Consider the following 115,343-nt stretch of genomic DNA (forward strand, 5'->3'; position numbering starts at 1 on the left):
TAACCCCAACCGCTAACCCCAGAACCGACCACCCCGGCATCAACCCCGACCACTAACCCCAAAACCGACCACCCCAGCACTGACCCGGACCCACTAACCCCAAAACCCAAAACCCGTCCACCGGTGCGAACGAAAACCACTTCCCTATAACCCCTCAAACCCGATCACCACTGGTTTCATCGAAGAGCGAGATACGTTTGCTGTCGATCGAAAACCCCGTCATCTCGTCGACCGCTGCGCTCGCAGTATCCTGCGCGATCGACGCGATTTGGGCCCCATGATAATCGAGCCAAATTACCCGATGATTACCCATCGGCTCAACAAGCGACACCGTACCTCGATGTCCGAACGCCGGATCAATCGAGACATCCTCGGGGCGCACGCCGAGCACGCACGGCAGCTTCTCCGGCGGTGACTGCAGAAACGGATACGCGGAAACATCAATATCAACGTGCTCATTGCGAAACCGCACGCCACCACCCTCGCGATGCAACACGCCCTTCAGCAAGTTCATGCCCGGCGAGCCAAGGAACGTCGCAACAAACAAATTATTCGGATGCGCATAAACCTCCGCCGGCGTACCGATCTGCTGAATCACCCCACCGCGCATGACCGCCATGCGGGTCGCGAGCGTCATCGCTTCGACCTGATCGTGGGTCACGTAGATCATCGTTGCACCGAGACGCTTATGCAGTTGCTTCAGCTCACGCCTGAGTTCCGTGCGCAGCTTTGCGTCGAGGTTCGACAGCGGCTCATCGAAGAGAAACACGTCCGCTTCACGCACGATCGCCCGGCCGATTGCCACGCGCTGACGCTGCCCGCCCGACAACTGCGCAGGCCTGCGTTTGAGCAACGGCCCAAGCTGCAACATCTCGGCCGCACGCGTGACGCGCCGTTCGATCTCGGCTTTGGGCGTACCCGCTATACGCAAACCGAACGAGAGATTACGCTCGACGTTCATGGTCGGATACAGCGCGTAGGACTGGAACACGAGCGCGATACCGCGATCTTTCGGATCGGCCCACGTCATATCCTGGCCGCCGATCTCGATGCTGCCGCCGCTCACATCGATCAGTCCTGCAATGCTGTGCAGCAAGGTGGATTTACCGCACCCCGAGGGGCCCAGCAATACAAGAAACTCACCCGGTTCGACCTCAAGATCGAGCGATTCGATGATCGTATTGGAGCCAAGCTGAATCTCCAGATCGCGGATTGAAACGTTCGACATGACTGTAGACATGAATGAGCCCTGGACTAACCCTTGACCGCACCGGATGCAATGCCACGCACGAACCAGCGACCCGAAACGAAGTAAATGGCAAGCGGCACCATGGACGTGAGGATGGTCGCCGCCATGTTGACGTTGTAGAGCCGCTCGCCCGTCGTGGTGTTGATGATATTGTTCAGTTGTACTGTCATCGGCAAATTCTTCGTGCCCGCGAAAACGAGACCCAGGATGAAGTCGTTCCAGATACCGGTGACCTGCATGATGATGGCGACCACGATGATCGGCGTGGACATCGGCACCATCAGTTGCAGGAAGATGCGCCAGAAACCGCCCCCGTCCACGCGCGCCGCCTGGAAGAGTTCATGCGGCAGCGCTGCGTAGTAATTGCGGAACAGCAGTGTCATCACGGGCATACCGAAGATGGTGTGGATCAGCACAATGCCGGGCAACGAGCTGAATAAATGCACGGTTGCGAGCACACGCACAAGCGGATAGACCATCACCTGTACCGGGATGAATGCACCCACCAACAGGATGGCGAACAACGTGGTGGCCCCGCGTGGTTTCCAGAATGACAACGCGTAACCGTTCACCGCACCGACCAGAATGGACAGGACCGTACTCGGCACGACAATGCGCACCGAGTTCCAGAAGCCGACCTGAATGCCCTGGCAATCCAGTCCCGTACACGCCGATTGCCACGCAACACGCCATGCATCCAGCGTGAAATGCACCGGCAGCGAAAGGATATTGCCAAGACGAATTTCCGTCATCGGCTTGACCGACGTGACGAGCATCACATAGAGCGGCAGCAGGAAGAACAAGGCCGAAGTCAGCAGAAACGCGTACACGCCCAGGCGCGCGGGCGTGAAGCGCGACCTGCGTTTTAACGGGCGACGTGGCGCGTTCATCGGGAATCCCTGAGCCGCAATGCGCGGCTGCGAATATAAAAGACCGGCGCCAGGATCGCGAGCACGGTCACGAGAAGAACGATCGACGCCGCCGACGCCAGCCCGAGATTCGCGCGTCCGAACAGATAATCCATGATGAACTTCGCGGGCACTTCGCTTGCCGTGCCGGGACCGCCTTGCGTCATGGCGACCACCGCATCGTAGAGTTTGATGACCATCACGAACAGCAGGATGAAGGCCGTCGAAATGGATGCGCCGAGCATGGGGATGACAATGCTGACATAGACACGCCAGCGCGGAATGCCATCTATGCGCGCTGCCTTCCAGATCTCTTCATCAATGCCGCGCAGCCCCGCGAGCAACAATGCCATCACCAGCCCCGACGCTTGCCAGACCGTAGCTATCACGAGCGTATAGATCACACGATCCTGATCGACGATCCAGTCGAAGCGCGCGTGCGTGAAACCGATCCGATGCAGCACTTCCTGAATGCCCAGCTCCGGATTCAGGATCCACTGCCACACGAGACCCGTTGCGACGAACGACATGGCGTACGGATACAGGAAGACCGTGCGCAGCGCGCCCTCCGCCATCACCTTCTGGTCGATAAACACCGCCAGCAGCAACCCGATCGCGAGGCATATGACGATGAACAAAACCCCGTAGATCGCGATGTTTTGCAGCGACAGCATCCACCGGTCGTTATTAAAAAGCCGCACGTATTGCGACACGCCCGCAAAACTATTCGACGCGAACGTACGCGAGTTCGTGAACGATGTGCGCAAGCTCCATAACATCGTGCCGAGATAGGCGAACACAACGGTGAGCGCCATCGGCACCAACGCAATATAAGCGGCCAGCGCAAACCGCTTCCTCAGCGGCTTGCGCTTCACGCGACCGGCCGGCGCGCGCAAGGCCTTGCCGGCAGGCGTATGCGTCCTCAGCGCTCCCTGCGCCATCAGCTTTTCAGCCCGCTGGCGAAGGCCTTTTGTGCGTCCTCCGCCGACTGGTTCTTGTTCCAGAAGTTGGTGATGACGTCCTGCAACGCGCCATTGATATCAGGCGGCGTCAGCATTTCCGGATTCGGCAACTGCCGCGACTTGTCCTTCATGATCGCGATGCCCTCCTTCGCGCACATGTCGAGACTCGAATCGTCGATGTCCGAGCGAATCGGAATCGATCCCTTCTTCGCGCTGAACGCAACCTGTGCAGCCGGAGACGTCATGACCGTCGCCAGCAGCTTTTGCGCCTTGATCGCGTTGGGGTCGTCGGTCTTCGGGAAAACGAACGCGTCCCCTGCGACAAGATACGGCGAATGCGGACCGAAGCCCGGGAAGCAGCCGAAGTCCTTGCCCGCCGTTTGATTGGCGGCGGAGAACTCGCCCTTCGCCCAGTCACCCATGATCTGCACGCCGGCCTTGCCGGAGATCACCAGCGCGGTGGCGTCGTTCCAGTTGCGGCCCGGTGAGCCCGGATCAATATAGTTGTGCAGGCGCTTGAACTGCGTCAGCACCTTCTTGAACGCGTCGGACTTGACCGCGTTCACATCGCGATCGCGGTATACCTTCAAATAGAGGTCCGGGCCGCCGACATCGGCGAACACGGCGTCGAAGGTGATCTTCTCCTGCCATGCCTGACCACCGAGCGCGAGCGGAATCACGCCCGCCGCTTTCAGCTTGTCGAGATCCGCGATGAACTCATCGTACGTGGCCGGTTCCTTTGTGATGCCGGCCTTCTGGAACGCCGGCTTCGAATAGAAGAACCATGCCGGCATGTGGATGTCCACGGGCGCCGCGTAGTAATGCCCGTTCGACTTGATGCTTTCAATGATCGACGGCGGGAAGATCTTGTCCCAGTTCTCCTTGGCCGCGACATCGTCCACGTTGTTCAGCAAGCCCTGGTCGATGATGTCGTGGAATTGCTTCGACGTATTGAACTGCGCGGCGGTGGGCGGGTCTCCGCCCATGATGCGGTTGAGCGCCGTGGAGCGCGCCTGGTCTGCACCGGCCACGGCTTGGTCGACCCATAATCCGCCCGCCTTGTTATAGGCGTCGGCGAACTGCCTGATGGCCGCTGACTCGCCGCCCGATGTCCACCAGTGGATCACGGTCGCTTTCAACGGATCGGCGTGCGCTGCGCTGCTCGCCGCAACGGCGGCGATGACACTGACGACCAGTTTCTTCATGCGGTTCATTGCGTCTCCTCCGGGCTATATTTTCTATTTGGCCCCGTAGTCCATAGGGTCCAATGGCTTCGGCATTGAAATCGAACTGCGGGTCAGGCGCGGGAATTAACGCGGGTATTGCGCTCCGCGAGGAACTTCGCAATCAGCTCGGCGCTATGTTTCATGGTGCGCTTCTGCGTCTTGTAGTCGACATGAAACACGCCGAAGCGACGTTCATACCCAAAGGCCCATTCGAAGTTATCCATCAGCGACCAGATGAAATATCCGCGTATGTCGACGCCGGCCTTGATCGCGCTATCCACGGCGGCCAGGTGGCGTTTGAGGAACGAGATGCGCTGCGGATCATCGACGCGTCCATCGACTACCTTGTCATCCGACGCCATGCCGTTTTCAGTGATGTAGATCGGCGGCAATGACGGATACGTCTTGTTGAATCCGATCAGCAGGTCGCGCAGGCCATCGGGATGAATCTCCCAGCCCATCTGTGTGCGCTCGACGCCTGGCAACGGCACTTCGGTGAAACCATGCACGCCGTCGCTCTTCACGTTCGTGCGGAAGTAATAGTTGATGCCGAGGAAGTCGAGCGGCGTACCGATGATCTCCATATCGCCATCGAGCACCAGCGGCTCGGTGCCCGGCCATAGTTCGAAAAGGTCCTTGGGATAGGCCTTTTTCAACAGCGGGTCCAGTATCCACGCGTTGTGCTGGACTTCAAAAAGATGTGCGGCGCGTGCGTCGGCTGCGCTGTCGCTATTAGCGGTACCTCGGCCCACATTCGCGACAATACCCTTGAGCGACGCGGGATCGTTTGCCCGCAGGACCGGCACGGCGGACCCGTGCGCGAGCAGCAGGTGATGCATGGCCTGGGTCGCGTAACGGTCATTCGCCAGCCCCGGTGCATGATGGCCGTTGCCGTAGCCGAGGTAAGCGGAGCACCAGGGTTCGTTGAGCGTGGCCCAGGCATCGACCTGACCGCTCAGTTCGCGGCTCATCAGGTCGGCGTAATCGGCGAAGCGATACGCTATGTCGCGATTCAGCCAGCCGCCGCGATCTTCCAGATATTGCGGCAGGTCCCAGTGATAAAGCGTGACAAAGGTCTTGAGGCCTTTCTCTTTCAGCCGCGCGACCAGGCGCTTATAGAAGTCGATCCCCTTCCGGTTCGGACGCCCCGCTTCATCCATCACGCGCGGCCATGCAATGGATAGGCGATACCCGTCTACGTTTAGCGCGGACAGCAAGTCGAGGTCCGATTCCCACCGATGATAATGATCGCAAGCGACCTCGCCGGTGTCGCCGGCCAGCACTTTACCGGGCGTGGCCGAGAACGTGTCCCAGATCGACGGGAGCCGGCCGTCTTCGCTGACGGCGCCTTCGATCTGATAGGAAGCGGTTGCTGCGCCGAGCAAAAAGTCTCGTCGCCAGAGGGCTGAATCGGAGGGTGGGGGAAACGGATCGCTGGAGACAACGGATGCGTCGAGTGCCACGAGGACTCCTGTTGAGCGGTGGAGTGGAAGCGCTTCCACATGTGCCAGCGAACGATAGCAGCGCCGAATTGACGGGGACAATCCGGGTTTGTATGGAGAGGGTTCAGGGGTTGAAGAGACGCGATCGTCGCGAGGGAGATGGCGACGAATCGGGAAAGGTAGGCGCTACGACCCCGGACCGGCGTTCACACCGCGTCACTCACGGGAATCCTTGCCACAAAACAGGTCCCCGTCTCCGCCGATGAACTCACCGACAACGTCCCGCCGTGCGCGTTGACGATCTGCGAGCAAATATAGAGTCCCAACCCGAGCCCACCGCCCGGCTGACTGCTCGCAGGCCGCCAATACGGTTCGAAGACTTTTTCCAGGTCTTGCGGCGCGATCGGCGCGCCCAGATTGGAGACGGAGATCGCGAGCTCGCCGGCATCCACCGATACCATCACCCGCACCGGTTGATCCGGCGAGCCATGCGTCAGCGCATTAGCCAGCAGGTTGGACAGCAGTTGCTGAATGCGCCCCCGGTCGCAGTAGACGCAGCCGTCCACCGCGATCTGTTCCAGCACGACACGTTGCGGATTCACGTCGCGCAGTTCCGTGACCACGTGGCGCAGCGCGTCGGGGAGATCGTCAACCGGAGCAAGCGCCACGCCGATACCCGTGCCGAGCCGGCCACGGGCGAAATCGAGCACGTCGTCGATCAGGCGGGACATGCGCCGCGTAGTCGCCCGCAACCGCGTGCCGATGCTCACCAGTTCCGGCTCGCCGCCGCGTCGCGCCAGCCATTCCGCGGTGGCGCCCACGGCGGCAAGCGGATTGCGCAGATCGTGGCCGAGCACCGCGATGAACTGCTCGCGCAACTCGGCGGTCGTGCGCTCATTGATGAGCGCGGCTTCGGTCGCCGAGCGCTCGTTCTCGCTCTCCAGCTGCAGTGCGATCAGTTCTGCGAAGAGCGTGAACATGGTGAGCGTGCGTGCATCCGAGATCATCGCCGGACGCGGATCGATCGCGCACAGATTGCCGAAATAGTCGCCGTTGGGCAGGATGATCGGCACCGAGATATAACTCTCGATGTTGTAGATACGGGGCGTGTGGTGTTCGCGATAAACCGGATCGGTACTCGCATGGTCGATAACAACAGGCCGGCGCATTGCGCGAGCCTCGCTGCACAGCGTGGTGTGGACGTCGAGTTGGCCGCCCGGCAATAGCCCGAACTGAATGTCGTCCTGCACGGCACAGGCGGTCCATGTTCCCTCGGTGACGCGCGCCACCGCCGCGAAGCCGAGGCCGGTGTTTTTGCAGATCACGCGCAGCATGGACGGAACGGCGCCGATCCGGCCGATGGTGGCCACGTCGCGAGCAATGGCTTCGTCACTGTCGTCCATGGCGGCCTGCAAAACTCCATCAACAGGGTTCAAAATTCTACCTCTCAGTGCTCGATATTTTTTGTTCGATGCTGCGCTCAATTGTACGGGTCCGATTACTCGCGCCAAGCGTTTAAAAATGGCCGCCTGTCCCCGCGCGCCGGTCGACGTGATCTTCTGGATTGCATAGTGCGTACCGCGATGCCAAGATGCGCTGTCGCCATCGACCAACTGGCGCGGGTATCGAGGCCGGGCCGGCCAGTACCTTTCTGTTAAACCTTACAAAGAAAAACGATGACCGGAGCAGTGCTTTCAAAATCGCCGACAGGCATTTCTGGCTTTGACGACGTCACCCTCGGCGGTTTGCCTGCCGGCCGTCCGACCCTGATGTGCGGCGCGGCAGGATGCGGCAAGACCCTGTTCGCCATGACATTCCTCGTGGAAGGCGTACTGAAGTACGGCGAGCCCGGCGTGGTGGTGAGCTTCGAGGAATCGGCGGAGGACCTGGCCGCGAACGTGGCGTCGCTGGGCTACGACGTGATGTCGCTGATCGAGCAGAAGAAACTCGCCATCGATCACGTCAAGATCGACCCGGCGGGAATCGAAGACACCGGCGAATACGATCTCGAAGGCCTGTTCGTGCGGCTCGACTACGCCATCAAGAGTGTGAACGCGAAGCGCGTCGTACTCGATACGCTCGAAGCTCTGTTCGCCAGTTTCCCCGACGCCGTCTTGCTGCGCGCCGAGTTGCGGCGCCTGTTCGACTGGCTGAAGGAACGCGGCGTCACGGCCATCGTGACCGCGGAGCGCGGAACCGGCGACCCGAGCCTGTTGACGCGGCACGGCATTGAAGAATACGTGTCCGATTGCGTCATCCTGCTCGACAACCGGGTCGAAAACCAGGTCACCACGCGGCGCCTGAGGATCGTTAAATATCGCGGCTCGGCGCATGGGACGAACGAATACCCGTTTCTTATCGACACCACCGGCATCAGCGTCCTCCCGGTTACATCAGCCGGGCTGGCGCACCTGACGTCAAGCGACGTCATCTCCACGGGTATCGCCGATCTCGACGCCATGTTGGGCGTGGGCGGTTATTTCGTCGGCTCGAGCGTACTTGTGTCGGGACTTGCGGGAACCGGCAAAACCACCTTTGCCGCTAAATTCGTCGAGGCCCGCTGCAAACTCGGCGAACGCACGCTGTGGTTCGCCTTTGAAGAGTCGCCCGAGCAGATCGTGCGCAACATGCGCTCAGTGGGCGTGGATCTTGCGCACTCTCTGGGCGGCACGCTCAGGATCGAATCGGCGCGGCCCAGTTTTTTCGGGCTGGAAATGCATTTGGCGCGGATGGCGCGCGACATCGACCTGTTCAAGCCGAGCGCCGTGGTGATCGACCCGATCTCGTCGCTGCGCGGCGTGGAGTCGGAAGTGCACGCGACGCTGTTGCGACTCGTCGATCTCCTCAAATCCCGCGGCATTACGGCAGTTTTTACAAGTCTGAGCGGTACCGACCAGGCGTCCAGCGTGAATGACCGCAGCATCTCATCGCTGATGGATACCTGGATTTCGCTATCGCATATTGAAACGAACGGCGAGCGCAACCGGCTTGTCTACGTGCTGAAATCGCGCGGCATGGATCACTCGAACCAGGTCCGTGAATATCAGATCAGCAATGGGGGAATCGCCATGGTGCCAGCTTATATAGGCGCGGGCGGCGTGCTGACAGGTTCCGCGCGGCTCGCGCAGGAAGCGCAGGAACGCGACGAATCCGCCGCGCGCGACGAACTTGTGATGCAAAAAAAGCGCGAACTCGCCCGGCGCCGCAGACTGGTCGAGCAGCAGGTCGCGGAACTGCAGTCGGCGCTCGACGCTGAAGCGTCGGAACTCGATGCGCTAATCGAGCAAAGCGACGAACACAAGCGCCTGCAGGAAGCCGACCGTAGCCGGATGGCGCAATTGCGGCGATCGAAAGAATGACCGAACAGGACGCGTCCACGCCAGCGGAACACGAATCGGACAGGACCGAAACGCCCGACGCTTGCTCGTATTTGCTGCGGTTGTATGTAGCGGGGGAAACGCCGAAATCGATGGCCGCCATCCGTAACCTGCGTGCGCTCTGCGCCACGCATCTGGCCGGCGAGTATTCGATCGAGGTCATCGATCTGCGCATCAACCCGCAACTCGCAGCCGCCGACCAGATTCTCGCGATACCGACCGTCGTCCGGCATCTGCCCGCGCCGCTCAGGAAAGTGATCGGCGATTTGTCGGACACCGAGCGCGTGCTGGTCGGCCTCGACATCCGGCCGAGGGCCGGTTCGTGAGCGCCCTGCCCGTCGAAGCCGACGGCGGAGGTGGCGGAGACGGTGCACCGCCTCCACCCCCATCGGACACGCTCGTGCTGCGGTTGTACGTGACGGGCAATACGCTGCGTTCCACGCGTGCCGTGGACAACGCGCGGCGCTTGCTGGAAACCCATGCGGCGGGCCGCTTCGAGCTGGAAGTGATCGACATCTACCTGCATCCGGAAGCCGCGGTCGCGGCCCAGATCATTGCCGCGCCGACGCTGGTCAAGCTGCGTCCGGGGCCGTTGCGAAGGGTGATCGGTGATCTCTCGGATTCGAACAAGGTACTGGCCGCGCTCGGCGTGATGGCGTTGAACGTAGCCGGTAGCACGTCCTTAGGCGCGTCCTCGGCCGCGTCCATCAAACCCTGACGCGTATGTCCGATCAATCCCACACCGCTTCACTGGAAACCGCGACTATCGAGGAGCTGCGCGAGCGGCTGCGCGAGGCGGAAGATACCCTCGACGCCATCCGCAGCGGCGCGGTGGACGCCGTGGTGGTCGGCAGCGACGACGACCGCCGTATCTATACGCTCGAAAGCGCGGACCGGCCGTACCGCGTGCTCGTGGAGCAGATGCAGGAAGGCGCGGTGATGCTCTCCGCCGACGGCACCATTCTCTACGCCAACGAACGCGCCGGGCAGTTGCTCGGCGCCCGGGTCGAGCACGTCGTAGGCTACGCGTTCAGCGCTTTTGTGCTCGATGGCCAGCACGCGCGCCTGCAGGAACTGATCCGCGAAAGCGCTACCGGCACTGCCCGCGACGAACTCACGGTGCTGTCGGCCAGCGGGGAAACGCCCGTGTATTGCAGCTTCAAGGCGCTCGAAGCCGAGCGCGACCAGGACCGGCTGATCTGCGGCGTGATCTCCGATCTCTCGCAGCAACGGCAGATGGAAGCGCGCCTGCACCAGGCGCAGAAAATGGAGGCGGTCGGTCAGTTGACCGGCGGCCTCGCCCACGATTTCAACAACCTGCTGCAGGCCATTCACGGCAACCTGGAACTCGTGAAACGATCGCCTTCGGAGCGCGAGCGCGTACTGCGCTGGACCGACAACGCCATGCGGGCCGTCAGCCGCGGCGCCAAGCTCACCGCGCAATTGCTGGCATTTTCGCGCTCGCAGAAACTCGAATTGAAACCGGTCGGGCTGACCCAACTCGTGCGCGGCATGGCCGATCTGTTCGACCGCACGCTGGGCCCGGGGATCGACCTGCGGCTGGAACTCGGCGACGACGCCACCCTGGTCGTGGCGGACGCGACCCAGCTTGAACTCGCGTTGCTCAACCTCGCAATCAACGCACGGGACGCGATGCCCACGGGCGGCGTGCTGCGCATCAGCACGGTAACGTGGACGATCACGGACGACGCCGATCTCGCCGATGGCGACTACGTGGAATTGAGTGTCGCCGATACAGGCACCGGCATGCCCGCCGATGTCGCGGCCCGGGCGTTCGAACCGTTTTTTACCACCAAGGAACTGGGCGCGGGAACCGGTCTCGGCCTCGCCCAGGTGTACGGAATCTGCCAGCAGGCGGGCGGCCATGCGCGGATCGAGAGCAGTCCGCGCGGCACCCGGGTGTCTTTGTTTCTGCGGCGTTCGCCCGCGGTAGCCAACGCACCGGACCCGTCGGCGGCGGCTATCGTCAATGCGAGTGACCGGAGTGCGCCGCGAATCCTGGTCGTCGATGACGATCCGGATGTTCGTACGTTCATGGTCGAAACGCTGGTCGCGCTGGGGTATCGCGTGGACTCGGCGGCGGGCGGGCGCGCGGCGCTCCACATGATGGCAAGCGATCCACCGGACTTGCTGGTACTGGACTTCGCGATGCCGCATCTTGACGGCGCTACGGTGGCGAAACTGGCGCGGTCCCAGGGTCTGCACATGCCCATTGTTTTCGCGAGCGGCTACGCGGACACCTCTGCCCTCGACGCCGCGATGGGCAACAATATCTCGCTGCTTCGAAAACCATTTTCGATTGATAATTTGTCGGCGGTCGTTGCGGCGGCGCTGGCGTGAGGCGTAGACGTAAATCGGGTTGCTCGCGTGACTTGGTGAACGAGCACGGTGACAATTCGCGCCACTACTGACAGAAACTGGCAGTAGTCACGCTTACGATGGGTTCGACTTCAGCACCGGCAAGTAATCGGCGGCTCGTTGCTGGATTCTCAGCCGCACGCCTCGGCTATTTCCCGGCTACTTCCCATCGACCCAACGCGCGCAAACCATGACCGATCCCAACTTCATCATCCTGTACGTCGACAACCCCTCCATCAGCGCCGATTTTTATGCGGGCTTGCTCGGCAAGACACCCGTCGAATCTTCTCCGGCGTTCGCCATGTTCATCCTGGAGTCGGGTCTCAAGCTGGGGTTGTGGTCCAGGCATACGGTTGAACCCGCAGCAACAGCGCCGGGCGGCGGCGAACTCGCGTTCCCAGTGAACGACAGTGACTCCGTGCACAGCCTTTTCGCCGATTGGGTCAAGCGCGGCCTGGAAATCATCCAGCGTCCGACCGAAATGGATTTTGGCTTTACCTTCGTCGCGCTGGATCCCGACGGTCATCGTCTGCGCGTTTTTACGCCTTCCGGGCAATGAGATGACGGCACGCGACTGCCGCATTTCAAGCGGATGACTAGCGGCTACCACCTTCTCGACGGCGTTATTGCTTTGGCCGCTTTGGCCGTTGTGCGCATGTGCGGATCGGTTTCGTCGAAGGCGCTGCCCCCTCTGCGCCGCGTGTGGTCGAGTTCTTCCGCCAGCCGTTTCTCTTCCCAGTCGCGTTGCCACGCCTCCGCCTTATGGCGGCGCTCGATCGCGCGCCGCGCTTCGTCCTCGCGATCGATCCATGCAGCGAAGATCCAAAACGCGCGGTCTATTGCTTCATATTTTCCTGCCGGACCAGTCACCGAAAATAACAGCCGATCACCCTGGCCCGGGTGCTTCCAGTACACGCCGATTTCGCGTTCGCCAGCCGGCGCAATGGTTTTGCCGATATCGGACGCCGACGTCGCCCGCTCGCCCTTCCATCGTGCTGCCGAAGCGCCAGACACCGCGCCAAAGCTCCCGGCATTCGACTCAGGCTCAGGCTCAACCGCCAGCGCCCGGAACGGCCATTCGAAGCGGCCGGAGCGCAAGCGTTGAAACTCGCCGGGAGCATCGATCGAGACAAATCGCTTTGCCACCTTGTTGACCGTGAGCGTTCGCGACACGAGATGCAAAGTGAGATCGACGCCGCCGCCGGCTACCCTGATCCGGCCCTCGTCCTCGCGAATCTCGGCGTCGCATCGCGCTGATGCATACGACAACCGCCTGCCTTCGCGATACCCATGCAACCAGAGCGCCGCGATGACGGCAAGCGCCAGCGCAACCTGGGCATCCGACTGCGGCGTCGAAGTGAGACCCGCATAAAGCGCGACGGCCGCCGCGCCGCACATACCCATCTTGACGATACGGCCGAGCAAAGTCTCAGCCTGGAACAAAGCGAACAGCCACATGAGTTTTCCCGATGTCACGTTTTTCTTGGTTTAGGGTCGAACACGCGGCGGGCTTGATGTCGGTGACATCTCCCCTTGAGGCGTGTTTCGCCTTGAAGCGTCTTGATGGCGCTTTCTCTCTCAGTCGGCAATCCCGTGCTTTTCAGCGTTCAGGTTGGTCAGGCCCGAACTCGGCGGGACGGCCATCACGGCCCTCACTTGCCTGCGCGTGTCCGCAGTCGGCGGCTATAGGCGGCACGGGCGCCGTCGTAGCCGTAGTGGTCTCAGTCGCAGAGCCGCGGCGGCGCCGCTGGTCGTGAACATCCGAGGGCCAGGGAGCCCTGGTTGGCGTCCAATGCGCAAGGCCCCGAAAGGGACCCGGAACGTGCACCGAGAGCGCATGGTTCATAGCGAAAGTGGCCAGCAATTCGCTACACCTTCCACGACCGGGAAATAACCCGCCTCCTTTTCCCGCCTCGGCGTCTGGTCAACACCGTTCACGATGCCTGCGTACACGTCAGGCAATGATGCCTTCGATGCACGCCGCCGCCCTCTCATTCCGTCCGCTCTTTCCGCCCATTTCGTTCAGCGCGGGGAGGATTGTTCGCCTTCGCTTATGTTCGCTGCTTATGTTCGCTGCTTATGTTCGCTGCTTACGTCCGCTGCTTACGTCCGCTTGGCGCGCTCAGCCGCCGAGGCTGCGGATCGTCGCAGCGGTCCTGACGCCGACGCCGCGCGCATCGCGCGAGCGGCTGCCGTCGTCCACAGGCGAAGCGGCGCCAATCAGCGCCCCGGTTGTACATCGCCTGCGGGCTTCTGTCGGCGTGCAGCCGAAACGCTCCTTGAACGCGCGGTTGAACGTCGATTCGCTCATGAAGCCGACCGCACAGGCAATTGCACCAATGAGGTCGCGCGCATGCAGCGGCGATTCGAGCCGGCGCATGGCTTCATCGAGCCGGCGAGTGCGTACATACTCAGCCACGCCGCCCATCGGTTCGAAGAGTTCATAGAGCGCCGTTCGCGACACCTTCAGGATTTCGCGCAGCCGCGCCGGGCCGAGGCTCATGTCCGCCAGATTGCCTTCGACAAAACTCAGCGCCTGCGCGCGGATCAGCGGCGTCAGGCGCGGATCGCCGGATTGCTCCCAACGCTCGGCACGCCGCAGCACGGAGGCCGCGACGAAGTCCAGCGTGGCTTCGCCCGCCACGCGAGCCTGCTCGTCGTCCATCGAGTCCGCGACGCTCATCAGGCTGCGCATATGCGAAGCGATCAGCAGGCCGATAGGGTCGGCGGCCTCCCAGGACAATCCATGCATGCGCAACGCGCCGCCCGTGCGCCGGTCAATGGCTTGACGTGGAATGGTGAGCGTCAGCATGGGTGCGTCGCGGGTGAAACCGACGTTTTCGACGGCGAGGTCGCGCATGACGACCGACCCGAGCGACACCTGCTGGATGTCGCGGCCAAAGGTCGACATCAATGTGCCGTCAAGCAGGCAATGCACCAGGTAATGGTCGACGCCGGAGGTCGCTATCCTGCGGCGGGTACGCTGAAATTCAACGTCTCCGCGCACGACATGCGACATGAGCAGCATTGAACCTAAAGGCCAACTTTCCATCTTCGCGCGAAACGGTACGGGTGGATCTTTCCGGCGCTGGATCTCAAAGATGGCGTCAAGTCCTTCGCGCCAGATTTCCTCGGCATCATTCTCGGGGAAATCGGCACTGTCGAATCTGATGGGCGTGGACATGGCGTTACTCAGCCTCCATAACAGCAGGGTTCGACATGACTTTCCAGATTGCCGGGTTCGCTTTTGGCATTACCCGGCATCGCAAAGAAATTAACGGCGCTTTAGCGGTAAAACTTTAGCATGTGTTTAAAACGATCTGAAGGGAACGGGGAGTTGTCGCTATATCCTTATTCGTTCTTTTGCTGGCAGAGCCCAAGCGGGCGGCGGCTTTTCAAATGCCACAGTCCGCCGATACCCCCGTGGTCAGGCAGGAGAATTTAGCTAAAAGACGAAGGAATCGATAATGCCGCCCGCACGGGATTGCCTGCATGGGCTATGGGTTTTTGGCGAAGGTGGTGCGCCTCACGATCAGAACTTTCATTCCACTTTCGTTAATAAGGGGCGGGTTTGTTTTGCGCGCGCTTGCAATTCGCCAATTCGCCAATTCGTTTAACTTGCGGAATGTTTAGCAAGAAAACCAGCGTTTTATCGAAAGACTTTATCGCGAACCGCCGCCCGTTCTTTTCAGCGACTCGTCGTCATTACTGGGGAAACTGGCATTCGGTCAAAGCTGCGCCGGACAAGATGCCAGCGCACGTGCTCTTGCGACTCCGTATCGAGTTCCACCAGGAAACGCGTTTTCCCCGCGATCACCGCCCCCACCGGCAAACCATCGTGATAAAGCACGCGATTACCCGGCAGTGCCGGCACTTTCTCCCCGGGCAGCAAGGTGCCGGCGAGATTCAGGGGATCGACCGCGCTTATCGCGATAAAGCTGCCGTCGGCGGCCCGGTTGCGCATCGTGCGTAACAGCGGCACGGCTTCGGGCAGCGCGAACTGCTCACCTGCCAGCCCCGCGACGAATCGGCCGCCGCGAATTTCACCGCGTGCTTCCAGCCGATGAAATACCCGCAGCAGGTCGCGCCACGGCGGCAGCCAGTCGGCTTCGCGTTCGAGCAAGCGCCAAAAGATCACGCCGTATCGGCGCAACAGGGTCATCGCGACATGCTCAAGGGAATCGGCGCCGGGCGCGGCACTGCTTTCAGCGCGACGCAGCAATGCCCAGCGCCCGGCGTCGTCCATCCCGCCGATAAAGCGGCCGCCGCGCCGTGGCCGCCGGCCGAAACTGTTGCGGCGCGCGGCCGGCGCGAGCAACGCACGCAGGCCGGCGAAACTATCGGCGTTCACCAGCCCCAGCGACACCAGTTCGCCCAGCGCATTTTCAAGTTCGGTATCCAGCAGGCGAACGTCCGAACGCAGTTCATCGAAGAACATGGCGCCGTGTTGCGTGAGCGCGTCGAACACGAGCTGGGCACGCGATGACGGCTCGGGGGACTGCACCGGTTGCATCAACGGATTCCACGCTGCCAGATTTCGACGCGGCAGCAACACGATCGGCGTGGTGCGCACCGGGCCGCCCGAACTTCGCGACCGGACACCCGGACGGCTCCAGACGACCTTGCCGGAGCGGCATAGATCGTCGAGCCAGGTCATGGAATAAGCGCTCAGGCGTGCCGGCAGGATCTCATCTTCCCATGCGACCGCGGGCGCTTCGTAGCCTTCGAGTTGTTCGATCGCGAGCATCAGCGCGTCGTGGCCGTCGCCATGCGGATCGGCTTTCGCGTCGGCGCTTACGTGTTGCCAGTCGAACAGGAAACGCATGAAATCCTGCAACTCGACCGGTTCGATTTCGCGCCGTAAACGCCGCACGGTGTATCGATGAATCCGCGCCAGCAGATGCCGTTCGCACCACTCTTCGTCTGTCGTGCCCGTTGAGTCCTTCACGCCCGGAGTGAAGCGGCCTCGCATGACATAACCTTCGGCTTCCAGGCGCGTCAAGGCGAGCGCGACCGACGAAACCGGCACGGCCAAAGCGCGCGCAATAACAGGCGCCGGCAGCGGACCAAAACCGCTCAGACGGGCGCGCACGATCTCGACGAGCGCATCGTCTTCGGTCCAGGCTTCATCGAAACCGGGCAGCGCTTTTAGCGGCGGCTGCATCGGTGCGACCGGATGAACGGCACGCAAGCAGGTCAGGCGTTCGACCGCCACCCATAACCCGTCCGCCAATGTCACCTGCAAACGCGTCGCACGCCCTGAAGCCGCGAGCTGTTGAAGCCACGCCGGCCAGCCATCGTTCGCTTGCGACTCGGCTTCAGTGATACATGAAAGCCCCGACAGCGCCTCGTGCATTTCATCGGCGTCGCGCACCGTTGGCCATGCTTCTTCGCGCACGCCCGCGATGGCTTCGGCGTCGAGCGCGCCCAGGTCATCGCTCGATTGCGGATCGGTCCAGCCTCGTGCGAGCACGGCCTGCGTGCGGCGTTCCTCGATGGGGGCATCGTCGAGAAAGGCGTAAGGACGCGCCGATAAAACCTCCGCCGCCAACGGCGACGGCGCGGGCAAATCGCGCGTGACGAGCCGCACGCCGCCACTCTCGATGCGTCTTAGCAATGCGAGCCACGCATCGCAATCCATGGCGTCGTGCAAGCAGTCATCGATCGTCTGATCGACCAGCGGATGACGCGGCACGTCACGCTCGCCCACCACGTTTTCAATGCACGCCACCTGATCGGGGAACACGGTCGCCAGCAGATCCTCGCTCTTCATGCGCTGCAATTGCGGTGCGACCCGACGGCCGCCCGCGTAGCGCGGCAATGCGAGCGCGTTGGTTGCGTTCCAGCGCCAGCGCACGCCGAACAGCGGCGCGTCGAGCAGCGCCTGGATCAGCATGTGCTCCGCGGTATTGGAATGCAGATAACGCCAGACTTCATCGAGCGGAAAACTATGGCTGCCCGTCAGCGACAGAACGATCGCGTCCTCGGTTGCCGCCGCCTGCAATTCGAAATTGAACGTGCGGCAAAAACGCTTGCGCAGCGCGAGGCCCCACGCGCGGTTGACCCGGTTGCCGAACGGCGCGTGAATCACGAGCTGCGTGCCGCCGGAGGCATCGAAGAAACGCTCCATGACGAGCACATCCTGCGTGGGCAGAACAGAGAGCGCGGCCCGCGAACGCGCCAAGTAGTCGACGATCTGCCGCGCCGCTTCCTCGCCGATACCGGTTGTATCGGCGAGCAGGGAGATCGTTTTATTGACCGGATAATCGCCCAGCCAAGCGTCCACTTGCGCATGCAAACGCGCTATCGCCGCCGACAGTTCATTGCTGCGTCCCGGCGCTTCCCCGAGCCAGAACGGAATGTTCGGCGGCTGGCCGTGCGCGTCTTCCACGCGCACTCGGCCACCCTCCACTCGCAGGATCTTGTACGACGCATTGCCTAGCTGGAACACGTCGCCAGCCAGGCTTTCGACCGCGAAATCCTCGTTGACCGTGCCGATCTGCAAACCTTGCGGTTCGAGCAGCACGGCGAAATCGGCGTTGTCCGGAATGGCCCCACCCGATGTCACCGCAGTCAGCCTGCCGCCGCGCCGGCCGCGCAAACTTCGTGTCACCACATCCCGGTGCACGTAAGCTCCACGCACGCCGCGCCGGCTCGTATAACCCTCGGCGAGCATGCGCAGAACTGCGTCGTACTGCGTACGATCAAGCGACGCATACGGCATCGCATTACGCACGAGTTCGAAGAGCGCGTCCTCGCTCCACTCACGGCTCGCCACTTCAGCGACGATCTGCTGGGCGAGAATATCGAGCGGCGCCTCGGGAATATGCAGCACGTCAAGCTCACCGCGCGCCACGCAATCGAGCAGCGCCGCACATTCGATGAGATCGTCGCGCGATTCAGGAAAGAGCCGCCCTTTCGGCGTGCCGCGCACCTGATGTCCCGAGCGCCCGACACGCTGCAGGAAACCACCGATCGAGCCCGGCGAACCGAGTTGACAGACCAGCTCCACATCGCCGATATCAATACCCAGTTCCAGCGAAGCCGTTGCAATCAGCACCTGCAGTTCGCCGCGCTTGAGCCGCTGCTCGGCATCCAGCCGCTGCTCTTTCGCAAGGCTGCCGTGATGCGCGGCGACGGCGGGCTTGCCGAGCCGCTCGGTGAGATGGCGCGCGACACGTTCGGCCATCCGGCGCGTGTTCACGAACACGAGCGTAGTGCGGTGCTGCGCGATGAGATCGGCGAGGCGGTCGTAGACACGCTCGCGCACATCGTTCGACATGATTGCTTCAAGCGGGATAGGCGGCAGTTCGAGCGCGAGATCGCGCTTGCGCACATGGCCGACATCGACGATTGAACACGGCCGGTTGCCCGTCAGGAATTGCGCGACCCGTTCGATCGGCTTTTGCGTCGCCGATAACCCGATCCGCACCGGCGCTTCATGCTTATGTTCAACGCACAACGCGTCCAGGCGTTCGAGGCTGAGCGCGAGATGCGCGCCGCGTTTGTTGCCGGCGACTGCATGGATTTCATCGACGATCACCGTACGCACCGTCGACAACATCGCGCGGCCGGAATCGGAACTGAGCAGCACGTAGAGCGATTCCGGCGTGGTGACGAGGATATGCGGCGGCCGCTTTTTTACCGCGTTGCGCTCCTGGGGCGTGGTGTCGCCGGTGCGCACCGCCGCGCGAATGTCGATGGGCGGCAAGCCCATCCGCTCGAGTTCGATCGAGATGCCGGCGAGCGGTTCCTCCAGGTTCACGCGGATATCGTTGGAAAGCGCCTTGAGCGGCGACACGTAGACCACGGCCGTCTCGTTGGGCAATGGGTCATTGCTCGCCAATGCTTCCCGAACCAGTTCATCGATTGCCGCAAGGAACGCCGTCAGCGTCTTGCCCGAACCGGTCGGCGCGGCCACGAGCGTCGAACTGCGGGCCTTGATCAGCGGCCAGGCGCACTTCTGCGCCTCCGTTGGCGAGGGGAAATGCCGGCTGAACCATGCCGCGACGGCCGGATGGAAGTCGTCGAGCGGATTGGAAGCCGATGATTTTGCAGCGGTCATATCGCTAGTTTATTAGCCGTCGGGAAAGCGTGTTTGATCGCGCTCGGCGCGCGAGGAACCGTGTGCCGCGGACGCCCGGCGGCGGTGTGTTTTTTGCTGATTGAGCTATCGAGCGGCGACATCAACGCATGACCCACCGCCGGACGACTTTCATAAGAAATGACTGGATCGAGCATTCGAACGATCAGTTTGCGCATTTTTTGAGATGGGACTACACTTCATTTTGACTGTTTCAATCAAACACGTGATCGATTCGAGCATTGAACTCGGATTCGCTCGTCAAACAGGAGACCCGTATGGCCCAGCTTCCCATCAAGCGCTCGATCGAGCGTGTTCCCGGCGGCATGATGATCGTGCCTTTGCTTATAGGCTCGTTAGTCGCAACTTTCCTGCCCGGCATGCCGACGTTCTTCGGCTCGTTCACCAACGCGCTTTTCACGGGGGCGCTGCCAATTCTCGCGGTGTTCTACGTATGTATGGGTGCGAGCATCAACGTCAAGGCGACCCCGTATCTGCTGAAGAAAGGCGGTGTGCTATTCGCGACGAAGATCGGCTCGGCGATTGTCGTGGGTATCGTGATGGGGCATTTTCTGGGTGAGCAACCCATCTCGTCGGGCCTGTTTGCCGGTATCTCGACGCTCGCAGTCGTTGCCGCGATGAACGACACCAACGGCGGCCTCTACATGGCGCTGATGGGGCAATACGGGAAGTCCGAAGACGTGGGCGCGTACACGATCATGTCGCTGGAATCAGGACCGTTCCTGACGATGGTCACGCTCGGCGTGGCGGGACTCGCCGCGTTTCCATGGCCCACGCTGGTCGGCAGCATTCTGCCGCTCGCGGTCGGCATGCTGCTCGGCAATCTGGATCGCGAAATGCGCGACTTCCTCGCCCGCGCCGTGCCGGTCATGATCCCGTTCTTCGCGCTTGCACTGGGCGCCAGTCTCGACCTGCACAAAGTGTGGCAGGCAGGGCTGCTGGGTATCGGACTGGGACTGGCAGTGGTTATCGTCACCGGAATCCCGCTGTATTTCGCCGACCGCGTGACGGGTGGCACCGGCGTGGCCGGCGTGGCGGCGGCCAACACGGCCGGTAATGCGGCGGCGGTCCCCGCGCTGATCGCAGCGGCGAATCCGGTCTACGCGGAAGCCGCAAAAAGCGCGACACTGCTGGTCGCGGCGTGCGTGGTGGTCACTGCTATTGTGTCGCCTATCCTGACAGCGGCGGTCGCCAAACGCGTGAACGCCCGGACCGAAGAGCGCCGTACTGCGCAGAAAGTTCAGAACGAGGCCGCACGATGAACACTCGCAGCATGCTGATCGTCGCTGACGACCTCTCAGGCGCGGCCGACTGCGCCATCGCGTTCGCCGGTGCGGGACGGCGTACGGTCGTGACGCTGGAGACATCGGGCGTGGTTCACGCCGCTGCAGAGGCGGACAACGCGGACGTCATCGCCGCCGATACCGACTCGCGCCGTCTCTCGCCGCAAGACGCGGCGCAACGCACCGCCCATGCGTTCAATGCGCTGAACGCACCCGGCCGGCGCTTGTACAAGAAAATCGATTCGACGTTGCGTGGCAACTGGACGGCCGAAGTAGCCGCGTTGCAACCGCTCGCCGGACTGGCGATCGTCGCGCCCTCGTTTCCCGCGACCGGCCGCACGCTGCACCAGGCGCGCGTGCTGGTGCATGGCGAGCCGCTGGAAAACACGGACACATGGAAGTTGGAAAACGCCGGCAAGCCGGCGAATGTCCTGACGATGCTTGAGGACGCGGGCCTGCGCAGCGAGTCCATCGACGTGGACACTTTGCGCGGTGACATCAACGCGCTGCTGGACAGGATCAAGACAACGGCGGCGCAAGGCGTGCAAGCGCTGATCGTCGATGCCCATACCGGCGACGACCTGAAGCGGCTCGCGCAGGCCACCGCGCGACTCGACCCGCGCGAACACCCGTTGTTCTGGGTCGGATCGGGCGGACTGGCACGCGAACTGGCGTCGCTGCCCGATCTCTTCGATACCCCGCCCCGCGAGACCCTTGCCCACGAGAAGCAGGAGGGCGCGATCCTGATCCTGGTCGGCAGCCTGTCAGCCGTGTCCGAACGCCAATGCGCGATGTTGCGTGAGCGTGCCCGCGTAAGCGAACTGATCGTGCCGCCCGCGGTCTTGCGTGTGGGCAGCGAGCACACGGACTGGCTCGCGTGGCAGTCGAAGATTGGCGATTATCTTGAACGGCATCTCGACTTGCTGGTGCGCATCGGTCGCGACGACGCCTTCGATCCAGCCGAAGGCGCGCATCTGTCTACCGCGCTCGCCGCGCTGGTGACGCCGCATTTCAGGCATGTCGGCGGCTTGATTGCGACCGGCGGCGAAACCGCCCGCGCGATGTTGAGCGCAGCCGGTATCGGCAGTCTCGATTTGCTGGCGGAAGTTGAAGCAGGCGTCGCGGTGGCGCGGCCTTCCGGGCAGCATGCGGCACGCCTCGCCATTGTCACCAAGGCCGGTGCATTCGGCAGCGAGCATGCGCTGTTCGGCGCGTGGGAGCATTTGCAGAGATTGCCTCTGCCCACGCGGTCCACATCGCCGACGCTGCGGACGCCGGACGCGGCTACTAATACACACTAATGCACATTAAAGCCACTGAGAGCGAACACAGTATTTACCTCGCCTCAGAGCGCCCCCACTTACACGGAGTTTAACCAATCATCATGAGCAACACTCTCCCCGTAATCGGCATCACGATGGGCGATGCATCCGGCGTCGGTCCCGAGATCGTCGTCAAGAGTCTCACGCATAAAGTGGTCTACGAGCAGTGCCGTCCGCTCGTGATCGGCGACGCGCGCCGTCTCGAGCAAGCCAACAAGATCGTGCACGGCAGCGCGAAAATTCGCCGCATCAAGGATGCGACGGAGGCGAAGTATGAGCCGGGCACCATCGATTGCATCGACTTGAACCTGATCCCCGATGACCTCCCTTTCGGGCAGCTCTCGGCGGTGGCCGGCGACGCCGCGTATCAGTACATCGCGCGTGCCGTCGAGCTGGCGCAAGCACAACAGATTGACGCGATCTGCACCGCGCCGCTCAACAAGGAAGCGCTGCACGCGGGCGGCCACAAGTTTCCGGGCCACACCGAAATGCTCGCGCATCTGACGGGCGTGAAGGAAGTCTCGATGATGCTGGTCGCGCCGCAACTGCGCGTGATTCACGTGACGACGCATATCGGCATCATCGATGCGATCAGGAAGATCGAGCCCGGCCTCGTGCAGCGCACGATCGAACGCGGTAACGCGACGCTGGTGAAAGCGGGGATTGCAAAGCCGCGTATTGGCGTGTGCGGCATCAATCCGCACGCGGGCGAAAACGGCTTGTTCGGTTATGGCGAAGAAGAGGAAAAGATCATCCCGGCCGTGAAGATCCTGCAGGAACGCGGACTCGATATCACCGGCCCCCTGCCCGCCGACACGCTCTTTTTCCGTGCTGGCCGTGGTGATTTCGATCTGGTGGTCGCGATGTATCACGATCAGGGACATGGTCCGGTCAAGGTGCTCGGGCTCGAAGCGGGCGTGAACGTGACGGTCGGGCTGGAAGTGATCCGCACGTCGGTGGATCATGGGACGGCGTTTGATATCGCGGGTAAAGGTATTGCCGATGAACGCAGCCTGCTCGAAGCGTTGCGCCAGGGTGCGGAACTCGCGACGCGGCGCGGGTGAGCCCGATCGGTGGATCAGCTCATGCGCTCGTGTAACATCGGCGGCCTTGTTATCCGCATGAGCATTCACCGATGAAAGCAGCCGACCGTCACCGCGCCATCCTCGATCTCGTCCTGACCCGCGACGCCAACGTAGAACAGTTGAGCGAAGCGCTGGGGGTATCGGAGGCGACGGTGCGGCGCGATCTCACCATGCTCGCGAAGGAACGCCGTCTCGTGCGCACTTATGGCGGTGCGACTGCGCTGGTGGGCGCGCATGAACCGGAAGCGTCGCTGGAAGAACGCAAGTCGACGCAGCGTGAGCAGAAGGAAGCGATAGCGCAGGCTGCCGCGCTGCATGTGAAAGACGGCGACACCGTGCTGCTCGACGGCGGCACGACGTGCGCCGCGCTCGCGCGTCATTTGAGTGCGCATCGCGAGTTGCATGTGGTGACGAATAATCTGCTGGCGGTGATGACGCTCGCCAATGTGCCGGGCATGCGGATTACGCTGATTGGCGGTGATCTACGGGCATCGAGCATGAGCACGCTCGGGCCGCTGGCCGAGCTCGTGCTGAGCCGGCTGAGCGTGGATCTTGCGTTTCTCGGCGCGGACGGCGTGGCGGCGGATTTTGGTTTGTGCGAGGCCACCGCGGAACAGGCTTACTTGAAGGACTGCATTATTCGCCGCGCGGCGAGTGTTGTGGTGCTGGCCGATGCCGACAAGCTCGGGCGCGCACGGCAACAGCACTGGACGCCATTGGAGCGGGATTGGCGCCTGATCACTACCACTCTCGCCGATGACATCAGGCTGGCGCCGTTCCGGGCGCTGGAACGAGTGGTGGTCGAGGTTGTGGCAGTGGGGGTGGAACAGGTTTTATAGGGTTGTTGGTTCGCAATCTATCTCCTTGAGCAATAACAGTGATCGCCGAAGAACACACGTTTCCCTTACTTTGAGATGCAGCGCGCACCACCGCTGTAGACCAGGTAGAGGCTTCTTGCGCGTGTGCGACCGACGCCAGAACGACGAACAGCAGCGCAAAAATGTGCGAGTACTCCCTGCTAGTGATTGGCCATAGGTGCCTTGTACTCTTCTACGGGTGCGTTCGAGGTATCGTCGATAAACTCGATGCTCTGTAGCAGTTGAATAACCTGCGGGATCGTCGATTCCTTTGGTGATGTCAAAAACATTACCTGCTGTATGGATCCGCAAAGAACTTGCTTCGCTCCCGAAATGCAAAAACCAAAACTCCGCATTCGCTGATCTTCATCGCCCGTTGTCTGGTCGCCACTTAGTCCGGCGCCGCTCCACGAGTTGCCACGAAGAGGATAGATCGCGACGTGTTCTTCGGGGAGCGGGCTATAGCTTTCTTTATCTAACACCCAACGCGAGTCGACGTTTTTCATACCCATCGATTTGAATGCTTTTTCAATTCCCTCTTTCTCACAATAAAACTGAATCCACGTACCAAACGGATGACGCGCTTTGGGATTGATCTCGGCATGATAATTTGCAACAGATGAACTCCCGTCCGTCGAGACTTTGATCTTTCCGTTGTAGGCATCTCTCAAGTTGAAGTGGCAACCGTCAAATGCTACCTCGTGAATTGTGAGCGGACGGACGACTGACGCTCCGGCGTACGCGACAGTTGTTGCCCAACAAAGACACACTGACGCGAGTACTCGTAGAATTCTCATCATGCTTTCCTCTGGACATAACCTTCCGGCGCGTCATTTAGCTGGCCATAGGCGTTGGGAAATTCCATGCGGTCGGCAAGTATCATCAACGCTTGAGTGTACGCTTGATAGCGCGCAACTATCCCGTTCACTTTGGCGATCTTGCTGATGTCATGGACTGGACTACCAAAATTCACCGTGGCTGCAACCTGCCCGAATGACTCGCAACTGTAGTACGGGCGAGTGACGTTGCCGACTAACTTGGTTTCACGCTTCAAAAGCGGCGAAGCGTTGACAAAGGTCGCTGCGCCGCTCCACGCCCAATAGGCGCCGGCGCTATCACTGGGATCGAGTGGATGGTCCGACACATCATCCCGCCATTGAATCATCTGCGCCGTCACATAGGAATGCATAGAATCCTGAAGCGCGTCGCTCTTCTGTTCCGTGCGTGCCTTTCCACTCGCTGCACGCAGTTTGTTTTTGACCACGTCGCTGACGGCGCGGCCACGAAAATGCCAGTATTTGATGTAGTTATCCGGCCCTGTCAGTTGTAGAAAGCCGCGACCGTCCCACGGGTGATACCACGCGGTCCTATTTTCTTCGTAGAGTTTTCCGAACCACTGCGTTTCCACTGTAGCGTTGCCAAAGAACGCCGCCATGCGCCATGGACGGGGCGCGATGCCGTATTTTCGAAGAGTCTTATTGAGTCCGGCACGATGTAACTCCATGCGATTTTTCGTCGGCGATAAAAAAGGCACACTCTCCGACACCCATTGTCCTTTAGCAAACCGCATCGCTGAGGTCGGGAGCATCTGGGTTAATTCGCTTTCACTCAACCACCCACACTTCTTAAAGTGAATGATGAATTCGCGCGGATCGAAGTGCCATGGCGTTGAATCCATACCCAACTTCGCCTGCGTCCAAAACGACACAGCCTGACTATGCTTTTGAAGTCGAGCGAAGCTTGCATCGTTCATACCAAGCCCATCAGGTTCCGGATTCTTAAGCCATCCCAGCCGGCGCTCGAAAGTCGTGTAATCCCAGTCGGTCACAAATTTGGCCGCTGTACGGGCGAGACGTTGTTTGCGCAGCACTTCCGATGAAACGATCTGAGCGTTGGCCTCGACCTTAGCGCCGCCGCTAACCTGGTTAATCTCAACTGTCGGCGCTTCTGGCGCGAGCAACGCCAACGTCTTCTCGTCCTTGCAGCGCAGATCGCCATGACTGGCATCAACCATTCGCCAACCTAACCAGTGCGGAAAATCTGCATCGCTGAGCTTGACCACGCCCGCGCCGTTCAAATTGACCCATAGCTTGCCGCTCGGCAACGCGACCTTGCGCCAGTGCTGCGCATTCGCGGGAATCAGCGTGTCGGCGGTTCCTAACACACGCCCAAATCGCAGCAACTCAAAGCCGGCGGCAGGCTGTTGCGGATAAAGTTTCGTCGCTGTCTCGTACAGTTGATACTCATACGCGGCCCCGGGCAACTCATCGTCCTTAGTCGTTCCCACGAGCGTGCCGTCCTCGCGATACGTGGTCATCGTGCAATGGCCGTTCTCGAAGTGCATCGAAACGAACAGCGCTACACCCGGTCCAACTACATCGCGCGGCGTGGGCCGCACGCCGTGCGGGTTTGTCGGAAAATCGCTGAATGTCGTGCTTGCTGGCAGATAGAAATGCATGTCGCCGTAGCACACATCCTTTCGCCCATCGCCACTGAGCGGCACGTCGCCTTGTATCCGTCCCATGAGCTTGCGGGCGTTGGCATCGTCGGCGATGATTTCGAAATGGAAAAAATTCGGCTTGTTATTGATGTACCCGGCGCTGCCAATGGGATCTTTACGCCACACCTTCTGTCCGATTTTCATCGCGAGAATGGCCGGCGGCATGTGGCGCAGATGGTGGTAGATCGAATAGAACTCGACCTTGCCGTTATCGCCTTCGCCAATTTCGGTGCTGTGCTTGAGCACTATGCAACCGTCGCTGGTCCAGCCGCCGCCGTAATTGAGCGGATGATTCGGGTCGTCAGACTTGGTGCTGATATCGCCGCGATGGACCAATACGCCATCGGCGATGGCGCGAATTTCCAGGTCTACGTTGTGCTCGAACGGTGGCGTTAAGTGAAGGCCACCGTGCCACCGATTTTGGTAGCTCACGGGAAATGCGCCGGCGCCGGGTGCGTCGCCGGTCATTGATCGACGAACGTACGCTTCGTCGGATTCGTTGTCGTTGCGCTTCGGCAAGAAGGGTGGGCTGATCAGCATTGGGGAGTTATCTTTATCAAGAAGAATGACCGTTATCATCGATCTGCGTGTACTTCAGATCGCCAGCTGAAAGGGCTAGGGCGTAGGCGCCTCACTCGCCAGACGCTCCGTGGATGCCCGTCTGCGTCGTTTCGAACGGCATGCACCGATGCAAACACGAAACGTTCGCCCTCATTGCTTCGCTGAACGGCAAAGCTCGTGGATGATCGTTGAACTTGCGCGGGGATGGAAGGGTTCTGCAGAAAGAATCCCTGATTCAGATTTGTCTTATTTCCGATCTATTTTTGGTGCGATAACGCTTTCAATACATATGTTGTACTTATCAAATAACAAAATAAATCAATAGCAACGGTGACCACTAATAGGCAAAAGCAAGCGGTTGAATTTCCAGGAGCGAAAGATGAAGAACGCAGCAGCAAGAGGCAATGCAACTGCGACGGATTACGAAATCCACCGAGGGCGACGAAACTGCGCTCGGCAGTCGTCCCCATTGCGCGACATATGGATCACGCATCATGTGGTCTATGTGGAAAGACCAGACCGATTGCCGGCACCGCGGAAACGTTCGGCTTGGGCAACGCGAAAGTGTGTTAGATCGCGACATAGCCATGTGCGACTGCCCGACGGGTGTGAACCACGTGATTGCTGAGTCAACAATCAGCTACTTCGCGAGAGCTTCGCCAGCTACTCCCTCATCCCGTTCATCTCCGCCGCCCGCTCAAGCAACAACTCCCTCTCCCGCCCATTACGCGCCATCCCTGCGGCCTTCTCGAACTCCACTCGCGCCTCCTCACGACGGCCCAGCTTCGCCAGCAAGTCGCCGCGCACGCTCGGCAGCCAGTGGTAATTCTTTAGCACTGCGTTCGATCCCAACTCATCGACTATCTCCAGCGCCGCCGCCGGGCCGAACGCCATCCCCACCGCCACCGCGCGGTTCAACTCCACGACGGGTGACGGCGCCACCATCGCCAGCGCGTCGTATAGCGCCACGATCTGCGCCCAGTCCGTGTCCTCCGCCCGCCGCGCACGCGCATGGCAAGCCGCCAGCGCACCCTGCAACGCATAAGGCCCGCGCGCACCGTTCAGCGCCTCCGACCGCTCCAATGCCGCAAGGCCGCGACGAATCAGCAACGGGTCCCATCGGCTGCGGTCCTGGTCCATCAACAAGACCGGCCGCCCGTTCGCATCGGTTCGTGCATGAGTACGGGATGCCTGTATCTCCATCAATGCAACCAGCCCGAATACCTCGCTCTCGTCGGGCGTCAAACCCGCCAAAATGCGCCCGAGACGCAACGCGTCGTCGCATAACGAAGGACGCATCCAGTCATCCCCCGCAGTCGCCGAATAACCCTCGTTGAAGATCAGGTAGATGACTTCCAGCACCGACGCCAGCCGCACCGCCCGCGCATCGGCTTTCGGCACTTCGAACGGCACGCGCGCCGCCGACAAAGTCCGCTTCGCCCGGACAATACGCTGCGCGATGGTCGGTTCGGGCTGCAGGAACGCGCGCGCAATCTCGTCCGTGGTCAGGCCGCCGAGCAGGCGCAACGTCAGCGCAACCCGGGCATCGACGGACAGCACCGGATGACACGCGGTGAACACGAGCCGCAGCAAGTCATCGCCAATGTCGTCCTCACGCGCGGCGTCCAGCGCCTCGACGAAATCCGGCGTGACATGCTCCTCGCGCGCATCCATGTCGAGCCCCAACTCCTCGTGCTTGCGGGCGTGCAACGCATCCTGCCTCAAGCGATCAAGCGCACGATGCTTCGCCGTGGTCATCAGCCATGCGCCCGGGTTGTCCGGCACGCCATCCACACGCCAATGCTCAAGCGCCGCGATCAGCGCATCCTGCGCAAACTCCTCGGCGAGCGACACGTCTCGCACCAAACGCGCCACGACCGCGATCACCTTCGCCGATTCCATCCGCCATACCGCCTCTATCGCGCGATGAGTGGCCAGTTCCAGGCTGCCGGACTCACCGGTAGATCCGCTCACGGTGCGGCCGCCGCGTTCGGGTCCATGTACACGAACTCCCATGCGTGACCATCGAGATCGTCGAAACCGTGGCCGTACATTCCCCCATGGTCCTGCGCCGGCCGCGGCGTCGTGCCACCCGCGCGCAGGGCCTTGGCGACGATTTCATCGACCTCGGCGCGGCTCTCGCACGACAGGCACATGAGCGCTTCGACCTGCTGTTTCGGGTCGGCAAGCGCCTTGGTGGTGAAGGTCTGGAAGAATGGCTTGACCAGCAACATCGCGAAGATGTTCTCGCCGAGGATCAGGCACGCGCCCTGATCGTTGCTGAACGTCGGGTGGAAGCTGAAGCCGAGTTCGCTGAAAAACGCGCGCGCTTTCGGCAGGTCCGCCACCGCCAGGTTCACGTAGATTTGCTTGTGCATTTTTATCGTCCATGAAGAAGGGATCACTGGCGTTAGCCGGCTTGCGCGAGTGCCTTCGGGTTATTCAAGCTGCTTTCAAACTCGTCGCGCCGCTTCAAGCTCGCGGAACCGCTCGATCGATTCTCCCGAGCCGAAGTCGTCCAGTTCAAACAACTGCCGCACTTCGATTTCGCCGCTCTCATGCTCGCCCATCGGAGAAGGAAAACGGCGTGCCCACTCGATCGCTTCTTCGCGTGAACGCACCTGGATCAGCGTGTAGCCCGCAACCAGTTCGCGGGTCTCCGCGAACGGCCCTTCGACCACGCTACGCCCGCCACCCTCATAACGCACGCGCCAGCCTTTGGCGCTCGGCTGGAGACCGTTCGCATCGAGCAGGACGCCCGCTTTCGCCAGTTCTTCGTGGTAGGTCGCCATCGCGCCGATCAGCGCGTCCTCGGGGAATACACCCGCTTCGCTTTTTTCGGTCGCCTTGACCAGGATGATGAATCGCATCGTTGTTCTCCTCGTGGTGTGAAAACAAGAACGCCGGCCGCGCTCTCATTCCCACGACGAACCACGCCCGGAGAAATCGACAATTTCTAGTTGTGCGAGGGTTAACACGGACAAAGACGACGCGTACGAAAACGGCTTATAAACCTCACTCCCAGCAGGGACCGATCTTGCGTACCTCGACCTCGCACCATTCGGCGGCCGGACATGCCGATGCAATCTCGATGGCCTCTTCCTTCGTCGCGCAATCGAGCATGTAGAACCCGCCGATCATCTCCTTCGCCTCCGCGAACGGGCCGTCGATCAGGCTAGCCTGGCCGTCGCGTTTCTTGACGCGCACACCGCCCGTTGCCAGAGATTCACTCGCGATGAGCAAACCGCGTTCTTTCAGTCCCGCACCGAACTCGACCATGCTCTCGTAGAGGAGCTTGCCTTCGGCTTGCGAGCGCTCGGCCCGCTGTCCAACAGGTTCGGCGATGAGCAACATATAAGACATGACATCTCCTGGATTGAGGTTTCAACCGGTCTTCAAGGTATCAACTGTGGAGAAAGCTTTCAATCCCCGGATGCACCGCCCCAAGTGGGGCATCGCCGAAAAACAGCTAAGCTGTCGCCCTCTTTCACGGTTGCCCGCATTTCTCTCATGGTCAATTTATCTGTATATGGCGGGCTTTTCGCGGTTGCGCTGGTTGCGGCGACACTTTTCCCCCTTCAGTCCGAGGCTTTGCTGGCGGGTTTGCTGATCGCCGGCAAACAACCGGTCTGGATGCTCGTCGCGGTGGCAAGCGTGGGGAACGTGGTGGGCTCGACCATCAACTGGGCAATGGGACGATCGATCGAAAAGCTGCGCGAGCGTCGCTGGTTCCCGATCAAGCCGCGCGCGCTCGAGCGCGCGGAACACTGGTACAGGCGCTTCGGACGCTGGACATTGTTGTTGAGCTGGACGCCAGTGATTGGCGATCCCTTGACCATGATCGCGGGCGTTTTGCGCGAACCCTTGTGGTCGTTCCTGCTGATCGTCGCGATTGCGAAAACAGCGCGTTATGCCGTGATTGCCGCGTTGCTGACCCTGTGATGTCTTTGGTTGCATGACATATCCAGCCGTCCGCTTTCTGCTCCAAGCTCTTTCCTCAACAATCTTCGCCGCCCGGCTCACGCGGCGATGTCCGGCGTCGCGCAAAGGGCGAGTTGGACGCGTGTCCAAATTGATTAAGTAAGCGTGAGCATTGCCGGTGCGAAAACCGGACGATCATCCTTCTGCGGCGCAAAGGAGCGTTTGAGATCAAAGGGTCAGTTGCATTGATTAAGCAGATAAACGCGTCGCGGTGTCGAATCGGTGGCGTGGCAAATACGGCAAGAAACTGCTCACTGACAATCCCGCGGTGAAGATCCAACTGCTAAAAACCGCGAGGATTATCCCCGTACGTAATCCGCATTATTCGCCACGCGGAAAGCGAACTGGCGCGGCCCATAACTTTCAACTCTTTGACAACAGCTTATGCGATATCAACACGTTGTTCGCCCCGCGCAACTCGACAATACAACCGCCTGAACGCAAGATTAGACTGACAAATGAATTCCGCCGATTAAACGTTTGCGCTAATTGCCCGAGTACTACATAAACTGGACACGGTGGATTTTTTGCCCTCTGTTTGCGGCTTTAACCACAAAACTATTTGCTAATGTGCGGTATGTCGGAAAAAGAAATCGCCTTGAAGTAGACTCGCGGCTTACTGGTAGCCGTATCACTATTACCGTCCGTCGCACGACGGAGCAGTGTAATTACTACTGGTTACGCCGTATCGCTATTTTCGCGTTTATCTAGCTGAAAGCTTTCCTCTCCAACAACATGGCCATGACCCTCGACTACCTGCTGGACCGGCAAATTTCCTCGCAGTGGCGTGGCGTGCTGGTCGCCCTGGCAGAAGAATTCGATACCCAGATCGGCCGCGACGAGCTGCGTCAGTTGATGCAACGGGTAGGTCGCCGTTTTGCCGCCGCCCACCCGCTACCGCCCTGCGCCACCACGCCCGAGCTGGGCGCCGCATTGAACGCGATCTGGAATGACGTCGACTGGGGGTTTGTCGAAGTGAGCGACGAGCCGGATTATCTGCGCATCGTTCATTGCTGTCCGCCGCTGCTCGCATTCGGCGCGAACGCGCTTCCGTGGAGCCCGGCGTTTCTCGAAGGCGCGTATCAGGAATGGCTAAGCGCGCTCGGCGCGCAAGGCTTGTCGGTGGTGCAAGCCGGCGAGTTCGATGAAAGTGCTGCAGTCGAATTCAGATTGGGCCGTTATAGCAACTGAGGGCAACCGAGAGCACGTCCAACCTCGCATGAATGGGCGAGCCTGAAGCTGGACCGCGAGGCTGGACCGGAAACTCCCTTGGCTTTTACGAATGCGGTACGGGTCCGACACCGGATCAGGCAGTCAACCAGGTAGTCAACAGGCATTGCCCGCATCAGCGCTCACAAGCGCGGGAGACGTCACTGGCCAGTGGTCGTCGAGGCAAGGCCCAAAGTACAACGAGAGTACGAGGACGCAGCACATGAACCCTTCGCGCGATATCAAGAAGCTGTTCGACAGATTTGGCGGCGATGCCGGCAACTACCAGGAAATCGGCCGCGAGAACGAAGCCATCCACGCCCGCACGCGCTGGCCGTTGCTCGCGACCCTTGACCTCTCGCAGCCGTCGATCCCGAACATCGCGCCTCGCCGCGATGCGCACCTGCCCCACACGCACGATCGCTCCGGCGAACATCGCAACGTGCCGAACAGCCTGACGCTGCCGGCGGGCGCAGCGCCGCTCAACCGCGGCAAACCGCCGCTCTTTGCACGCGCGCACCGGAAGACGGTTCCACCGGTCGCCAATGTCACCTTGCCGGCGACGCCGGTTGGCGCAGCGCGTTTCTCTGCTCTGGTCGACGCGGTAGAAGAAACGTCGAACGCGGTGGAAACCGAGGCCGTGCCATCAGCCGACGCGCAACCGCAGCAGCAAGCACGACTGCCGCAGCCGCTGTTTCGGCCATTCCACACGCAACAAGAGCAACTTCCGCAGCAGGCTCAACACCCACAGCCACAACCGCGCACGCTGCCGCTCGCCACGCCCGCGCATGCGAGCGCGTCGGCCCAACTGACGGGCTTCGCGGCGGCGCTGCAACGCTCGAACACTGCGGCGAGGTCGCTGTCGTTGCCACGCGTGCAGGCACCCGAAGCGGCATCAACGCCTGCACCTGCATCAGCACTCGCGCTTGAACCAAAAAGCCAGTCGATCCTCGGCAAGCTGTTCCGTCCGCAAGTGCACGCTCAGCCTGCGCCCCAGGCAAGCGCACCGCCGGATTCGCTGGCGTCGATGTTCCAGCGTCTGCGCGGACCTGTCGCAGAAGCGCCGGCCGCCATCAACTCGGGCGCGGGTTCGTGGCTCGCCAAAAACCACTCACAATCATGAAAGTCATCACCGTCGTCTCTGCCAAGGGTGGTGTCGGTAAAACGACGCTCGCGGCGAACCTGGCCTCGGTGCTCGCCGCGCGCGGGCGGCGCGTGATCGCGCTCGACCTCGATCCACAAAACGCGCTGCGCCTGCACTTCGGCATTCCGCTCGACAGCATCGACGGACTGTCGCGCGCCACTCTCGCCGGTGACCCGTGGCAAACCGTGATGTTCGATGGTGTCGACGGGGTCACGGTCCTGCCCTACGGCGCGGTGGTGGAAGATGATCGCCGCCGCTTCGAATCGCACATCGACCGCGACCCGCAGTGGCTCGTGCAATCGCTTGAAAGGCTGGAACTCGATGCCGCGGATATCGTGATAGTCGATACCCCGCCGGGTTCGTCGGTCTATACGCGCACGGCGCTGTGCGCGTCGAATTTTGCGTTGAACGTCGTGCTGGCCGATGCCGCTTCGTACGCCGCCATCCCGCAGATGGAACGCATGATCGAAGCCTACGCCACGCCGCGGGCGAACTTTGTCGGCACGGGTTACGTGGTGAACCAGGTAGACCAGTCGCGGCAATTGACGAAAGACGTCCTCAAGGTGCTGCGCAACCTGCTCGGCGACAAGCTGTTCCCGGGCGTTATCCACCTTGACGAAGGCGTGAGCGAGTCGCTCGCGTGCGACACCACGCTGATCCATTACGACCCGCTGAGCCAGGCCGCCGCCGATCTGCGCACGTGCGGCGAATGGCTCACCCACGCGGTCGACTCCAGGCAGCTCTCGCCGAGGAACGTCGCATGAGCACGCCACGCACACGCGCACGACCACTGACCGAGGCCGACGAGGTTGCATCGCAGCTGGAAGGTTTTGTCGATTCAAGGATCTGGAGCAGCCGGATCTTTACGACAATCCTCACGCTGTTCGCCCTCGCGACGATGTATTTCGTCTGGACGGTGCCGCTCGCGTTCACGCAGCAACTGATTTTTGCGTGCTGCTGTTTTGCTTTCGCGCTTGCGTTCCGGCGCCTGCGCGGCCAGTACGCGACGCTGGTGATGATCATGCTGTCTGTCGCGGTCACGGGGCGCTACATGTATTGGCGGCTGACCGAGACAACGTACTGGGAACGTCCGCTCGATGCCGCCTGGGGTTTGCTGCTGGTCGCAGCCGAGGTCTACTCGGCGATCGTGCTGTTGCTCGGCTATTTCCAGACCGCCTGGCCGCTGCAGAGAAAGCCGATGCCATTGCCGGCAAACCGCGATGAATGGCCGACCGTCGACGTCTTCATCCCGACATATAACGAGCCGCTCGGCGTGGTCAAGCCGACTATCTATGCGGCGCTTGCGATCGACTATCCGGCGGACAAGATCTCCATTCATGTCCTCGATGACGGCCGCCGTCCCGAGTTCAAGGCGTTCTGCGAAGAGGTCGGCGTCACCTGGACCATCCGCACGCACAACCGGCATGCGAAGGCCGGCAATATCAACGAAGCCTTGAAGATCACGAAGGGCGAGTTTCTCGCCATTTTCGATTGCGATCACATTCCCACGCGCTCGTTCCTGCAGATCGGCCTTGGCTGGTTCCTGCGCGACAAGAAGCTGTCGATGCTGCAAACGCCGCACCACTTCTTCTCGCCCGATCCGTTCGAACGCAACCTGGGCACGTTCCGCAAGGTGCCCAACGAAGGCGAGCTGTTCTATGGCCTCGTGCAGGACGGCAACGATCTCTGGAACGCGACCTTCTTCTGCGGCTCGTGCGCGTTGCTGCGTCGAACGATGGTGGAAGAGATTGGCGGCATCGCGGTCGAGACGGTGACGGAAGACGCACATACCGCGCTCAAGCTGCATCGGCTCGGCTATACGACCGCGTATCTCGCGATCCCGCAGGCGGCAGGCCTCGCGACCGAAAGTTTGTCGGGGCACATCGGCCAGCGGATTCGCTGGGCGCGCGGCATGACGCAGATTTTCCGGATCGATAACCCGCTCACGGGCCGAGGCCTGAAGCTCGGTCAGCGGCTCTGTTACCTGAACGGGATGATGCATTTCTTCTACGGCATCCCGCGCCTCGTGTTCCTTACCGCGCCGCTGTCGTACCTGTTTTTTGGGGCGCACGTAATCCACGCGGCGGCCGGTACGATCGCCATCTTCGCGCTGCCGCACATGATGCATGCGAGCATCACGAACTCGCGCATGCAGCGCTCGTTCCGGCATTCGTTCTGGGCTGAAGTGTATGAGTCCGTGCTGGCGTCGTACATCACCGCACCCACCCTGCTTGCACTGATCAACCCGAAGCTCGGCAAGTTCAACGTGACGGCGAAGGGCGGCCAGATCTCGAAGGATTATTTCGACTACGCCATCTCGCGCCCCTATCTGATCCTGCTGGTGCTGAACCTGTTCGGGTTTATCGCGGGACTCGTGAACATCTACCTGCACTGGGAAGTCAGCAGCGAAGTGAACACGGTCTTGCTGAACCTCGCCTGGACCACGTACAACATGCTGATCCTCGGCGCGAGCGTCGCGGCTGCAAGCGAACGCAAGCAAGTGCGCACGACGCATCGGGTAGAAATGAAAATGCCCGTGATGCTCAAGTTTTCGACCGGCCGCACCCTCGCCTGCGAAACCATGGACTACTCGGAAGGCGGCGTGGGCGTGAAGCTGCCGGCCGATCTGGAAGTGCCGCTGCACGAGAAAGTCACCGTCTCGCTCTTTCGTGGCGATGAGGAATATGCGTTTCCCGCGACCGTCGGTTTTACCGCCGTCGGACGCGTCGGGCTGCGCTTTTCCGCCCTCACGCGCGAGCAGGAATTCGAGTTCGTGAAGACCACCTTCGCCCGCGCCGACGCCTGGACCCAATGGTCCGAAGGACGCACCCCGGACGCGCCGCTGCGCGGCTTGCGGCATGTGCTGCTGGTGGGCATGGGCGGTATCGGCGCGTTGTTCGAGCATCTTTTCACCGACGCACGGAACTGGCTGACGACCCGTTCACCCGACGTTAAAAAACTGAAGACCAAAGACTGACATGGGTAAGGGAATTTCGACGCTGCGCCCGGGCAATGAACAAGGCGAACCGGACACAACGGTTTTCACTCCGTTCAGCTCCCGCCCCATTCCCCGCGCCCTGATGCGCAGCCTCGCCTGCTGGCTTGCGTTGCAAACGGCGCTGGCCGTGCCGCTGGCGTCGCTGGCAAGCGCTGCGGCGGCTAACACCCCGACCAGCGCAACCGGAACCGCTACCGGCGTGGGCGCCGTACCGCTCCCCGGCCCCGCCACGCCGTTCAACCGGGAAACCATCGAGCAACCGCAGCTCGCCGTGCCCGTGCCGGCGTTCGCACAGGCGGCCTCGGGCGCGTTGGGAGCGTCAGCCGTGCCGGCCGTGCGCACGCTCGCCTCCAGGACACCGACCACGGCCGAGCCCGGCACGCTGGTACCGGGAGGGCGCCGCCAGACCCTTACGTTCTCCGACCTCGGCGCGCTCGATCCGCTGCAACTGCGTGGCACGGACGGCCAGAACGGCGTGCCGTTCTCGGTCCGTAGCGACGAAGTCGTGACCAGCGCGGTACTGCACCTGATCTACAGCTATTCACCTTCGCTGTTGCCGTCGATCTCGCAACTCAAGGTGCTCGTCAACGGCGAAGTGGCCGCCACGCTGCCCGTGCCACGCGAGCAAGCCGGCATTCTCGTCGCCCGCGACGTATCCGTCGACCCGCGCTTCATCACCGAATTCAATCACCTGAACGTGCAGTTGATCGGTCACTACACGCAGCAATGCGAGGACCCGTCGAACTCCACGCTGTGGGCGAGCGTCAGCAACGCGAGCTCGCTCGAGCTCACGTATGCATCGCTGGAAAGCAAGCCTGACCTGGCTGCATTGCCCGCGCCTTTCTTCGATCGCCGCGACGTTCGCCGCCTCGAACTGCCATTCGTGTTCGCGCAAAAACCAAGCGCGGCCACGCTCGAAGCAGCGGGCGCGGTAGCGTCATGGTTCGGCTCGCTTAGCGGATATCGCGGCGCGGTGTTTCCGGCGCAGATCGACAACGTGCCGCTGTCCGGCAATGCCGTGGTGTTCGCCACCAGCGACCAGCACCCGGCCGGCGTGAAGATCCCCGATGTATCCGGCCCGACCATCGCGGTGGTGGATCGTGATACTCCTTCGCGCGGCCGCTTGCTGCTCGTGATGGGCCGCAACGACGCCGAGCTGAAGACCGCCGCGAAGGCGCTCGGCATTGGCCAGAACACGTTGTCCGGCACGACCGCGACGATCACGCAACTGAACGACTTCGCCCCGCGCAAACCCTACGACGCGCCGAACTGGCTGCCGACCGACCGGCCCGTGCGTTTCGGCGAACTGGCGGAAGCGCGCGACCTGTCGGTGACGGGTTATAACGCCGACGCCGTGCGCGTGAACATGCGCGTGCCACCCGACCTCTTCATGTGGCAAACGAAGGGCGTGCCGATCGATCTGGGTTATCGGTACACGGTGCGTCCCGCGCCCGACCGGTCAACGCTTAACATCAATGTGAACGACGATTTCGTGCAGTCGCTGCGGATTCCGGCGGTCGCCACGTCCACTTTCGATCTCGGCCGCTATTTCAACCAGGTGATGCCTGACAAGACGGCCGCCGCGCGCCATGAGATCTACGTGCCGCCGTTGCTGCTCACGCCTCGCTCGCAGTTGCGCCTGCACTTCTACTACGACTACCCGAAGACGGGCGAATGCCAGGGCCGCGTGCTGGATAACGTGGTGGGTTCCATCGATCCGAATTCGACCATCGACCTGTCGGGTTTCCCGCACTACATGGCGCTGCCCGACCTCGCAGCCTTTGCGAACGGCGGTTTCCCGTTCACGCGCATGGCCGACCTGTCTGAGACGGCGGTCATCATGCCCAACGATCCGAACTCCGCCGACTTCAGCCTGTACCTGCTGGAGATGGGACGCATGGGGGCATCGACGGGTTATCCGGTGACTGGCGTGACCGTCGCCCAGGCCGATCAGGTCGACAATCTCGCCGATAAAGACCTGCTGATCCTGGGCTCGCCCGGCCGCCAGCCGCTGCTGCAAAGCTGGGCGAAGCAGATGCCGTTCTCGGGCGACGGCGAATCGCGCAACTTCGAACTCTCCGACGTGGCGTTCAAGGTGGTCGACTGGTGGCACGGCGCGCACGGTGTGGAGCGCCTGCCTGCACGCGCCGACCTGTCGCTTGTCAGCGCCAGCGGCGACGCGCTCATCACCGGCTTCGAATCGCCGCTCAAAAGCAATCGCAGCGCCGTGGCGCTGATCAGCTCGGCCGGACAGTCCGATGCCGACCTGTCCGCGGCCTTGCTCGACAACGACGTGCTGCCGGAAATCCAGGGCGCCATGGCGGTGATTCATGGACGCGACGTGACGGTGACATCGAATGGCCAGGCGTATTACGTCGGCCGCCTGTCGCCGTTCGAATACATGCGCTGGGCGTTGTCGTCGCATCCGCTTTTGCTGGTGCTTGGCGGCTTGCTCGCGGCCATCATCTTCGCGGCACTGTTCTACCGGTCGCTGCGCGCCATTGCTGCGCGCCGTTTGAGGGATTGATATGCCGGCAGGTTTCAGACGTGGAAGACGTGGATCGAAGACGGCAATCCTGGCGCTCGCGCTGACCGGCATGGGGACCACGTTCAGTGCTTATGCTTCTTCAACGCCCGCGCAATGTACCGGCTGGACCGCTTACCGCACGTTCACCGCGCGCTTCGTGCAGGCTGACGGCCGCGTGATCGACTACTCCACGCCGACACAGCAAACGACCTCCGAAGGCCAGTCATACGCGATGTTCTTCGCGCTGGTCGCGAACGACCGCGCGACCTTCGACCGGCTGCTCGCGTGGACCCGCACGAACCTCGCCGCGAACCAGTTCGATCCGGGCAACGTCCGGTTGCCGTCGTGGCAATGGGGCAAGAAGCCGGATGGTTCGTTCGGCGTGCTCGATCCCAATTCGGCCTCCGATTCCGACCTGTGGATCGCCTACGACCTGCTGCAAGCCGGACGTCTGTGGAACGAGAAGACTTACACGCAACTGGGCATGGCGCTGGCTGCCCAGATCGCGCGCCATGAAGTGACGAATCTCGCGGGCCTCGGACCCATGCTGCTGCCCGGTCCGCAGGGTTTTCAAACCGGTGACGTGACGCGTCTGAATCCGAGCTATTCACCGCTGCCGGTGTTGCGCGGCCTCGCTCGCGAGATGCCGGACGGCCCTTGGAACCAGCTTGCCGAGAACGGCTACAAGCTCGTGGCAACCACCGCGCCGCACGGTTTTGCTCCTGACTGGGCGGCGTACAAGTCGGGGCAGTTCGTCGTCGATCCGCAGACCGCCGACACCGGCAGCTATGACGCTATTCGCGTGTATTTGTGGGCGGGGCTTGCGTCTGGTGCCGATCCGCTTGGCAAACAGTGGCTCGCCGCGCTCGGCGGCATGCGTCAGGCCGTCGCGCAAAACGGCTATCCACCGGAACGCGTGAATGTGGCGACCGGCGCTACCAGCGGCGAAGGCCCGCTTAGCTACTGGGCCGCGCTCGCACCGTACTTCAGGACTATCGGCGACGATCGCGGCCTGGGCCTTGCCCGGACGCATCTCGCGGCGCTCGACGCGCCCGTGGCCGCTTCATCGGCTACGGCGTCGCCAAATCCTGACCGTGAACCGGTTTATTACGACCGGGTGCTGGGCTTGTTCGGCGCCGGATTTATAGAAGGCCGATACCGTTTCGACGAAGCCGGCCGACTCGTGCCGAGCTGGAGAAGTGCATGTTGAAACGGCCCCTGTTCCCAATGAAACCGCGTACCGGCGTGCGTGCGATCGCGCTGAGTCTCGCGGCTGGCTGCGTCGCCAATGTGCCGCTCACCGTGTTCGCGCAAGCCGCCAACAGCGTTGCCACCGCAGGCCCTGTTGCCGGTGCCGGCGCCAATTCGCCGTTGACCGTGCTGATCGATCAGGGTCGTTATTGGCAGGCGCATCGCCGGGGCGATCTGGCCGAGCAGGCGTGGCAGAAGGTGCTGCGCATCGACCCGAAGCAACCCGACGCGCTCTATGGCATGGGCATCATCCTCGCGGACCGCAAGGACGGCAGCGGTGCACAGCAGTATCTGCAGCGCTTGCGGGAAGCAGCGCCGCAGTATCCGAATATCGATGAACTCGGCCAGCGGCTGGGCGAAACCAGCCCGCGCGACCAGACCGTGAACGACGCCCGGCGGCTCGCGCAAAGCGGGCAGAATGCGTCAGCGGTGCAGGAATATCAGCGCGCGATCGAAGGCAAGCCCGCCACACCCGAACTCACGCTCGAGTATTACCAGGCACTTGCCGCCACGCCGCAAGGCTGGGATCAGGCGCGTCAGGGCCTGACACAGCTCGCGCGCCAGAATCCCAACGACCCGCGCTACGCGCTGGCGCTCGCGCAGCACCTGACCTACCGCGACACGACACGGCGTGACGGCATCGCCCGCCTCGCACAGTTGAGCACTGACAGCACGGTCGGCGAGCAGGCCAAAAAAAGCTGGCGCCAGGCGCTGCTGTGGCTTGGCGCACGCCCGTCCGACGCACCGCTTTATCAAGCGTATTTGCAAGCATCGCCGGACGATCCTGCGGTCAAGGCGCGTTTCGATTCGATGGTCCAGCAAGACAAGCAAGCTCGCGATCGCGTGCAAGCGGATGCCGCCGTCGATGCCCGGGGCCGCGCGGTCGCCGATGGTTTCGCAGCGCTGGATCGTGGCGATATCGTCACGGCGCGCGCGCGTTTTTCGGCTGTGCTAACGAATAGCCCGAACGATGGCGATGCGCTCGGCGGCATGGGCATCGCCGCATTGAAGCAAGAAAAATTCGACGAAGCGCGCACGTATCTGGAGCGTGCATCGCGTGCCGGTAATCCGGCTCGGTGGAAAGATGCGCTCACCAGCGCGACTTACTGGAGTTATACGAGCGCCGGTATCGGCGCGCGCAGCAACGGCGAGATCGCGAAAGCGCGGTCGGATTTCGAGCGCGCGATTGCGCTGAATCCGTCGGATACCACCGCGCAGACCATGCTCGGCGAAACGCTGCTCAATAGCGGCGACCCGCGTGGCGCGGAACAGGCTTACAGAATGGCGCTGCGCCGTCAGGCCGACAACCCTGACGCGATTCGCGGACTGGTCGGTGCACTGGCCGCGCAAGGCCGTGGCGACGAGGCGCTCAGCTTCGCGAACCAGCTGAACGCGGAACAGCAGGCGAAGGCCGGCGGCATCAACAAGCTGCGCGGCGAAGCGCAGGCGGCGCAGGCACGTGCCGCGGAAGCGCGAGGTGACCTCGGCACCGCGCGCAGTCTCTTCGAAGACGCGCTGCTGAACAATCCCGACGATGCCTGGATGCGCCTCGACCTCGCCCGCATTTATGTGCGCCAAGGCGCGGTCGGCAATGCGCGCAGCATGATGGACGGCTTGCTCGCCGCGCACCCGGACATGACCGATGCGCTTTACGCAAGCGCGCTGCTCTCGGCCGAAACGCAGGACTGGGCGACGGGTTTATCGCAGCTGGAACGCGTCCCGGTCAACCAGCGCACGACGGCCATGACCGTGCTGCAACACCGCTTATGGGTTCACACCCAGGCGGAACTCGCGAACCGGATGTCGCGTGCCGGGCAGACGCAACAAGCCGAAGCAATTCTGCAAGCCGCTACGCCGACTGCGCAGGGCAGCCCGGAACTGATCGGCGTGCTGGCTTCGTCGTATCTGCAGGCGGGCGACACCATGCGCGCGTTGTCGCTGGTGCGCGGCGCAATGGCCGCCGCCCCCGACGATACCGGCCTGCTGCTGCAATACGCAGGTATCCTTACCGCTGTTCCTGTCGCCGCGGGCCAGACGAATCCGCAGCAGGAAGCGGAACTGAGCTCGGTCATGCGGCGGCTGGCCGCGTCGCAGCTCACGCCGCAGCAACGCATCGACTTCAACAACCTGAACATTGGCATTGTGGTGAAACAAGCCGATACCGTGCGTCAGCGCGGAGACCTGGCAAGTGCCTACGATGTGATCGCGCCCTGGCTTTCCGCCATGCCCGACAACCCCGATCTCCAAGGCGCGCTGGCCCGTTTGTACAGCTCTGCCGGCGATGATCGCAGCGCCCTCGCAAGTTATCGTGCAGCGCTGGCTCGACGCCCTGACGACATCGACCTGCAGGTAGCGACGATTGGCGCGGCGTCGGGCGCGAAGGAATTTTCGTTTGCTGAGGCAACGGCGAATCAGGCGCTGCGTGCCGCGCCCGACGACCCCCGCGTGCTCGCCGCGACCGGCCGCATGTATCACGCCGAGGGCAAGCTTTCGCTGGCATCGCGTTATTTGCAGCAGGCGTTGATCGCGGCGAATACGCCGGTGGGTCAAACGGCGCGTACTACGGGTCAAGGCGCGCAACCCAATGTACCGCGTGGCTGGGAATCCGCCATGCAGCGCATCGGGTCGATGCCGCTACCCGGCACCAATCCATTTGAAGGCAAGACCGCCGTCGATACGTCCTCAAGCGCATCGGGCGCACCGACCGGTCCGCTGGTCGGACTGTTCTCGCGCTCGACCACGCCGATGCCCGGACTGCCCTCTGGGTCGTCCAACTATCCCCAGCCTTCTTCACCGACGCAGAACGTGCCGAATTATTTGCCTCCGCCTCAAGCCGCGCCTTATTCGACACCGTATGTTGCGCCCTATTCGACGCCGGGTAACGTAGCACGCCCGGCAGCGACAGGCGGCGGATATGGTCCCGATACCTCCGGTTCAAGCCAGTCCGGCGGTCCGGCCGCGGCGCCGTTGCAGCCTTATCCGGGGCAAGCGCCGACTCAGGACGCGGGGCAGTATCAGGGGCAATATCAGCCGCAGGTTTATCAGCAACCGAATCAGCCGCAATATCAGGGGCAGAATCGGCAGCAATATCAACAACCGTATCCGGCTCAGTATCAGCAAGGTCAGCAGCCATACGACCCGGCGGCAAGTTCGCCGTGGCCGATGTCGCCCGCTGCCCGCGAAGCGCAGGCAAACGCTCAGCAGCCGCAACCCCGCACGTATTCCAGCGCGCCGCCAGCGAAGTCGAAACATACGTCAACGCGCAAGCAGGCCTCGCCGCGCAATACCCGCCAAGCCGATGAAACGGACTACAGGCAGCAGCCTTACCCGCAGCAACAGCAGTATGCGCAACAGGGGTACGGGTATCCGCAGCAGCAGCAACCTTATGCAAACCAGGGCTACGGGCAGCCCTATATTCCGCAACCACCAGCCGGTTACGGCTACGCACCCGCCCAAACGGCACAGGCGTACTCGGGTATGGCGGGCAACAATCCGACGAGCGTAGCAAACGCACAGACGCTAGGCGTCGCCGATGAACTCGCGCAAATCAATCGCGCCCAGTCGAGCACGGTGTCGGGCGGCATCATCTTTCGCCAACGCACCGGCGAGGACGGGCTGTCGAACCTGACGGATATCGAAGCGCCGGTTCAGGGTCGCATCGCGGCGGGGAACGGGCATATTGTCGTGACGGCGACGCCGGTGACGTTGGACGCGAGCGATGCACAAACGACTGCCGACACGCTCAAGCGCTTCGGCTCGGGACAAGCCGCGTCGACCCTTGTTAACAACTATGGCAACCAAACGGCGAGCGGTGTTGGTTTGTCCGTGGGATACGAAACGAACAGCGTCAAGCTCGATGTCGGCACCACGCCGCTCGGCTTTAGCGAAGAAAACGTGGTCGGCGGCGCACAGTACAACGGCAGCGTAACGGACAAGGTCTCGTACTCGATCGCCGTCGCGCGCCGCGCGGTCACTGACAGCTTGCTCTCCTATGCAGGGACACACGATCAGGGTCAAGGTCTGGAATGGGGTGGCGTCACGTCGAACGGCGGACGCGTGGATCTCGGCTGGGACGATGGAACGAGCGGCGTATATGTAAACGCCGCGTTCCAGTACTACGACGGCACCAATGTCGCGAGCAATACGTCCGAGAAAGGCGGCGGCGGGTTCTATACGCGCCTGTTCCAGGACGCGAACACCACGTTGACGGCAGGCGTAAACACCACGCTGATGCACTACGACAAGAACCTGTCCTACTTCACCTATGGTCAGGGCGGCTACTTCAGTCCCCAGCAGTACATGATCCTGAACATCCCGGTCGAATATATGGGCCGCAATGGACCGTTCACCTACGACCTCAAGGGGTCGATTGGCGTGCAGCATTATCGGCAGGATGCTTCGAATTATTTCCCGACCACCGGCAACATCCAGCCTGGAAGTCCAGGGACTGCCGGCGGCGTTTACCCCGGCAACAGCAAGACAGGCATCTCTTATTCGTTCAGCGCAACGGGCGAATATCAACTCGCACCGCAACTTACGGTCGGGGCGACAGCGTCTCTTGGCAATGCGTATCAGTATCGCGAATATCTGGCCGCCGTGTACGTACGGTACAGCTTCACGAAACAGGCCGGCGCACTGTCCTTCCCGCCAGCGCCGTTGAGCTCGCCGTATCTGTCGCTGACGAATTGATAAGGCAGTGAGTCAGAAATGACAAAGTGGCTTGGGCGGTGGTTCGCCCAAGCCACTTTTTTTAGTCGCGAGTAGTGTCTAAAGGCGCGGGAAGTACGACATCGCGCCATTGGGAATCTGAAGGGGTTCAAGTCCCTCCAGTTTTAGCCTTGCGGCGCTTTACCCAGCGCGCCCTAAACCAGCACCGCCCCGCCATCGACTACATGCGTCTGTCCCGTTGCAAACGCGCTTTCCATCAGGAACAGATACGCAGCCGCGACATCGCGTGCCTCGCCCACTCGTCCGACCGGCAAATGCTTGCCGGCCTGTTCGTACATCGCCTGCCGGTCTTCTTCGGACATGTTCTGCCATAGGTTCGTCGCGATCAATCCTGGCGATACAGCATTCACCCGCACCGGCGCGAGTTCCACGGCAAGCGCCCGCGTGAGCGCTTCCATTGCTCCGCACACGCTCGCGCCAAATGCCCAACCACTGCGCGGACGCAACGCCGCGACGCCCGTTGTCAACACAATCGAACCGCCCGCCACAATATGCGGTGTAGCATATTTGACCGCAGCGAGCGCACCCCAATAGCGGATATCGAAGGCGCGTCTTGCCAGCGATAAATCCGTCGTGGCGATCTCGCCAAGCCGCAGCGAATCCCCGGCGGTAAACACCAGATGATCGAAGCCGCCGGTCGCGTTGAAAAACGCTTCAATAGCGGATTCATCCGTGAGATCGAGCGCATGGCCCTCGGCATTCGCGCCAAGCGCCGTGACCGCAGCCTCGACACGTCCCGCATGGCTCGATCCAATCACGACCCGCGCGCCTTCGGCCAGCGCATACTCCGCCACCGCGTAGCCGATACCCGATGAACCGCCAAGCACGATCACTTTCTTGCCATCGAGGCGGCCTTTGAGGCTCGTATTTTCTTCCGTATGAGTCATTGGTTGTACTCCTTAATAAGGGTGGATTCTCCCAAGCCGAACCCTGAGGATCGATGCCCTTCTACGACGCCTTTTCAATCAGCGATTGCAATACCGTATCGAGCAGTACATGGCCTTTGCGCACTTCGCTTTCGGCGCCTTCGAAGCAGATCCACTCTTCATTGAAGCCATCGATCATCTGCATGCGCGGCGTCGGGTTTGTCATCCCTTGCGAGCGGAACAGGTCTTCCCACGTGTCGCGTGGCACGGCTTGCATGCGGACGTCGCGGCCAAGCAGGCGCGCGAAGCTCTCGGCAATCATGTTGGGTGAGATGTGTTGCGGCCCTTCCAGTTCGACAATGCGGCGCCCCGTCCACGACTCACGCAGCAGTTCCGCTGCAACGCGGCCGATATCGGCGGTGGCGACCATCGGCACGGGTTTATCGAGAGGCTGCAGGAAGCTGGGCACGATGCCTGAATCGCGTGCCGATGCCAGATCCCATGCAGCATTTTCGATGAACCATGCGGCGCGCAGGAAAGCCACGGGCATTGGCAGCGTGCCCAGTTCCTGTTCGAGGATTTGTAACTGGTTCAACAAATTCGGCTGCGTAGCTTGTGCGCCAATAGTGGACAGCACAACGACCTTGGACGGTTTGGCAGCCGCGAGCGCGGCCCGCAACGTGGCGATAGTCTTGCGCGCTTCAGGAAAGCCTGGCGTTGGGTCATACGTTGGCGGAAGCAGGACAAACACGCCTTCAGTGCCCTCAAACGCGTGTTGCAACGCCTGTTGATCGTTGACGTCGGCGAGCGCGACTTCACAGCCCTGCTTCGCCCAAATTTCGCCCTTCGCTGCGTCGCGAACAACCGCGCGAACATCTTGGCCGGCTGCTAACAACAAACGTGCAACCACGCCCCCAACCTGCCCTGTGATTCCGGTCACTGCAAACATGGTCTCTCTCCATAAAATGAGGCAGCAAGCGCTGCGTTGGAGAGGATTGTGTTGGACGGGACCCGGTTTGACGATAGCCCGCATGTCATTTCATTCATGACATAAGAGCATTGATGATGAGTGCGGCGATGATATACAGGTAACGCCGGGTTGCAGCGCCGGGGGAACTACGCAAACCTAGGTGCGAATTCGAGCCGAGCTTACAAACCAAAAGGCCGTTCCCGCATAAGCTGAACGGCCTCTGTGTCCTGAACGACCGGCATGATGATCTCCACGCCGGCATCCATCAGTGGATTTACTGCTTCACGCCTTCGGCTTGAATATGCAGCGTGGTCTTCATCTTGAAGCCATACGCCTTACCGTAGTCCACGCCGAAGTCGCCGCGATCAAACGTTGCCGTCGACTCCGTGCCGCACACTTCCTTCTTCAGCATCGGGTTCGTGAAGCACTTAAACGATTCGATCTTCAAGTTCAGCGGCTTCGTCACGCCATGCAGGGTCAGTTCACCGATCACTTCAACGGGCACGTCGCCCTTGAACTTCATCGACGTACCCTTGTAGGTCGCTGTCGGGAACTTGTCGGCATCGAAAAATTGCGCGCTCTTCAGTTCGCCATTCAGCTTGTCATTGCCGATATCGATCGACGTCATGTCGATGGTCGCGTCCAGCGTGCCCTTCTTGGCCGCGCGATCGAGCGTCACCGTGCCGCTGCTCTTGTCGAACTTGCCGCGCCAGATCGAGATGCCGCCGAAGTGGTCGGTTTCGAAGCTCGGGTAGGTGTGGCTCGGGTCGAGTTGGTACGTGACTTCTTCAGCCATCGCGCTAAATGAAACGGCCGCGAAAAGCGCGCCAGCGGCTGCAATCAGAAGGTTCTTTTTCATGAGTTTTCCAGGATGAATGTGATGATCGATGAGCGCTTATTTCTTGGTTTATTTCTTGGCGGCGACGAGATGAAACTTGATGATCACTTCGTCTGCCACGACCGAGGTGTCTTTCCATTCACCCGAGCCGACATCGAACTGCGTGCGTTTGATAGGCAATGAGCCATCGAAGGTTTGCGTCGCGCCCTGACTCGTCACCGTGACCGGCACCGTGACGTTCTGCGACTTGCCCTTGATGGTCAACTTGCCGCTGACGTTGAACTTGGTTCCACCGGCTGGTGCGATCGCCGTCGACGCAAATGTAGCGGTCGGGAAATGGGCGGTATCGAACCAGTCCTTGTTCGCGGCTTGCTTGTTGTAGCTGTCATCGCCGAGATCGTAGCTGCTCGTATCGATGCTGATATTCGCGCTGCCCGCAGCCGGCTTGGCCGGATCGAAGTCGAGTTGCGCGTTGAACTTCTTGAACTTGCCTTCAACCGGCACGTTCATTTGCTTCGATGTCGCCGTCACCGTGCTTTTGGTCGTATCGACCTGGGCTTGAGCGGCGCTGGTGAATAAAGTGGCGGAAGCGGTAGCAGCCAATAACCATCGGTACAAGGGTGTTTGCATATCAGGCCAGGATCGTAATCGATACGGCATGGTATGCGAGGAGATATGCGGCGGATAGCCACGCGGCGGGAACAGATTGTCCTACCGGTGAAGGTAATGGAGAAATCGGCAACAAAGCCGCAATGAGCGTTCGGCGAAGCGGAACCACCAAACCCGATCACAAAAAAACGCAGCGCAAAAGGATCAACCTGAAATCCCTTCGCACTGCGCATCACCCGCGTAGCCCTTAACCAAGGGCAGTGATCAACAACGCTCAATACAGCACGTTCTTCGCCGCCGGCTGATCAATATTCTCTTTATCGACCATGACGACACCCGTATCGACAAACTTCGGCGGGGCCTTCTTCTCAATCACGCCAATCACCGTCTGAATGCCCTTATAGCCCATCTGATACGAGCCTTGCACCGCGATAGCCTGGATCGTTCCGTCCTTCACGAAGTTCTGCAGATCCGAATTACCGTCGAATCCAACCGCAATCACTTTACCCGCCTTGCCCGACTGGGCCAGCGCACGTCCCATCCCCACGGCCGTCGGCTCGTTCGCCCCGAAAATTCCCTTCAGATCAGGATTGGCGGCCAGCACGTCAGTCGTCTGATTCAACGCGTTCGCCATTTGCGACTGCGAGTAATACGGACCGACCACCTGCAACTTCGAATGCGCCGTCAGATACTTGCGGAACCCGCCCACGCGCCCCACCTCGGACCCCGCACCAGCCACATACGACATCAACGCAATCTTGCCCGTCTGCCCCACCCGCGCGATCAACGCCTGAGCGCACATCTCGCCGGCCTTTTCGTTGTCGGTGGACAGGAAAGCCTGGTAATACGGCTTGCCCGAATCAGACAGGGCCGAATCAATGATCACCACCGGAATATGCGCTTCCCATGCCTTCTTCACGGCCGGCACCAGCGCGTCCGGGTCGGACGCCGCCAGCACGATGCCCGCGACTTTCCGGTTCACCGCGTTCTCGACCATGTTCACTTCGGCGGCTATGTCGGATTCGGCGGCCGGGCCCTGGAAGGTCATCGTGTAACCCTTCTCCGCGGCCATGGCTGCGGTCGCGCCCTTGTTGACGTTTTGCCAGTAGTTCGAATCGGCACTCTTCACGATCACGGCAATCTCGCCACCCGCTGCAAACGCGCTGCTCGCAGCGACGGCAAGCACAGCGGTAAACATCGCCTTCGTAGTCAGTTTCATGTCTCGCTCCTGTTGATTTTGTAAGACCCCGTGGGACCCTTGCTCTCGTCTAAAAACGCGAACGCTCGAGGCGCGTTCGATGAAACTCATCTCCGGTTACGGATCTGGTCAATCCAAACCGTCCCCAGGATAACCAGGCCGATGATGATCTGCTGGATGAAACTCGATACCCCGTTCATGTTCAGCCCGTTGCGCAAAATGCCGATCACGAACGCGCCAATCGCCGTGCCGGAGATCGTGCCAACGCCGCCCATCAGCGACGTGCCGCCAATCACCGCGCTCGCGATGGCATCGAGTTCGTACATCACGCCTTCGTTCGGCTGCGCCGTGACCAGTCGCGACATCAGCACGCAGCCGGTCAGCCCCGCAAGCGCGCCGGACAGCACGTAGGTAAACAGCTTCACGCGATTCACGTTCACGCCGGACAGCCGCGCCGCTTCCGCATTCGATCCGACCGCGTAAATGTGCCGCCCGAGCGAGGTGCGGCTGAGCATGATAGCGACCAGCACCGCCAGCACGACCATGATGATCACGGGATACGGAATACCCGGAAACACGATGTCGGGAAACCCGTCCGAGCCCATGCGGACCACGCGAAAGAGCGAGCCGTTGCCGAGTTCGGCGAACGAATCGCCGAGTCCCGAGACCGGCCGCGCGCCGGTAATCTGCAACGCCACGCCGCGCGCAACGAGCATCATGCCCAGCGTCGCGATGAACGGCGGCAAGCCCATGCGCGTGACGAACAAGCCGTTGAATGCGCCGCAGATCGCGCCCACGACCACACCGCCGAGCATGCCGATAGGCACGGGCACGCCGGCTTTCACGAGCATCGCGGCGGCCACACCCGACAGCGCGAGCACTGACCCGACTGACAAGTCGATACCGCCGGTGATGATCACGCACGTCGCGCCGATCCCGAGATAAGCGATGGACGTCACCTGCAGCGCCACGGTCATGCCGTTGCCAAGCGACATGAACGCATTGCTGGTCGCCGAGAACACGACCACGAGCATCACCAGGCTTCCCAGTGCCGCGAACTTCTGGATCAGGTCCTTGCGGCGTTCACGGGCGCGGGCACGGTCGGCGTGCGCCGGGTCGGTAGTCATCTCAAGCATGGGCGATCCGTCCTGATGCGTAGTGCATGATTTCTTCCTGATTGGTTTTACGGGTCTCGAGCACGCCCGCTATCTGGCCTTCATGAAACACGGCCACGCGATCCGTCATGCCCATGATTTCGGGCAACTCCGAGCTGATCAATACAACGCCGATACCCTGCGCCGCGAGCCGGTCCATGAGTTCATAGATCGCGTATTTCGCACCGACGTCGATGCCGCGCGTGGGTTCATCGAAGAACAGGATCTTCGATTCGCGGAACAGCCATTTGCTGATCACGACTTTTTGCTGATTGCCGCCCGAAAGATTGCGCGTGATCTGGTTCACGCTCGGCGTACGAATGCCCAGTGCATCGATATATTTGCGCGCGACCTTCGCCTCCTCGTCGAAGCGGATAAAACCGCCCGCGCCCGATACGGCTTCCATGTTCGCGAGCGTGATGTTCTTCGCGACCGTCATCTGCAACGCAAGACCGTTGCCCTTGCGATCTTCCGATAGATACGCAATGCCGTTGCGGATCGCGTCGATGGGCGAATGGATCGAAAGCAGCTTGCCCTGCAACTGGACTTCGCCCGCCTCCACCGGATCGGCGCCGAACACCGCGCGCGCCACTTCAGTGCGCCCCGAGCCCATCAATCCCGCAAACCCCAGGATTTCCCCGCGACGCAATTCAAAGCTCACCGGTCCGAACACATCGCGACGCTTGAGGCCATTGACGCTTAGTAGTACTTCATCCGTCGGCTTTGATTTGCGTTCGGGAAAGACATCGTCCAGATCGCGGCCAACCATATGCGAGACCACTTGCTCGATGGTGGTGGCAGCGAAGTCATCGGTGGAAATGGTGCGGCCGTCACGCAGCACAGTGACGCGATCGGCGATCTCGGCCAGCTCGTCCAGCCGATGCGAGATATAGACAATGCCCACACCCGCCGCACGCAACTCCTTGATGATCCGGAACAAATGCACGGTCTCGGATTCGGTCAGCGACGACGTGGGTTCATCCATGATCAAGAGGCGCGCGTTGAGCGACAGCGCCTTGGCGATCTCGATCATCTGCTGCTGGGCGACCGACAACGATCCAACCAGCGTGCGCGGTTTCAGCGGCAGGCCGATGCGATCGAGCGCCGTCTGTGAATCAGCGGCGAGACGCGCCCGGTCGATGAAAAATCCGCGCTTCGGCTCGCGCGCCAGAAAGATATTTTCCGCGATGGACAAATGCGGGATCAGGTTCAGTTCCTGATGAATGATCGCGATGCCCGCAGCCTGCGCTTCGAGCGTGGATGCGAAATGGTGCTCGCGGCCGTCGATGTAGATGTCGCCCTCATCCGGCCGATATTGGCCGCTGACGATCTTCATGAGCGTCGACTTGCCCGCGCCGTTTTCGCCGCAAATGGCGTGCACTTCGCCCGCGCGCACGTCGAAACTGACGTTCTGCAGCGCGATCACGCCAGGAAAACGCTTGCCGACGCTGTTCAGCCGCAGCAAGGGCTCGTCCGGCATGGCGTGCGGGCGCTCAGTATGCGGCGCAATATCCGGCGCGCCCTGTTCGGCTGCCACGTTCATTGCTGGGCCTCGTCGACTCGTATGAGCATTTGCACCGGCGTTGTCTCCTCGGCGGGGTCTCTGATTCTGGGGTGGCGCCAATCACCGTTCTGGCACCAAGTGGTCAAGCCAATTTTTCTGCTTCATCACGTGGCCTTACCTGTTCCGAATGATAATGGCGTTAGGCCCACTCTGGAATCGCGGTATTTACCCTTATATTCATCGGCATGCCGGTCAAGCGATCCTGAAAGCAATTGGTCAAGCCACCTTACACTCCGATCCCTGCCGGACACTCATGACGATATCTGTGAAACCGATTGAAACGCGACGGCTGTATCAGACCATCGCCGACCAGATCAATACGCTGATCCGCCTCGGCAGCTTCCAGGCGGGGACGCGCTTGCCGCCGGAACGCGAGCTTGCACAGCAGTTGGGCGTGTCGCGGCCATCGTTGCGGGAGGCGTTGATTGCGTTGGAAATTCGCGGTCAAGTCGAGATCCGGATGGGCTCGGGCGTGTATGTGTGCGACGGCAACACCGAAGAGCCGCCGCTAACCTCCATGGGCGAGAGTCCTACCGAGTTGATGCAGGCGCGTGCGGCGATCGAGGGATGCGTGATCGTGCTGGCTTGCACGCGGCTGACACCGGACGGAATGGGCAGGCTGCAAAAGAGCGTGGAGTCGATGCGTGACCTGATCGCGGAAGGACGCTCGCCGCTGGAACCGGACCGGCAGTTTCATATGACGCTAGCTGAAATTGCGGGGAATTCGGTGCTGACACGGCTGGTCGGCGAGTTATTCGATGGCCGTAACGACCCGATCGCCGCCAAGGTGAGCGGACTGGCAGAAAACATCACGACATGGGGCGTCGCGCTCTCCGAGCACGAGCGGATCCTGAGGACGCTGGAAGCGCGCGATCCTATCGCCGCGCAGGCCGCCATGCGGTCGCATTTGAAGGCATCGGAAGAACGGTGGGTCGGCGGAGTTTAAGGGGCTGGATCAACCGTATCGTTCGCACAGAAACGCCCAACAGCACCCAACCCCATTACTCGGCCGTCAACGGCCCCTCTTTCCCCGCCTTTCCCAGTAAGCCTCCCCGGTCACACCGCAGTGTTATTGTTATTGAAACTACAAATGATAACGATTCGCATTCGTGTATAATCCGTCAGCCAGTTCTTAGCTCCCTGTAATTTGTCGATCGGCTACAAGACCGAAATGTCGCGCGTGACGGCATCGCTTGCCTGATGGCGCCACGCGCGCGATTTCCGACAGTCCGCTACTTATCTGCAACTCGCCTGCTCGCCCTCACTCCGCAACCGCTTCGCGTGCCAACTATCTAATCGCCATGTCTATTTTTACCGGTTCATCGTCCGTCCGACCGTTATCCAATGCCGTTCGCCTCGCGTTCCTCTACGCGGCGCTCCCCCTGACAATCGGCGTAACCTCCACCGCCCGGGCACAGACCGCTTCGCCCGAGGCGACGGAAAACGTATTGCCCGCAGTGAAGGTTCAGGCGGCCAAGGAACCGCTGCCGGGTGATTTCGCCCCCGCCTACGACGGCGGCCAGATCGCGCGCGGTGCAAAGTTCGGAGTGCTTGGCAATCAAGAAATGATCAACGTGCCTTTCAGCATGACGAGTTACACGTCGAAGGCGATCGAAGATCAACAAGCGCATTCGGTCGGCGAACTCTTGTCGCATGATCCCGGCGTTCGTCCAGCCTTCGGGTTTGGCAACTTTTCAGAAGTTTTCGTCATTCGCGGCTTTCAACTGACCGGGGACGACGTCTCGTTGAATGGCCTGTACGGCATCACGCCGCGCCAGCTGGTAGCAACCGAAGTGCTGGAACGCGTTGACGTATTCAAAGGCGCCAACGCTTTTCTGAACGGCGCGTCGCCGACCGGTTCCGCAGTGGGCGGCGGCATCAATCTGGAACTGAAACGCGCAGACGACAAACCGCTGACGCGCGTGACGGTCGAAGGCAGCGGTTCAGGCCAACTGGGAACGCACGTCGATGTCGGCCGCCGCTTCGGCGACGAAGGACAGTTCGGCATTCGCGTGAATAGCGCGATCCTCGGCGGCGAAACCAGTATCGACGATGAATTCCGCCACAACACGTCAACTGCCGTCTCGCTTGACTATCGCGGCGACAAGGTGCGTTTGTATGGCGATTTTCTCTACCAGCGCAGGAATATCGATCAAGGACGCTCGACGGTTTCCGTGACCGGCGATCAGGTGCCAACGGTCCCGTCCGCTGCGAACAATTTTGCTCAGCCCTGGACGCAAAGCACGCTCGAAGACACAGTCGGTATCGCGCGGGCCGAATACGACTTCGCGCCCGCGTGGACGGCGTATGCAAGCGGCGGCATCCATCGCTCGCACGAGGACGGCACGTACTCGTCGCCGACCTTCGATTCCATTGCCGGCACGACCGCGACGCGCGGCGACATCTTGCGCACCACCGATGCGTTGTCCGCCGAAGCCGGCGTACGCGGGCACTTCTCCACCGGGCCAGTCACCCACTTGGTCAGCGCGGGTTTCGCGATCACGACGCTAGAGGATCGTGAAGCGTTCGCGTTCAGCGGCTCGTTCCCGACAAGCCTCTATGGCGGAGGCATCGTGCCCGAGCCTGCGGCAAATGGTTTTGTCGCAGGAAGTTTCGCCGATCCCGGTCTTGCCGACCAGATCCTGACGCGCAGCGTGGCCATCTCCGACACGCTCGGTTTCCTGAACGATCGCGTCCTGTTCACGATCGGCGCGCGCCATCAGCAGTTGCACCAGAACAACTTCACGGTCGGCACCGACACCATCTCGTCATCGTTCGACCAGTCGATCACGACCCCCATCTTCGGGCTCGTCGTGAAGCCGACGAACAATATCGCGTTGTTTGCGAACCGCAGCGAATCGCTGAGCGCCGGGCAGAGTGCGCCTTTCGGCGCGGCCAACGTGGGCCAGACGCTTTCGCCGAACAGGACGAAGCAATACGAAGTGGGCGCGAAGTACGATTCGAATCACTTCGGCGCGACGCTGTCGGCGTTCCAGATCGAACAGCCGTCCGTCTACACCGACAGCGCGACCAATCTGTTCGGCGCCAACGGCACGCAGCGTCATCGTGGTATTGAGTTGTCGGTGTATGGCCAGCCGCTGCAAGGCGTGCGCGTGCTCGCGGGCGCGACGCTGATCAACGCCAAGCAACTCGACACGGACGGAGGAGCCACCGACGGCTTGCGCCCGGTGGGCGTACCGAGCTATCTGTTCAACGTCGGTGCGGAATACGATCTTCCGATGCTGCCCGGCGTCACGGTCAATGCCGCGTGGATCCACACGAGCAACCAGTATCTCGACGCGCAGAACAAGCTGCCGATCCCGGCCTGGGACCGTTTCGATCTCGGCGCGCGCTACACGACGAGCGTCCTGAAACACGTCACCACGTTCCGTGCGACCGTGGAAAACGTGACGAACAAGGCTTACTGGGCCTCGGCGACCGGCGCATACCTGACGCAGGGGAGACCGCGTACGCTGCTGCTTTCGATGACCACGGACTTCTGAAAACGGAACGCGCAGTGGACCGGTTTTGTCGGCGTGCCGGAGAGGCCGTCGTCCGTCTCTTCTCCCCGAGGAGAGTCAGTCAAAGCGGTCCCGACGCGCCTGTTCGTTGGACGCACGGCCTACCGGTTGTGACGTGAAAGCGCGGTCGGCGGCCATGCAATGAAGAGACGGATGTAAGACAGCGTGACGTAGCGAACAGTGTCTTGCACCCTCCTAAGCATGGTCGAGCATGGGATATTGCCTTGGCACAGCACTCGGTTCTGCTCGGGTCTGAAAGCGGTGTCGATCAAACCGCAGCGATAGAAAATCAGCCTCATGCCTCAAGCGCATCGCCTTGCCGAGCGGCGACAATCTGCATTCGCCCCCTTCCGGTACCAGACAAAGCCCCACGCAAAACCCATCATCGCGCACGAGCGGAATATCCCCATACGCTATCCTGCCGCCCTGTCGCAGCCCGCTTCGCGGTTGCCCGCAGCATCCAGGCAAAACACGCGGCGCCTATCAGCGCACATATATCCACCCCGGCCGCCGCAGGCTCAAACCACAGCCCCGTGGCGGGAAAAAGCCAGCCTGCAACTGAAGCCAGCGGCACCAGCAAAGTGGCGCCCGTTGCCAGCGCCAAAAGCTCGACCGATCCCCGCGCTCCGCCTCGCACGAACGACCACGCAATACTCGCCAGGAACACCGTGTAATAAATCCGGGCGTGCCACGCCGATAAATCCGCCACGCGGCCATGCAACAACTTCCCCGCTGCGAGCGTCGCGGAAATACCGGCCACGCAACCCAGCGTCACGCCAACAGTCAGCGCTGCCATGAAGTAGGTCGCAGGCCGTTGCTTGACTACGCCGGCACCCCGTTCGAGCTTCCGGCGACTCTCGATCCAAAGCAAATTGCCCGAATAGAACAAGAACGCGCCGGCCAGGCCGAGAAAGAAATAACCCCATTGAATCGGCTCGCCACCATAACTGCCGAAGTGCAACGCGAAAAATGCGCTGGTGGCGGCGGACCACGCGTTCCCATCGGCGGCACCGGGCAGGAATTGAGCATTCAGAAAGCGCCCGGTCACCGGATCCAGCAGCGCAAATCCTCCACTGCGCGCCAGATAACGCGGATCATCGCCACTCACCAATACCGTCGCGCCCGGTGCCCCCGCTCCCCGATAACTCAATTCCACCGGCTCGAATTCCGGCGCGTGCTGCTTCACCGCGGCCACTATCTGAAGCGGTGAGACAAGCGTCACGGAACCGCCCGGCACAACTGGCGCCTTCGCGTAATACGGGTTCTGGGCCTGCACGGTGGCGCTGAGCGTGCCGCCATAGATCACGCGATCCTGCACCGCAAAAATGGTGTCGCTCAGCCCGAACGCGACAACCGATAACGCCATCACCACATGAAACGGCAAGCTCAGAATGCCCACGACGTTGTGCGCATCGAGCCACATCCGCTTGAGATTCTTACCCACGCGTAACGCAAACAGATCCTTGATCAGGCTCGGCAGCAGCACGATCACACCGGACACCAGCGCGAGCCCGTAAAGCAGCGACACCACGGCCATCACGCTCATGCCGACATCGAAACCGCCTGGAATGCCGGCGGTCATATGCAGGATATCGATGAAACTTGCTGCGTTTGACGCGCCGCGCGCATGCGTTTCGAGCTTGCCGGTAGCATCATCGAGCGTGGCGGTGAAACGCTGCGGCTTGCCGGGCTCGCGCCACGAAAGACTGGCCGCGCCCGCAGGTTCGATCCGCAAGGTGAACTGGCGCCGTGCCGCCGGATGCTCAGCCAGCGTCTGCTCGATAACGGCCGGCGCCTGAGCCAGCGGGAAAACCTCGGCATGCGCGGCCGGCGGCGTGACCCACTCGTTCAGCGTGTCCTTGAACATGGTCACCGCACCGGCATAGAACGCGATAAAAAGCGCAAGACCGGCAACAATGCCCGTCCACGTGTGAACCGTCTTGTAGACGCGGATGACGTCGCTGCGCATGGAGGGTTATCGAATGAAAAAATGACGGGCGAGCGCGAGCATCGCGAAACCGAGCGCGTTCACGGCGGCCAGGGCGATCCAGGCGCGCCGTCCGCTGCGGAATACAAAGCTGCCGCTCATCACGCCGATCCAGACGGGCGGCACGAGCCACATCGCGACCTGGAATTTGTTCTGCTCATCGAGGGCGCCGGGTGTCAGGCACGCCAGCAGTCCGCTCGCCGCAATCGCAAGCCCGAACCCACCGATCACCCCTGCCAGCGTTTTCGACAGCCAGTCCCGCGATAACGTCTCGCGCCGCCCGGTCTTCAATGTCACCTCGAAGCGCCACGTAGCCGCGTCCGCTCGAGTAGTACGCCGATAAGTACACCAATAAACGGGCACGCGGTCAGGCACGCCATCGCCGCAGTGAACACGATGGCAAGCGAGGTGGCGGGATGTAGCCCGCTCGCGCCGATAACAAACGCCGCGACGCTGAAAACCGCCGCGAGCGTTCTAAAAAGCCGCGGTGGCAACGGCGCGCGCAGCCAGCGCTGACCGGGCGCGGCGAGATAAAACGCGAGTGCGCCGGCGATCGCGAACAATACGGATCCCGGCGTGGAAAAGTCTTGCATGGAGCGCGAGAGAGGGTCTGTCTCAATCCTCGAAATTGGATTGAGATATGTTATTGAGAATCATTATCATACAGAATTTTGTGACGTGCAGGGACATCGGCGTCTTTCATGGAGTTCGCCGCCTCATCGGGACGATCAACTTGCCTTCGTACGAACGGGTCTTCAGTATGAAAACGGCCCGCTTGAAAGCGGGCCGCGAATAACCAAAACATGCTGCGAAAAGCTGGGGATCTGGAAGCGCCGAGGAAAAATCAAACGGGCGGACGTTTGAACGCACCCGTTTGCAGCCCTTGTGGCACTTTCATTACTTCCGTCACTTCCCTTACTTCCATTACTGCCGCTTGGACGCCTCCTTCTTCACTTTCTTCGCTTCTTTCTTTTCTTTCGGCGATTTGACAGCGACCTTCTTCTCGGTTTTCTTCGCGTCCTGGCTCTTGCTCATGATGTGCTCCGTGGTTGACCTTGCATTATTGCCCGAGCCGTTGCGATTTGGGAACGTAGGGGACATAAAAATGCGTCACCGGGACTTGCTGCGCGACTCGGGGTTAAAACGAAAACAAGCGAAAACGCTTAATCGATCTTCGAGCGTAATTCTTGAGCGCTCACCCGCAGCGCCTGATAGCCGGAACGCGCATGCTCCGGCAAATCCGGGTCGCCGATAAGCGTGCCCAGCGTCTCGATCACGCTATAGAGAATGCCCTTGGCCGCGCCTGCAGCCATGACACCCGATGCGTAGGATTGATCGACGTGGCTGATGGCGGCATCGAAGTGGTCCTGTTCGGGGGGCGCGTTCGCCGCCGGCTTGACCGGGTTCTCTGTCGAGTTGGGTTCCATGATGGTCGACCTCTTCTGGTTAATACTTCATGACTGCGACGTCTTGACTAAGACGTTGTTACTGCGGCATTTCGTCGTGTGCGCGACTCAATCGAGATTAGTCGATTATCAGTCACTGATCGGCTGGATCATATGCACACGACGCTCCGTCGCGGGTTCTCGAACCGGCGCGCCGCATTCGGTCAGCAGCGAACGCAGTTCAAGGATAACCGGGAAAACCTCGTGGTTATGATCGGCGCCTTGCCGGTCATGCGCTTCCTGCTCGCGCTCCACGATCCACCGGTCCTCCTTGAAGATACGCTCGGTGAACCACACCAGCAACGGCCACGCGGCATCAAGAATGCCCGGGATTTTCGGCCGGCGGATGGACAGCAGGCCGAACGTGCGGTTGGTGCGCTGCTCGGCGTCGAGCGGCACATACGCGATCCACAGATCCATCACCATCGTCTGGTCCTTGGTGCGGATCCTGAGCGTCTGGTACGGATATTCCGTGCGAATGGTCATCACGTCTTTGTGATTGTCGTTGGGCTTGGTGCCGCGTTTCTGACTGAACACCAGCGCCTCGCCGATCGGCTGCTTGCCCTCTTCGCGCGCGAACGTGTAGTTCACTTCCACCCAGTCGTCGCCGCGGCTGCGGCCGACTGAACGCGCCTTCATCTGGCCCATTTGCTTGCGATGCAGGAACTGATGGTTCATGTCCATCAGGTTCTCGTGCATGAAGGTGTAATGGCACTTCACTTCGCGGCCGAAGCGGCGGGTTTTATAGGCTTTGTCGCCGACAGAACCCAGCGCCGGAAACGGCGTGGTCTCGGCGAGCAGCGGGTCGCCGGGGAAAATGAAGATCAGGCCGGCTTCTTCCCGGCACGGATACGAGCGCACACCGTTCGGCAGGCGTTCGCGCCCGAGATACGGAACGTCGATACAACTTCCGGTGCAGTCGTAGGTCCAGCCGTGATAGCAACAACGAATGGCTTCGCCGTCGACCACGCCCGCGTGCAGCGGCACCTGCCGATGCGCGCAGCGGTCTTCCAGTGCGAACACTTTGTCGCTTTCCGTGCGCACGAGTACGACGGGGTCGCCGGCAAAACGGACGCCATGCGCCTTGCCGCGTTTTACTTCCCGCGACCACGCGACCGGATACCAGTGATCGGGATGAATATCGACACGGCGCAGATCGCGCGCCGGCGGTTGAGACTGTTGGGACGGAAGTTCGCTCGAAGCGACGTCCTGTTGCAGTGCTACATGCATGTACGATGCCTCCGCTTGAGGGAATCGGCTAGAAACGGACGAAAAGGACGAAAAAAGTGCTTTGAGAAGACGTTGCAACCAAAGGCCTAACGCAGTCTACACGCCAGACGGCAATTGAGGCGCGACGAGGGGTGGCGGCAGACATCGGACGCGGGCCGGATGGGCGTGCGCAGGGGGGGCGGCAGCTTTTTTTGCGGCACTTCGCCGCTGCGCCGGACGACGTTCTTGCGACGCCTTTTGCGCCGTGCCTACGGTGGCCCTGCACTCTCCATCCACCCGATACGAAACTATCCGGACAGGTTCCTGATCGAATCGCCCTGCGTTGGATCCGCCTGGCCTCGGTGCCTCGATCCGGCGGGCTCGCTCCCGATACATCAGATTCGTCAGATGCCGGTGCGCCTGAATATCAGGCAGAAGTTGTTCGCGGGCATGGGCACGGCTTCTTCCATCCACAAGTCTGCCGCACGCCCGAGCTGCACAACGTCTTCCAGATTCCGAACACCCCAGGCGGGATTGGTGGCCCGAAGCTGCTCATCGAAGGCTTCGTTGCTCGCGGCGGTATGTGCCCCGTCGCGCTTGTAAGGTCCGTACAAAAAGAGCACGCCGTTGCTTGACAGATGCTCGCCGGCTCCCTGGAAAAGCGCAACGGCCGCCGCCCACGGCGCGATATGAATCATGTTGATACAGACGATGGCCGCAAGGGAATCCGGCACGGGCCACGGCGCCGACCGGACATCCAGGGCTACCGGCGCGTTGAGATTGGCGAGTGAAGTGTGCTTGCGCCAGGCGTCGATGGAGGCGCGCGAAGCCGCGTCGGGATCGCTCGGTTGCCAGGTGACGGTGGGCAACGCCGCGGCGAAATGGACCGCATGCTGCCCCGTTCCGCTCGCTATTTCGAGGACCACGCCGGCCTTGGGCAGGACGCGGTTCAGCACATCGAGAATGGGTCCGCGATTACGTTCAGCAGCGGGCGCCACGCGGCGAAGGGTGTCGGGGTTATCGGCGTTATCAGGGCTCACGATGTGTTTCCAGATGAAGTGCTGGCGAGCGTAAGCGCGCGATAGGCACAGGTCAAGCAAAGAGCCGCCGATAACCTCGCAGGCGAGCACGAGGAAAAATTCCAATGGCCGGCGCGTGGACGACCTGCCGATGAACAGCGGAGAAAACAGGCGCAAAGAGATTGCAACGAGGAACGAGCAGCGCCGCTGTGCAAGCCGATAAACCGCCGGTCAAACGGATCAGTCACATTCAGCGACACTAAAGAATGAATGACCATGGGGACGCACCCTTTAGAATGACGCTCCGAACACGCGGTCAGCGCTGACAGGAGAAGGAGCCCGGTCGACCAGACAAGGCGCGATTCCTGCTATCCCGGTGCGGCCTGCCGCCAAACCTGTGTATCCTGACGCACTGATAGAAACCGCAGAAACCACGAACGCCCGCAGGACCATTGCCGTATGCGACTGAACGATACAGCCTGACATCGGACGCTGATCGAAGGTTCCGGCAGTGCCAATCGAACCGAACATCGCCCGACCCGGCGCGCGCCTGCTACCCCTGCATCGAACCGCGGCCGCGCCGCACCCGTCCATGCAACCTTAATGGAGCCTCCCATGCAACCCGATTCACCCGCAGGCATTCCCGGTCAGAGCCCGGAACCCTTGAGCGACGAACTCATCGATTTCGCGAGCGAGGTCTTCGACGTAGCCCGCCGCGGCGACGCCGCCATGCTCGACGCCTTGCTCCATAAAGGCTTGCCACCGAACCTGCGCAACGACAAGGGCGACACGCTGGTGATGCTCGCGAGTTATCACGGCCATGCCGACGCGGTGCGCGTGCTGCTGGAACACAAGGCGGATCCGAACCTGCGCAACGACAACGGCCAGACGCCCATCGCAGGCGCGGCGTTCAAGGGTTACAAACCAGTCATCGAGGTTTTGCTGGAACACGGCGCGGACGTGGAAGGGGCGTCGCCGGACGGACGCACCGCGTTGATGATCGCGGCCATGTTCAATCGCATGGAGATGGTCGAGTTCCTGATCGAGAAAGGTGCAAACCCCGACGCGAAAGACGCGAACGGTTTTACCGCACGCGACGCCGCCGCCAAGATGGGCGCCCCCGACACCGCCGCGCGGCTCGCGCAGGCGACCGAGGCGAAGTCGCGTCCGCCGGGCGTTTGAGCGAAGCCGGACAAAACGAGACGAGACAAAACAAGACGAGACAAAGCGAGACGAGCGCAGCCGCTTCGCGCGCCGTCCGGCAGGTCCGTATCGAACATTATTAACCCCCGCGCCGCCGATACCCCATGCGACGGCGCACGAATTTCGCGAAGGCAGTCCTGCAACATGGAGCTCTTGTGATGAGTGGCGGTTTCCCGCTTCGAGCGTACGAATGGCACTGGCGAACAGTGGCCCGGACGCTTGCAATCCTCCTCGTCCTGGCGGTCATGTCGGGATGCACCCTGTTCCCGCATCAGGCGCCTGCGCCGATCGTCGACTTGTCGACGCCGCAACCGCCGGCCGAGCCGGAAGTCGTGGAGCCGGAAGAGCCGGCGCCGGCGCCGGTCGCTACGCAACCCCCGGCCGAACCGAAAGCCCCGCATCCTGCGCCGAGACGGCGTGTGGTCGTGCCGAAAAAACCGCCACCGCCCCCGCCGCCGCCCGTCGAAGAAAAAGCGCCGCCTGCGCCGCCGCCCCTGCTCACCACGCGCATCATGCAGCACGAGCAAATCCGCGGTTTGCTCGACAGCGAGATCCAGCGCCCGGACGGCAAGGTGATCGGCCGAGCGGTGGACATGTACGCCGATGCCACCGGCAAACCGAAGATCATGATCGTGAACCTGGCGGGTTTCCTGGGTGTGGGAGACCGCAAGGTGACCTTCCCGTGGACCGCGTTCCGGTTCAATCCGGCCACCAAAAAAGCGCCCATCACGTTCGCGATGCCACCGCCCGGCAGCAATGGCGCGTCGAGCGCGGCGAAAGCGAAGGCTCAGGACGCATCGGCGAAACCCGGTTCGGTCAACGACATTGCGCCGACGCTCGCTCAACTTATCGACTCCAATGTCGCGCAGAAAAACGGCGCGCGGATGGGCCGCGTTGTCGACGTGCTGGTCGATGCGCAGGCGCAACCTCAGGCACTCGTGATCGATCTCTCCGATTCCCTCGCCGCCGACAAACGGCAAGTCGCGGCGAACTGGCCCGACCTGCACGTGGTCTCGCGCAACAAGGTAATGCAATTGCAACTGGACTTCACCGACGCACAGATCAAAGCCGCGCCAACGTACTCGCCCGATCAACCGATCAAGATCGTTTCGCCCGTCGTCCCGCTACCGGAACCTGCCGCATCGCCAGAGCCTGCCCCGGCTGCGGCTTCCGGCCCGGAGCCGGCTGCGAAAACCGGCGCGGCGGCCGTTGCGCGCCCCTCGAAACAATGAGGACGATCTGAAATATGGGAATTGCACGAAGTCTGCGCGCGCTCGATTGGCTGAACTTCTTTGTCGCGAATGTGCAGACCGGCTTTGGGCCGTTCATCGCCTCCTATCTCGCCGCGAACAAATGGACGCAAGGCGAGATCGGGCTGATGCTGAGCGTCGGCACGATCAGCGCGATGGCGAGCCAGTTGCCGGCCGGCGCGCTCGTCGATGCCTTGCGCAACAAGAAAGGCGCTGCTGCTGCCGCCATCATCGCGATCATCGTGAGTGCATTGCTGCTCGGCGCGAGCCCGACGTTTGTCGTCGTGTTCGCGGCCGAAGTGCTGCACGGCTTTGCGAGCTGCATGCTCGTGCCGGCCATGGCCGCGATCTCGCTCGCCCTCGTCTCACGCGCCGATCTCGGCGACCGGCTTGGGCGCAATGCGCGCTGGGCGTCGATCGGCAGCGCACTGACGGCGGCGTTGATGGGCGTGTTCGGCGAGTACCTGTCGCTGCGCTCGGTGTTCTTTTTGACCGCGGCGCTCGCGTTGCCTGCGCTCGTCGCGCTGAACATGATCCATCACGAGATGGCGCCCGTCGTTCCGCGCATGAAAAAGGCGGCGGCGAAAGCGGGGGCGAGCATCGCGCAAGCGGTGAGCGCAGCCGGGGCCGAGCGGCCTGAGAGCCTGCGCGATCTGCTGCGTGATCCGAGGCTCTTGACCTTCGCGGCGTGCGTGGTGCTGTTTCACTTGTCGAATGCAGCCATGCTGAATCTCGCCGCCGGTGAAGTCACCGCGCACATGGGCGACAACGTTCAACTCGTGATCGCGGCGTGCATTATCGTGCCGCAGTTCATCGTGGCGGGGTTGTCGCCGTGGGTCGGGCGGCAGGCGCAAAGCTGGGGACGGCGGCCGGTGCTGATCATCGGTTTCTCGGCGCTGCCGTTACGTGCGCTGCTGTTCGCGGCCGCCAGCAGCGCGGCCAGCCCTTACCTGCTGGTACCGGTGCAGATGCTCGACGGCATCAGCGGCGCCGTGTTCGGCGTGATGCTGCCGCTGATTGCCGCCGACGTGGCCGGCGGCAAGGGCCGTTACAACTTGTGTATAGGATTCTTTGGACTGGCAGCGGGCGTTGGGGCGACGCTGAGTACGGCGATTGCCGGATTCGTGGCGGACAAGTTCGGCGTGAACACCAGCTTCTTCGGACTTGCCGCAGCCGGTGCGCTGGCGGTGGCGCTGGTCTGGCTCGCGATGCCGGAAACCCGCGACGCCGCCGCCAACGAGGAAGCCGCCAGGGAGAAGGAAGCGACCCCGGCGGCGTGAGTGGACTCAAGAGTGGACTTAGTGAGTGGACTCAATAAGCAGACGGACCGCGCTGGGTCTGGGACTTGATTCAGCCCAGCGCGTGCTCATGCTGCAATACGACCTGCGATGTCAGCCACGCATCGATCTGCTCGTCTGAAAAGCCGTACTCGCTCAGCACGTCGATCGTGTGTTCACCCAACATGGGCGGTGGCATGCGAACCGAACCTTCGGTCATCTCGCTCATCCTGATCGCGCTCGCGACCTGCTTCAACTGACCTATCGAGCCGTGCGCCACCTCTTCGACCAGTCCGCAATGCACCACCTGAGGATCGGCGAACACGTCCGCGAGGTTGTTGATAGGACCAGCCGGAATGCCGAGCCGTCTCAAATCAGTGGTCCAATCGGCGCGCGTGCGCGTGCGCAGTTTTGTATCGATGACCTCTTTTAGCGCCTCCCGATGCTGCATGCGCTGCTCGTTGGTGACAAAACGCGGGTCCGACATGATGTGCTCAAGCCCCAGCAGTTCGCAGAGCTTGACCCACATGTCCGGCGTGCCCGGCGCCAGGTTCAGCGCGCCGTCCTGCGCCTCGAAAACCCCATACGGCGCAATCACCGGATGATGATTGCCGGTCGGCTCGGGTATTTCTCCCGCGCTCAAATAACGCTGGCCCTGTACGCCCAGCATGGCAACCAGCCCCGACAGCAATGAGCTTTCGACGCGCTGGCCGCGTCCCGTCTGTTGCCGGGAAAGCAATGCGGCGAGGACGCCCATTGCGGTCCACATGCCGGCGGTCATGTCGCCGATCGCGATGCCCACGCGCGTGGGGCCGGCCTCCGGCATACCCGTGAGACTCATGATGCCCGCGTACCCTTGCGCGACCTGATCGAAACCTGGCCACAACGCGGCAGGACCCGTACGGCCATAGCCCGTGATGTTGCCGTAGACGAGCCTTGGGTTAAGCGCCGATAACGTCTCGTACCCCAGCCCCATGCTTTCCATCGTGCCGGTCTTGAAGTTTTCGAGGACCACGTCGGCGGAACTCGCCATGTTGCGCAGCAGGTCGAGCGCAGCGGGCTTGCGAAAATCCACCGCCATGCCCCGCTTGTTCCGGTTGCACGAGAGGTAGTACGCGCTGATGCCGCCGGCAAAAGGTCCCCACGTCCTGACCATGTCGCCGCTCGGCGCGGGTTCCACCTTGATCACGTCCGCTCCGAGATCGCCGAGGATCATCGAACAAAAAGGACCCGCGAGCGCGCGGGTCAGATCCAGCACCTTGATTCCCTGCAACGGCAATGCCATGTCCCCTCCGGATATCTGCTTGTGACGGTGCTGGCTTCATCGATGTTTTTTTATCGACCAGCAGACGATTGAAGCGCACAAGATAGACGGCCGCCGCACAGATGAAAAATACGGATTGACGATGGGTCAATCACATTACGGTATGGAGCTAGGAAGCCAGCGCAGGATTGCAATCCTGCGTGCTCGAACGGATGCCTCAGGCTTCGTCGAGCGCAGCCAGACTCCGGGCGCCCAGCCATGCGCCGGGTACAAGACGCCGTTGCACGTCCTGCACGATCAGCCCTTGAACGATCTCGCCCGCCGGCGTAAGCGGCAGCGATTCCGCGTGACACAGCCACAGATCCCGTTGCCATTCGTCGCCATCAAGCGGCGTGGCTGTCAGCCGGCCGGACGTGACCTGTTCATGCACGGCGGACCAGGGCAATACGGTTGCCCCCACGCCTCTCTCGACCCATGACACCAGCATGGACGTGGAGTTGACGACCGCGACCAGGTTGTAGTCGAGCTGCGCCGCCGCGAAGGCCCGATCCAGTTTCGTCCTGACGATATTCGGCGGGCTGATCAGCACCAGCGGCAACCGCGCCAGTTCGGCGAGGCTGCACGTCGAACCTATGCCGGCCATGTCCGGATGACGAATGAGGAACAATTGTTCGTTGAGCAGCGGCGTCCGTGTGAGTCCGCGAACCGGCTGGTCGAGGACAACGACAGCCAAATCCACCCGGCCCAGCAAAACCAGTCCGTATAGTTCCGACGATGAACTCTCGGTCAGCTCCAAAATAATGCCCGGGTAATGAGCGCGAAGCTCCTGGACTACATCGATTGCGATCAGGTGCGCGGTGCTGTGAGGCATACCGACCACGACCGTCCCGTTCGGCTGGCGCGCGTGCTGCGACAGCAACAACTTCGTGTTGTCGGCCTGGCGCACAAGGCCCTTCGCATGCCTGTAGAGCAACTCCCCCGAGGGCGTCACCTTCACGCCCTGCACGCTGCGGCTGAAGAGGCGCACGCCCAGTTCTTCTTCCAGATTCTTGATATGCAGGCTCAACGCAGGCTGCGCAATACACAGTGTCTCGGCTGCGCGCGTAATGCTTCCCGACTCCACGATCGACAGGAAATACCTCAACTGCTTCAGGTCCATCGATCACTCCCTCGACTTCATCGTCCATAACAAAAACACTATGGATGGATCGTAATTCAATATTTCCACGATGTCGCGCCTGCCGCTTATATTGCCCCTGGGCCGATGCAAGGGGCGTCTCTGCGCCGCTGTACGGACCCGATAAAAATATCCAAGGAGACAGGAGTGAACTCATCGAGTCGCGCTATCGGCGAAGCGCTGCCACGTAAAACGACGCTCAATCGCGAGCAGATCATTGGTTTCTGGGCGGCATGGTCGGGGTGGACGCTCGATGGCATGGACTCCGTGATTTTTGCGCTCGTGCTCGTGCCGGCGTTGAAAGAGTTGCTGCCGTTGTCGGGCTTCGCCGCCAGCCGGGCGTCATCGGTCTGGCCGGGTCGCTGATGTTCGCGTTATTCCTGGTGGGCTGGGGTTTTTCGTACATATGGGGACCGCTTGCGGATCGCTTCGGCCGTGTGCGGGTGCTCGCGGCCACTACGCTGTTCTATGCGGTTTTTACGGGGCTCGCGGCTATCTCGCATAACGTCTGGGAACTCGCGATCTTTCGTTTTCTCGCGGGTGTCGGCGTGGGTGGCGAATGGGCACTGGCCGGTACGTATGTGGCGGAAGCATGGCCGGAAGACCGGCGGCGAGCAGGCGCGGGATATCTTCAAACCGGTTATTACGCGGGATTTTTCCTCGCCTCGGCTTTGAATTACACCATCGGTACACGATATGGCTGGCGGGTCATGTTCCTGTGCGGCTTGCTCCCTGTCGTGGTCGCGCTGTACACCCTGCTCAAGGTCCGCGAACCGCGCAAATGGAAACGCACGCATGGCGATGCGCACGCTTCGGCGCCCAGCAAGCGCCCCTTACGCGATATTTTCTCCAAGCCTTACAGGCAGCGGACCATCGTGAACTCGGTGCTGGTGACTGTCGCCATTCTGGGGCTCTGGGGCGGCTCGATCTATCTGCCAACAGCCGTCATCCAGTTGGCGGAGCGGCAGGGAATCGACGCCATCACCGCGATCAAGCTGGCCTCCGCGACCACGGCCATTTATTCGATCGGTACGATCATCGGCTGTCTGATACTGCCTTTTCTCGCCGACCGCTACGGTCGCCGCCTGACACTTGCCGCTTATTACGCCACGGCCGCGCTGTTCCTGGTTGCAGGATTTGGCTGGGCGTTCTACCTTCATGCAGGACTGGTTCCGTTCATGGCGCTGTCGTTTTTTATCGGCCTGGGCGGGGGTAACGCGGCCATGTATGCGCTATGGTTACCCGAGCAGTATCCGACGTCGATCCGCGCTACAGCGTTCGCTTTTTCGACATCGATCGGGCGGTTTTTTGCAGCAGGCGTCAGTCTGTGCCTGGGCGTTGCCGTGAGCCATTTTGGAACGCTCGGCATACCGATTGCGCTGACCGCATCCATATTCGTTGTTGGAATCATCACGCTGCGATGGGCGATTGAAACACGCGGCCAACCGTTGCCCGACTGATCTTTGAACCATGACCGTGCGCGTGCAGGCAAGCCGATAACGCTTTCGATAACTGGCAGGAAACATGACGAATACCAGCACTACCCCAGGTTTTTCCTGCTCGCGGCACGAGGGCGTGGTCACGATCCAGCTCACGCGTGTGGAGCAACATAACCGCATCGATCCCGCCGATCTGGCCGGGCTCCGGGAAACGATTGCATCGGCGGGGAAAGATGAAACAGCCATAGCGCTGGTGGTCACAGGAACCGGCGCGATCACGTTCAGTTCGGGCTATACGTTGTCGGCGCTGGCCGAGGGTAATATCGATGATTCGTTCGAAAGCTTCCTGAATGAACTGGAAGCCTGCCCACTGCCTACTGTCTGCGCGCTCAATGGCAGCGTCTATGGCGGGGCAACGGATCTCGCGCTGTGCTGCGATGTGCGCATCGGCGTAGAGGGCACGCGCATGTTCATGCCGGCTGCGCGTATCGGTTTGCATTATTACCCCGACGGCATGCGTCGATACGTTCGTGAGCTGGGACTCGCGCAGGCGAAACGGCTCTTTCTTACGGGCATGACGCTGGACGCTCCCGAGATGCTGCGCATCGGCTTCCTGACCGAGCTGGTCAAACCCGAACAACTGAGCTCGCGCACGGCGGAATACATCGATGCGCTTCGCGCGTGCGTGCCAGATACCGTGCGATCGATGAAACGTCAGCTAACCGCTATCGCCAACGGTGACTCCACGCTTAGCGCCGACAGAACCGCTTATGAGCGGTCGCTTCAAAGCCCGGTTATCGCTCAACGCATCAAGCAACGCCGGGCCTGAATTATTTCAACGGTTCAAGCATGCCGAGCAACGTAGGAATCAACTCGCTGACCGTCGGATGAATATGCATCGCGCGTTGCAGCGTGGTGTACGGCGCATCGGCATTCATGATGTCGATGAACGTATGGATAGCTTCATCGGCCTCGATACCAAGCATGGCCGCGCCAAGGATCTTCTTCGTTTCGGCGTCGACCAGCACCTTCATGAAACCGTCAGTCTCGCCGCGTTCGCGTGCCCGGCCGACGCGCGACATCGGCATGGTGGCGATCAATGCACGCCGGCCGTCCTTGCGCACTTCCGTCTCGCTCATCCCCACACGCGCAAACGGTGGATCGACGAAAACGGCGTAGCACATGATGCGTGAATCGACGCTGCGCGCTTCGCCATCCACCACATTCGACGCGATGATTTCATAATCGTTGTACGACGTATGCGTGAATGCGCCGCGACCGTTGACATCGCCGAGGGCCCATACGCCCTTCGTCCGGGTACGAAGCTGTCCGTCCACATCGATCAACCCGTGCTTGTTCAACGCGATGCCGGCCAACTCCAGCCCGAGATCATCCGTGTTCGGCGTGCGCCCCGTCGCAAACAGCAAATGCGATGCTTCGATGCTTGCCCGATCCCGCATCGGCTCCCTCAATGTAATTCGAATCCCCTTGCCTGACGGTTCGAGCTTCGACGCCTCGGTGTTGAACAAAAAATCGACGCCCTCCCGCGACATGACCTTCTGAATCTGAACAGCGAAGTCCTTGTCCTCACGCGCCAGCACACGCTCGCCTCTGACGAGCACGGTCACGCGGCTGCCGAAACGCCGGAACATCTGCGCGAATTCCAGCGTGATATAACTTCCGCCGACAATCGCCAGATGCTCGGGCAACTCGGTCAATTCGAGGATGGTGGAATTCGTAAGATGTGAAACGCTGGCCAGCCCGTCGACTTCAGGAACCGTTGCGCGCGTGCCCGTATTGATGAAAATCGCGTCCGCGTCGAGCGCCTGTTGCTGGCCGTCGGAGCCTGTCACGCTAATCGAATGCGGACCTGTGAAGCGGCCGTGGCCATTGAATACCACCACGCCCGGCGTGCTGCGCAACCACTTTTCGACGCCTTCGCGTGACTGGGCGATCACGCCGTCCTTACGCACCTTGACCCGCGCGAGGTCGACTCGCACCTCGCCTTCCACGATCACCCCGTAATCGCCTGCATGACGCGCGACGTGCGCTGCACGCGCGCTTGCCACGTAGGTCTTGGTCGGCGTGCAGCCCACGTTCACGCAGGTGCCGCCGAACAGATGCCGTTCGATCACGGCGGTCCGCCGGCCGCTCTCGGCCAGCTTGACGGCAAGCGGGCCGCCGCCTTGTCCGGTGCCGATCACGATGGCGTCGAAGTGCTGTGACATCTGCTGTGACATGCGAGTCTCCCCAGTGAATGGTCACGCCGGATCAGCGCGGAACAGTGAACAAACGTGGCGTTTTGGCATGGTAGCTCGCCATCGGCTATCGCGCTGCGCGAATAGCCCCGCCTTTCAGTGCGTTTTCCGCATGGGCGGGTCGAGTTTTAATCGCTTGTGGCCGAGTGTCACGCCGATAAAACTACCGCCATTCACGTCGCGGACGGCCGCGGCGCTTCACCTTTCCTGGCAATCACGATGCGCACCTACCGTAATTTCATCGATGGCCGTTTTGTCGAGCCGCAATCTGACGCTTTATCTGATGTCGCCGATGTTGACAACCCCGCCACGTCGGAGATCATCGCGCGTGTCACGCTGGCTTCGCACGATGACGCGTTAAGCGCGGTGGAAGCCGCCTCGCGTGCGCAGAAAAAGTGGCGCGCACTGACGGCGATTGAGCGCGGTGAGCATCTGCGCCGTTTCGCCGATGCCATCGTCGAGCGCGCCCCCAAGATAGGCGCGGCGCTCGCGCTGGAGTCCGGCAAGGGCGTGGCCGATTCGGAGAACGAAGCCCGTTACGCCGCCGACATCACGCGGTATCACGCGGAATGGGCGCGCCGGATTGAAGGCGAAGTCATTCCCAGCGATACCCCGAACGAAAACCTCGTACTGCATCGTGAACCGATTGGCGTGGTGGCCTGCCTGATTCCGTTCAACTACCCGGTATACACCCTTCTGCGCAAAGTCGCGCCCGCATTGATCACGGGAAATGCGGTGGTCGTACGGCCGAGCAACAACACGCCGGCGTCCGCATTCGAGATTGCGGAAGCCGCGCTTCAAGCGGGTCTGCCCGCAGGCATCTTCAACGTGCTCGCGATGGACCACGCCACCGCCGGCACAGTCTGCACGCATCCGGCAGTGGGCATGATTACGCTGACCGGCAGCGTGAACGCCGGGCGCATCGTGCTCGATTATTGCAAGGCGAACATAGCGAAACCTTCTCTGGAACTCGGCGGCAAGGCGCCTGCGATCATCGAGCCGGATGCTGATCTTGAAGCGGCAGCAAGCGCAATCGTGGCGTCGAAGACGACGCATTGCGGGCAATTGTGTACCGCGATGGAACGCGTTTATGTCCACGCCAGCGTGCATGATCGTTTCGTCGAACTGCTGCGAGCGAAGATGCATGCAGTGAGTTCCGGCGATCGCTCGCAAGATGCATCGAAGATGGGTCCGCTCGTCAGCCGCTCGGCACAGCGCAACATCCACGCGATGGTCGAGCGCGCCGTTGCCGAGGGCGCAACGATCGCCACCGGTGGGGTGTTGCCAGAAGGCCCTGGCTATTTCTATCCGGCAACGCTGCTGGTCAATTGCCGTCACGACATGGAAATTGTCCGCGAAGAAATCTTCGGACCGGTGCTGCCGGTGATCTCGTACAACACGCTCGACGACGCCCTCGCGATGGCCAACGACCATCAATACGGTTTGTCTTCGGTGCTGTACACCGAGAACTATCGCACCGCGATGCGCGTGGCCAACGAGATTGAAGCCGGCGAACTGTACGTGAACCGCACGCCCGCTGACCCGTACCAAGGCTTTCACGCCGGCTGGAAACGCTCGGGCCTGGGCGGTGACGACGGCAAGCACGGCATGCTCGAATTCACGCAGACGCGTCTCGTCATCATGAAGTACTGACCACCTCATCACCTACTCGAACATTTATAAAAACGGCGTTCATTGCGAGCAGCCGAAGGAGACTTATTGTGGAAAAAACCTTGACCGGCATCACCCCGTCAATCGCCGATAAAACGCGTGCGCAGCGATACATGCAACTCCTGCTGCTGGTGATCGCCGCGGGCGCGATCTATCCGCTGCTGTATTTGCGTCAGGTCTACCAGACGCCGATGCTCGAGTTTTTTCATATCGACAATAGCCAGCTTGGTTATCTGTATTCGATACTCGGCACCGTTTTCCTGATCAGCTATTTGCCGAGCGGCTGGCTTGCCGATCGCATCGCGCCGCGTTTCCTGATCTGCTTTTCGTTGATTGCTACCGGCGGGCTCGGACTGGTCTATTCGACGGCACCCAGCTTCCCCGTTTTGCTCGCCGTGTTCTGCTGCTGGGGATTGACCACGGGCCTGACCTTCTGGGCTTCCATTCTGAAGCGCGTAAAGACAATTGCCGCGCACGACGAACAAGGCCGGTTTTTCGGTTTGCTCGACGGCGGACGCGGTCTGATCGAGGCGTTGCTCGCGACCGTCGCTCTGGTGATCTTTGCGACCGCCACGGAGAAGCATGGCCTGCCGACGAACGTAGGCTTCAAATACGTCGTCTACCTGTATTCAGGCGTCTGTATCGCGCTGGGATTGCTGATGGCGATGGTGAAAGAACCGCCCGCAACGGCGCTGGAAAAACAGCAGGCAGCAGACAATCTCAAGCAAAACCATTCGCTGTGGCGCGATCTCCTCACGCTGATGCGCATTCCGCAACTCTGGCTGATGGCGGCCATTGTGTTCTGCGGTTATCAGATCTTCTGGGCCACCTATAGCTTCTCGGCTTACCTGCAAGTCGGCGACCTGAAGATGACCGTGGTCATGGCCGGTACGCTCACCACGCTCAAGCTCTGGATGCGCCCGATTGGCGGTATTGGCGGCGGCTATCTCGGCGACCGTTTCTCTACGCTCGGCGTGTTGACCACTGCCCTGTTTCTCGCAGCGCTGGGATTGGTCGCACTGGTCGTGCTGCCCACGCTCGGCCATATCGATCCGCGTGCGGGCGTTGCAATGATCGCGGTGGTCGTGCTGGTGATCGGCATCCTGACATACGCCATTCGCGGGCTCTACTGGTCGCTACTCGATCAATGCGGCATTCCGCTGCGCATAACGGGCTTGGCGATCGGCCTCGTTTCGCTGGTCGGTTATTCGCCTGACGTGTTCCTGCCGCTCGTGAACGGATGGACTACTGAGCATTTCCCCGGCCTTCTCGGCTACCAGTTCTACTTCTCTTACATCGCTGCGATCAGCGTGATTGGCGGCATCGCCGCACTCGCGCTCAAGCGCATGCGCACGACCGTTGCAAAGGACGTTCTCCAATGAAAATCGTCTCCCTCGAAACGCATTTCGTCGCCGTGCCGCCGCCGCATTTGGGCGGCATGTACTGGATCTTCGTGAAGCTGAAAACCGCTTGCGGGATTGAAGGCGTGGGCGAAATTTATTCGGCGACGTTCCATCCGAAAGCGATGGCGCACATTATCGACGACGTGTTTGGACGGTATCTGCAAGACCACGATCCGCACCACGTGGAGCGGTTTTTCCGCGAAGCGTATTCAAGCGGCTTCACGCAACGTCCCGACCTCACGATGATGGGCGTCGTCAGCGGGCTTGAGATGGCGTGCTGGGACATCATTGGCAAGGCAGCGGACAAGCCGGTGTATGAACTGCTGGGCGGCTTGGTCAATGAACGGCTGCGTTCGTACACATATCTTTACCCGAAGAACGCCGCGGGCGAATACGACTACGACGATGTCGATCTCGCTGCTGAATGTGCGGTGCAGAACGCGGATCGTGGGTTCACTGCGGTCAAGTTCGACCCCGCCGGTCCGTACACCGCGTACTCGGGTCATCAGCTTTCGCTCGACGTTCTGGAACGCTGCGAGACCTTCTGCAAGCGCATCCGTGAAGCTGTTGGCAACCGATGCGACCTGCTGTTCGGCACGCACGGGCAGATGGTGCCGTCGTCCGCTATCCGGCTCGCGCAACGCCTTGAAAAATATGATCCGCTGTGGTTCGAAGAGCCCGTCCCGCCCGGTCAGGAAGAGGCCATGGCACAAGTCTCCCGGCACACCAGCATTCCCATTGCTGCGGGTGAACGCCTCACGACCAAGTATGAGTTCTTCAAGCTGCTGCAAGCAGGTGCGGCGTCCATTTTGCAGTTGAATGTTGCGCGCTGCGGCGGCTTGCTCGAAGGCAAGAAGATCGCTGCCCTTGCCGAAGTTTATTACGCGCAGATCGCTCCGCATTTGTACAACGGACCCATTGGCGCAGCCGCGAGCATCCAGCTCGCCGCCTGCACGCCTAACTTCCTGATCCAGGAAAGCATCGGCACGTGGGACGGTTTTCACGCGGAGATTCTCAAGACGCCGATTCAATGGGAAGACGGTTATATCGTGCCGTCCAAGGCGCCGGGACTGGGCGTGGAATTGAACATGGACGTCGTGCGTGCCCATTCTCCTTACACCGGCGAACGTCTGCATCTGCAGATGGCGTCCAAGCCTGCCGATGTCCGGGATACGTCTCCGGCCAAAGGCTGAGGCCGAGTACATAACATGACTTACGACTACATCATCGTTGGCGCGGGATCGGCTGGCTGCATTCTCGCCGAGCGGCTGTCCGCGTCGGGACAATACTCCGTGCTTGTACTCGAAGCGGGTGGCAAGGCCGATTCGTTCTGGTTCAAGATTCCAGTCGGGTTTGCCAAGACCTACTACGATCCGGCCTGCAACTGGATGTATTACACCGAGCCGGAAGCACAGTTGGCGGACCGGAAAATCTATGCACCGCGCGGCAAGGTGCAAGGCGGCTCGGGCTCCATCAACGCGATGATCTACGTGCGTGGCGCACCGCGCGATTTCGACGACTGGGCCGCTGCGGGAAACGCTGGCTGGTCGTACAAGGACGTGCTGCCGTATTTCCGCAAGCTGGAAACACACGAGGCCGGGGACACTGCCGTGCATGGCGCGAGCGGCCCGATCCACGTGACATCGATGAAACGTGGTATTCACGCCATCACGCGTCACTTCCTCGATGCCTGCGATGAACTCAAGATTCCGCACAACGACGACTTCAACGGCGCGAAGATCGAAGGTGCCGGCGTCTACGATGTAAACACCCACAAAGGCCAGCGTGCGTCGAGCAACGTGGCGTATCTGGAACCGGCGCTGAAGCGCTCGAACGTGCATATCGAACATCACGCGCTGACTTCGCGCGTACTGTTTGACGGACTGCGTGCCAAGGGCGTCGAGGTATCGCAGAACGGCGTCAAGAAGACTTTCCACGCCGCGCGCGAAGTGCTTTTGTGCGCGGGTGCGGTTGACACGCCAAAGCTGCTGCAACTCTCGGGCATCGGTCCGAAGGCACTGCTTGAGCGCCACGGGATTCCCGTCCTGCATGCGCTTCCCGCCGTCGGCCGGAACCTGCAGGATCATCTCTGCGCGAGCTACTACTATCGCGCGAACATGCCTACGCTGAATGGCGATTTCGGTTCGCTGCTCGGCAAGCTGAAGCTCGGTCTGCAATATCTGTTGACGCGCAAAGGGCCGCTTGCGATGAGCGTGAATCAGGCCGGTGGATTCTTCAGCACCGACCCGGCCAGCCCGCTCGCGAACCTGCAGCTTTACTTCAATCCGTTGTCGTATCGGATTCCGAAATCGAACCGCTCGCAGCTCACGCCCGAGCCGTATCCCGGCTTCCTGCTCGCGTTCAATCCGTGCCGGCCGACGAGCCGCGGATCGATCGAGATCGCGTCGGCGAATGCAAACGACGCCGCGTTGATTCACGCGAATTATCTGACGACGCAAAAGGATATAGATGAAGTGATCCAGGGAAGCCAGCTAATCCGTTCGATCATGCAGGCCCCGGCGTTGCGCGCGGTCACGGTGGAAGAAACGCTGCCGGGCGCGTCAGTCGTGCCCGATGGCGACGACGCTGCCATGCTGCAGTATTTCCGCGAGAACAGCGGCTCGATCTATCACCTGTGCGGATCATGCGCGATGGGCCCGGACCCGCGGACCGCGGTAGTGGATGACCGTCTGCGCGTACATGGCATCGAGGCATTGCGGATCGTCGATGCGTCCATTTTCCCGAACGTCACGTCCGGCAATATCAATGCACCCGTGATGATGGTGGCTGAAAAAGGCGCGCAAATGATTCTCGCCGATGCCGCCACGCCCACCTTCGTTCAACGCGAAGCGCTGGCCGCCGCCTCGGCCTGAAGCCACTGCTGGAAAAGCCGCTGCGTCCCGCTTGCACGCTGCTCGGGACGCAGCACGAACCAGTACGACTGGCGCCCTTCCACCTCCACGTCCAGCACTTGCCGCAATTGCCCGGACGCCAGTTCGGCCGCAATCATGTGACGATCGGCAATGGTGATGCCCATGCCGTCAACAGCGGCTTGTATCGATAAATCGAGCAGGTCGAATTCGTGACCGTTGTCCGTGTCCACGCCTTCAATCCGCGCGGCGTCCAGCCAGTGTTGCCAGGTCAGATACCGCTGATCTTCGCCCGATAGAACATGCAGCAAGGTGAAGCGGTTCAGCTCCACAGGCGTATCCACGCCTTCACGATCCAGCAACGCGGGCGCCGCCACCGCGATATGCCGCTCGTGCATCAGCAAGGTACTTTCAAGGTTATTCCATTCGCCATCGCCGAAACGCACCGCGCAGTCGAGCCGGTTCGAATCCGTGAGGCCATCGTCCACACGCGTGGTAATGCTCAGGTCGAGTTGCGGAAACGCCTCGCGCAGGCGCCCGAGGCGCGGCACCAGCCAGCGCGCGGCAAAGGTCGGCGGGACATTGATGCGCAAGCGGTTGACATCATTTTTCTGGCCGATCGCGCGGACCGTCAGTTCGATCTTGTCGAAGGATTGTTGCAACGCGCGCAGCAGCACGCGACCGCTCGGCGTGAGAACGAGATGCTGATGACGGCGGGAAAACAACGTCTCGCCAAGCTGCTCCTCAAGTTGCCGGACCTGCCGGCTGACCGCGCTTTGCGTGACGTTGAGCAGCGCGGCTGCACGGGTGAAGCTGCCGGTGGTACCGGCCGCCTCGAAGGCTTTGAGCGCATTCAGCGCGGGCATTTTACGTTTCACGGCGGATCGGAAAGTTCGTTGTCTCGTTGGCGCGTTGACACATGAGCCCGGGGCGGCGAGCATCGGTTGATGCGTACGTTCGCGTGATCTTACTCAGCCATCCGCTCGAACTGTAGCGATTTGACATCCTCACGCCGGATCGATGGAAGGATCGATGGAAAGAGCGATGGAATATGCGTACGCCATTATCCGTTCATTGCATGCTCGTGCCACGGGCGGAACCGCTCAATGAAACATACCGGAGAACTGCATGCCCGCTGGATCAACCACCCCGAATACACCAGGACTGGAACGCTATTCGAAGCCCTCGATTTTCTTTCATTGGGCCATTGTCGTCCTGATCGCGCTGGCTTATTTCGCCATCGAGATCCGAGGACCCAAAGGTAGCGACAGCCGCATTTTCTGGAGTAACGTGCATTTCTGGTGCGGCACGCTGGTGTTATCGCTGGCTGTGCTCCGCCTGGCATGGCGCTTGTGGCACGGCGCACCCGCGGAGATCGCCGACGCTCGCGTGCTCACTTTCCTTGCTCGCCTGGTCCACCTCGCGCTGTATGTGTTCATTTTTGCGCAGCCTTTACTCGGAATCCTGATGATCAACCTGGGCGGGCATCCGGTGACGCTCGCCGGGCTGGGCTGGCAGATACAGCTCGTCGGTGCCGATCCGGTCGCACGGCCCGTCATCAAGGAAGCCCATGAGTTTCTAGGGAATTTGTTCTACTGGGTCATCGGCGCGCACGCGTTAGCGGCGATCGGACATCATGTAGTGCTCAAGGACGGCACATTGCGGCGCATGCTGTAACGCAGGGCCGAAGCGTTTCGGCGATGCCATAACGGCAAAGCCTGTGGCATGCCTCTTGCTCCTGTTCGGGTACGCTGCATTTACCTCAGGCTCTCATGACCGAAACGATATGGTTTCTCGTCGTTGGCGGTGTTCTCATTTTCATGGGGCTTGCCAGTTCGACGTTCAAACAACTGCCGATCAGCAGCGCCATGGTGTATCTCGCCATCGGTTTCGGGCTGGGTCCGTTTGGCATCGGCCTGCTGAAGATCGATCTGCTGGGCGAAGCCACCCTGCTGCGCCGGATCACCGAAGTCGCCATGCTCGTGTCGCTGTTCGCGATCGGGTTGCGTCTGCGGGTGCCGCCCACCGACCGCATCTGGCTCTTGCCCCTGCGCCTCGGTTTGGTCGCGATGGTGGCAACGGTCGCCATCATGACGCTGGCAGGCGTCTATCTGCTGCATATGAACTGGGGACCTGCATTACTCATCGCCGCGATGCTTGCCCCCACCGATCCCGTGCTCGCCCATGACGTGCAAGTGCAGGTTCCCGGCGATGTCGACTTGCTGCGCTTCTCGCTCACCGGCGAAGGCGGTTTGAACGACGGCATTGCGCTGCCGTTTGCGTTGCTGGGAATCGCGGTATGCAACTATGAGGTATCGCCACAGCAGGCGCTGAGCTGGCATTTCGCCGGCGATGCCCTCTGGGGTGTCGCCGGTGCGTTGGCCGTGGGCTGGCTGCTGGGAGACCTCGCGGTACGGCTGATTGCGTGGCTGCGCACTCGCCATGGCCTGGCTCTCGGACCCGAAGGTTTTTATGCGCTGGGCTTGATCGCGCTCGCGTATGGCGTCGCCGAATTGATCCACACATATGCGTTCCTGGCCGTGTTCGCGGCGGGCCTCGCGATGCGGCGTGTCGAGCAAAAGGCCAGCGGTGACAAGTCGGCGCATGAAGCGGTGGGTGTGATCGATACCGAGGACGTTGGCGCCACCGCCTCCGATCCTGATCGAGCGCATGCGTTTGTCGCGGAACGGGTCCTCGGCTTCACGATAGAACTCGAGCGAATCGCGGAAGTCGCGGTGATGCTGATGGTAGGCAGCGTGCTCGCCAATGTTTGGGACCGGCTGTTTACGTGGCATGGCGCCGCGGTAATCGGGCTGTTGTTTTTCGTGGCCCGGCCAGTGTCTGTGCAGGCTTCGTTGCTGGGTTCATCGGCGACGCGCTCGCAGCGCTTGCTCACCAGCTGGTTCGGGATTCGCGGCGTTGGGTCGTTTTATTACCTGACGTACGCTTTAGAGCATGCGCCTCGCAGCGTTGCCGAAATGCTTGCACCGCTGGTGCTGGGAGTGATCGCGGCGTCGGTGATCCTGCATGGCATTACGTCGACGCCGCTGATGAATCAATACAGGAGAAGTTGATCTGCCGGTCTACCGGGTTTGGTCAGGCAAAGAGATGGATGACCGCTCGCTTCGCCCCACGCTCAAAACCGGCAGACCGAGCGAAGCCTCAGGCAGCCTCTAGTTGCCGGACAACGCCCAGCGTGCTCGCGCCTTCGTACAACTGTCCGAACCGGTTCGCCAAAAACGCTTCCAGCGGCACCTGCTCCTGCCGGATAAAGCCGCTCTGCGGCAACATGCCTTCACGGAACAGATCGAGTTCCGCGCAGATCGCGCCGGCGGTCGTGATCTGGATCGCGCTCATTGGCACGCCGCATACGTTCTTCGCGAAGATCTTGCGCGTGAATACGTCTTGCACAAGGCGCCCGTCGCGCATGCCTGTTGCCGTGACGAATACCAGCACGACGTCCTGCGCCGTAGCCGGTATGGCACGCCGCAACATCGCCTTCAGGCCGTCGCGATCACTCGACATGCGCAAGTCGTCGAGCAGGAACTTCATCAGCTCGCGATGCCCGGGATACCGCACCGACTTGTAATCCAGCGTCTCCACCTTGCCGGCCAGCGTTTCGCATAGCGTACCCAGGCCGCCCGATGTATTGAACGCCTCGTACTCGGTGCCATCGAGTGAAAAATGCTCCAGCCCTTCCAGCGGCTGCACCCATTGCGTACTGCCGTCACGGATAGCCTCGCACGGCTGGCAATACTCGTTGATCAAACCATCGATGCTCCAGGTCAGGTTGTATTTCAACGCGTTGGTCGGAAACTCAGGCAACGCGCCAACCCGCATCTTGACCTCACGCACCTCGGCGAAGCGCTTCGCCAGATCGTGCGCCACGATGCCGATGAACCCCGGCGCCAGGCCGCATTGCGGCATGAAGGCGTGGCTGGAATTGTCGGCGATCGCGCGGATCGCGTGGGTTGCCCGCACGTCTTCAGTCAGGTCGAAGTAATGCACGCCGGCCGCTTTCGCCGCCGTGGCGACGGTCACGGCGAGGTAATACGGCATCGCGTTGAGGAGTGCGTCGAAGCCTTGCAGCGCGAGACGCAGTGCGTTCGCATCGGCGGAATCGACGCGGCGGGTGAGAATACCCTGCGCTTCAAGCAGTTCGAGCGCGTGGGCATCGCGGTCGAAAACGACCACTTCATAGTCGCCGGTTTCACGCAGCAAATGAGCAATGCTCTGGCCAATCAGGCCGGCGCCGATGAGGGCAATTTTCATGTTTATCTCCTTGATGGGCGGTCAACAGGCAATCTCCGGCCATCAGTTTAGGAGCGCATGAATATTGATAAAAGACACAAAATGATGCGAATCGACTATCAGATTCGACGTTTTGACGACCCCATGCGACAAATTGTATGAAATCGCCTGGTTAACTCTGCCGAACGGATCTTTTAACCCAGGCCGCCGCGATCAACCTTGCGGGCGAGAATGATCGATGTCGTCGTGCGTTCAACGCCTTCCAGGCCGCCGATTTCATCGAGCAGATCGTTCAGCCGGTCGGGGGAATCCGCCCGCAGCCACGCAACATAATCGAACTCGCCGCTCACCGCGCAGAGCAGTTGCATCTCGGGCATCCTGGCGAAGCGCTTCTGCACGTCGCGGCCATACTTCGGCGCCAGTTTGATGCCCACGTAGGCCTGGATACTGGCATCGAGTACATCTTGTCCCAGCCGGACGCCATACCCCGCAATCACGCCGGTTTTCTCAAGCCGCGCAAGCCGGGCGATCACCGTCGTGCGCGCAATGCCGAGTTGACGCGCAAGCTCGGACACGCTTTCGCGGGCATTCACCTGCAAAGACGCGACAAGATTCCGGTCGATGTCGTCGAGCTGATCGAGGCGCGGCGGTCGCATGGAGGGTGATCCTTTTGTTTGATTTTGTTTAAACCAGCGAAACTGAGGCATGAAATCATGAACGACTTCATGCGCGTAACAAAGCATGACAAAGCCATGAAAAAGCAAAGACATTAAAACACGAGCGCATCAAACTGCGCCTGCCCTCGCTTGTTGGTTAAACTCCTACCACTACGGACCCGGATTGCTCCTTCATCGCATTTTTTTCGCGGACGTATCGGTTGTAAGCAGTTGTGGCAACCCGAGCAACACCGTGCGCTAACGTGATATTAATAGCGGCGTCGGCCAAACATCACACGTTATCTTTTCCGTGTATTGCTTGCCCCTTCTCAATGGACCCAAGGTGTCACCCATGAAAAAAACATTCGTTGCATTGGCTGCCTCGCTGGCCCTTTCCACGGCTTTCGCCCAATCGTCCGCTCCGGCAGCGCCCGCGGGCGCATCGGCACCAGATACGGCACGCAGCCAGGCGCGTGAGGCGCGCGTCGAGCAACGCATTTCGGAACTGCATGCCAAGCTGAAGATCACCCCTGCCCAGGACGAGCAATGGAACAAGTTCGCCGACGTCATGCGCGACAACGGCCACACAATGGGTGATCTGTACCGTCAGCGCATTGCGCTGGGCGACAACACAAGCGCGCTCGGCGACATGAAGCAGTACGAGCAGATCACGCAAGCACACGCGGACGGTACGAAGCGTCTGGTCGAGGCTTTCGAGCCGCTGTACGCAAGCCTTTCGCCGGAGCAAAAGAAACTCGCCGACGCAAGCTTCCACCAGTCGAGCAAGCCGGGCGCGCATAAAGGCCGCGCGCCGCATCGCAAGGCGCCGGCAGCCGCAGCGGCTGATGGTGCTTCGACCACCAAGCCGTAAGCTTGCGGTAACTGCTTGATCTGAATGCCGGACTTCACGCGGGTCATGCCCGTGGTGAGCTCGTGAAAAAGCGCCCGCTTCGAGATTTCGATGCGGGCGCTTTCACATGGCGGTATGCATAACGGGGAGCTTGGCGTTACGATCGCGGATTATTATCGTTTCAGCGTTTTCCACGACATCCGCATGACGCCAATCACCCTTACCCACCTCGACCTCACCGCTGACCCCGCCGCGCATCGCGTGGTGAAAGACGAAACCGTCGCGGTCGAGTTTGCTGAAGAACCCGGCTCGCTGATGAGCCTGGAAGGCCCGAACCGCTATGCTCCCGGCGATGCGTTGATCACGGGCGCTACCGGCGAGCGCTGGGTGGTATCGCGGGATCGGTTCGATGCCAAGTACGTCGCGCACGACGGCGTCACGCATGGCCACGCCGGTGCGTACCGGAACGTGCCAGTCGCGGTCCTGGCGAAACAAATGCACGAAGCGTTTTCAATCGCGCGTTCTGAAGCCGGCGATGTGCTTCACGGCGAAGGGGGCGACTGGGTCATGCAATACGCGCCGGGCGACTACGGGGTAGTCAAGGCGGCCCGTTTCGCGAAGGTTTATAAGCGCGCTTGATAAGCGCGTAGGTAGCGCAGGGCTTGGCCCGGCTGCATCCAGGCTCACGCGAAATCTTCACCTATATCGATCTCCACCGTGCGCGGCACAGTTTCTCCGCCCGCGTACATCTCCTCGAGCGAGCCGAGCGTGGCTTCCACATAGGCACGTAGCACCGCATAGCTACGCGCGTGCAGCCGCGGCGGCATCGCCCTGTAACGCGCGAGCGCGGCGGGATCGAAACGGATATCGATGGCAATGCGGCGCGCCGTTGCACCGAAGCGCATTGCCACGTAATGAATCACGAGGGATAGCTGGCCGTCGTCGCCCGGGCGCTCGGAAAATTGCGTCTGCTCCGGGAACAGGTCGCTGACCACGCGCGCCAGCAATTCGATATCGGCGCTCGGACAGTCGTATTGATATTCGTCGTCCATCTCAGTTCCCCGCCTTCGCGCGCGCGGCTCGATTCGCGGCTGCCGCCACGCCCAGGAAATAGCGCCGAAGTGCGCGCATCACGATCAACCCGAACACGAGATACACGGCGTCGGCGGCGAGCAGCGGAATCAAGCGCGCCTGATACAGCGCAACCGGCAATGCGATCAGCGCGTGCGCAACAATCATGAACGGCAGCGTGAAGCGGAAACGCTCGCGCAGCATATGCCACATTCCCACCGACAACCCCACCTGGAACACGAACGCCGCCGCCCGCTCGACCAGGAACAACGCGGCGGATTCCGGCGTAAGACTGCCGAGCACGGCGTGCAGCCGCAGCAGCGACTCGGCCGGGACGCTCGTGAAATATTGATCGAGCATGCCGCGATCGGCGAGCAACGCGTAGAGGATCCACTGCAGTTGCACCAGCACGCCGACGAGCCACGCTTCGGCCCCGCCGTGGCCGATTCCATAGCCGAGCGCCGTACCCGGCCGCTGCAATGAAGCTGGATCGCGTCTGATCAGCCATTTCATACCGATGAAGCGCCCGATTTCTTCGCACAGACCCGTGGCAAGCGCGCCGTAGACCACGAAAATGGCCGGATTCATCAGCAAGCCGACCGTGGTCGCGTGGCTCAGGACGAGCCCGTGCAGGCCACGTTCGATCACCATCGAAAACAGTGCGAAGACCGCGATCCCGACAATCACGTCGCGCCGCTCGAAACCAAACCGGGGTTTTGTCTTGCGATACAACCAGATAGGCAACGCGGCAATCAGCAGCGTCGCGAGGGTGATACAGACCAGCGTCAAGGCACTTACCATTAATTAAATTCCCTCAAGAACTATGTGCCGCCATTATTTGTTGGTGCTGATGTCGATGTCCGCACGATCAGTTCGCCCGGCAGAAGGCATTCTCGCGCCGCCATGACCGCACCTTCAATGCGCTCATGCAGGAACTCGACGGCGCGCTCGCCTATGGTATAGGTCGGCTGGCGCACGGTGGTCATGCCGGCGAGTTCGGCCCACTCGGAGTCATCGATACTCATCAGCGCCACCCGCCGCTGCCAGTCGGCGCCATGAAGCGCCTTCAGATGCAGCGCGACCCGCAATGCTACCGGCGCGTTCGCCGCAAACAGCGCTACGCGGCGATTCCGCCGTTGCGCGGCGTCAATACGCGCGTCAATTTCAGCAAGGGTTTCGTCATTATCCAGATCGAGCACGATCGTGGCGCCTGACACGCCAGAAACGCCGAGCGCGCCGATAGTGTCACGAAATGCCGCTTCGCGCACGCGTCGCGAGCTGACCTGCGCGTACGGCTGGACGACAAACAGCAGTTCATCGAAACCCTGGCTCACGAGATGACGGATCGCCATCCGTACCGCTTCAGTGTTGTCCAGCCCGACCATATCGGTCACGAGCCCGTCGACAGAGCGGTCCACCAGCACGACCGGCACACCGCCGCGAGCAAGCGTTTCCAGCGTCTCCTCCTTCACGCCGAGCGCATTCACAATCACGCCTTCCACACGATACGTGCTCAGTAATTGCAGGTATCGCCGCTCCAGATCGACCTCGTTCGCCGCATGGCAGATCAGCGGCATATAACCGTACGCGTGACAAGCTGCTTCCACGCCCTGCAGTACCTCGACCGAGTACGGATTCGTCAGGTCCGCGACGAGCATCCCGACCAGCCGGTTGCGCCCGCGTTTAAGCCCGCGCGCCATCTGGTTCGGACGGTAATCGAGCTTCGCGATTGCCTCTTCTATGCGCTCGCGCAATTGCGTCGACAACACGCCCGTCTCGCCGTTCAAATATCGCGAAATGCTGGTCTTGCCGGTGCCTGCTTCGCGCGCGACGTCGGTGATGGTCGCACGCCGGTCATTCGAAAAATTGTCTCTTGCCATGTTCTCGTTCGACATCCGATAAGAACAAAGCGCGCCAAGGCGCGCTTTGTTCAATGCAGCGAGCTTGCCTCAAGCCGCTCAGCGCTTCAATGCTTCCGGATTCACCATGTTGTTCGTCAGCGTGCCATTCAACGCGCCGACCAGGTTCTCCGCGGCATTCTTGTTCATCGCGTGGCGGGTTTCATGCGTGGCCGAGCCAATATGCGGCAGCGCCACCACGTTCTTCAGCTTGAGCAATGGCGAGTCGGCAGGCAGCGGTTCTTCCACGAACACATCGAGGCCCGCGCCAAGGATCGTGCCGTCCTGCAATGCCTGAATCAGCGCGTCTTCATCTACTGTCGGTCCGCGCGATGCGTTGATCAGGATCGCGCTGCGCTTCATCTTCTTCAGTTGCTCGGCGCCGATCAGGTTGCGCGTTTCAGCGGTCAGTGGGACTTGCAGCAGCACGAAATCGGAGGTGGCGAGCAACGCGTCCAGATCGACCTTCTTCGCGCCGTAGTCGCGTTCAGCCTGCGCATTCGGACTGCGGTTCGTGTACAGCACGTTCATTCTGAAGCCGAGCGACGCGCGCCGCGCGACCGCGCCGCCAATCCGTCCCAACCCGATGATACCGAGCGTCTTGCCCTGCACATCGACACCAAAACAGTCTTCGCCGATGCTCTTCGTCCACTTGCCCGCCTTCACCCATTCCGCGAGTTCCACCACGCGGCGCGCGCTTGCGAGGATCAGCGCGAAGACCGTATCCGCCGTCGATTCCGTCAGCACGTCCGGCGTATTCGTGAGCAGGATGCCGCGGAGGTTCAGGTCGGCGATATCGAAGGCATCGAAACCCACCGACACCGTCGCCAGCGCCTTCAGCTTCGTCGCCCCTTCGAGCATGGCCGGCGTGATCTGCACGCCCGCGCCGATCGCGCCATCGGCCTCTTTCAACGCCGCCACGAAGACGTCGTGCTGCTTCGGGTCGACGGTCGTGACCTCCGCGTGTTCATGCAGATACGCGAGCACGTCCGCGGGCAACGGCTTATACGCGACGATTTTCTTTTTCATCGAAACAAGTCCTGTGGAATCAAGAAGGTTGGGGATCTCTCAAACGTCTCAAGCGTGTCTCAAGCGTTTCAAGCACGTGTAGCCAGTTTAGCGGCGGGCGCGACCGGCTGCGGTTTCACGATCAGCGTCAGTATGACGGCCGCGACCAGCGCGGCGCTCATGAACACATACGACGCCGCCGGCGACCCCGTCGCGCCGTTCAAATACCCGACCACATACGATCCGACGAAAGATCCAAGCGCGCCCATGCTGTTGATCAGCGCCATTGCGCCGCCCGCCACGTTTTTGGGCAGTAACTCGGGCACGATCGCGAAGAACGGGCCGTAAGGCGCGTACATAGCCGCGCCCGCGATCACGAGCAAAGTATAGGAGCCCCAGAAACTCGTCGATCCAAGCAGGTACGATCCTGCGAAAGCGAACGCGCCAATCAGCAGGAACGGCCATACGAACAACTTACGGCGTTCGAGTTTGTCCGAGGCCCAGGAAGCCGCGATCATCGCAATGGTGGCCGCGAGATACGGCACGGCCGAGAGCCAGCCCGTCTCGACCATGCCGAACGTGGAAGCGTTCTTGAGAATCGACGGCAGCCACAACACGAAACCGTACACGCCGATGCTCCAGCAGAAATATTGCGCGGACAGCTTGATCACCGCAGGCGATTTGAACGCCTCGCCATAGTTCTTGACCGGTTTGATCGCCGCTTGTTCCGCGCGCAGCGTGTTGTCCAGATCGCGTTTTTCCTGGTCGGAAAGCCATTGAACTTGCGCCGGCTTGTCCTGCACGATGAACCACCAGATCACCGCCCAGATGATGGCCGGCGCGCCCTCAACCACGAACATATGACGCCAGCCGAATGAATTGATCAGATAACCCGATACCACCGACATCCACAGCACCGTCACCGGGTTGCCGAGGATCAGGAAGGTGTTGGCACGCGAGCGCTCGGATTTCGTGAACCAGTTGGAGATGAAAATCAGCATCGCGGGCATCACGGCCGCTTCCACGACACCAAGCATGAAACGAAGCACCATCAACGAAGGGATGTTGGTGACCACGCCCGTCAGCGCCGCGCAGCCGCCCCACAGGATCAGGCTCACGAACACGAGCTTCTTCACGCTGCGACGCTCGGCATAGATCGCGCCGGGAATCTGGAAGAAGAAATAGCCGAGGAAGAACAACGCGCCGATCAGCGACGCCAGTCCGTGGCTGATGCCGAGATCGTGATTGATACCGGCCGCCGAAGCGAAGCCGAAGTTCGCACGGTCGAGATATGCGAGGCTGTACGTGATGAACACGATCGGCATGATCGTCCACCAGCGGCGCACCGCGAGCGCGGGCTTATGGGTATTGGCACTGGCTGGCTGCATGATTGTCTCCGTCCCTGGCTCGTTTGTTCTGTGAAGGAGCTATGAAAGGGCTTTGACGGCCCTCTACAACGCGACTTTGACTTGCGTCCCGTTGCCGCCCGCTTGTTCCAGCGCATCGAGTTCGCTGCGGGTCGGCAGACCTTCGCTGTCGCCGATTACCTGGATCGCCAACGCGCCGATACGGTTGCCGCGTGTCAATGCGTGGCGCACGTCATACCCTTCCAGCAGCGCGCTCACCACGCCGACAGCGAAACCATCGCCCGCGCCAACGGTATCGACGACATTTTTGACGGGGATCGCCGGCACCGTGCCTTCATCGTTATCCGCGGTGCGGAAGTACGCGCCATGCGCCCCTAGCTTGACCACCACGCCCTTCGCGCCCTGATCCAGATAGAAACGAGCGATATCCTCCGGCTTCGTGAAGCCCGTCAGGATCTTGCCTTCGCTGACGCCCGGCATCACCCAGTCGGCCAGCGCGGCCAGCGCATTCAGCGACTCAGCCATCGCTTCGCGCGACGGCCAGAGCGTTGGACGCAGGTTCGGATCGAAGGAAATGGTCTTGCCCGCCTTGCGCATTTCTCGGGCCATATGAAACCCAAGTTCGCGCGAGGTCGCCGAAATAGCCGGTGCGACGCCCGTCAGGTGCAAGTGGCGCGCACCCAGCACGTAGTCGGCGACATAGTCGTCGAGCGATAAATGGCTCGCCGCCGAACCTTTGCGAAAGTATTCGATCGCCGGATCGCTGCCGTCGTCATTCTTCGATTTCAGCTGGAAAGCCGTCGGATAACGCTCGTCGATTGTCACGCAACTCGCGTCGATTCCTTCCTGCGCGAGCACATCGAGTACGTATCGGCCGAACGAATCGTGGCCAACACGGCTCATCCAGCCGACCCGGAAGCCGAGCCGCGACAAACCGATCGCAACGTTCAGATCCGCGCCGGCCACGCGCTTGGTGAACTGGCCGACCTTCGCGAGATCGCCGGTCTCGGCGGCGACGAACATCGTCATGGCTTCGCCGTAGGTCACGACATCGAGAGGGGTTGTCATAAGCGGTCCTTCGTCATTCATTGATGGGGATGTTCAAGTCGATGCAAGTTGTTTGACGTAGCGCGCAGCATCGGCGGCGAGATTGTCTTGATCGAATGGAAATTCGATGCCGCGAGGAACGTCGGCCGGCAAGTAAGCCAGCAACGCGGCGAAGTGCGCGTCGTTGGTCGCGGGGGCCGTCGCGAAACGTCGCGCGCCTTCGCCCTGCACCGCCTTGCAGTGCACGTAACCCACGTATTTGGCCAGGCGCCGCGCGGCTTCGAGCGGATCTTGCTGCGCCCATTGCCAGTTGCCGGTGTCGAAGGTCATGGAGAGCGTATGCGAGCGGTTTTCCAGCGTGTCGAACAGCGCAGAAAAAGCATCGATTGTGCCGCCCGCTTTCAGTTGGCCATTCTCGACGACGACCCGCGCCTTGGAATGTCGGATACCGGCGATCAAGCGATCGAGCGTCGCGGAATCCGTCGCCGTGCCGGTGCTCTCCGACCCGCCGAGCTGGAATTTGACGATGCGCGCATCGAGTGCAGCGGCTTCGTCCAGGGTCTGCTCCATCGCGTTTTCATCGAGGGCGCCGGTATCGTCGAAAAGGGTCGCGGGGGTGGAATAGACCGGCCAGATGCCGGCCGCCCGGATTCGCTGACCGAGTTCGTACAGGGAAGCGGACTGGAATTGGGTCTCATCGGAGAACAATTCGCGGCGCACTTCGAAACCCGCCGCGCCTGCTTTTGCCGCCACTTCCGCCCAGATTGCGTGGCCGTCGCGGCGGATCATCTCCGGGCCGAATGCGCTCGCCACGATAACCACCGGGACGGTCGCATGAGCCGGATCATTTTTGATCAGATTCTCAGAATTGCCGTGTTTCACAGCGGAATTTGCCTTTAACCGGCCAATGGAACCGGTTCCAAGAACGAATTTCAAAAAAGACGCGTGCTGCGTCTGAGTGACGTCGAATAATGCGCCCGGGGCTAAAGGGGCGCTATTCTGGAATTCCCTAAGAGTGGCTGATCTGCTTGTGCTGTCCGACGGTTGGCGTGCTGGCAGCTTCGAATCCGGGTTGATGCCGGGCCGCTGCCGTCGGGCAAGATCCAGGTATCCGTGGTTGGTGACAGATCGGATTTCACCGAAATTCACGCGCCCACGCCGAGCTAATCAGCGGCAATCGTCACTTCTCAGACCCATCCTCCACGCACAGCGCGTAAAACCTCGCCGCCGCCCGCGACGCTGCTGCTCCGTGCGGCATCAGGATCGAAAATCGCCGTGTCAGCGGCTCCGGGGCGATTCGCAAACGCAGCAGCGCGCCGTCCTCATGGCGCATGGACATCGCCGATACGAAACCAATCCCCATCCCCGCCCGCACGGCTTCCTTCACGCCCTCCACGCCCGCGATTTCCAGCGCGACCCGCATCTGCGCGCCGGCCCGGGCGCACGCGCGCTCGACCAGTTGGCGCACGCCCGACCCGCCCTCGCGTAAAACCAGTGAATGAGCACATACCGCTTCCAGCGTCACCCTGCCGGAGACGGACGCCAGCGGATGCCCGCGCGGCGCAATCGCCACGATCTCGTCCTCGCGCCACTCTGCGACTTCAGTTCCCGGCGGCAGATCGGCGCCCACGGGCCCTTCGATCATCGCGATGTCCAGCGAACCCAGCGCCGCAACGATCTCAGCCGTATTCCCATCGATCGTGTGAACCGTCACATCCGGATGCTGCCGATGAAACTCCGCGATCAGATAAGGCAACAGGTAACTTGCCGGCGTCGTGCTCGCGCCAATCCTCAACGTGCCGCGCTCAAGGCCGCGCAGCGCGTTCCGGTACGCGTGCGCCTGCCCGACGGTCTCCCGGATCCGCGTGGCATAAACCGCGAGCTGTTCGCCAGCGGCGGTCAGCCGGATTCCACGGCCAGCGCGCTGATACAAAGGCTCGCCGAATTCGTCCTGCAACTGGCGTAACTGCCCCGACACAGCCGGCTGCGACAGATGCAGCGCAACAGCCGCCCGGCTGATGTTGGCATGCTCGGCGACGGTGGCGAAGGTTATAAGTTGGTCTGGGGTCATTGGCGCTCAACTATCGGCCAAATGGATATTTTACATTCTAAATGACGATTTTTCATATCTATATATCAATAATAGGATTGGCGTATCGAATCCAAAACGGAAAAAACCGTGAATTCCCTCGCCACTCCTGCCGCATCTCGTTCCGCTCCAACCGCCCCAAGCGGTCAAACGCGCGGTCAGCTAAACGGGATCTTGTTCGTCGCGCTGTTCGCCGCCGCCGTCACGCAATTGGCCGCGCTGCCGTTCATCTCGAATCTGGGACTCAGTCCGCTGATCGTCGGCATTGTTGCCGGCGCGATCTACGGCAATGCGTTGCGTGACGGCATGCCGGAAAGCTGGGCGTCAGGCGTGAACTTCTCCGCTCGCAAGCTGCTGCGTATCGCCGTCGGTTTCTTCGGGCTGCGCGTAAGCCTCCAGGAAATCGCGCAGGTCGGGCTGCCGGGCTTGACGGTATCGGTACTGGTGGTGGTGAGCACGCTCGCCATCGGCACATGGGCGGGCATGACGCTGATGAAGCTCGACCGCGATACGGCATTGCTGACCGCAGCCGGCAGCGCGATCTGTGGCGCCGCGGCGGTGCTCGCATTCGAATCGACCTTGCAATCCGAGCCGCATAAAAGCGCGATGGCGGTGGGCAGCGTCGTGCTGTTCGGGACGCTCTCCATGTTCCTCTACCCGCTCGCGTTGCACCTCGGCTGGCTGCACCTGGATACGCTGGGCGTGGGCCTGTTTTTCGGCGGCACGATCCACGAAGTGGCGCAGGTGGTGGGCGCGGCCAGCAACGTGAGCCCGGAAGCGACGCATATCGCGACCATCGTGAAAATGACGCGCGTGATGCTGCTCGTGCCGGTGCTGCTCGTGATCGGCATGTGGGTGAACCGCTCGCGTAACAGCGCTCAAACCGACGGCAGCGGCACGAAGCGCAAGCTGGCGATTCCCTGGTTCGCGCTCGGTTTCCTCGCCCTCGTGATCGTGAATTCATTGCATGTTTTGCCTGATACCGCGACCCACACGCTGAACACGCTCGACACCTTCGCGTTGACCATGGCGATGACCGCCTTGGGCATCGAAACGCGGATCGCGCAGATTCGTCGGGCGGGACCACGCGCGCTGGTAACCGGGGCCATTGTGTATGCCTGGCTGATCGGGGGAGGACTCGCGATAACCATAGGCGTCGAGCGCCTGCTCGGGTAACGTTCGTAGAGGTGCCGCCTGCAGGAACACAAAAGCCCCGCCGCCCATGCGGGGTTTTTGCTTTTCAGCGAGATTACAAGTGCGATGCAAGCACAACGGCACGCGTGTTGCTACCCTCTTGTCTTTGGGTTTCCAGCAATCACACCGCGAGGATATTGCCGATGGCCTATGAACTGTATTACTGGGATGGTCTTCAAGGCCGAGGCGAATTCGTCCGGCTCGCGCTGGAAGACGCCGGCGCCGACTACGTTGACGTTGCACGCGGCGCGAAGAAGGACGGACAAGGCACGGGCGCCATGATGAAGATCATCAACAGCAAGACCGAGCCGCACATTCCTTTCGCCCCGCCATTCCTGAAGGATGGCGAACTGATCGTGCCGCACGTGGCGAACATACTGCAATATCTGGGGCCGAAGCTCGGTCTCGCGCCGAAGGACGAAGGCCTGCGCTATGTCGCGCACGGCTTGCAGTTGACGATCGCGGACATGGTGACCGAAGTCCACGATACCCATCATCCGCTGGCAAGCGGCCTTTACTATGAAGACCAGAAGGACGCAGCCAAGAAGCGCTCGAAGGATTTCATCGACAACCGGGTTCCGAAGTTCATCGGCTATTTCGAGCGGGTGCTCGCGCAGAATCCTCACGGCGATACACAGATGATCGGCAACATGACCACGTACGTGGACCTGTCGATATTTCAACTTGTCGACGGCCTGCACTACGCCTTTCCCCGTGCGATGAAAAAATTCGGCAGCCTGTATCCGCGCGTGGCGGCGTTGCATGATGCGGTGCTGGAACGACCGAACATCGCGGCTTATGTGGACTCGGAGCGCCGGATTCCATTCAACGAATCCGGCATCTTTCGTCATTACCCGGAACTGGATCAGGACGCCTAGGATTCCTGAGCCGGCCGGCCTGTATCGGATAAACGTAATCAAAAGGAGCATCAGATGGTCGAAACAATTCCCTCCTTCGGACTCGGCACCTTTCGCGTGGATGCGGAGAAAACCGCCAAGTCTGTCGCAAGCGCACTGCAACTCGGGTATCGCCATATCGATACCGCGCAGCTTTACAAGAACGAAGAGGCCGTCGGTAAAGGCGTGCGCGACTCGCTCGTGCCGCGCGACGATATCTGGGTGACCACCAAGGTCTGGCACGACCGGCTGCGTCGTGACGACGTAGTGAAAAGCCTGGTGGAAAGCCACAAGAAGCTGAACATCGGCACAATCGATCTTGCGTTGATTCACTGGCCGTCGCCGGACAGCGTGGTGCCGGTCGCCGAATCAATCTTGGGCTTTCAGGATGCACAGAAGCAGCAGTTGATCCGGTATTTCGGGGTGTCGAACTTCACCGCGCCGTTGCTCGAAGAAGCGTTGAACGCGCCCGGCGGCAAGGGCATTGTGACGAATCAGTTCGAGATCAGCCCATTCCTCGCGAACCGCAAGCTGGTCGAGGCAACGCAAAAGCTCGGTGTGAAGGTGACCGCGTATATGCCGCTGGGCGAAGGCCGCGCGCATAAAGATCCCACCTTGGTGGCAATCGCGAAGAAGCATGGCGTGACGCCCGCTCAAGTGACGTTTGCATGGCTGCTGTCGCGCGATATCGTGGTGCTGTCGGCATCGACGAATCCGGAACATCAACAACTTAACTGGGACTCGCAAAAGGTGAGACTGGACGCCGACGATATTGCGAAGATCGATGCGCTCGACGAAGGCCAGCGAAATGCAAAGCCACCGTTCGCGCCGAAATGGTGATTGAGTAGTTTGACGTAGAACACAACCCGGCTTTGATACGAAGAGGCCGGGTTGTCAGACCCTGGTCGCCCCGCTCCGCTACTCAGCCCAAATGTGTCCGCTTCTCGCGTGCGGGGGCGACATTGTTCGTTGAAAGCGCCTGGACGATGCCACAGTCCGTCGCTGATTCTTCCGTCGTGCATTGGCTCCTCAACGCAACCAGTTGCAACTTGAGTTGCGTCAATTCGTCGATCCGCCTGTCTACATGAAGAATATGTTCATCGACGAGCGAATTGATCGAACCGCACGGTGCGCCAGGCGCATCGGTCGCGCTGAGCAGATGGCGGATCTCGTCATGCGTCATATCCAGCGCGCGGCAATTACGGATAAACCGCAGACGTTCCGCGTGCGCCTCCGTGTAATTCCGGTAATTCGAATCTGTCCGGCTGGCTTCCGGCATCAAGCCTTCTTTCTCGTAAAAGCGGATGGTTTCAGTCGTGCACTGAGCCATTTTCGCCAATTCACCGATTTTCATTGCTTGGGCTCCCGGTCAACGCTTGACCTTGAAGTGACTTCAGGGCGTCTACTAAACCATAGATCCCCTCAGGAAGCCACGATGTCCCCACTCAGCGAAACGAATCACACGGTTGATGAAGAGCAGGCCAGGTCTCCGTGCGGCCACGGTCATGACCATTCGTCGGACCATGCGCCCTCGCATGCACATTCGCACGCCGAGGCAAAGGTCGCTGCTCCCGCTCCGCAAAAGCCTTTGAATGGCGGCGAACGCACGGTGTTTCTCATCGCGCAGATGGATTGCCCGACGGAAGAAGCGTTGATACGCAAGAAGCTTTCGGCCATGCCTTCCGTGCACAACGTGCAATTCAACCTGATGCAGCGCTTGCTCACCGTGGACCATTCGCCGCTTGAGCGTGAGGCGATTGCGCAGGCCATTCGATCGCTGGGGTTCACCGCTGAATTGCCCGAATCAGCGCCGCAAGGTGGGACTGCCGCCAGCGCGAGGAAATCCGCGCACTGGCCGCTCGCGCTGGCCTGCGCCGCGGCGGTTGCATCGGAGATAGTCAGCTTTGCCGCGTTCCCCGGCTGGATCGCGGCGTCGCTTGCCGTGCTTGCTGTCATCGCCGGTGGCCTCGGAACCTACAAAAAAGGCTGGGTCGCGATTCGCAACGGCAATCTCAACATCAACGCACTCGTGAGCATTGCCGTCACGGGTGCGCTGGTGCTTGGCCAATGGCCCGAGGCAGCCATGGTCATGGTCCTCTTCAGCCTTGCCGAACTGATTGAAGCGAAGTCGCTCGACCGCGCGCGCAACGCAGTCCAGAAGCTGATGCAACTTGCGCCCGAGCGCGCGACCGTCCAGCAACCCGACGGCACGTGGCAAGACGTGGACGCCAAATCGGTATCGATAAACGCCGTCGTGCGCCTCAAACCCGGTGAACGGATCGGACTCGATGGCGTGGTGAGCGCCGGACGCTCCACGGTGAACCAGGCGCCCATCACGGGCGAAAGCCTGCCGGTCGATAAAGCACCCGGCGACGCCGTGTTCGCTGGCACGATCAACGAATCCGGGTCGATCGAGTATCGGGTGACGACACTCGCCAGCGATACAACGCTCGCCCGCATCATTCACGCGGTGTCGGAGGCGCACGGTTCGAAAGCGCCGACGCAACGCTTCGTCGACCAGTTCGCGCGTGTCTATACGCCGGTTATATTCGCGCTTGCGGTGCTCGTCGCGGTCCTGCCACCGCTCTTGGCTAGCGGTGTCTGGCACGACTGGATCTACAAGGCCCTCGTGCTGCTGGTGATTGCCTGCCCGTGCGCGCTGGTGATCTCGACGCCTGTGACTATCGTCAGTGGTCTCACTGCGGCGGCGCGAAAGGGCATTCTGATCAAAGGCGGTTCCACCCTCGAAAGGGGTCGCAAGCTGACCTGGCTCGCGCTCGACAAGACCGGTACGATCACGCATGGAACACCGGCGCAGACCGATTTCGAAGCTCTCGCCGATACAGACATCAACCGATGCCGGCAGCTTGCAGTCAGCCTCGCCGGACGATCGGATCACCCCGTGTCGCAGGCGCTCGCGCGTGCCGCCAACGCGGACTACATCTCTCACTTACCCGTCGATGAATTCGAAGCGTTGCCCGGACGCGGCGTGCAGGGGACGATCGACGGCCGACCTTACGCGCTAGGCAATCATCGTCTGGTCGAAGGGCTCGGGCGTTGTTCCGCCAGCCTGGAAGCCCGGCTCGACAGGCTGGAACGCAATGGAAAAACCGTCGTCCTGCTGATCGGCGAAGAAGGCGTACTCGCTTTGTTCGCCGTCGCGGACACGGTCAAAGAATCCAGCCGTGCCGCCATCGGCGACCTGCATGCACTCGGCGTTCGCACCGTGATGCTGAGCGGTGACAATTCGCATACGGTGGCGGTCATAGCGAAAGCCGTGGGTATCGATGAAGCCCGCGGCGACCAGTTGCCCGCCGACAAACTCACTGCAGTGGCGGAGGCAGTGGCAAAACGTGCGGCAGACGGCGCGGCGGCAGGCATGGTGGGCGATGGCATCAACGACGCCCCCGCCCTCGCCCGCGCTGATATCGGCTTTGCGATGGGCGCATTGGGCGCGGATACGGCCATTGAAACCGCCGACGTCGCGTTGATGGACGACGACTTGCGCAAGATCCCGGCTTTCATCCGGCTCTCGAAGGCGACGCATGCAGTGTTGATACAAAACATCGTGTTGGCGCTGGGGATCAAGGCCGTATTTTTCGTGCTTGCGCTGACGGGTGCGGGAACCCTGTGGATGGCCGTTCTCGCCGACGTAGGGGCAAGCTTGCTGGTCGTTGCCAACGGACTTCGCTTATTACGTCGATAACCAGCCGGTGCCAAGCAACTCAGTATGCACATGGATGCCGGAGCACTGCCCCGAGGCCCCTTGCGGGTGATATCCTTGCCCCGCACCATTGGCCTCGACCCGCTCCGACATTCAAGCTCACGTGCTTTCATTCCTGCTTAAACTTCGCACCCGGGCACAGATCCGGTTCCGGTTCTCCGAATCCCACTCCATGCTCGTGTGGGCCGTGATTGTCGGCGTGGCCGGCGCATTCGCGACTTCGGCGTTCCGCTATGGCATCGACGAAATGCAGCGCCTTTTTGGGGGCGATCACGGTAACTTCGTCGAGATGGCCACGCGCCTGCCCTGGCCCGTGCGGGTCGCGTTGCCCACAGCGGGCGGGCTGATCGCGGGCCTGTGCCTGCTGATAGCCCGGCGTCGTAGCTCGGGCCAGGCGAATGCCGACTACATGGAAGCAGTGACCATTGGCGACGGCGTCGTGCCGGTCTCACAAAGCCTGTGGCGCAGCATCTCGTCGCTGTTCACTATCGCAAGCGGCGGGTCCATCGGACGAGAAGGCTCGATGGTGCAACTCGCGGCGCTGTGCGCGTCGCTGATCGGGCGCTGGGTCCACTTCGATCCGCCGCGTCTACGCCTGCTCGTCGCCTGCGGCGCGGCGGCCGGGATCACCTCGGCGTACAACGCGCCTATCGCCGGCGCGTTCTTCGTGACCGAGCTCGTGCTCGGCTCCATGGCAATGGAAAGTTTCGGGCCGATCGTGGTGTCCTCGGTGGTCGCGAACATCACCATGCGCGAGTTCGCCGGCTACCGGCCGCCTTACGAAATGCCGGTGTTTCCAACTGTCACCGGCGTCGAAGTGCTGCTGTTCGTCATGCTCGGATTGCTCTGCGGCGTGCTCGCGCCGTATTTCCTGCGCCTGCTGGCGGCATCGAAACAACGCTTCGCCAAGCTGCCCCTGCCGTTGCCAATCCGGCTCGGATTCGGCGGCCTGATTGTCGGCGTGATCTCGATCTGGTTCCCGGAGGTCTGGGGCAACGGGTACGAAGTCGTCAACTCGATCCTGCATCATTCGTGGACTTGGGAAGCGCTGGCAGCGGTGCTGTTCTTCAAGATCGTCGCGACCGCGGCAACCGCGGGTTCCGGCGCGGTAGGCGGGATTTTCACGCCGACGCTCTTCGTGGGCGCGGTAGTCGGCTGCCTGTTCGGGCTGGCGGCGCATGCGATCTGGCCGCACTCCACGTCCGCGCCGTTTGCCTACGCGATGGTCGGCATGGGCGCGTTCCTCGCGGCCGCCACGCACGCGCCGTTGATGGCAATCCTGATGATCTTCGAGATGACGCTGAGCTATCAGGTCATGCTGCCGCTGATGCTTTCGTGCGTGGTGGCATTTTTCATTGCGCGGGCATCGGCGCAGACGTCGATGTACGAGGTCACGCTGCGGCGCAACCGTGACGAAAAAGAGCGCTCGCGGCTCGCCGCCACGCAAATGCGCGAGCTGGTGAAACCAGCCGACACGGTCGTCCCGCTCGATGCAGACGTGAAAGCCATGACGCGGGTGTTCCTCGAATATCCGGTGAAGTACCTTTACGTCGTGGATGCGGACGGGCAGTTTCGCGGCGTGGTGGCGTTGAAGGACATCACGTCCGACCTGCTCGATGAGCGCGACACTGCCGTCAAAACCGCCGAAGATTATCTGCAACCTCATTTCGATGTCCTTACACCGGACATGTCGCTGGGTGAAGCGTTGCAGCATTTCCTGGCGTTCCAGGGTGAGCGCTTGCCGGTCATCGACTGCCCGACGCGGCCGGTATTACTCGGCGTTGTCTACAAAACATCGCTTCTCGATGCTTACTTCCGATTAAACCCGGCATCGCGCTGAAATTGCTCGATGTGTGCAAAATTGCGGCAGTACCGGTCTGCCCCGTGAAGCACGCGCTGAAAAGCGGATTCTAGAATTCGCTCGAACAACGGCCACCGGCGCCGCTTGAAACAAGGCTCGGCCGGCACGCACCATCCATCAGGCGACGCGCTGGAAAACCGCACTGATCGATTGGCATAACGTTTGCTCGAATCCTCGCTACTATTCTCCGTACGGCCTCGTGTTTGTGCTGCCTGGATACCGCTTGCGTGAGCTTGTGTACTAAGTGTCTGGAGGGTTGAGCGATGAAAACCTCAACGGCTTTATTGATGGTTCTGGTATCCGTGTCGTGCTATGCCGCGCCGATCCATACGGACGATGCGGCAATCTACTCTGCTCGCCAGGCCGAAGCCATGCGCGCGGCACTTGCCATTCGCGCCAATGCCCCGCCGGTCTCACCGCCGGCGCCGGAAGTGCGCGCACAGGAACTCGATCACGCGCACTGGTTTCATGTGGAATTGCCGAAGTCGCACTCGCCCAGCCACGGCGTGACGAGCCAGGTAATAGAAGTGCAGACGTAGAAGTGCAGACGTGAAGCTCGGCCGCGCGCATGGCGACTCGGATTGACCACCAAAAACAACCAGGACAACCAAGACAACCAATGACCGATACACATCTGAATGCCGGCTTGAACGATGAACCTATCGATGACGAAATCGCGGAGGTCTTGCGTGACCTGAAGTTTCCAGCCAACAAGGATGACATTGTCGATGCGGCGCGCGCTGCAGGCGTGAGCAATGATGTGATTGCCGTGTTCGATGGATTGCCTGAGCAGGACTACGCCAGCGCCGATGCCGTGGAACAATTGCTAGGCAGCAACGGCGGGTCGGGGATCTCTATCTGAGCGAGCGAATGAGAAACTGAGCGGACGTTTATTCGCACGGCCCCTCTCAGACCACGTCGGACCCAAACACCACCCGGCTAAAAAACTTCGCCAGCACGGCTTCGGACATTTCACTGCCGCAAGCCTGCGGATCCGACGTATAAAAAAACTGCATTCCGTCGATCAACGCCGTCAGTCCAAGCGCGAGCTGCTCCGCGGGCATGGGCAACGGCGTCCCCGCCCGTTCCGAAAACGCGACAATGTAAGCGGTCGTCGTCTGCAACAATTCCCGGATGAATGCGTTGAACTGCGCGCGAAATTTCGCATCGCGGCTTGATTGCAATTTCGCCTCGACCCACAACAAAAAACATTTGTTGTCGCGGTAGCACTCACTGTAATACTGCAACAGGCGGGCTTCCATGTCGGCCCGGCTCGCTTCGCCATCGAAGATGGAATGCAGCCGGCCCATGATCCCGTCGTGATCGCGCTTGAGCAGTTCCAGAAACAAAGCGGACTTGCTGCCGAAGTTCGAATAGAACGCACCGCGCGTATAACCCGCCGCCGCCGCAATGTCCTCGACACTGGCGGCAACAAACCCCTTCTTCATGAAAACAGTTTGTGCGGCGTCCAGCAAACGCTCACGCGTTTGATCACGGCTTTGCTCCCGGGTGAGGCGAATTCGTTTCATCGGTCGAGTTTACCATCTCAAAATTGAATTATGATACGGCTTTGATTCCAGATTCATAGTTGTATTAGAATTCATCGCGTATCTGGCGGTGAGGTGCTGGAAAGCTTGGTGGCCATAGCATGCCGCCTGTTCGAGTATCGCGCCCCGAATAACGCCATATCTTGAAAATGCGCAGCGACAGACCGTGTCGACGCTGCGCGCCGGCCGTGCCTGCAAGTCCCTTGCGCGCACGGCAAGCCTTTGCGTCGAGGTCATTCGTGATTCTGCAAGTCTGTCGCCGCACGCGGCCGTTGTCATTGCCATTATTGTCATCGCTCCGATCGCGGTTAGTGTCGTTCACGTTACCCAGGCCGGGATCTTTTCCTGCTCGCCGCACCCTTGCCTGGTCGTTGGGCGTGGTCGCTGTCGTCGCGCTCAGCGCATGCGGCAAGAAGGAAGCGCCCGCCGTGGCGTTGCGTCCCGTGGTCGCCATGGCGGCCGTCGCCGACACGCACACTGTGCAGTCGTCGCTGCCCGCGACTATCGAAGCGCGGTACTCGACCCCGCTGTCGTTTCGTGTGGCCGGGAAGATCATCGAGCGCAGCGTGCGTCTGGGCGACAGCGTGAAAGCCGGCGAGATCGTGGCGAAACTCGATCCCGCCGACAACGCCAAAAGCGCCGCGAGCGCAGCCGCGCAACTGTCCGCCGCCCAGCATCAACTCACGTATGCCGAGCAACAACTCACGCGCGACCGCACCCAGGCGCAGGAAAACCTGATCGCCCGCGCGCAGCTGGAACAAACCGAGAACGCCTATGCCGCCGCGCTCGCGCAGCGCAACCAGGCGCAGGCACAGGCCGCGTTGTCGGCCGATCAGTTGAAATACACCACGCTTGTTGCTGACCGCGCCGGTGTCATCACGGCTGAACAGGCTGACACGGGACAGAACGTATCGGCGGGACAGGCCGTCTATAACCTCGCGTGGAGCGGCGAGATCGACGTGGTGTCGGACGTGCCGGAAACTACGCTCGGGTCGCTCGCGGTCGGCCAGAAAGCCACCGTGAAGCTTGCCGCGCTGGGAGGCAAACAGTTCGCGGCCCGCGTGCGTGAGGTGTCGCCCGCAGCCGATCCTCAAAGCCGTACCTATCGCGTGAGGATGACGCTTGAAGCCCCCACGCCGGAAGTCCGGCTTGGCATGACAGCCGACGTGGCATTCGCGCAGGCGGCTGCATCCGGGGCATCCGCACAAGCGTTCACGCTGCCCTCCACCGCGCTTTTTCACGCGGGCAAACTGCCTGCCGTCTGGATCGTGAAGGCTGACGGGGCGCTTGAATTGCGGCGCGTGGATGTGTCTCGATACGGCGAGCGCACCGTGACGGTTTCCAACGGTATCTCGTCTGGGGATCGTGTGGTATGGCAAGGTGTCCATACCGTTTCCGCGGGCGAAAAAGTTCGCGTGGTCACGCCCTTGCATCCGGAAGACTTCGCGTCATGAGCGACCAAGAGCGGGATTCATCGAAAGATGCTGCCAACGCTGCTGCCGCGGCGTCGGGCGATTATCGTCACGAAGAAGGCAGTTTCAATCTCTCGGCCTGGGCATTGCGTCATCAGGCGCTCGTCGTCTTCCTGATCGCCATGGCGACCATTTTCGGCGTACTTGCGTACACCCGGCTCGCGCAATCGGAGGACCCGCCGTTCACGTTCCGCGTGATGGTCATCCAGACCTTCTGGCCAGGAGCCACCGCACAGCAGATGCAGGAGCAGGTCACCGACAAGATCGCGAAAAAACTGCAGGAAACGCCCGCCACCGACTTCCTGCGCAGCTACTCCCGCCCTGGCGAATCCCTGCTGTTCTTCACGATGAAAGACGGCGCGCCCGCGAAAGACGTGCCTGAAGAGTGGTATCAGGTGCGCAAGAAAGTCGGAGACATTGCCTACACGCTGCCAAGAGGGGTGCAAGGTCCCTACTTCAACGACGAGTTCGGCGATGTCTTCACGAACATCTACACGCTGGAAGGCGACGGTTTTTCGCCGGTGCAACTCCACGATTACGCCGACTCGCTGCGCACCGTCTTGTTGCGCGTGCCCGGTGTGGCGAAGGTCAATTATTTCGGCGATCAGGACGAGCGCGTTTACATCGAAATAGCCAATACGCAACTCACGCGGCTCGGTATCTCGCCGCAGCAGATTGCTCAGGCTATCGACGGTCAAAATGCGGTTGCGCCCTCCGGCACGCTGAATACGCCCGACGACCGCGTGTTCGTGCGGCCGACTGGCCAGATCACCGACATGGCCGCGCTCGCCAATACGCTGATCCGTGTCAACGGCCGGTCGTTCCGTCTTGGCGACATAGCCACCATCAAGCGAGGATATCTCGATCCCCCGGCTACGCAAATGCGCGCGGGCGAGAAACCGGTGCTGGGCATTGGTATCACGATGCAGCCCGGTCAGGACGTCGTGCAGTTGGGCAAGGCGCTGGACGCCAAGGTGGCTGAGCTGCGCGCGCAACTCCCGGCCGGCCTCGTGCTCAACGAAGTGTCGAGCATGCCGCATGCGGTATCGAAGTCGGTCGATGACTTTCTTGAAGCCGTTGCCGAGGCCGTCATCATCGTGCTGATCGTGAGCCTGGTGTCGCTCGGTGTGCGCACCGGCATGGTGGTCGTGATCTCCATACCGGTCGTGCTCGCGGTCACCGCGCTCTTCATGTATCTCTTCGATATCGGCCTGCACAAGGTCTCTCTCGGGACGCTGATCCTCGCGCTGGGCCTGCTGGTCGACGACGCGATTATCGCTGTCGAAATGATGGCGGTGAAACTCGAACAAGGCTGGAACCGTTCGCGTGCCGCGGCCTACGCCTATACCAGCACTGCGTTCCCCATGCTCACGGGCACGCTCGTGACGGTCGCCGGTTTCCTGCCGATCGCGCTGGCCAAATCCAGCACCGGGGAATACACGCGCTCGATCTTCGAGGTGTCGGCCATCGCGTTGATCGCGTCGTGGTTCGCGGCGGTCGTGCTGATTCCGCTGCTCGGCTACAAGCTGTTGCCCGAGCGCAAGCGCGAGGCGCATCACGCCCACGATCATGAACACGATATCTACGACACGAAGTTCTACACGCGTCTGCGCGGCTGGCTGACATGGTGTATTGAGCGGCGCTTCGTCGTGCTCGGCATTACGCTCGTGCTGTTCGTGATAGCGCTGGCAGGCTTTACGCTGGTTCCCCAACAATTCTTCCCGAGTTCGGACCGATCGGAACTGCTCGTCGATGTCCGTCTCCAAGAAGGCGCCTCATTCGAAGCCACGCTGCGCGAGACCAAACGTCTTGAGAAGGTACTGGAGGGGCGGCCCGAGATCGATCATGTGGTGAACTTCGTCGGCTCGGGTGCGCCGCGCTTCTATCTGCCGCTCGACCAGCAGTTGCAAGTGGCGAACTTCGCGCAGTTCGTCATTACGGCAAAGTCAGTCGAAGATCGCGAGAAACTCGCACGCTGGCTTGAACCTGTGTTGCGCGAGAAGTTCTCGGCAGTACGCACGCGTTTGTCGCGACTCGAAAACGGTCCACCGGTCGGCTATCCGGTGCAGTTCCGCGTGAGCGGCGACGACCTGCCGACAGTGCGCGGTATCGCTGAAAAGGTCTTTGCCGAAATGCGTGCCGACAGTGGCACGACCAATGTCCAGTACGACTGGGACGAACCGTCGGAGCGCTCGGTGCGCTTCGATATCGACCAGAAGAAGGCGCGCGAACTTGGTATCACGTCGCAGGACGTATCGAATTTCCTCGCGATGCAACTGACCGGTTATACCGTCACGCAATATCGTGAACGCGACAAGCTGGTCAGCGTCGACTTGCGAGCCCCGAAAAGCGAACGGGTCGATCCGGCGAAGCTCGCCACGCTGGCCATGCCGACGCCGAACGGCCCCGTGCCGCTCGGAACGATCGGGCATGTGGTGAACGATCTGGAATACGGCGTGATCTGGGAACGCGACCGTCAGCCGACCATCACCGTGCAGTCGGACGTGAAGGCCGGCGCGCAGGGTATTGACGTCACGCATGCGATCGAGAAGAAGCTCGCGGGTTTGCGCGCCGGCTTGCCGGTGGGATATCGGATAGAAGTGGGCGGACCGGTTGAGGAAAGCGAGAAAGGCCAGTCGTCCATCAATGCGCAGATGCCGATCATGGTGATTGTCGTGTTGACGCTCTTGATGATCCAGTTGCAGAGCTTCGCACGGGTGATGATGGTGGTTCTGACCGCGCCGCTCGGGTTGATTGGCGTGGTGATCGCGCTGCTGTTGTTCAACAAGCCGTTCGGGTTTGTCGCCATGCTGGGCGTGATCGCCATGTTCGGGATCATCATGCGCAACTCGGTGATTCTCGTCGATCAGATCGAACAGGACATTGCCGCGGGGCATCCTCGCTTTGACGCCATTGTTGGCGCGACCGTGCGGCGTTTCCGGCCGATCACGCTGACCGCCGCCGCTGCGGTGCTCGCGCTGATCCCGCTGTTGCGCAGCAACTTCTTCGGTCCGATGGCAACCGCGCTGATGGGCGGGATCACGAGCGCAACCGTCCTCACGCTGTTTTATCTGCCGGCGTTATATGCGGCTTCGTTCAAGGTGCGGCGTAACGAGCGCGCGGGGTTTGAAGATCCAGACATGCCCTCCACGCCCTCCGTGCCGGATACTCGCCAAGGAGGCCAGTCATGAAACGCGCTTACCTGACTGCTCTAGGCTTCGCAGCCACCCTTTCCGCGTGCTCGTTCGGCCCGGACGGGAAACCGCCCGTCATGCCAACGGTGGCCCATTACGGCGCCGACGCGCAACCGGCACGCACCGTGACGGCCGAAGGGGTATCGCAGAGTTTCGATGCCAACGCAAAACCGGTGCCCGAGTGGTGGAAGCTTTATCGTTCGGAACCGTTGAACGCGCTCGTCGATGAGGGTTTGCGCAACAGCCCGAGCCTCGCCGCGACGGACAAAACCCTCGCCGCGGCGCGCGAGCAGCTGCGGGCGCAAGTCGGATCGTCAATGTTGCCGAGCATCGACCTTGGCGGCCAGACGGACCGGGAGCGCGCAATTGGCGTGCCGAACTTCGGGCCGCCCACGGTGCTCTACAACCTCTTCGTTGGCCAGATCCGGGCGCAATACACGTTCGACCTGTTCGGCGCGGCGCGGCTCGCGGACCGGGCGCTGGCTGCACAAGTGGACAGCCAGTCCTGGCAATTCGATGCCGCCCGCCGTGCACTCGCGGCAAACATCGTCACGGGCGCTATCGGTGCCGCCTCGTTGCGTGCGCAAATCGATACGACCGAACGGCTGATTGTCCTCGCCAATGAAGACGCGCGAGAAACCCAGCGCCGCTACGAACTCGGTTCGGCGTCGCGCGCGGACGCGCTCAACGCGCAATCGAACGCCGCCGCGCTCGCCGCTTCGTTGCCCGGGCTACGGGCCCAGTGGCTTGCAACCCGTCACGCGCTTGCCGTGATGCTTGGCCGGACGCCGGATCAGGCGCCGCCGGATCTCGATCTCGCGTCGCTCACCGTGCCGGGCAATGTGCCCGTGGTCGTACCGTCGGAACTGCTTGCCAGCCGCCCGGACATCCAGGCCGCCGATGCGCTGCTCAAAGCGGCCGCAGCGCAAGTCGGCGTCGCGACAGCGCAAATGTTCCCGAGCCTGACGCTGTCAGCATCAATGGGGCAAGCGGGTTTCAGCTGGCCGACCGCCTTGTCCGGCGCGGGCGCGATCTGGGGGATAGGCGCGTCGCTGTCGCAGCCGTTGTTTCATGGCGGCGCATTGCTCGCCCAAAGGCGCGCGGCGCAAGCGAGCTACGAGGCCGCCGTGGCGCAATACAAGCAGACGGTGCTGACAGCGTTCCGCAACGTGGCGGATTCACTCGTGGCGCTCGAGCAGGATAACCAGGCACTCAGTTTCGCCGATACCGCCAGCCGCACGTCAATGAACGCCTTCATGGATTCGGCGGCGCGAGAGCGGCTCGGAGCGATTCCGCCCTCGGCGACGCGTGCGAGCGAGCGCCAGTATCGAAATGCGCGGCTGGATGCTATTCGCTATGAAAGCGCACGGCTCAGCGATACCGCGTTGCTGTTCCAGGCAATGGGTTCTCCAACCGGCAGCACGGCGAATCTTGCGGCTGCGGCAAAAGCGGCCGAGACAGCGACGGGGACGGGGACGGGGACGGGGACAGCAAAATAACCGTCGCTGCCGGGTCGCATTCCATTCGGGCGAGTTCTCTCTCACCTGACGGGTAAAACTGAAACGAGCGCTGTACGTAAAGAGCCGTTCCGGCGTGAGTCGGAACGGCTCTTTGCACTTCATCAGGATGACCGAAGCCTGAGATTAAAGACATCGAATGTCACAATTCAGGATCGCCGAAACATCGCACTGCCATCCAAATGCGCCCATAACCTTCCTTCAACTCAATTTCTTCACTGAAACCTTTCACTATTCAGATAAATCGCGTTATTTCGGACCGCACTTTCCCATAGGCTTGCGAGCTTTCGTGTATTCAGGGGAAATGCCATGTCTCGCTCACCGCTCCGTGACCTGTTCCGGCTCGTTCATTCAGGACTGGAAAAAGTCGCGCTGGCGTGCGCTGCCTTTGGTTTGATGCACGTAACGGCCCGCGCGGGAGAGTCCGCCCCGGCCAGCGTGCCCGCAGGTGAGCAATGGCGCAGCCACGCCGCGCCCCAACTCGCAGCCGATGACCCATGGAGCAACCCCGCAGCACCCAGTCTCGCAGTTGACGATGCCTGGAGCGCACCGTCCGGCGATCGGCTCACATCGCCGGGACAAATCCGCGCCGATTCACCAGCGCCTGCGTCAGAGCAAGAGCCCCGACCGGTCGCAACGACGCATGCGCCCGGCTCCGTAGCAACAACTGTCCAGGAAACATCTCCCGCCCTCGCAATGGATCGCTCCGGCTGGAATGAAACACCGCGTGGACGTTCGCCCGGTCTGATCGCATCCCACGACGCGTGGCTCAACCGCACCACGCGGGTCGCTGAACCGAGCGAACCGGCGAAAGCGCCGGTACATAGTGCGCCCCCTCCGCCAGCCGATCCGTGGAGCGCGCCCTTGCCCGGCCTCGTTGCATCGGACGATGTTGTGACGCCTGCCCCGGCGGCTCCTTCTACCGCCATCGAGGCCAGCTCGCACGCGGGTTTCGTGGTCACGCCCGATGTCAGGCCGCCGCGCGTCAGCCAGGCTCAGGGCGCTTTATCTGCTGAGGCATCGCCAACGGTTTTGGCAGCCTGTCGGCCGATGCATCGACGGACCCGTCCGATTGTTCACAGTACTTCAAACGCGCCCCGATCCTCGGGGACGAAACGCGCAAGGGCGCGTAGAGCGCCAACGCCCGCATGGTGCCGTTCAGTTTCGGCAAGCGCGCGGCATCGCTGAATGGCGCTGCGGGCACGGAGAACGGAACCGTTTCCGTGCATCGACACCATGCTGGCCGCTCTGCTGCTCCGGCCTGCGCCTATCTGGAGCGACAACCGACGCGATCCCAAACAATCGCGCCAGCGACGCGCATACGAACAACGTCCGGCGCACGTTCACCATGCCGGGCATCTCGCTCTGACGCCGGTGCGGCAACGAGTGAATCGGGCGCAACTGGGCGACCTGCCGGAGGATCGCATTGGACAAGCCCAGCGATGATCAAAAAGGTGCGGCGTTATTTAAGATGGAAAACGAAACGCATTGCGGATGAATACAGGCTTTTGTCCGGCAGCTATTAGTCGAACGGCGTCGCCGGCCAAAGTTGTGCACAGAAATTGGGGACCACCCTGTTGACAACCTTCTGACAAACCCCGGAACGCATTGAACGGAAAGGGTTTTCAGGCGCCGCTTCAAAGCGCGCCTGCCACGCGGATTCGATCGTTTCAGCCAGCAAAGTTGTGCACACAATCTGTTGAAGGACCTGTGGACAAGCGTGAGGGAATCTTCTTAAGTCTTTGATAAATAAACGCAGTTTCGAATCGATCCGATTTTGATCCACGCGTTGCGTGTAATGTTGGCGCGTTCCCAAGCCCGCAACGACCGGCGAGTTATCCCCAGTAATTGTTCATAGGCTTGTTGATAAGCACGGGGCTCAACGCTTAAGTCGCTGATGTAGCACGGTTTAATAGCCGTGACTCGAAAGCATCTTGTTCGCGCTGATAGCTCAGGGAAGACGGAACGCCGGACGCTTCGGCCGCGCGACGGGAATTGCGCCAGTGCGACGGATCACCTCTCGAATCCGCGTGAGCAGATCGTCTGCTTTATACCGATCGTCCTGGCTGAGCCGCTCGGCGACCGTGTCGAATGCCTGGTCGATGCGCAGCAGGATCGCTTCCGCCTCGGCGCGTTTCAGGCCCAGTCGCTCGCCGTATGCAATCAGCTGCCCGGGCACGGGGAAAACCTTCGACTTATTCAGGTTCAGCGCCATCCGGCCGTCGAGCATCGGATAGATGCCCGTGCAGACGACATCGTAGATGGGCGAGAGCCGGCGCGGCCCGGTGGGATCGGCATAGACAATGCCGATGTTCTTCATATGCGCATCACCATCGCGAAGAAAACACGACAGCGCGACACGCTCGAACAGCCGCAGCGATTGCGCGCGGAAATCAGCGCCGGTATAGACCTCCACGGCCCGTCCGATCATCTCGTAACTGCCGCGGTATTTGTCGTTGCCGGTCAGCACGCTCATGTCCTCGAAGCCGAGCGGCGTGCCGTCCGGCGCACGATCGAAACGCGCCATGACGAACAGCAGGCCGTCGTTGGAGAGCCAGAAATCGGGCACGTCGAAACCCGCCTCGCGCGCCACCGACATGCACAGGAATTCGTTGCGGGCGATCCCCGCATAGTCGTCGCCTTCAGCCTTCACGATCACCGTGGTCAACGGCAAGGTCGCGTGGGCGTCGAGGGTGGACATGCTAGCGGGAATCTCGGGAGCAAGCGGCACCACGGTCTTCGGCTGCACGCCTGAAATGCCCGAGCCGAGCGCATATTTGCTCACCAGACGTTCGAACAATTGTCCCGATGGCGACGACAGCAGCTCGTCAAGCCGCTCACCCTCGCCCTCGGGCACTGTCTGGCCGTGCAGCGCGTAGGTGAGCCTGCCAATCTGGTTTCGCCCGGCGAGGAACAGCAGGAACATGTCGCTGGGGGTACCGAAGCGCGCCAGCCGTTCTTCGATGATGTATCGCAAATAACCTTCCGGGCGATTCATTGCGAACACGTTCATCAGCGCGCCACTGCTGTAGCTCTTGCGGCGCACGGGCATGGTCAGCGACACGGCCGCGTCCGGCTCGACTTCTCCGTAGTTGAAGACGAAGGTGCTCTCCTTCGCCAGCAGACCGGCCAAGCCCTGGGGCGTGTGAACGTCGAGCCGGCGGATTTTGTCGAAGAGCTGTTCCAAGTCGAACGGCGGCGCAGGCTTAAGGGACAACGGCGTGCTCATTCGTCCTCCCTGAAGAAGAAGTCCAGATCTTCGAAGACCACAGTGTCTTTCGGACGCAGTGTGAGGTCGTAGCCGAGCGCGTTGGCGATCCGGCAAAACTCATGCAGGCCGACGTTCTGTGCACCTTCCGCATTGGTGATTGTGCGCCGGGCCACCCCCGCGCGATCAGCCAGCGTCTGCTGACTCATGCGTCGCTCGCTCCGGAGCGAGCGGAGTTCCGCTGCCACACGCTCGAAATTACTGATGGGGTCGGTGTATTTGCGCGTCATGATGCGCAATTGTAGACTTATTTTGTATTTTGCGCAGTATGATGCGCATTTTTATTGGTTGATTTCCTGTAGATCGGTTGCAATGAATTGCGCACTATCATGCGCAATTTCGCCAATAAATAAGAAAATGCGCGTTAAAACGCGCAAATTTCCATTCAAAATCGGGCAACGCCGATAATCCATCGCATGAAGCAGGCAATTCCATTGCCGGCTATCAGCTTCCACGATAAAGCGCCGCACTGCCCGGCGTGGACACCGCCGGCCGGGCTTGGCCACCGTTTGCACCCTTGGCACCCTTCGCACTATTGGACGACGAAGACGGAGACGATGCAGCCGCCGGATTCGCCGCGCCCGAATCCATATACCCGGGTGCACCCTTCGCTTTTTGCTTCTGCCCCGGCGGCGGCGCGGACGGCGCGGTACGCATGTCGGCAAGCATTTGCGTGCACGGCAGCGGTTTGTTGTTACTCGGCGCGATCAACGGGATCAGCGCGGCAAACGGATTGATCAGGCCGAGCCCGACCGCCGCCGCGCCGCGCACTGCCAGCGCACCGGCATTCACGCCCACATGCGGGTCCTTGAATGTCCCCTTCACGTACAGCGGCGAGCGCAGCGAAAACACCCGGAAACCCTTCGTGTGCGGATGAATGTTCAGGTCCATCTCCTCGGTCTTCAGATTGACGGTGCCGTCCATGTTGATCACGGCGTCGTCGGTATCGAGGGCAAACACGCGCGATTCCAGTACACCATTGGTCGCGACAAAATCCGCCGCCGCGCAGTTGATCTTCACATCGTGGTTACCGAAGAGCTTTTCGTAGACCGCGTTCGCCACGTTCAGCCCCGCCGCTTCCATATACAACCGGCTGACCGTGCCGTCGGTGATCAGCGTCTTGAGTTCGCCGTTCATGGTTCCGGCGAGTGCGGCCGGCGAATTGCCCATCGCCGATAACGCCGCGTCGCCGTTCACTTCACCCAGCGCTGACTGCATCGTCTTGACGGTCGGCAGCAGTTGCTTGAGCTTCAGGTGCCGAGCCGAGGTCGAGAAGCGGCCCTGGAGCGGCTCCTTGCTGCCATCGAGGTGAATATTCGACGACAGCGTCCCGCCCGCCACGCCGAACGACAGCGGTTCGAACGACAGCACGCCGTCCGTCATCACCACGTGCGTATAGAGATTGGTGATCGGCAGCGCCGGGTCCTTGATGATCTTGCGGCCGGTGAACTTGACGTCGGCATCGATCGCCTTCCATCGATCCGTCTTGAACTCCTCGGTCGGCAGCGCCTTTGACGACAGCTGCTTCTCCGTGTCGCCACGTTTCGCTTTGCTGGCGTTCGAATCGGCGCCGATGATCGGGGCGAGGTCAGAGAATTGCAGCAGGTTCGACACGAGTTCGCCCGAGAGCAAGGGCCGCGGCTTGCGTCCCACGAACGTCAGTGAGCCGTTCAGGTCGCTACCGCCCACGCGCCCGGTGAAGTTCTCGTACCTGAAGACATTGCCGTCAGCCTTGAACTGACCGACGAGCCGCCCTTCCGTTGCATACGGCGGCGTCGCCGGCAGCGTCACGCCGACGATCGGATACAAATGTTCGAGGCTCACGCCCTGTAGCCAAAGCCGCAAGTCGAGCGCGGCGAGATGGGCCGGATCAGTCACGGTGCCGACAAAAGCAATATGCGTGTCCCCGATACGAACATCCGCCTGCACGGGGAACGGACGCATGGCGTCCTGCAGCGCGAGCACACCGCCGACCTTGCCGTTGCCGGACACCGCCACGCTGTTGTATTTGCCCGTCACAGACCAGCCGATGCCATACGGGGGCACGGGCGGCTTCGGCCCTTCCTTCGTGGTGATGCTGGTGTTCGCGGAGACGCTCGCCGGGTTCGGCGCGCTAGCAGCCGCGGCGGCAGCGGCCGACGCCGCGGAAGCAGCAGCGGCTTCGGATGCCGCCGCTTTGTCGACTTGCTGGTTCAGCTTGGTCGCGCCGCTCTTGCCAACCATCTGGGCCGACGATTTCTGCGATGCCGCCTCCTGCTGCTTCATCACATCGCCGATGGGAATCATCTGGCCAAGCGTATTCACGACGGCCTGCATGTCCGCTTTCGTGATCTCGTCCGCGTACGCGATATTGCCTTTGTCCAGCGCGATGTCATGCAGTTGAAGGTTCCATGCCGACGGTTCGGTTGACTGCTTGAACTTGAACGTCCAGTTATTGCGGTTGTCTTTGAGGCGTTCCAGATCGACTGAGGGATTCACCAGATTGATCGATGGAATCACGATGTTGTGCGCGAGCAGCGGCAGGATCTCGACCTGGAAATCGATCTCGTCCAGGGTCGCGAAAAACTTCTGTTTGGTCCAGTCGGGATTCGCGACCGTGATTTTTTCCGCCGAGAAACGAGGCCACGGGACCCAGCGGCGCCAGCCGGTTTCACCGGGTGGCCGTTGCCAGCCGATCTTCAGGTCGCCCGTAATCTGGAACTGCCTGCCGATGGCCTGCGAGACTTTATCGTCGACCCAGGGGCGAGCCCGGTTCCAGTCGAAGGTCAGGAAAACGATCACCAGCACAGCGATCAGGACGATCAGAACCGCAATGATCCACGCGACTGTTTTCCCGATTTTCCGGCCAAGCGCCATAGTGGCTCCCTCTATGTTTTTCTTGAAACACCGCGCAGCACATCGCGTGCCCGGCGATTTTCCCCATGCCGAGCAGGACCGGCATCCTCGCCGCGCTCGACGCGTGAACAGCCCGATCAAGACTCATGCGCAACGGACGGCACAACTAACCTAAGCATCGCCTAAGCAGCATTGATTTATGATTGCGCTCCGAGATCATTCCCGAGCTGTCTTCGCCATGTCCCTGCAAGCCGACACGCCCCTGATTCACGCGACACAGCTCACCCGCTACGACCCGGTGCGCCACGCTGCCTTGCTGCATCCCACCACGTTCAGCTTGTCCGGAGGCGAGCGCGCGGTTATCACCGGGCCGTCGGGCTCAGGCAAGAGTGTGTTCCTGCGTGCGCTTGCGCTGCTCGATCCTGTCGATGACGGTGTGATCCAGTGGCGCGGAAAGACCATCGCGCGCGCGGGAATTCCGGCGTACCGGCGACGCGTGGCTTACATTGCACAACGCCCGGCCATGCTCGATGGCAGCGTGGAAGACAACCTGCGTTATCCGTTTTCGCTGAAGGTGTATCGCGACGTGCACTTCGATCGTGAGCGTGTGATCAAGCTGACTCGCCGTGCAGGCCGCGAAGCCAACTTCCTCGATAAACGCGCGAGCGAGCTATCGGGTGGTGAAGCGCAGGTTGCCGCGCTGATACGCGTGTTGCAAGTTGACCCCGACGTGTTACTGCTCGACGAACCGACGGCGTCACTCGACCCTGCTTCCGCGCTGGAAATAGAAGCGCTCGTCGGTGCCTGGTTCGATGATCGGCAGGGCGAACGCGCCAGCATCTGGGTGTCGCACGATCCGGCCCAGGCGCAACGTGTAGGCGAGCGCCAGCTCGTGATGACCGCGGGGACCTTGTCATGAGCGGCTATCAGAACCTGAGCCTGCTCGACATTGGGATCGCGGCGGCGTTGATCGTGGTGAACGGGGCGTTATCGGTTGCGCTGAAGCTCGACCTGGAACGCAAGCTGGCATGGGCGGCGGTGCGCACTGTCGTGCAACTGCTTGCGATCGGGTACGTACTCGGTTGGGTCTTCCAGTTTTCACGCTGGTACGTCGTATTGCCGCTGATGGCATTGATGACGCTGATAGCGGGACTGTCGGCATCGAATCGCGGACGGCGCACCTACCTTGGCCAGCGCACGGATAGCGTCGTGTCGATCTGGGTGAGTTCGTGGCTCGTGGCCGCGGTGGGATTGTTCGTCGTGATCCGGATTCATCCGTGGTACGAACCGCAATATGCCATACCGATCCTCGGCATGATCCTGGGTAACACGTTGACGGGCGTGTCGCTCGGCATCGAGCGGATGACAGAGGAACTGACGGCGGGACGAGGGACGGTAGAGATGTCGCTTGCGCTCGGCGCAACGCGATGGGAGGCGGCGCAAGGGCCAGCGCGCCAGGCCGTGCGGGCAGGCATGATCCCGACGTTGAACCAGATGTCGGTGGTAGGACTGGTGAGTCTGCCGGGCATGATGACGGGCCAGGTTTTGGCGGGCCAATCGCCATTGCAGGCGGTCCGTTATCAGATCGTCATCATGTTTTTTATCGCGGCCTCGTCGGCTCTCGGAACGGTGGGCGCAGTGTTATTGACCTACCGGCGGCTGTTCTCGCCGGAACACCGGTTCATGGCGTCAAAGCTCGTGGAAAGGGAAAAACCGAAGCGCGGATAAAGACGCGGGCAAAATCACGTCCCTCCGCAAGCCGTTGCGTTACGCGCCGCCCGGCCGCCTGGCCAAAGCGTGAATCAGCGACTCCAGCCGGGAGAAGTCGACCGGCTTTGTCAGGTGATCCATAAACCCGGCATCGCGGCATCGGCGGATATCTTCGTCCATGCCATAACCGGTGATGGCAACCGATGGTTTACCGGGTTGCAAGTCGGTCCACGCGCGCGCGACCTCGAGCCCGCTGCCGTCGGGCAGGCCGATATCGCTGACCAGCAGATCGAACACTTCGCCCCGGGCTAAAGCCAGCGCCTCGGCGACGGTAGTAGCAACGCCGACCTGATGCCCGAGCACCTCCAGCACCTGCGCCATGGCGGACGACGTGTATTCGTTGTCCTCGACAAGCAGCACCTTCAACGACCGCACGATCTCATTCGGATCCTGCGCCGCGAGCGGCGAAGTTTCATCTTCCGCCCCGGCCTTCACGAGCGGCAACGTCAGCGTAAACCGGGCGCCCTTGTCGCGACCGTCGCTCTGGGCCGTCAGCGTTCCGCCATGCTTCAACGCCAGTGTGCTGGCGATAGCCAAACCCAG

General features: G+C 61.3%; 92 protein-coding genes and 1 pseudogene (1 of these 93 running past the window's edge). 44 read left to right on the top strand and 49 right to left on the bottom strand.

Annotated features, from left to right (window positions below; translation table 11 throughout):
- Positions 1-154: 154 nt before the first annotated feature.
- The 6 genes from HB376_RS00005 to HB376_RS00030 form a co-directional block, all read right to left on the bottom strand.
- A complete protein-coding gene (locus HB376_RS00005; protein WP_213761405.1) occupies positions 155-1,240 on the bottom strand; it encodes an ABC transporter ATP-binding protein in 1,086 nt (361 codons plus the stop codon).
- A gap of 14 nt (positions 1,241-1,254) precedes the next feature.
- Positions 1,255-2,139 (bottom strand): carbohydrate ABC transporter permease, encoded by an 885-nt coding sequence (locus HB376_RS00010; protein WP_213761406.1) that lies wholly within the window; start codon positions 2,137-2,139, stop codon positions 1,255-1,257.
- Complete coding sequence (locus HB376_RS00015; protein WP_213761407.1) at positions 2,136-3,098, bottom strand: sugar ABC transporter permease; 963 nt, start codon at positions 3,096-3,098, stop codon at positions 2,136-2,138. The genes HB376_RS00010 and HB376_RS00015 overlap by 4 nt, the downstream gene beginning before the upstream one ends.
- Complete coding sequence (locus tag HB376_RS00020) at positions 3,098-4,333, bottom strand: ABC transporter substrate-binding protein (protein ID WP_213761408.1); 1,236 nt, start codon at positions 4,331-4,333, stop codon at positions 3,098-3,100. The genes HB376_RS00015 and HB376_RS00020 overlap by 1 nt, the downstream gene beginning before the upstream one ends.
- Positions 4,334-4,416: 83 nt before the next feature.
- Entirely contained in the window at positions 4,417-5,808 is a 1,392-nt protein-coding gene (locus tag HB376_RS00025) for a GH1 family beta-glucosidase (protein WP_213761409.1), read from the bottom strand.
- Between the two features lie 185 nt (positions 5,809-5,993).
- A complete protein-coding gene (locus HB376_RS00030) occupies positions 5,994-7,190 on the bottom strand; it encodes a GAF domain-containing sensor histidine kinase (protein WP_213761410.1) in 1,197 nt (398 codons plus the stop codon).
- 273 nt (positions 7,191-7,463) lie between these two features.
- Between HB376_RS00030 and kaiC the strand changes: the two genes are divergently transcribed.
- From kaiC to HB376_RS00055, 5 genes are all read left to right on the top strand, one after another.
- The gene (gene kaiC, locus HB376_RS00035) at positions 7,464-9,146 is read left to right on the top strand and encodes a circadian clock protein KaiC (RefSeq protein ID WP_213761411.1); all 1,683 of its coding nucleotides are present in this window, start codon (positions 7,464-7,466) and stop codon (positions 9,144-9,146) included.
- Positions 9,143-9,490 carry a circadian clock KaiB family protein gene (locus tag HB376_RS00040; protein WP_213761412.1) on the top strand — a complete coding sequence of 116 codons (348 nt, stop codon included), beginning with the start codon at positions 9,143-9,145 and terminating at the stop codon, positions 9,488-9,490. The genes kaiC and HB376_RS00040 overlap by 4 nt, the downstream gene beginning before the upstream one ends.
- The gene (locus HB376_RS00045; RefSeq protein ID WP_213761413.1) at positions 9,487-9,882 is read left to right on the top strand and encodes a circadian clock KaiB family protein; all 396 of its coding nucleotides are present in this window, start codon (positions 9,487-9,489) and stop codon (positions 9,880-9,882) included. The genes HB376_RS00040 and HB376_RS00045 overlap by 4 nt, the downstream gene beginning before the upstream one ends.
- Before the next feature lie 5 nt (positions 9,883-9,887).
- Positions 9,888-11,525 carry a PAS domain-containing sensor histidine kinase gene (locus HB376_RS00050; protein WP_213761414.1) on the top strand — a complete coding sequence of 546 codons (1,638 nt, stop codon included), beginning with the start codon at positions 9,888-9,890 and terminating at the stop codon, positions 11,523-11,525.
- Between the two features lie 208 nt (positions 11,526-11,733).
- Positions 11,734-12,102 (top strand): VOC family protein, encoded by a 369-nt coding sequence (locus HB376_RS00055; RefSeq protein ID WP_213761415.1) that lies wholly within the window; start codon positions 11,734-11,736, stop codon positions 12,100-12,102.
- Between the two features lie 44 nt (positions 12,103-12,146).
- Here the strand turns inward: HB376_RS00055 and HB376_RS00060 are convergent, their stop codons facing one another.
- From HB376_RS00060 to HB376_RS00070, 3 genes are all read right to left on the bottom strand, one after another.
- Positions 12,147-13,001 carry a hypothetical protein gene (locus tag HB376_RS00060; RefSeq protein ID WP_213761416.1) on the bottom strand — a complete coding sequence of 285 codons (855 nt, stop codon included), beginning with the start codon at positions 12,999-13,001 and terminating at the stop codon, positions 12,147-12,149.
- A gap of 664 nt (positions 13,002-13,665) precedes the next feature.
- The gene (locus HB376_RS00065; protein WP_213761417.1) at positions 13,666-14,727 is read right to left on the bottom strand and encodes a helix-turn-helix domain-containing protein; all 1,062 of its coding nucleotides are present in this window, start codon (positions 14,725-14,727) and stop codon (positions 13,666-13,668) included.
- A 504-nt stretch (positions 14,728-15,231) separates the two neighbouring features.
- Positions 15,232-19,608, bottom strand: a complete 4,377-nt coding sequence (locus HB376_RS00070) for a DEAD/DEAH box helicase (RefSeq protein ID WP_213761418.1) — start codon at positions 19,606-19,608, stop codon at positions 15,232-15,234.
- Between the two features lie 296 nt (positions 19,609-19,904).
- Between HB376_RS00070 and HB376_RS00075 the strand changes: the two genes are divergently transcribed.
- From HB376_RS00075 to HB376_RS00090, 4 genes are all read left to right on the top strand, one after another.
- Positions 19,905-20,909 carry a 2-keto-3-deoxygluconate permease gene (locus tag HB376_RS00075; RefSeq protein WP_213761419.1) on the top strand — a complete coding sequence of 335 codons (1,005 nt, stop codon included), beginning with the start codon at positions 19,905-19,907 and terminating at the stop codon, positions 20,907-20,909.
- The gene (locus tag HB376_RS00080) at positions 20,906-22,231 is read left to right on the top strand and encodes a four-carbon acid sugar kinase family protein (RefSeq protein WP_213761420.1); all 1,326 of its coding nucleotides are present in this window, start codon (positions 20,906-20,908) and stop codon (positions 22,229-22,231) included. Before HB376_RS00075 ends, HB376_RS00080 begins: the two co-directional genes overlap by 4 nt.
- An 83-nt stretch (positions 22,232-22,314) precedes the next feature.
- Entirely contained in the window at positions 22,315-23,316 is a 1,002-nt protein-coding gene (gene pdxA, locus HB376_RS00085; protein ID WP_213761421.1) for a 4-hydroxythreonine-4-phosphate dehydrogenase PdxA, read from the top strand.
- A gap of 71 nt (positions 23,317-23,387) precedes the next feature.
- Complete coding sequence (locus tag HB376_RS00090; RefSeq protein ID WP_213761422.1) at positions 23,388-24,176, top strand: DeoR/GlpR family DNA-binding transcription regulator; 789 nt, start codon at positions 23,388-23,390, stop codon at positions 24,174-24,176.
- Between the two features lie 179 nt (positions 24,177-24,355).
- Here HB376_RS00090 and HB376_RS00095 read toward each other — a convergent pair whose 3' ends face one another.
- From HB376_RS00095 to HB376_RS00120, 6 genes are all read right to left on the bottom strand, one after another.
- A complete protein-coding gene (locus tag HB376_RS00095; RefSeq protein ID WP_213761423.1) occupies positions 24,356-24,865 on the bottom strand; it encodes a hypothetical protein in 510 nt (169 codons plus the stop codon).
- A gap of 125 nt (positions 24,866-24,990) precedes the next feature.
- Entirely contained in the window at positions 24,991-27,273 is a 2,283-nt protein-coding gene (locus HB376_RS00100; RefSeq protein WP_213761424.1) for a M23 family metallopeptidase, read from the bottom strand.
- Between the two features lie 645 nt (positions 27,274-27,918).
- Positions 27,919-29,229, bottom strand: coding sequence for an RNA polymerase sigma factor (locus HB376_RS00105; RefSeq protein ID WP_346730414.1), 1,311 nt, complete (start codon positions 29,227-29,229; stop codon positions 27,919-27,921).
- Complete coding sequence (locus HB376_RS00110) at positions 29,226-29,633, bottom strand: VOC family protein (protein WP_213761426.1); 408 nt, start codon at positions 29,631-29,633, stop codon at positions 29,226-29,228. Before HB376_RS00110 ends, HB376_RS00105 begins: the two co-directional genes overlap by 4 nt.
- 75 nt (positions 29,634-29,708) lie before the next feature.
- Positions 29,709-30,125, bottom strand: a complete 417-nt coding sequence (locus tag HB376_RS00115) for a YciI family protein (RefSeq protein WP_213761427.1) — start codon at positions 30,123-30,125, stop codon at positions 29,709-29,711.
- 145 nt (positions 30,126-30,270) lie between these two features.
- Positions 30,271-30,618 (bottom strand): YciI family protein, encoded by a 348-nt coding sequence (locus tag HB376_RS00120; protein WP_213761428.1) that lies wholly within the window; start codon positions 30,616-30,618, stop codon positions 30,271-30,273.
- 147 nt (positions 30,619-30,765) lie between these two features.
- Between HB376_RS00120 and HB376_RS00125 the strand changes: the two genes are divergently transcribed.
- The 8 genes from HB376_RS00125 to HB376_RS00160 all read left to right on the top strand — a co-directional run bounded on the left by HB376_RS00125 (position 30,766) and on the right by HB376_RS00160 (position 45,054).
- Positions 30,766-31,197, top strand: a complete 432-nt coding sequence (locus HB376_RS00125) for a YqaA family protein (protein WP_213761429.1) — start codon at positions 30,766-30,768, stop codon at positions 31,195-31,197.
- Positions 31,198-31,971: 774 nt separating this feature from the next.
- Positions 31,972-32,427 carry a cellulose biosynthesis protein BcsD gene (bcsD, locus tag HB376_RS00130; RefSeq protein WP_158934571.1) on the top strand — a complete coding sequence of 152 codons (456 nt, stop codon included), beginning with the start codon at positions 31,972-31,974 and terminating at the stop codon, positions 32,425-32,427.
- Positions 32,428-32,668: 241 nt separating this feature from the next.
- Positions 32,669-33,568 (top strand): cellulose biosynthesis protein BcsP, encoded by a 900-nt coding sequence (bcsP, locus tag HB376_RS00135; protein ID WP_213761430.1) that lies wholly within the window; start codon positions 32,669-32,671, stop codon positions 33,566-33,568.
- The gene (gene bcsQ / locus HB376_RS00140) at positions 33,565-34,353 is read left to right on the top strand and encodes a cellulose biosynthesis protein BcsQ (protein ID WP_213761431.1); all 789 of its coding nucleotides are present in this window, start codon (positions 33,565-33,567) and stop codon (positions 34,351-34,353) included. Before bcsP ends, bcsQ begins: the two co-directional genes overlap by 4 nt.
- Entirely contained in the window at positions 34,350-36,566 is a 2,217-nt protein-coding gene (bcsA, locus tag HB376_RS00145; RefSeq protein ID WP_213761432.1) for a UDP-forming cellulose synthase catalytic subunit, read from the top strand. The genes bcsQ and bcsA overlap by 4 nt, the downstream gene beginning before the upstream one ends.
- 1 nt (position 36,567) lies before the next feature.
- Positions 36,568-39,114 (top strand): cellulose biosynthesis cyclic di-GMP-binding regulatory protein BcsB, encoded by a 2,547-nt coding sequence (gene bcsB / locus HB376_RS00150; protein ID WP_213761433.1) that lies wholly within the window; start codon positions 36,568-36,570, stop codon positions 39,112-39,114.
- A gap of 70 nt (positions 39,115-39,184) precedes the next feature.
- A complete protein-coding gene (bcsZ, locus tag HB376_RS00155) occupies positions 39,185-40,324 on the top strand; it encodes a cellulose synthase complex periplasmic endoglucanase BcsZ (RefSeq protein ID WP_255631116.1) in 1,140 nt (379 codons plus the stop codon).
- Positions 40,318-45,054, top strand: a complete 4,737-nt coding sequence (locus tag HB376_RS00160; RefSeq protein WP_255631085.1) for a cellulose synthase subunit BcsC-related outer membrane protein — start codon at positions 40,318-40,320, stop codon at positions 45,052-45,054. The genes bcsZ and HB376_RS00160 overlap by 7 nt, the downstream gene beginning before the upstream one ends.
- A 173-nt stretch (positions 45,055-45,227) precedes the next feature.
- On the opposite strand, the gene HB376_RS00165 is transcribed toward HB376_RS00160, so the two are convergent.
- From HB376_RS00165 to HB376_RS00195, 7 genes are all read right to left on the bottom strand, one after another.
- Complete coding sequence (locus HB376_RS00165) at positions 45,228-45,980, bottom strand: SDR family oxidoreductase (protein ID WP_213761435.1); 753 nt, start codon at positions 45,978-45,980, stop codon at positions 45,228-45,230.
- 61 nt (positions 45,981-46,041) lie between these two features.
- Complete coding sequence (locus tag HB376_RS00170; RefSeq protein WP_213761436.1) at positions 46,042-46,908, bottom strand: NmrA family NAD(P)-binding protein; 867 nt, start codon at positions 46,906-46,908, stop codon at positions 46,042-46,044.
- Positions 46,909-47,203: 295 nt separating this feature from the next.
- Complete coding sequence (locus HB376_RS00175; protein ID WP_213761437.1) at positions 47,204-47,788, bottom strand: YceI family protein; 585 nt, start codon at positions 47,786-47,788, stop codon at positions 47,204-47,206.
- A 48-nt stretch (positions 47,789-47,836) separates the two neighbouring features.
- Positions 47,837-48,397 (bottom strand): YceI family protein, encoded by a 561-nt coding sequence (locus tag HB376_RS00180; protein WP_213761438.1) that lies wholly within the window; start codon positions 48,395-48,397, stop codon positions 47,837-47,839.
- Between the two features lie 253 nt (positions 48,398-48,650).
- The gene (locus HB376_RS00185; RefSeq protein WP_255631117.1) at positions 48,651-49,574 is read right to left on the bottom strand and encodes an ABC transporter substrate-binding protein; all 924 of its coding nucleotides are present in this window, start codon (positions 49,572-49,574) and stop codon (positions 48,651-48,653) included.
- Positions 49,575-49,681: 107 nt separating this feature from the next.
- Positions 49,682-50,710 carry an ABC transporter permease gene (locus HB376_RS00190; RefSeq protein ID WP_158934560.1) on the bottom strand — a complete coding sequence of 343 codons (1,029 nt, stop codon included), beginning with the start codon at positions 50,708-50,710 and terminating at the stop codon, positions 49,682-49,684.
- Positions 50,703-52,208, bottom strand: coding sequence for a sugar ABC transporter ATP-binding protein (locus tag HB376_RS00195; RefSeq protein WP_213761868.1), 1,506 nt, complete (start codon positions 52,206-52,208; stop codon positions 50,703-50,705). Before HB376_RS00195 ends, HB376_RS00190 begins: the two co-directional genes overlap by 8 nt.
- A gap of 349 nt (positions 52,209-52,557) precedes the next feature.
- Between HB376_RS00195 and HB376_RS00200 the strand changes: the two genes are divergently transcribed.
- Both HB376_RS00200 and HB376_RS00205 read left to right on the top strand, forming a co-directional pair.
- Positions 52,558-53,238 carry an FCD domain-containing protein gene (locus HB376_RS00200; RefSeq protein WP_213761869.1) on the top strand — a complete coding sequence of 227 codons (681 nt, stop codon included), beginning with the start codon at positions 52,558-52,560 and terminating at the stop codon, positions 53,236-53,238.
- 355 nt (positions 53,239-53,593) lie between these two features.
- Entirely contained in the window at positions 53,594-55,795 is a 2,202-nt protein-coding gene (locus HB376_RS00205; protein ID WP_213761440.1) for a TonB-dependent siderophore receptor, read from the top strand.
- A 400-nt stretch (positions 55,796-56,195) separates the two neighbouring features.
- Here HB376_RS00205 and HB376_RS00210 read toward each other — a convergent pair whose 3' ends face one another.
- The 6 genes from HB376_RS00210 to HB376_RS00235 form a co-directional block, all read right to left on the bottom strand.
- Complete coding sequence (locus HB376_RS00210) at positions 56,196-57,782, bottom strand: PepSY-associated TM helix domain-containing protein (RefSeq protein ID WP_213761441.1); 1,587 nt, start codon at positions 57,780-57,782, stop codon at positions 56,196-56,198.
- Positions 57,783-57,788: 6 nt separating this feature from the next.
- Positions 57,789-58,097, bottom strand: coding sequence for a hypothetical protein (locus HB376_RS00215; RefSeq protein ID WP_213761442.1), 309 nt, complete (start codon positions 58,095-58,097; stop codon positions 57,789-57,791).
- The gene (locus HB376_RS00220; RefSeq protein WP_213761443.1) at positions 58,094-58,393 is read right to left on the bottom strand and encodes a hypothetical protein; all 300 of its coding nucleotides are present in this window, start codon (positions 58,391-58,393) and stop codon (positions 58,094-58,096) included. Before HB376_RS00220 ends, HB376_RS00215 begins: the two co-directional genes overlap by 4 nt.
- Positions 58,394-58,963: 570 nt before the next feature.
- Positions 58,964-59,227 (bottom strand): hypothetical protein, encoded by a 264-nt coding sequence (locus HB376_RS00225; protein ID WP_213761444.1) that lies wholly within the window; start codon positions 59,225-59,227, stop codon positions 58,964-58,966.
- A 108-nt stretch (positions 59,228-59,335) separates the two neighbouring features.
- Positions 59,336-60,475, bottom strand: coding sequence for an aromatic ring-hydroxylating dioxygenase subunit alpha (locus tag HB376_RS00230; RefSeq protein WP_213761445.1), 1,140 nt, complete (start codon positions 60,473-60,475; stop codon positions 59,336-59,338).
- Positions 60,476-60,858: 383 nt separating this feature from the next.
- A complete protein-coding gene (locus HB376_RS00235; RefSeq protein ID WP_213761446.1) occupies positions 60,859-61,494 on the bottom strand; it encodes a DUF938 domain-containing protein in 636 nt (211 codons plus the stop codon).
- Between the two features lie 594 nt (positions 61,495-62,088).
- Between HB376_RS00235 and HB376_RS00240 the strand changes: the two genes are divergently transcribed.
- From HB376_RS00240 to HB376_RS00250, 3 genes are all read left to right on the top strand, one after another.
- Entirely contained in the window at positions 62,089-62,655 is a 567-nt protein-coding gene (locus HB376_RS00240; protein WP_213761447.1) for an ankyrin repeat domain-containing protein, read from the top strand.
- 179 nt (positions 62,656-62,834) lie between these two features.
- Complete coding sequence (locus HB376_RS00245; protein ID WP_255631086.1) at positions 62,835-63,908, top strand: PRC-barrel domain-containing protein; 1,074 nt, start codon at positions 62,835-62,837, stop codon at positions 63,906-63,908.
- A 14-nt stretch (positions 63,909-63,922) separates the two neighbouring features.
- On the top strand, positions 63,923-65,206 hold the full coding sequence (locus tag HB376_RS00250) for an MFS transporter (RefSeq protein ID WP_213761449.1): 1,284 nt from the start codon (positions 63,923-63,925) through the stop codon (positions 65,204-65,206).
- 70 nt (positions 65,207-65,276) lie between these two features.
- Here the strand turns inward: HB376_RS00250 and HB376_RS00255 are convergent, their stop codons facing one another.
- Positions 65,277-66,488, bottom strand: a complete 1,212-nt coding sequence (locus HB376_RS00255) for a CaiB/BaiF CoA-transferase family protein (RefSeq protein WP_213761450.1) — start codon at positions 66,486-66,488, stop codon at positions 65,277-65,279.
- Positions 66,489-66,684: 196 nt separating this feature from the next.
- On the bottom strand, positions 66,685-67,626 hold the full coding sequence (locus HB376_RS00260) for a LysR substrate-binding domain-containing protein (protein ID WP_213761451.1): 942 nt from the start codon (positions 67,624-67,626) through the stop codon (positions 66,685-66,687).
- 276 nt (positions 67,627-67,902) lie between these two features.
- Here HB376_RS00260 and HB376_RS00265 point away from each other — a divergent pair.
- Both HB376_RS00265 and HB376_RS00270 read left to right on the top strand, forming a co-directional pair.
- A pseudogene (locus tag HB376_RS00265) lies at positions 67,903-69,104 on the top strand (MFS transporter).
- Between the two features lie 64 nt (positions 69,105-69,168).
- Positions 69,169-69,912: an enoyl-CoA hydratase/isomerase family protein gene (locus HB376_RS00270; protein WP_213761452.1), complete on the top strand. Its 744-nt coding sequence runs from the start codon at positions 69,169-69,171 to the stop codon at positions 69,910-69,912.
- 1 nt (position 69,913) lies between these two features.
- Here HB376_RS00270 and HB376_RS00275 read toward each other — a convergent pair whose 3' ends face one another.
- On the bottom strand, positions 69,914-71,311 hold the full coding sequence (locus HB376_RS00275) for an FAD-containing oxidoreductase (protein WP_213761870.1): 1,398 nt from the start codon (positions 71,309-71,311) through the stop codon (positions 69,914-69,916).
- 249 nt (positions 71,312-71,560) lie between these two features.
- On the opposite strand from HB376_RS00275, the gene aldA reads away from it, so the two are divergent.
- The 4 genes from aldA to HB376_RS00295 all read left to right on the top strand — a co-directional run bounded on the left by aldA (position 71,561) and on the right by HB376_RS00295 (position 77,288).
- Positions 71,561-72,994 (top strand): aldehyde dehydrogenase, encoded by a 1,434-nt coding sequence (aldA, locus tag HB376_RS00280; protein ID WP_213761453.1) that lies wholly within the window; start codon positions 71,561-71,563, stop codon positions 72,992-72,994.
- 131 nt (positions 72,995-73,125) lie between these two features.
- The gene (locus HB376_RS00285; protein WP_213761871.1) at positions 73,126-74,394 is read left to right on the top strand and encodes an MFS transporter; all 1,269 of its coding nucleotides are present in this window, start codon (positions 73,126-73,128) and stop codon (positions 74,392-74,394) included.
- A complete protein-coding gene (locus tag HB376_RS00290) occupies positions 74,391-75,608 on the top strand; it encodes a mandelate racemase/muconate lactonizing enzyme family protein (protein WP_213761454.1) in 1,218 nt (405 codons plus the stop codon). The genes HB376_RS00285 and HB376_RS00290 overlap by 4 nt, the downstream gene beginning before the upstream one ends.
- 15 nt (positions 75,609-75,623) lie before the next feature.
- Complete coding sequence (locus HB376_RS00295) at positions 75,624-77,288, top strand: GMC family oxidoreductase N-terminal domain-containing protein (protein WP_213761455.1); 1,665 nt, start codon at positions 75,624-75,626, stop codon at positions 77,286-77,288.
- Here the strand turns inward: HB376_RS00295 and HB376_RS00300 are convergent.
- A complete protein-coding gene (locus HB376_RS00300) occupies positions 77,255-78,151 on the bottom strand; it encodes a LysR substrate-binding domain-containing protein (RefSeq protein ID WP_213761872.1) in 897 nt (298 codons plus the stop codon). The two genes, HB376_RS00295 and HB376_RS00300, sit on opposite strands and share 34 nt — an antisense overlap.
- Before the next feature lie 262 nt (positions 78,152-78,413).
- Here HB376_RS00300 and HB376_RS00305 point away from each other — a divergent pair, with 262 nt between their 5' ends.
- Together HB376_RS00305 and HB376_RS00310 are read left to right on the top strand one after the other, a co-directional pair.
- The gene (locus tag HB376_RS00305) at positions 78,414-78,962 is read left to right on the top strand and encodes a cytochrome b (protein ID WP_213761456.1); all 549 of its coding nucleotides are present in this window, start codon (positions 78,414-78,416) and stop codon (positions 78,960-78,962) included.
- A 95-nt stretch (positions 78,963-79,057) separates the two neighbouring features.
- Complete coding sequence (locus tag HB376_RS00310) at positions 79,058-80,359, top strand: cation:proton antiporter (RefSeq protein WP_213761457.1); 1,302 nt, start codon at positions 79,058-79,060, stop codon at positions 80,357-80,359.
- An 88-nt stretch (positions 80,360-80,447) separates the two neighbouring features.
- On the opposite strand, the gene HB376_RS00315 is transcribed toward HB376_RS00310, so the two are convergent.
- Both HB376_RS00315 and HB376_RS00320 read right to left on the bottom strand, forming a co-directional pair.
- The gene (locus tag HB376_RS00315; protein WP_213761458.1) at positions 80,448-81,557 is read right to left on the bottom strand and encodes a saccharopine dehydrogenase C-terminal domain-containing protein; all 1,110 of its coding nucleotides are present in this window, start codon (positions 81,555-81,557) and stop codon (positions 80,448-80,450) included.
- Between the two features lie 173 nt (positions 81,558-81,730).
- Complete coding sequence (locus tag HB376_RS00320; protein WP_031356349.1) at positions 81,731-82,192, bottom strand: Lrp/AsnC family transcriptional regulator; 462 nt, start codon at positions 82,190-82,192, stop codon at positions 81,731-81,733.
- Between the two features lie 352 nt (positions 82,193-82,544).
- Here HB376_RS00320 and HB376_RS00325 point away from each other — a divergent pair, with 352 nt between their 5' ends.
- Complete coding sequence (locus tag HB376_RS00325; RefSeq protein ID WP_213761459.1) at positions 82,545-83,063, top strand: Spy/CpxP family protein refolding chaperone; 519 nt, start codon at positions 82,545-82,547, stop codon at positions 83,061-83,063.
- 183 nt (positions 83,064-83,246) lie between these two features.
- Positions 83,247-83,681, top strand: a complete 435-nt coding sequence (locus tag HB376_RS00330) for a PGDYG domain-containing protein (protein ID WP_213761460.1) — start codon at positions 83,247-83,249, stop codon at positions 83,679-83,681.
- Between the two features lie 44 nt (positions 83,682-83,725).
- Here the strand turns inward: HB376_RS00330 and HB376_RS00335 are convergent, their stop codons facing one another.
- From HB376_RS00335 to HB376_RS00370, 8 genes are all read right to left on the bottom strand, one after another.
- The gene (locus tag HB376_RS00335; RefSeq protein WP_089163775.1) at positions 83,726-84,094 is read right to left on the bottom strand and encodes a DUF3022 domain-containing protein; all 369 of its coding nucleotides are present in this window, start codon (positions 84,092-84,094) and stop codon (positions 83,726-83,728) included.
- A 1-nt stretch (position 84,095) separates the two neighbouring features.
- On the bottom strand, positions 84,096-84,914 hold the full coding sequence (locus HB376_RS00340) for a YhfC family intramembrane metalloprotease (RefSeq protein ID WP_213761461.1): 819 nt from the start codon (positions 84,912-84,914) through the stop codon (positions 84,096-84,098).
- Positions 84,915-84,934: 20 nt separating this feature from the next.
- Complete coding sequence (locus tag HB376_RS00345) at positions 84,935-85,993, bottom strand: LacI family DNA-binding transcriptional regulator (RefSeq protein ID WP_213761462.1); 1,059 nt, start codon at positions 85,991-85,993, stop codon at positions 84,935-84,937.
- A 78-nt stretch (positions 85,994-86,071) separates the two neighbouring features.
- Entirely contained in the window at positions 86,072-87,040 is a 969-nt protein-coding gene (locus HB376_RS00350; RefSeq protein WP_213761463.1) for an NAD(P)-dependent oxidoreductase, read from the bottom strand.
- A 68-nt stretch (positions 87,041-87,108) separates the two neighbouring features.
- Complete coding sequence (locus HB376_RS00355; RefSeq protein WP_213761464.1) at positions 87,109-88,407, bottom strand: MFS transporter; 1,299 nt, start codon at positions 88,405-88,407, stop codon at positions 87,109-87,111.
- Between the two features lie 63 nt (positions 88,408-88,470).
- Positions 88,471-89,454, bottom strand: coding sequence for a sugar kinase (locus HB376_RS00360; protein WP_213761465.1), 984 nt, complete (start codon positions 89,452-89,454; stop codon positions 88,471-88,473).
- A gap of 33 nt (positions 89,455-89,487) precedes the next feature.
- Positions 89,488-90,222, bottom strand: coding sequence for a TIM barrel protein (locus tag HB376_RS00365; protein WP_213761873.1), 735 nt, complete (start codon positions 90,220-90,222; stop codon positions 89,488-89,490).
- 391 nt (positions 90,223-90,613) lie between these two features.
- A complete protein-coding gene (locus HB376_RS00370) occupies positions 90,614-91,504 on the bottom strand; it encodes a LysR family transcriptional regulator (RefSeq protein WP_213761466.1) in 891 nt (296 codons plus the stop codon).
- 108 nt (positions 91,505-91,612) lie between these two features.
- Here HB376_RS00370 and HB376_RS00375 point away from each other — a divergent pair, with 108 nt between their 5' ends.
- The 3 genes from HB376_RS00375 to HB376_RS00385 all read left to right on the top strand — a co-directional run bounded on the left by HB376_RS00375 (position 91,613) and on the right by HB376_RS00385 (position 94,452).
- Positions 91,613-92,698: a putative sulfate exporter family transporter gene (locus tag HB376_RS00375; RefSeq protein WP_213761467.1), complete on the top strand. Its 1,086-nt coding sequence runs from the start codon at positions 91,613-91,615 to the stop codon at positions 92,696-92,698.
- 161 nt (positions 92,699-92,859) lie between these two features.
- Positions 92,860-93,594 (top strand): glutathione S-transferase, encoded by a 735-nt coding sequence (locus tag HB376_RS00380; protein WP_213761468.1) that lies wholly within the window; start codon positions 92,860-92,862, stop codon positions 93,592-93,594.
- A 54-nt stretch (positions 93,595-93,648) separates the two neighbouring features.
- The gene (locus HB376_RS00385) at positions 93,649-94,452 is read left to right on the top strand and encodes an aldo/keto reductase (RefSeq protein WP_213761469.1); all 804 of its coding nucleotides are present in this window, start codon (positions 93,649-93,651) and stop codon (positions 94,450-94,452) included.
- A gap of 82 nt (positions 94,453-94,534) precedes the next feature.
- On the opposite strand, the gene cadR is transcribed toward HB376_RS00385, so the two are convergent.
- Positions 94,535-94,966, bottom strand: coding sequence for a Cd(II)/Pb(II)-responsive transcriptional regulator (gene cadR, locus HB376_RS00390; protein WP_213761470.1), 432 nt, complete (start codon positions 94,964-94,966; stop codon positions 94,535-94,537).
- Positions 94,967-95,047: 81 nt separating this feature from the next.
- Here cadR and HB376_RS00395 point away from each other — a divergent pair, with 81 nt between their 5' ends.
- From HB376_RS00395 to HB376_RS00410, 4 genes are all read left to right on the top strand, one after another.
- The gene (locus HB376_RS00395) at positions 95,048-97,318 is read left to right on the top strand and encodes a heavy metal translocating P-type ATPase (protein ID WP_213761471.1); all 2,271 of its coding nucleotides are present in this window, start codon (positions 95,048-95,050) and stop codon (positions 97,316-97,318) included.
- Positions 97,319-97,439: 121 nt separating this feature from the next.
- Positions 97,440-99,176: a ClcB-like voltage-gated chloride channel protein gene (locus HB376_RS00400; RefSeq protein ID WP_213761472.1), complete on the top strand. Its 1,737-nt coding sequence runs from the start codon at positions 97,440-97,442 to the stop codon at positions 99,174-99,176.
- Between the two features lie 284 nt (positions 99,177-99,460).
- Complete coding sequence (locus HB376_RS00405) at positions 99,461-99,736, top strand: hypothetical protein (protein WP_213761473.1); 276 nt, start codon at positions 99,461-99,463, stop codon at positions 99,734-99,736.
- Between the two features lie 80 nt (positions 99,737-99,816).
- Positions 99,817-100,059, top strand: coding sequence for a DUF2795 domain-containing protein (locus tag HB376_RS00410; protein WP_213761474.1), 243 nt, complete (start codon positions 99,817-99,819; stop codon positions 100,057-100,059).
- Between the two features lie 46 nt (positions 100,060-100,105).
- On the opposite strand, the gene HB376_RS00415 is transcribed toward HB376_RS00410, so the two are convergent.
- Positions 100,106-100,726: a TetR/AcrR family transcriptional regulator gene (locus HB376_RS00415; protein ID WP_213761475.1), complete on the bottom strand. Its 621-nt coding sequence runs from the start codon at positions 100,724-100,726 to the stop codon at positions 100,106-100,108.
- 389 nt (positions 100,727-101,115) lie between these two features.
- Between HB376_RS00415 and HB376_RS00420 the strand changes: the two genes are divergently transcribed.
- From HB376_RS00420 to HB376_RS00430, 3 genes are read left to right on the top strand one after another with little or no spacing between them, the layout of a single operon-like run.
- Complete coding sequence (locus HB376_RS00420; RefSeq protein WP_255631118.1) at positions 101,116-102,198, top strand: efflux RND transporter periplasmic adaptor subunit; 1,083 nt, start codon at positions 101,116-101,118, stop codon at positions 102,196-102,198.
- Positions 102,195-105,407 (top strand): efflux RND transporter permease subunit, encoded by a 3,213-nt coding sequence (locus tag HB376_RS00425; protein WP_213761477.1) that lies wholly within the window; start codon positions 102,195-102,197, stop codon positions 105,405-105,407. Before HB376_RS00420 ends, HB376_RS00425 begins: the two co-directional genes overlap by 4 nt.
- On the top strand, positions 105,404-106,909 hold the full coding sequence (locus HB376_RS00430) for an efflux transporter outer membrane subunit (RefSeq protein ID WP_213761478.1): 1,506 nt from the start codon (positions 105,404-105,406) through the stop codon (positions 106,907-106,909). The genes HB376_RS00425 and HB376_RS00430 overlap by 4 nt, the downstream gene beginning before the upstream one ends.
- 1,969 nt (positions 106,910-108,878) lie before the next feature.
- On the opposite strand, the gene HB376_RS00435 is transcribed toward HB376_RS00430, so the two are convergent.
- From HB376_RS00435 to HB376_RS00450, 4 genes are read right to left on the bottom strand one after another with little or no spacing between them, the layout of a single operon-like run.
- The gene (locus HB376_RS00435; protein WP_213761479.1) at positions 108,879-110,156 is read right to left on the bottom strand and encodes a type II toxin-antitoxin system HipA family toxin; all 1,278 of its coding nucleotides are present in this window, start codon (positions 110,154-110,156) and stop codon (positions 108,879-108,881) included.
- Positions 110,153-110,425 carry a helix-turn-helix transcriptional regulator gene (locus HB376_RS00440; protein ID WP_213761480.1) on the bottom strand — a complete coding sequence of 91 codons (273 nt, stop codon included), beginning with the start codon at positions 110,423-110,425 and terminating at the stop codon, positions 110,153-110,155. The genes HB376_RS00435 and HB376_RS00440 overlap by 4 nt, the downstream gene beginning before the upstream one ends.
- Positions 110,426-110,476: 51 nt before the next feature.
- Positions 110,477-110,650, bottom strand: coding sequence for a hypothetical protein (locus HB376_RS00445; protein ID WP_213761481.1), 174 nt, complete (start codon positions 110,648-110,650; stop codon positions 110,477-110,479).
- Complete coding sequence (locus tag HB376_RS00450; protein WP_213761482.1) at positions 110,640-113,051, bottom strand: AsmA family protein; 2,412 nt, start codon at positions 113,049-113,051, stop codon at positions 110,640-110,642. Before HB376_RS00450 ends, HB376_RS00445 begins: the two co-directional genes overlap by 11 nt.
- Positions 113,052-113,268: 217 nt before the next feature.
- Here HB376_RS00450 and HB376_RS00455 point away from each other — a divergent pair, with 217 nt between their 5' ends.
- Positions 113,269-113,949, top strand: a complete 681-nt coding sequence (locus HB376_RS00455) for an ATP-binding cassette domain-containing protein (RefSeq protein WP_213761483.1) — start codon at positions 113,269-113,271, stop codon at positions 113,947-113,949.
- The gene (fetB, locus tag HB376_RS00460; protein WP_213761484.1) at positions 113,946-114,758 is read left to right on the top strand and encodes an iron export ABC transporter permease subunit FetB; all 813 of its coding nucleotides are present in this window, start codon (positions 113,946-113,948) and stop codon (positions 114,756-114,758) included. The genes HB376_RS00455 and fetB overlap by 4 nt, the downstream gene beginning before the upstream one ends.
- A gap of 39 nt (positions 114,759-114,797) precedes the next feature.
- On the opposite strand, the gene HB376_RS00465 is transcribed toward fetB, so the two are convergent.
- Positions 114,798-115,343, bottom strand: partial view of a response regulator gene (locus tag HB376_RS00465; protein WP_213761485.1) — the 3' portion only. Its footprint extends 1,395 nt past the window's final position; 546 of the gene's 1,941 nt are visible here — the last part of the coding sequence; the start codon falls outside the window, past its right edge; the stop codon is at positions 114,798-114,800.

This window comes from Caballeronia sp. dw_19, from assembly GCF_018449515.1.
In the GTDB taxonomy this organism is placed as follows: Bacteria; Pseudomonadota; Gammaproteobacteria; order Burkholderiales; family Burkholderiaceae; genus Caballeronia.

Bases quoted from the DNA above. Each gene is read 5' to 3' on its own strand.
- HB376_RS00240 (WP_213761447.1), top strand. From the start codon at position 62,089: ATGCAACCCGATTCACCCGCAGGCATTCCCGGTCAGAGCCCGGAACCC.
- HB376_RS00315 (WP_213761458.1), bottom strand. From the start codon at position 81,557: ATGAAAATTGCCCTCATCGGCGCCGGCCTGATTGGCCAGAGCATTGCT.
- HB376_RS00250 (WP_213761449.1), top strand. From the start codon at position 63,923: ATGGGAATTGCACGAAGTCTGCGCGCGCTCGATTGGCTGAACTTCTTT.
- HB376_RS00325 (WP_213761459.1), top strand. From the start codon at position 82,545: ATGAAAAAAACATTCGTTGCATTGGCTGCCTCGCTGGCCCTTTCCACG.
- HB376_RS00340 (WP_213761461.1), bottom strand. From the start codon at position 84,914: ATGGTAAGTGCCTTGACGCTGGTCTGTATCACCCTCGCGACGCTGCTG.
- HB376_RS00165 (WP_213761435.1), bottom strand. From the start codon at position 45,980: ATGACTCATACGGAAGAAAATACGAGCCTCAAAGGCCGCCTCGATGGC.
- HB376_RS00125 (WP_213761429.1), top strand. From the start codon at position 30,766: ATGGTCAATTTATCTGTATATGGCGGGCTTTTCGCGGTTGCGCTGGTT.
- HB376_RS00115 (WP_213761427.1), bottom strand. From the start codon at position 30,125: ATGCGATTCATCATCCTGGTCAAGGCGACCGAAAAAAGCGAAGCGGGT.
- HB376_RS00170 (WP_213761436.1), bottom strand. From the start codon at position 46,908: ATGTTTGCAGTGACCGGAATCACAGGGCAGGTTGGGGGCGTGGTTGCA.
- HB376_RS00160 (WP_255631085.1), top strand. From the start codon at position 40,318: ATGTTGAAACGGCCCCTGTTCCCAATGAAACCGCGTACCGGCGTGCGT.
- bcsZ (WP_255631116.1), top strand. From the start codon at position 39,185: ATGGGGACCACGTTCAGTGCTTATGCTTCTTCAACGCCCGCGCAATGT.
- HB376_RS00335 (WP_089163775.1), bottom strand. From the start codon at position 84,094: ATGGACGACGAATATCAATACGACTGTCCGAGCGCCGATATCGAATTG.
- kaiC (WP_213761411.1), top strand. From the start codon at position 7,464: ATGACCGGAGCAGTGCTTTCAAAATCGCCGACAGGCATTTCTGGCTTT.
- HB376_RS00415 (WP_213761475.1), bottom strand. From the start codon at position 100,726: ATGAAACGAATTCGCCTCACCCGGGAGCAAAGCCGTGATCAAACGCGT.
- bcsD (WP_158934571.1), top strand. From the start codon at position 31,972: ATGGCCATGACCCTCGACTACCTGCTGGACCGGCAAATTTCCTCGCAG.
- HB376_RS00210 (WP_213761441.1), bottom strand. From the start codon at position 57,782: ATGCGCAGCGACGTCATCCGCGTCTACAAGACGGTTCACACGTGGACG.
- HB376_RS00405 (WP_213761473.1), top strand. From the start codon at position 99,461: ATGAAAACCTCAACGGCTTTATTGATGGTTCTGGTATCCGTGTCGTGC.
- HB376_RS00440 (WP_213761480.1), bottom strand. From the start codon at position 110,425: ATGACGCGCAAATACACCGACCCCATCAGTAATTTCGAGCGTGTGGCA.
- HB376_RS00220 (WP_213761443.1), bottom strand. From the start codon at position 58,393: ATGCAAGACTTTTCCACGCCGGGATCCGTATTGTTCGCGATCGCCGGC.
- HB376_RS00185 (WP_255631117.1), bottom strand. From the start codon at position 49,574: ATGTTTACCGCTGTGCTTGCCGTCGCTGCGAGCAGCGCGTTTGCAGCG.
- HB376_RS00310 (WP_213761457.1), top strand. From the start codon at position 79,058: ATGACCGAAACGATATGGTTTCTCGTCGTTGGCGGTGTTCTCATTTTC.
- HB376_RS00030 (WP_213761410.1), bottom strand. From the start codon at position 7,190: ATGGACGACAGTGACGAAGCCATTGCTCGCGACGTGGCCACCATCGGC.
- HB376_RS00290 (WP_213761454.1), top strand. From the start codon at position 74,391: ATGAAAATCGTCTCCCTCGAAACGCATTTCGTCGCCGTGCCGCCGCCG.
- HB376_RS00175 (WP_213761437.1), bottom strand. From the start codon at position 47,788: ATGAAAAAGAACCTTCTGATTGCAGCCGCTGGCGCGCTTTTCGCGGCC.
- HB376_RS00205 (WP_213761440.1), top strand. From the start codon at position 53,594: ATGTCTATTTTTACCGGTTCATCGTCCGTCCGACCGTTATCCAATGCC.
- bcsQ (WP_213761431.1), top strand. From the start codon at position 33,565: ATGAAAGTCATCACCGTCGTCTCTGCCAAGGGTGGTGTCGGTAAAACG.
- HB376_RS00190 (WP_158934560.1), bottom strand. From the start codon at position 50,710: ATGCTTGAGATGACTACCGACCCGGCGCACGCCGACCGTGCCCGCGCC.
- pdxA (WP_213761421.1), top strand. From the start codon at position 22,315: ATGAGCAACACTCTCCCCGTAATCGGCATCACGATGGGCGATGCATCC.
- cadR (WP_213761470.1), bottom strand. From the start codon at position 94,966: ATGAAAATCGGTGAATTGGCGAAAATGGCTCAGTGCACGACTGAAACC.
- HB376_RS00355 (WP_213761464.1), bottom strand. From the start codon at position 88,407: ATGCAGCCAGCCAGTGCCAATACCCATAAGCCCGCGCTCGCGGTGCGC.
- HB376_RS00065 (WP_213761417.1), bottom strand. From the start codon at position 14,727: ATGTCCACGCCCATCAGATTCGACAGTGCCGATTTCCCCGAGAATGAT.
- HB376_RS00380 (WP_213761468.1), top strand. From the start codon at position 92,860: ATGGCCTATGAACTGTATTACTGGGATGGTCTTCAAGGCCGAGGCGAA.
- aldA (WP_213761453.1), top strand. From the start codon at position 71,561: ATGCGCACCTACCGTAATTTCATCGATGGCCGTTTTGTCGAGCCGCAA.
- HB376_RS00270 (WP_213761452.1), top strand. From the start codon at position 69,169: ATGACGAATACCAGCACTACCCCAGGTTTTTCCTGCTCGCGGCACGAG.
- HB376_RS00410 (WP_213761474.1), top strand. From the start codon at position 99,817: ATGACCGATACACATCTGAATGCCGGCTTGAACGATGAACCTATCGAT.
- HB376_RS00060 (WP_213761416.1), bottom strand. From the start codon at position 13,001: ATGTGGCTGTTCGCTTTGTTCCAGGCTGAGACTTTGCTCGGCCGTATC.
- HB376_RS00080 (WP_213761420.1), top strand. From the start codon at position 20,906: ATGAACACTCGCAGCATGCTGATCGTCGCTGACGACCTCTCAGGCGCG.
- HB376_RS00040 (WP_213761412.1), top strand. From the start codon at position 9,143: ATGACCGAACAGGACGCGTCCACGCCAGCGGAACACGAATCGGACAGG.
- HB376_RS00090 (WP_213761422.1), top strand. From the start codon at position 23,388: ATGAAAGCAGCCGACCGTCACCGCGCCATCCTCGATCTCGTCCTGACC.
- HB376_RS00010 (WP_213761406.1), bottom strand. From the start codon at position 2,139: ATGAACGCGCCACGTCGCCCGTTAAAACGCAGGTCGCGCTTCACGCCC.
- HB376_RS00225 (WP_213761444.1), bottom strand. From the start codon at position 59,227: ATGGAACCCAACTCGACAGAGAACCCGGTCAAGCCGGCGGCGAACGCG.
- HB376_RS00255 (WP_213761450.1), bottom strand. From the start codon at position 66,488: ATGGCATTGCCGTTGCAGGGAATCAAGGTGCTGGATCTGACCCGCGCG.
- HB376_RS00075 (WP_213761419.1), top strand. From the start codon at position 19,905: ATGGCCCAGCTTCCCATCAAGCGCTCGATCGAGCGTGTTCCCGGCGGC.
- HB376_RS00430 (WP_213761478.1), top strand. From the start codon at position 105,404: ATGAAACGCGCTTACCTGACTGCTCTAGGCTTCGCAGCCACCCTTTCC.
- HB376_RS00395 (WP_213761471.1), top strand. From the start codon at position 95,048: ATGTCCCCACTCAGCGAAACGAATCACACGGTTGATGAAGAGCAGGCC.
- HB376_RS00350 (WP_213761463.1), bottom strand. From the start codon at position 87,040: ATGAAAAAGAAAATCGTCGCGTATAAGCCGTTGCCCGCGGACGTGCTC.
- HB376_RS00345 (WP_213761462.1), bottom strand. From the start codon at position 85,993: ATGGCAAGAGACAATTTTTCGAATGACCGGCGTGCGACCATCACCGAC.
- bcsP (WP_213761430.1), top strand. From the start codon at position 32,669: ATGAACCCTTCGCGCGATATCAAGAAGCTGTTCGACAGATTTGGCGGC.
- HB376_RS00385 (WP_213761469.1), top strand. From the start codon at position 93,649: ATGGTCGAAACAATTCCCTCCTTCGGACTCGGCACCTTTCGCGTGGAT.
- HB376_RS00070 (WP_213761418.1), bottom strand. From the start codon at position 19,608: ATGACCGCTGCAAAATCATCGGCTTCCAATCCGCTCGACGACTTCCAT.
- bcsB (WP_213761433.1), top strand. From the start codon at position 36,568: ATGGGTAAGGGAATTTCGACGCTGCGCCCGGGCAATGAACAAGGCGAA.
- HB376_RS00455 (WP_213761483.1), top strand. From the start codon at position 113,269: ATGTCCCTGCAAGCCGACACGCCCCTGATTCACGCGACACAGCTCACC.
- fetB (WP_213761484.1), top strand. From the start codon at position 113,946: ATGAGCGGCTATCAGAACCTGAGCCTGCTCGACATTGGGATCGCGGCG.
- HB376_RS00015 (WP_213761407.1), bottom strand. From the start codon at position 3,098: ATGGCGCAGGGAGCGCTGAGGACGCATACGCCTGCCGGCAAGGCCTTG.
- HB376_RS00435 (WP_213761479.1), bottom strand. From the start codon at position 110,156: ATGAGCACGCCGTTGTCCCTTAAGCCTGCGCCGCCGTTCGACTTGGAA.
- HB376_RS00285 (WP_213761871.1), top strand. From the start codon at position 73,126: ATGCAACTCCTGCTGCTGGTGATCGCCGCGGGCGCGATCTATCCGCTG.
- HB376_RS00365 (WP_213761873.1), bottom strand. From the start codon at position 90,222: ATGATCCGCCGCGACGGCCACGCAATCTGGGCGGAAGTGGCGGCAAAA.
- HB376_RS00450 (WP_213761482.1), bottom strand. From the start codon at position 113,051: ATGGCGCTTGGCCGGAAAATCGGGAAAACAGTCGCGTGGATCATTGCG.
- HB376_RS00020 (WP_213761408.1), bottom strand. From the start codon at position 4,333: ATGAACCGCATGAAGAAACTGGTCGTCAGTGTCATCGCCGCCGTTGCG.
- HB376_RS00275 (WP_213761870.1), bottom strand. From the start codon at position 71,311: ATGTCACAGCACTTCGACGCCATCGTGATCGGCACCGGACAAGGCGGC.
- HB376_RS00055 (WP_213761415.1), top strand. From the start codon at position 11,734: ATGACCGATCCCAACTTCATCATCCTGTACGTCGACAACCCCTCCATC.
- HB376_RS00320 (WP_031356349.1), bottom strand. From the start codon at position 82,192: ATGCGACCGCCGCGCCTCGATCAGCTCGACGACATCGACCGGAATCTT.
- HB376_RS00230 (WP_213761445.1), bottom strand. From the start codon at position 60,475: ATGCATGTAGCACTGCAACAGGACGTCGCTTCGAGCGAACTTCCGTCC.
- HB376_RS00180 (WP_213761438.1), bottom strand. From the start codon at position 48,397: ATGCAAACACCCTTGTACCGATGGTTATTGGCTGCTACCGCTTCCGCC.
- HB376_RS00370 (WP_213761466.1), bottom strand. From the start codon at position 91,504: ATGACCCCAGACCAACTTATAACCTTCGCCACCGTCGCCGAGCATGCC.
- HB376_RS00330 (WP_213761460.1), top strand. From the start codon at position 83,247: ATGACGCCAATCACCCTTACCCACCTCGACCTCACCGCTGACCCCGCC.
- HB376_RS00195 (WP_213761868.1), bottom strand. From the start codon at position 52,208: ATGCCGGACGAGCCCTTGCTGCGGCTGAACAGCGTCGGCAAGCGTTTT.
- HB376_RS00260 (WP_213761451.1), bottom strand. From the start codon at position 67,626: ATGGACCTGAAGCAGTTGAGGTATTTCCTGTCGATCGTGGAGTCGGGA.
- HB376_RS00110 (WP_213761426.1), bottom strand. From the start codon at position 29,633: ATGCACAAGCAAATCTACGTGAACCTGGCGGTGGCGGACCTGCCGAAA.
- HB376_RS00360 (WP_213761465.1), bottom strand. From the start codon at position 89,454: ATGACAACCCCTCTCGATGTCGTGACCTACGGCGAAGCCATGACGATG.
- HB376_RS00295 (WP_213761455.1), top strand. From the start codon at position 75,624: ATGACTTACGACTACATCATCGTTGGCGCGGGATCGGCTGGCTGCATT.
- HB376_RS00300 (WP_213761872.1), bottom strand. From the start codon at position 78,151: ATGCCCGCGCTGAATGCGCTCAAAGCCTTCGAGGCGGCCGGTACCACC.
- HB376_RS00050 (WP_213761414.1), top strand. From the start codon at position 9,888: ATGTCCGATCAATCCCACACCGCTTCACTGGAAACCGCGACTATCGAG.
- HB376_RS00245 (WP_255631086.1), top strand. From the start codon at position 62,835: ATGAGTGGCGGTTTCCCGCTTCGAGCGTACGAATGGCACTGGCGAACA.
- HB376_RS00120 (WP_213761428.1), bottom strand. From the start codon at position 30,618: ATGTCTTATATGTTGCTCATCGCCGAACCTGTTGGACAGCGGGCCGAG.
- bcsA (WP_213761432.1), top strand. From the start codon at position 34,350: ATGAGCACGCCACGCACACGCGCACGACCACTGACCGAGGCCGACGAG.
- HB376_RS00005 (WP_213761405.1), bottom strand. From the start codon at position 1,240: ATGTCTACAGTCATGTCGAACGTTTCAATCCGCGATCTGGAGATTCAG.
- HB376_RS00100 (WP_213761424.1), bottom strand. From the start codon at position 27,273: ATGATAACGGTCATTCTTCTTGATAAAGATAACTCCCCAATGCTGATC.
- HB376_RS00305 (WP_213761456.1), top strand. From the start codon at position 78,414: ATGCCCGCTGGATCAACCACCCCGAATACACCAGGACTGGAACGCTAT.
- HB376_RS00425 (WP_213761477.1), top strand. From the start codon at position 102,195: ATGAGCGACCAAGAGCGGGATTCATCGAAAGATGCTGCCAACGCTGCT.